Below are 111487 nucleotides of genomic sequence, written 5' to 3'. Positions count from 1 at the left end.
TGGAAGGGCTGAAGAAGTCGTTCGGGCGCCAGGTCATCTGGGAGGACGTGAGCTTCACGATCCCCGCGGGGGAGATCTCCGCGCTGCTCGGGCCGTCGGGCACCGGCAAGTCGGTGTTCCTGAAGAACCTGGTGGGGCTGCTGCGCCCCGACCGGGGCCACGTCTACGTCGGCGACGGCGACGTGCCCCGGCTCCGCGAGAACCAGCTGTACGAGCTGCGCCGCAAGTTCGGCGTCCTCTTCCAGGACGGGGCCCTGTTCGGGTCCATGAACATCTACGACAACATCGCCTTCCCGCTGCGCGAGCACACCAGCAAGGGCGAGTCGGAGATCCGCCGCATCGTCCTGGAGAAGATGGAGATGGTGGGCCTGAGCGGCGCCGAGGAGAAGCTGCCCGGCGAGATCTCCGGCGGCATGAAGAAGCGGGCCGGCCTCGCCCGCGCCCTGGTGCTGAACCCCGAGATCATCCTGGCCGACGAGCCCGACTCCGGCCTGGACCCGGTCCGCACCGCCTACCTCAACCAGCTGTTCGTGGACCTGAACGCCGACCTCGGCGCGACGTTCCTCATCGTCACCCACGACATCGGCACCGCCCGGGTGCTGCCCGACAACCTCGGCCTGCTGTTCCGCCGCGGCCTGGTCATGTTCGGGCCGCGCGAGATGATCCTGTCCAGCACCCACCCGGCGGTCAACCAGTTCTTCAACGCCCGCCGCCAGGGCCCGATCGGCATGGCCGAGGAGAAGGACCAGGCGCAGCTGGACGACGAGGGCGAGGCGCCGCAGACCATGCCCGCCCCGATCCAGCCGCAGCTGATGCCGAGCGACGGCCGGGTCCGCCCGGCGATGCGGCGGCCGGGGGAGTGGCTCGCCCAGCACAACATCAAGCCGCCGCCGGGCTCCTTCATCGACGACGAGGGCCGCGACTGGCTGAAGGACTGGGACGACCTCATCGACAACGGCCACCGCCCCAGATAACGGGCAACGAACACGTGCTGCCGCCGTCTGCCGGCCGGATCCGGCATGCCTCGCCAGGCGGGCACCCGTAGGCTGCAGGCGTCAGCGCAACACGTCGTACCGGGACTTCGCAGCCGGTCCTGCACCACGCGAGGAAACGCAGATGAGCATGCCCGCGCCCCTGTACGGCGGCGGCTATACCGTCGATGACCTGGAGCACATCGACCTGCCCGGCCGCTTCGAGCTGATCCATGGAGACATCGTGATGATGCCTCCTGCCAAGAGCTGGCACAACGAGGTCCAGTTCTTGTTGCGGTCGGTTCTGACGCCGGTGGCGCGGGAGCACGGGTTCCGCGCCGTGCACGAACAGGGCGCCATCCTGGCGGAGGACACCGACCCCGTCCCCGATCTGATGATCATTGATGGGGCCGCCTACGACCACGCCCTGCACAGTTACCCCGCCGAGGCGGTGGCGGTGGTGGTGGAGATCGAGTCGGGCAACAAGCGCAAGGACCGCATCGAACGGCCCGCCGACTACGCCCGTGCCGGGATCCCCTGGTACTGGCGGATCGAGAACGTCGACGATGTGCCGGTGATCCGGGCGTTCCGGCTCGACTGCGGCCTCTATGAGCCGGTCGGCGTCTACGGCAAGGGCGATCGGCTGGACCTGACGGAGCCGTTCGAGATCGCCTTCGACATCGCCGACATCGCCGACATCACCCCCTGATCACCCGTCGCCTTCTTCGCTGCCGGCCTGCCTGGCCGAGGCCACGACGATGAGACCAGCCTCCTCGCTCCTGTCGGCCCGGCTTCCGGAAGCGTGGGCGATGCCCGGGGGCGGCGTTCGTCTCGTCATGCACCGGAAACCTTTGAACGATGCACGCTGTACCGCAGTGAGCGAGCGCCGTTCAGGGGGTTGTTGTCTGAGTGCAGCCCCCTGACCTCCCGCTGGTCGAGAAATGATCGGTATGTGTGTGTACGCGATGCAAAGACGCTCACTTGGGTGCAGGGATTGTTCGCAGCGCGTGTGCCATCTTGTGTTACAGCATGTACCGCAAGAGTCGGGGGACTCAGAAGAAGGAGTGGTGACGATGACGCTGCCACAGCTGGATGTTTCCGCGTTCGCGGCGTTCCCGGCCGGCCTCGCCGCCGCACTGCGTCCCCGTGCCGTCCAGGCCGTGGACGAGCTGCTCGGCGACACCGCCGAGGAGTGGCGCCCCGGTGTCGGCCCGCTGACCGTGGTCGCCGCCCTGGACCACTTCTGCGACCTGGTCGAGGACACCGGCCCCGCCACCTGGGAGCGGATCGCCGAGGAGTACGCCGCCCTCGGCCGCCGCCTCGCCCGCGACCAGCGCGCGCTGGAGCAGCTCAACCAGCTGCTGCTCCGCTCGGCGCGCGCCCTGTGGCACCTGCTGGACGGCCTGGCGGGCACCGACCCGGCGATGCTGCGCCGCGTCAGCGAGGCCCACCTGGGGTTCCTGGACGCGGTCACCGCCGCCGTCGCGCAGGGCTGCCGGTCCCGGCTCCCCGACGAGGACGAGCGCCGCGACCGGCTGCGCGGCGAGCTGCTCGCGCTGCTGCTCGCCGGCCCGCCCGCCGACCCGGCCTCGCTCTCGGCGATCGCCGAGCAGGCCGGGTGGCCGCTGCCGCGCCGGGTCGCCGCCGCCGTGCTGCACCCGCGCCCCGGCCGCGACCGCCGCCCGCTGATGGTGCCGCAGGGCGTGCTGGCCGACCTGACCGGCGACCGCCCGTGCCTGCTGGTCCCCGACCCCGGCGGGCCGGGCCGGATGCGGCTGCTGCGGCCGCTGCTGGCCGACTGGATCGTCGCGGTCGGCCCGGCGGTGCCGGTGGACGGCGCCGCCGCGTCGCTGCGCTGGGCCCGCGAGACGCTCGCGCTCGCCGAGCGCGGGGTGATCCCGAGCGACGACGTCGTCAGCGGCACCGACCACATGGCGACCCTGGTCATCTTCCAGGCCGAGGAGCTGATCGACCACTCCGCCGCCGCCCGCCTCGCGCCGCTGCGCGACATCGCGCCCGGCCACCGCGAGCGGCTGATGGAGACGCTGCTGGCGCTGCTGGAGTGCCGCTTCACCGCCTCCGAGGCCGCCGGGATGCTCCAGGTCCACCCGCAGACCGTGCGCTACCGGCTCCGCCAGCTGGAGGAGCTGTTCGGCGACGACCTGCAGGATCCCCGCATCTGCCTGGAGCTGGAGATGATCCTGCACGCCCGGCTCGCGGGCTCGCGAGAGCGCCGCCCGGCCGGCCGGCGCGCCATCGCCGCGCATGGCTGAGCCGGTGGCGGTCCCCGAGGGCGGCGCCGCGCGTAGGATGCCCGGCGTGGAAGAGGAGACCGCACCGGGCCGCGGGTACCGGCGGCTGCCGTCCGACCAGCGCCGCGAGGAGATCATCGCGGCCGCGATCGCGACGTTCAGCGTGGACCACGACGCCTCGCTGAGCGACATCGCGGCGACCGCCGGCATCTCCCGGACCTCGCTGTACCGGTTCTTCGAGACCCGGCACGACCTGGTCACCGCCGCCTTCGAGTCGGCCGGCGACCTGCTGATGGAGTACGTCGACGACGCGCCGCTCGAGCCGCCCTCGCTCGCCCTGTGCCTCCGTCTCGGCCGTTTCTTCGACTACATCGAGGTGCACGCCACCACCTTCCTCGGCATGGTCACCTGGAACTCGCCGATGGCCTCGCGCGAGATCCAGGCGATCGCGCAGAGCGTGCGCGACCGGCTCTGCGCCACCACCTTCCGGGTGCTGCAGGTCACCGACCCGTCCCCGCTGCTGGAGACGGCGGTGCGGACCTGGATCGCCGGTGTCGAGGAGGCCGCGATGCAGTGGCTGCGCACCGGCCACGCCGAGCGCCCGCAGGTGGAGGCGCTGCTGGCGGCCAACCTCGGCAACGCGCTGATCAATGCCGCGACCTACGACCCGTCGCTGCGCGAGCTGGTGCAGTGGTGGCTGAAGACCGAGCCCGGCGACGGCCCGTTCGGTCACCACCTGCGCGCGATGACCGGGACGTTCACGCTCGGCATGTCCGCCGCCGTCGCCCGGCTGCTCGCCCACGAGCCGGTCGACGCCTAGCCGCCCGTCAGGCAGGTTCGCCGAGGTCCAGCCGGCCGGCCAGCCCGGCGGCGGCGAAGGCGGCCGCCAGCTCGTCGCGGCCCTCGGTGAAGTGGGCCCAGCCGTCGTAGTGGACGGGGACCGCCCGGCGGGCACCGAGGATCTTCGCGGCCTCGGCCGCCTGGGCGCTGTCCAGGACGATGAGAGCCCCGTCGAAGAGCACGGAGAAGCGGGGTGCCCCGGCGAACAGGATCGCGGTGTCCACCGGCCCGAAGCGTTCGGCGATCCGCGCGACCGCGTCGAGCGAGGCGTTGTCGCCGCTGACGTAGACGGTGGGCAGGCCCCGCCCGGTCAGGACGAACCCGACGACCTGCCCGGTGATCGGCTCGACGTCCTCGCGGGCCCCGGGGCCGTGGACGGCGGGCACGCCCGTCACGGTGACCGTGCCGCCGCCGTCGCGGCGGTCCAGTTCGACCGCCTCCCAGTCGGCCAGCCCCCGGACCCGCTCGCCCAGCCGGTCCGCCAGCCGCCGTCCGCCGCCGGGCGTGGTGAGGGTGAGCGGCACGGCGGCCAGGAGCTCGCGGCCGGAATCGTCGAGGTTGTCGGGGTGCTCGTCATGGGAGAGCAGCACCACGTCGACGCGGCCGAGGCCGGCCTGCGCGGCGGAGGGCGCCGTCTTGGTCAGCCGCCCGCCCGGCACCACGTACTCGCGGGGGGCGTCGAAGGTCGGGTCGGTCAGGAAGCGCAGGCCGCCGTACTCGAAGAGGGCGGTCGGGCCGCCGAAGACGCGGACGGGGAACTGCTCGGTGGGCGTGCTGACGCCGGCCATCTGCTACCTCACGGATGAGTAGGTGGTTATCCGTGAAGGACGGTAGTGGTGTCTCACGGACGAGCGCAACCCGTACCATGAGAGCCATGAGCGAGCCCGCGACCCCCGAAGCCGAGCCGCCGCCCGCGCCGGGAGCGGAGGAGTACCTCGCCCTCGACTTCGCCAACAGCGCCATCGCGCTGCCCGGCGGGCGGTTCGTCGACCTGCTCGGCACCCCCGCGGCGACGAACGAGTGGCTCACCGAACGCGGCCTCGCCCCCGCCGACGCCGGGGTGCAGGAGATGTGCACGTCGCAGCTGCGCGCGCTGCGCGAGCACCTCAGGGCGCTGTTCGCCGCCCGCGTCGCCGGGATGCCGCCGCTGCCCGCCGCCCTGGCCGCCGTCAACGACGCGCTGGGCAAGGCCCCCACGGCCGCCCTGCTGCACTGGGACGACCGGAACGGCCCCTACCGCGCGGTGCCCTGTCCCACCTCGCAGATCCTCGACCGCGCCCTGGCGACCCTCGCGGCCAACGCGGCCGACCTGCTCACCGGCCCCGACGCGGACCGGCTCACCGCCTGCGGCTCCGCCCCCTGCACCCGCTACCTGCTGCGCCACGGCCGCCGCCACTGGTGCTCCACCCGCTGCGGCGACCGCGCCCGCGCCGCCCGCGCCTACGCCCGGCGCACCCGGGCCGAGGCGGGCGCCGGGCTCTAGCGGCCCTCGCGCAGGGCGAGCGCGGCGGCCTGGGTGCGGCTGGCGACGCCGAGCTTGGCCAGGATGTTGGACACGTGCACGCTCGCGGTCTTGGGCGAGATGAACAGGTCCGCGGCGATCTCCTTGTTGTTGCGGCCCTGCGCGAGCAGGTCCAGCACCTCCCGCTCGCGCGCGGTGAGCGCGGCGAACGGCCCGCCGCCGCTCCCGGCCGGCGCCGTCAGCCGCGCCCGCGCGCCGAGGTCGCGCAGCGCGGCCAGCAGCGGCGCGGCGCCGAGCCGCTCGGCGGCCGCGACGGCGGGCTCCCACGCGGCGACGGCCTCCTCGCGCAGCCCGCGCCCGGCGAGTGCGGCGGCGAGCCGCCAGCGCGACCGCGCCACCTCGTAGACGTAGCCGTCGGCGCCGTAGGAGAACGCCGCCACGGCCTCGCGCCACAGGCCGGGATCGTCGTCGCCGTGGACACGGCGGTGCTCGGCCTCGCAGCGGGCCAGCCAGGCGCGGGCCTCCAGGCCGAGCCGGGGCCGGGGATGCCCGCCGAGCCCCGTCGCGGCGGTGGCCCGGGCGATGGCCAGGAGCTCGTCGGCGGTGGCGCACGCCTGCGCCGCCGTGTCGTCGTCCCCGGCGGCGCGCGCGCGGGCGGCCCGGTCCGCCTGGGCCGACAACCCGATCGCGGAGATACGGAGACGGCCCAGTTCGTAGGTGTCCAGGGCCTTCATGGCCCCTTCCGCATGCACGGCAGCGCTGTCGGGGTCGCCCTGCCACAGCGCGTGCTCGGCGGCCAGCCCCTGCGACAGGTAGGCGGCGAGGGCGGAGTTCGGCCACAGCGGCTCCATCCAGCGCAGCCGCTCCTCCACCGTGGCCGCGTCGCCCCGGGCGACGTCCAGGAACAGCGCGAACGCCGAAACCTGCGCCTCGGACGGCCGCGTCACCCGCACGCCGAACCCCGCAGCCAGCTTCGCGGCGCCCGCCCATTCGCCGCTGGTGTAGTGGATGAGGAACTGCAGGCAGCGCAGCGTCGTGCCGTAGGTGCTCCAGCCGAGACCGTGGCGCAGCGTGAAGGCCACGTCCTCGTCGACGGCGGCGGACGCGCCCGCCAGGTCGCCCCGGTCGAACCGCGTCCGCGCCCGCGCGAACATCGCGCGCAGCGCCACCTGCAGCTCGCCCGCGCCGACCGCCAGCTCGCGGGCCCGGCCGAACAGCTCCTCCGCCCCGGCGGCGTCGCCGTGCTCCTCGTCGTGGATGCCGAGCGAGACCAGCGCGCTCGCCTCGGCGTCGGCGGAGCCCGCGGCCCGCGCGGCGGCGATGGTCTCGGCGGCGAGGGCCGGGACGACCGGCAGCCCCTCCACCGCGATCATGGCCCGGGTGTAGGTGGCGAGCGCGGCGGCCCGCTCGCGGGTGGGCGGCTCGGCGGGCAGCATGGCGGCGGCCTCGTGCGCGATCCGCGCCGCCTCCTCCTCCTGGCCCAGGTCGTCCAGGCAGTAGGCCAGCGCCTCGCGGACGCGCGCGCCGAGCAGCACGTCGGCCGGGTCCACCGCCTCCAGCAGCCGGCGCAGCCGGGTGACGGCCTGCCGCAGATCGCCCGAGCGCATGGAGGTGCGGGCCGCCGCCAGCTCCAGGTGGGCCCGGTCGGTTCCGGCGGCCCCGGCCGGGTCGGGCACCGTCTCCCACAGCGACAGCGCCTGGTCGTAGTGGCCGTGCGCCTCGTCGGGGGCGCTCATCCGCTCGGCCTCGCGGCCCGCCCGCACCGACGCCGCGAACGCCGTCGGCAGGTCGTGCGAGGCGAAGGCGTGCAGCGCCAGCTCGGCGCCCGCGCCGGGCCGGTCCTCGTCCTTCAGCAGTGCCGCGAACGCGGCGTGCAGCCGGGTCTTCTCGCCCGGCAGCAGGTCGGTGTAGACGGCCTCGCGCAGCAGCGCGTGCCGGAAGGTGTAGCCCTCGGCCCGGTCGGGCACCAGCACCTGGTGCGAGACGAGCTCGCGCAGCGCCTCGCCGACGCGCGTCTCGTCCAGCCCGGAGGCCCGCCGCACCAGCTCGTCGTCCGCGCGGCGGCCCGCGACCGCCGCCGCCCGCACCACCTGCCGCGCCTCGTCCGACAGCCGCTCCACCCGCGCCAGCAGCAGGTCGGCGAGCCCGGCGGGCAGTTCCTCGCCGCCGCCCGCCGCCGAGAACAGCTCGCCCGCGTAGAAGGGGTTGCCCTCCGAGCGGCGGTGCACCTGCTCGATCACCTCGGAGGACGGCGCCGGGCCGTCGCCGGCCAGCGCGGTCAGGTACGCCGCGGTGTCGCCGGGCCCGAACGGCCGCAGCGCGACCGCCGACACGTTCGGCAGCCGCTGCAGCTCGGCGACGACCGGCCGCAGCGGGTGCCGCCGGTGCAGGTCGTCGGTCCGGTAGGTGCCGATGAGGCAGACCCGCTCGCGCTCCAGCACCCGGCTGAGGAAGGAGAGCAGGTGCCGGGTGGAGCCGTCGGCCCAGTGCAGGTCCTCCAGCACCAGCAGCACCGGCCGTTCCTCGCCGAGCTCGCCGAGCAGCCCGAGCACGGCCCCGAACAGCTGCTGCTGGCCGAGCTCGGACGCGCCGCCGGGGCCGCCGTCCCCGTCGGGCAGCAGCCGGCCGAGCACCGGCCGCGCCGCGACGGCGGCGCGCACCCGCTCGTCGGCGCGCGCGCCGGTCCACAGGGCGTCGGCGAGCGGCAGGTAGGGCATGCTCTCGCCGAGCTCGGCGCACTGCCCGACCAGCACGGTGCAGCCGCGTTCGGCGGCGGCGGCGCGCACCGCGCCGACCAGGTGCGTCTTGCCGACACCGGCGTCCCCGCCGACGAGCACGACCCCGGCCGACCCGGCCGCGGCCCGCTCCAGCGCGCCGGTGAGCACGGCGGCTTCGCTGGTCCTGCCGATGAGCGCGTCGGTGATCATGCCGTCCAGTATCCCAGTGATCTGCGGTGATGGTCTGGTTCGCCCGGTTCGCTTTTACCCTGCCGGGCGCGCGCGTCGGCGTCCCGGCAGGGCAGGATGGGAGGGAGCCAGGACGAGGTGGGCCCGCGCGGCCCGCCTCCCGCTCGCGAGGCGCCCCTCCAGGGGAAGCCGGCTCCGGGGAAGGGGCCGGGGAGGGGCCCTCGCGGGTCCGGGACGACGCCGAGAGGCCCCGGTCCGTGCGGGCGGACCGGGGCCTCTGGCGGTGCGGGAGGAGCGTCAGCTCGCCAGCGCGGTGAGCAGCTCGTCCTCGGTCTCCTCGGCGGCCGGCTCGACCTCGGGCACCGGCAGCAGCTTGTCGTAGGCGCGCAGCGTCTCGTTGGCGATCCGCGTCCAGGAGTAGCGCGAGTGGGCGCGGTCGGCGGCGGCGATCGCCCAGCCGTTCAGCGTGGTCTCCTCGGCGAGCAGCCGCCGGATCGCGCGGCCGACGACGACCGGGCGGCCCGCCGGGACGTGCATGCCGGTGATGCCGTCGAGGACGCTGTCGGCGTTGGCGCCGACCGCGGTGGCCAGCACCGGGACGCCGCAGGCCATGGACTCCACCGCCACCATCGGCGCCGGCTGGTAGGGCGACAGGCAGAGCGTCATGCGCGCGGTGCGCAGCAGCTTCGGCAGCGACCGGCGCGGCAGCCGGCCGAGGAAGATGACGCGGTCGGCCACGTGCAGCTCCTTGGCCATGATGGTGAGCCGGTGCACGACCGGGTCGTTCTCCAGGTCCTCGCGGGCCGGGCCGCCGGCGATGGCCAGCTCGGCCTCGGGGGCGTGCACCAGCGCCTGGATCGCGGTGGCGACGCCGCCGTCGGTCAGGTCGCGGGCCACCACGACCAGACGGGGCCGGTCGCCGCGCGGCATCGCCGGGCCGGCCGGGGTGAACTGCTCGCCGTCGACGCCGAGGGGGCGCACGGAGATCTTCGGCCGCGGCACGCCCATCCGGGCGAGCGCGTTGGCCTCGCCGGTGTGCGCGGCGAGCACCGTGTCCGCGCCGCGGCCGACCGCGGTCTCCAGCCGCATCCGGGCCGGGTGCACCTCGCGGCCGAGGCGCCGCTCGCCGGCGGCCAGGCCCTCGTAGCTCTGCACGAACGGGATGTCCATCTCATGGGCGACGGTGCAGGCGACCAGGCCGGCGATCCAGCCGTGCGCGTGCACCACGTCGGGGCGGGCGGCGCCGGCCCAGCGGCGGCGGAGGGCGTCGGCCAGGTCGCGGACGTGGCCGAGCAGCTCGTCGTCGCTCAGCGGGGCGGCGGGCCCGGCCTCCAGCAGCACCAGCGCGGCGCCGGGGGCGAGGCGGGTGCGGCCGCGGGCGGCGGGGTCCTCGCGGCGGCCGTAGACGGTGACCTGGTGCTCTTCGCCGGTCGCGGGGCGGGCCAGGGCGCGGGCGAGTTCACGGAGGTGGATCGTGTGGGCGCTGTCGCCGTCGAGGGCGGTGGTGGAGACCAGAGCGATGGAAAGGGTGCGACGCATGACGATCCTCCGAGGTTCAAGGCAGGGGAAACCTGGAGGTATCTGCGTCTTAGACACCTTGCTCGATCAATGTACTAACCGCTGGGCCGGTAAATCAAACCCATCTCGTGGAAAGGGGAGGAAAAAAGTCCGGGGGACAGGGAACCCTGTCGGCCGCGGACGCGTCGGAGGACCATGGGTCTTCCCCGCACCATCACCGCGCTGACCTGCGTCGCAGCCCTCTCGGCGACCGCCGCGTGCACCGCCGCCGAGGGCGCGGAGATCCACTCGGCGCGCGGGACCGCCGCGCGGGTCCCGGCCGCCGATCCGCGCCCCTACGCCCGCGCCGACGCCGCGTTCGGCCTCGATCTGCTCGGCGCGTGGTGCCGCCGGGACCCGAAGGCGAACATCGTGCTGTCCCCGAGCAGCCTCGCCGGCGGGCTCGGCATGGTCCATCTCGGCGCGCGCGGCGACACCGCCAAGGCGATCGCCCGCACGCTGCACCTGCCGTCCGGCGACCCGCTGCCGGGCCTGCACGCCCGCACCGGCGCGCTGCGCGCCGTCGGCGGCAAGGACGTCGCGCTGCGCGTCACCGACCAGGTCTGGGCCGACAAGCGGGTGAAGACGAACGGCGACTACCTGGACCGCGTCGCCACCGCCTACGACGCCGGGCTGAAGCAGCTCGACATCGCGGGGGACCCGGACGCCGCCCGCCGCGCCGTCAACGACGCGGTGAAGAAGGACACCGGCGGGCACATCGCCGACCTCCTGCCGGTGAACAGCGTGTCCCGGGGCACCGGCTGGATCCTCACCGACGCCGTCTACCTCAAGGCGCGCTGGGCGCAGGAGTTCACCCGCTCGGGCACCGCGCCGAGCCGGTTCACCACCGCCGCCGGCGCCACCGTCCAGGCCCCGGCGATGCGCCGCGACGCCACCTACGGCTACGCCCGCACCGGCGGCTGGACCGCCGTCGACCTGCCCTACACCGGCGGGCGGCTCAGCATGACCGCGCTGCTTCCGGACGCGTCCGGGACCGGCTGCCCCTCGCTCTCGGCGGGTACGCTCGACCGGGTGACCACCGCGCTGAAGCCGGCCATGGTGGGGCTCACCCTGCCGAAGGCCGACCTCAAGTCCCGGACCGAGGCCAAGCCGCTGCTGACCGCGCTCGGCATGGGCATCGCGTTCAGTGACAAGGCCGACCTGACCGGCATGTCCCCGCAGGCGCTCCAGCTGCAGTTCGTCCGGCACGCCGCGACCCTGAGGGTCGACGAGAAGGGCACCGAGGCCGCCGCCGCGACCGCCGCGGGCGTGGCGGTGCTGGGCGCGGCGCCGCCCCGCGACAAGATCGAGGTCGCCTTCGACCGCCCCTACCTGCTGATCGTCCGCGACACCCGCACCGGCGAGCCGCTCTTCCTGGCCCGCGTCGCCGACCCCACCAGATCATGAGGCTCTGGTACGTCGCCTACGGCTCCAACCTGTACCGGGAGCGGTTCGCCTGCTACCTGGCGGGCGGCGTCCCGGCGGGCGGCGCCCGGAACTACCCCGGCTGCCGCGACGCCACCCCGGCCCGCGCCGAGCAGGCCGTCACCCTGCCCGGCGGCATCTACTTCGCGCACGAGTCCCGCACCTGGGGCGGCGGCATGGCCTTCTACGACCCCGAACTGCCCGGCCGCGCCGTCGCCCGCGCCTACCTGCTCACCCTCCAGCAGTTCGGCGACGTCGTGGCGCAGGAGATGCGCCGCGACGTGGGGGAGGAGCACGACCTCGCCGAGGCGATCGCGACCGGCCGCCAGCGCCTCGGCCCCGGCCGCTACGAGACCGTCCTGAAGGTCGGCGAGCGCGGCGGCCACCCCATGCTGACCTTCACCGCCCCGCACGGCGCGGCCGGCGCCCCGCTGAACGCGCCGACCGCCCCCTACCTGGCGATGCTCGGCCACGGCCTGCGCGAGGCGCACGGCTGGGACGCCGCGCGCGCCGCCCGCTACCTGACCGCGCGGCCCGGCGCCTGCGACGCCTGGACGGAACCGGCCGTGGAGGCGCTGCTAACGTCGCCCGCATGAACATCGGTGACGTGGTCGAGGACTTCGAGCTCCCGGACGAGACCGGTACCCCCCGGACCCTGAGCGCACTGCTGGAGAACGGCCCGGTGGTGCTGTTCTTCTACCCCGCGGCGATGACGCCCGGATGCACCGCCGAGGCGTGTCACTTCCGCGACACCGCCGCCGAGTTCGCCGCCGCCGGCGCCCAGCCCGTCGGCATCAGCGGCGACACCGTCGCCAAGCAGAAGGAGTTCGCCGACAAGCACTCCTTCGGCTACCCCCTGCTCGCCGACCCCGAAGGCGTGGTGCGCGCGCGCTTCGGCGTCCAGCGCGGCATCGCGCTCGCGCCCACCAAGCGGCAGACGTTCGTCATCGGCACCGACCGCCGCGTCGCCGAGATCATCAAGAGCGAGATCCGGATGAGTGTGCACGCCGACAAGGCCCTCGCCGCGGTGCGCGCGCTCAGCCCATCACGACCGGAAGAGTGATCGCCGACGCCCGCCCGGGGGCGTGGAAGATCTCCTGGTCGGCCGGCACCACCGCGGACGCGGTGCCGATCGGCTCCCCGGTGCCGGTGTTGCGCGCCACCCGCGGGTAGGCGCCGCTGGCGACCTGCACCCGGACGCGGTGGCCGCGCCGGAACCGGTGCCCGGCCGGCCACAGCTCCACCGCGACCCGGCGCACGCCGTCGCCGTCCGGCTCCGGCGCGCCCGGGACGAGCCGCCGCATCCCCTCGCACAGGTTCAGCGACGTGCCGTCCGGCGCCACGTCGCAGAGGCGCACGACGAAGTCGGTGTGCTCGCGGGTGGAGCGGGTGAACAGGTCCGCCGTCACCGGGCCGATGACCTCCAGGTCGCGGTCCAGCACGGCGGAGGTGAACGTCAGCACGTCGCGGCGCCGCTCCAGCCTGCGCTGGTCGGCGACCGGCCGGTTGTCGCCGAGCAGCGTCGGCCCGCCGATGAACGGCGTCGGGTGCGCCGGGTCGTAGCGGTACCGGGTGGGCCCGGCCGCCGACTCCGGCGGGACGGCGGTGCCCAGGCCGCCGTCCGGCTGCAGGTGCCAGCGCTCCTCGCGCATCCCGGGCACCGGCCAGTCGGGGAACTCGCGCCACTCCTCGGCGCCGGTCACGAACACCCGGACGGGCTGCTCGCGCAGCTGCGACGGGTCGTCCAGCAGGTGCGCGCGGAACCAGGCCAGCGACTCGCCGATCGACCCGCGCATCATCCGCTGGTCGGCGTGGAACCACGGGCCGATCGTCAGGTGCGGGCGGTGCCCGGCCGCGCGCAGCGCCGCGTAGTCCTTCAGCTGCCAGGGCAGGAAGATGTCGTACCAGCCGCCGGTCATGTTCACCGGCGCGTGCACGTCGGCGACGGTGGGGCTGAAGTCGCGCCGGTCCCAGAACGGGCTGTCGGGCTCGTTGACCAGCAGGTCCTGGAAGAACCGCTGCTGCGCGCCGGTGGCCAGCACGTCCAGCTCGCCGAGCGGGCGGCCCGACAGCGCCGCGCGGCGCGCCCGGCGCGGCGACATGATCCCGGTGGTCAGGCCCGACAGCGGATGCTTCATCCGGGCCGTCAGGTCGACCCAGATCAGCGTGGACTCCAGCGCGAACGTGCCGCCGACGTTGATGGCGTCGCGGAACTGCGACGCGGTGACCTGCATCGACAGGGCCTTCAGCTCCGGGCCGGCCTCGGCCGCCACGGCCCACTGCACGTAGCCGAGATAGCTCGGGCCGTGCATGGCGAACGTCCCGCCGAACCACGGCTGCCTCTTCAGCCACCCGATCGTGGCGAGGCCGTCCTCGCGCTCGTCCAGCGGCGTGAACACCCCGCCCGAGCCGAACCCGCCGCGCACGCTCTGCACCACCGCCTGGAAGCCGTGCGAGGCGAACGCCTGCCCGCACATCAGCCCGAACGGCCCGCGCCGCCCGTACGGCGACCGCACCAGGATCACCGGCGGCCGGTCGATCCCGGCCGGCGCGTAGTGGTCGGCCAGCAGCGTCACGCCGTCGGCGACCGGGACCTCCAGGTCGCGGCGCACCGTCACCCGGTGCGGCCCGTTGCGCAGCCCCAGCGCCGTGACCCCGAGCCGGCGCATCATTCCCACACCCACCATTCGATCGATCGTAGCCCGCGCCCCGCACAGGTGAGCGACACGTCCCCGCGCGGACCGCGGATCACTACGATCGGGCGATATCCATCCGAACGCAGCAAGGAGGAGATTCACGGTATGCCTGAGTCGCTGGAGTGGAGCCGGGTGATCGTCGCCGCCGTGGTGCTGGCGGTCGCGCTCGGCGTCGCGCTCACCCTGCGCCTGCTGGCCGGCCGGCTCACCCGGCGCGCCGGCGTGACCAGCTGGGCGTGGGACGACCTGGCCGCCCGGCTGCTGCAGGACCTGGCGCTGCCGCTCGCCCTGCTCGGCGGCGCCTGGATCGCGGCCAACGTCCTCAAGATGCACGCCCGGACGCTCGACTACACCGGCAAGGTGCTCGCCGCGATCACCGTGCTGGTGGTGGCGCTGGCGCTGGCGCGGCTGATCGCGGCGATCGTCACCTCGGTGGCCGGGGTGCGCCAGGGCATGGCCGGCAGCGTGACGATCTTCGCCAACATCACCCGGGTGCTGGTGCTCGGCATCGGCGTGCTGATCATGCTGCAGACCCTCGGGGTGTCGATCACCCCGCTGCTCGGCGCCCTCGGCGTCGGCGGCCTGGCCGTGGCGCTCGCGCTGCAGGACACCCTCGCCAACCTGTTCGCCGGCGTGCACGTGCTCGCCTCCAAGACGATCGAGCCCGGCGACTACATCCGCCTCAGCACCGGCCAGGAGGGGTACGTCGTCGACATCAACTGGCGCAACACCTCCATCCGCACGCTGTCGGACAACATCGAGGTCATCCCGAACCAGCGCTTCTCCGACACGATCCTCACCAACTACCACCGCCCCGGGCAGGACATGTCGCTGCTGCTGCAGGCGAGCGTCGCCTACGGCAGCGACCTGGAGCGGGTCGAGAAGGTCGTCATCGAGGTCGGCCAGGAGGTCATGGCCGAGGTCGAGGGCGGCGTGAAGGACGCCGAGGTGCTGGTGCGCTTCCACACCTTCGCCGACGCCGGCATCAAGTTCACCACCATCCTGCGCACCGGCGAGTTCGGCGACCAGTTCCGCATCAAGCACGAGTTCGTCAAGCGGCTGCACCGCCGCTTCATGGCCGAGGGCATCGAGATCCCCTTCCCGGCGCTGAAGCTGATCAGGGAGCCCGTGGTCAGAGAGCCGGCCGCGGACTGACCGCGGGCAGCAGCAGGTCGTCCACCAGGTGGCGCACCTCCTCGTCGGTGGTGGTCACCTCCTCGATCATGTACCGGTAGAAGATCGTGGCGGGGCCCATCCGGGCGGCCAGCACCGTCGCCGCCTCCGGACGGACCTCGCCGCGCTCGGCCCCGCGCACCAGCGCCTCGTACAGCCGCTCGCGGATCGGCTTGGTGAGCCGGGAGCGCACGACGTCGTGCAGCAGGCCCTGCCCCTCCTCCTTGAGCACCCGGAAGACCGCGCCGTGGCAGTGGTCGATGGTGTCGCGGAAGCAGATCAGCAGCTCGATCAGGTCCGTCCGCACGTCCTCGTGCACCGACGGCGGGGGCAGTTCGGGCAGCACGTGCCGCAGCGTGTCGGTGATCAGCTCGTCCTTGGACGGCCAGCGCCGGTACAGCGCCGCCTTGCCGGTGTGCGCCGCCGTCGCGACGCCCTCCATGGTGAAGGCCCGGTAGCCGACGGTCTCCAGCTGCTCGACGACGGCCTGGTAGATGGCCGCCTCCAGTTCGGCGCCGCGGCGGCGGGTGGCCGGGGGCATCAGCGCGACCTCCGTCCGCCGGAAATAGTGAACGCGAGCGTTCCCTCTCGCGCCGATCGGTGATACGTTACCGCCATAGTGAACTCTGCCGTTCCTTAATTGTCGCTCTCGGAGGTCGTCTTGTCGACTGCGCAGACCGGGTCGCCCGTCCAGCGGGAGACCGCTCCCGCCGCACCGCCGGCCCTCACCCACCCAGCCCTCGCCCTCTCGGTCATCGTCGGCTGCCAGCTTATGATCGGCCTGGACACGTCCGTCGTCACCATCGCCCTGCCGGGCATCCGCGCCGACCTCGGGTTAACCACCGGCGGCCTGGCCTGGGTCCAGAACTCCTACATGATCGCCTTCGGCGGCCTGCTGCTGCTCGGCGGCCGGGCCGGCGACGTGTTCGGCCGCCGCCGCGTCTTCGGCGCCGGGATCGCCCTGTTCACCCTCGCCTCCCTGCTCGGCGGCTTCGCCACCGCGGGCTGGACGCTGATCGCCGCCCGCGCCCTGCAGGGCGCTGCGGCCGCCGTCGCCGCGCCGAGCGCGATGGCGCTGATCGCCGCCTCCTTCACCGGCGCCGCCCGGGTCCGCGCGCTCAGCATCTTCTCCGCCGTCGTCGGCGCGGGCGCCGCCGTCGGCATGGTGCTCGGCGGCGTGCTCACCGAGGCCGCGTCCTGGCACTGGGTGTTCTTCATCAACGTCCCGCTCGGCGTGCTGCTGGTGGTGCTCGTCCCGCGCGTGCTCCCCGCGATCGCCCCCCGCCCGGGCCGCTTCGACGCGCCCGGCGCGCTCGCCGCCACGCTCGGCATGACCGCCCTGGTCTACGGGTTCGTCCGGGCCGCCTCCGACGGCTGGCGCGACGGCCTCACCCTCGCCGCGTTCGCCGCCGCCCTCGTCCTGCTCACCCTGCTGCTGCTCATCGAGAGCCGGGCCGCGCAGCCGCTGATGCCGCTCTGGCTGTTCACCGCCCGCGACCGGGCCGGCTCCTACGCCGGCCTGCTGCTCGCCGTCGCGGGCATGTTCGGCAGCTTCTTCTTCCTCACCCAGTACCTCCAGCAGCAGCTCGGGTACGGGCCGCTACGGGCGGGCTTCGCGTTCCTCCCGCTCGCCGGCCTGCAGTTCGCGACCGTGCGGATCGTGCCCCGGCTGCTGCCGCGCCTCGGCGCCCGCCCGATCGTGACGACCGGCGCCGTGCTGCTCACCGCCGCCCTGCTCTGGCTGTCGCGGCTGGACGCCGGGGACGGCTACGCCGCCGCGCTGCTCGGCCCGTTCCTGCTGCTGGGCATGGGCGGCGGGCTGATCATCATGCCGCTGAACGCGACCGTCCTGGCGAGCGTGGACCCGGCCGACGCCGGCGCCGCGTCCGGTGTCGCGCAGACGATGCTGTGGGGCGGGGGAGCGGTGGGCGGCGCCGTCCTGGTGACGGTGTACGGCGCGGCGTCCCGGCCGGACGGCACCGTCGCGGGCATGACCGCGGCGTTCGCGGCGGGCGCGGTCTTCACCGCCGGCGCCGCGCTGGCCGCGCTGCTCACCCTCCGTGCGCGGGCGTAGCCGGCCTCGGCTCACCGAACCACTCGAGGAACTCGGCGTGCCCGAACATCTTCGCGGTCTCGGCCGCCGAGGGGTCGCCCGCCCGCGGGTCGGCGCCGAGGTCCAGCAGCGTCCGCACCACCTCGGGCTCCTTCTTGAACACCGCGCCGGCGAGCGGCCGCTGCCCCCGGTCGTTCTCGCGCTCGACGTCGGCGCCGCGCTCGGCGAGCGCCCGCACCGTGCCCGCGTGCCCGTGGTAGGCGGCGAGCATCAGCAGCGTGTCGCCCATCTCGTTGGTCAGGTCGGCCGGCACGCCGGCGTCGACGTAGGCGGCGAGCTGGTCGGCCTGGCCGGTGCGGGCCAGGTCGAACAGCCGGCCGGCGAACACCTCCAGCTCGGGGTCGGCGCCGCTCATCGGCCGCACCTTGCCGCCCGCCTGCTCGTCCTCGCCGGGCTCGGCGAGCTTGGCGCCGATGGTGTCGGCCCCGTAGCGCAGCTGCTTGACCAGCGCCACCAGCGCGCCCTGCTCGGGGAAGGTGCGAAAGCGCACGTCGTCGGCGAGCGCCTGCATGATCATCAGGCCGCGGCCCGACTCGGCGCCGAGGTCGGCCTCCCCGTGCTCACCGGCACCGTGCTCGCCGGGCTCGAAGCCGTGCCCGGAGTCGATCACCTTGATCAGGCAGCGCTCGCCCACGATGGTGACCCGCACCGTGTAGTCGTCGCCGGCCTGCGCGTGCCGGATCACGTTGGAGCACGCCTCGGTCAGCATCAGCTGGATGTCGTCGCGGATGCCGTCCTCCACCCCGAGCGCGTGCAGCGCCGAGTCCAGCACCTGGCGGACCGCCGGCACGCTGGCGGCGTCGCGCGGCAAGCGCAGGTCGAGATTGAGCTCCACAACATCCTCCGTCTGTTCGGCTGCTCCCCGAAGCCTCCCCAGCGGACGGCGGCCAAACCTCAACGCCCAGGCCAGGCACCGCGCGCCAGCACCTCCAGCACCAGCGCCCCGATGTTCCAGGCGTCGTCGGCGCCGCTGTGGTGGCGGCCCTCCAGCGGCAGCCCGGCGTGCCGCAGCGCCTGCGCCATGCCGGGCCGGCGCCGCAGCCCGTGCGCCTCGGTGAAGACGGCCTTGGCGTTGGTGTGCGACCGCCCGAACGGATAGCGGACGCCGCCCCCGCACTGCCGCTCGAACTGCTTGCGGTCGTAGTCCCCCCAGCTCGCCCAGGGCCTCGACCCGGCCTGGTGCTCGCGTCCCAGCAGCGCGCACGCCTCCGCGAACCTCAGGCCGGCGTCGACCTCCTCCTGGGTGAGGCCGGTCAGCTCGGTGCAGAAGGCGCTGACCTTCGAACGCTGCGGCCGCACCAGGACGCGGTGCTTGGCGACCCGCTCGCCCGCGTCCAGGTCGACCACGCACAGCCCGATCTCGATGATCTCGTTGGTCTGGCCGGGCGGCACGGGGCCGTCCCAGCAGGTCGCCTCGACGTCGACGACATTGAGCAGGGGTCCCATGGCCGAACCGTACCGAGCGGGCTCAACGCCTCACGACCGGTTTTCCCGGCGGGGGGCGTACTCGTCCACGTACTCTTGGCCCGACATGGCGTGGATGGCGCGCATGACCTCGTCGGTGAACTCGCGCACGTCCCGCCCGGCGATCTCCAGCGGCGCGCCGACGCGCACCCCGATCCGCCCCGGACGCGGGACCCGGCGGCCGGGCGGCTGCACTCGGTCGGTGCCCGCCAGCGCGACCGGGACGACCGGCGCCCCCGTCCGCTCGGCGAGGCGGCCGACGCCGGTGTGGCCGCGGTAGAGCCGCCCGTCGGGCGAGCGGGTGCCCTCGGGGTGCAGGGCGAACACCTCGCCGCGCTCCAGCACCCGCGCCGCCGCGTCCAGCGCGGCCTGCGCGGCGTGGCCGCCGGACCGGTCGACCGCGATCGCGCCGACGCCCCGGAAGAACGCCGCCATGGCCCGCCCGGCCGGCCCCGGGCGGGTGAAGTACTCGTGCTTGCCGAGGAAGAACACCTGCCTGGGGACGACGAGCGGCAGCACGAACGAGTCGCAGAACGCCAGGTGGTTGGCCGCCAGGATCACCGGCCCGTCCGGCAGGTTCGCCAGGCCGCTCACCTGCGGGCGGAAGGCGGCGCGCATGGCGGGGCCGAGCACGACGTGCTTCATGAGGGGGTATATCAGGCGTTCGGCGTCCATGCCCGAAGGCTAGGGGGCGCGACGCCGCGCGCACCGTGCGCGCGGCGGACAAACAACCCCCGGGCGATCTTGTAAGGATCCGGCCTTGCCGTGCGCAGGTGACGAACAACTCAGTTGTGCGCAACTAAATCGTGCTAGGTTCGAGTCATGGACATCCACTACACCGCCGTCGCCACCGCCAGCGGCCGCGACGGCCGCGCCGTCAGCTCCGACAACCGCCTCGACCTGCCGCTCGCCGTGCCCCGCGAGATGGGCGGCTCCGGCGACGGCACCAACCCCGAGCAGCTCTTCGCCGCCGGCTACGCGGCCTGCTTCGCCAGCGCCCTCGCCGCCGTCGCCCGCGCCGGCCGCCACGACGTCCGCGACGTCGCCGTCACCGCCGAGGTCGGCATCGGCGGCGACCTGGAGTCGGGGTTCGGCCTCGCGGTGACCCTGCGCGTCGAGCTGCCCGACGATCTTCCGGACGGCCGCGCCCTGGTGGAACGCGCCCACCAGGTCTGCCCCTACTCCAACGCCACCCGGGGCAACATCCCCGTCGAGCTGGTGGTCGAGTAGTCACCCGCCGACGGCGGCGGCCTGCTGCTGGCGGATCAGCTTGCGCACCGCCGGCACGGCCGGCCCCGACCGCGCGGTGAGCTCCTTGATCCGCTGCCGGTGCAGCCGCCGGTCCCGGCGCGACAGCACCGTCTTCAGCTCGGCGGCCGCGGCGAGCGCCACCGCCGCCGCGTCGTAGCTGTTCACGTGCGCGACGGGCCGGCCCCGCAGCGCCGCCGTCGCGCCGCCCCACAGGGTCTTCACCACCCGCGGGTCGCGCACTCTCACCCGGTGGCCGGGGAAGATCCCGAGCACCCGCCGCTTCTCGACCCGGATCCAGCCGTCCCGCGCCAGCTCCTCGCGGACCGTCCGCACCATGGCGCGGCTGTCCTTGCGCACCCAGTAGTGCCAGGGGCGCGGCCGGGACGCCTCGATCTGCGCGAGCAGCCCGTAGGGGTCGGCGCCCCGCGTGCCGATCACGGGCCTGCGGCCCTCCTCCTCCAGCCGCCCGTCCAGGAACAGCTCGGTGAGGGCCGCGGCCCGCAGCACGTAACCGAGATAGGAGCGCCCGGTGACCTTTTCCTTCTGCAGGTCGTAGGCCAGCAGGTACATCCGTGCGGGCAGTGATTCGGGAGTCTGCACCATCACTCGTCCTCAGGGGTCTCGTCCTTGGCGGGCCTGCCGGGCCGCCGCATCCGGCCGACCGAGCCGGGCAGCCGCCCGGCGTCGGCCAGCGCCCGGCGCAGCAGGAACTCGATCTGGGCGTTGGTACTGCGCAGCTCGTCCCCCGCCCACCTGGCCAGCGCGTCGTGCACCGCCGGATCGAGCCGCAGCAGGACCTTCTTCCGTTCAGCCACGGGTCACTGGTAGAGCGAGCCGGTGTTGACGACCGGCTGGGCGTCCCGGTCGGCGCACAGCACCACGAGCAGGTTGCTGACCATGGACGCCTTGCGCTCCTCGTCCAGGTCGACCACGTGCTCCTCGTCCAGCTTGTTCAGCGCCATCTGCACCATCCCGACCGCGCCCTCCACGATCCGCTGCCGCGCCGCGACCACCGCGCCCGCCTGCTGCCGCCGCAGCATCGCCTGCGCGATCTCCGGCGCGTACGCCAGCCGGGTGATCCGCGACTCGATGATCCGCACGCCGGCCGAGGCGACCCGCAGCGACAGCTCCTGCGACAGCTGCGCGGTGATCTCATCGGCGTTGTCGCGCAGCGAGATCCGGTCGCCCGCGTCGTAGGGGTAGCTGCCCGCGATGTGCCGGACGGCCGCCTCGGTCTGGAAGGCCACGAACTCCACGAAGTCGTCGACCTCGAACATGGCCCGCGCGGTGTCCTGCACCTGCCAGACGACCACGGCCGAGATCTCGATCGGGTTGCCGTCCAGGTCGTTGACCTTGGCCAGCCCGGTCTCGTGGTTGCGGATCCGGGTCGACACCCGGCGCCGCTCGGTGATCGGGTTCACCCACCGCAGCCCGTCGGTCCGCACCGTCCCGGTGTAGCGCCCGAGCACCTGCAGCACCCGCGCCTCCCCGGGTGCGACGGGCGTGAGCCCGGCCCCGACGACGAGCCCGGCCAGCACCATCAGCGACCCGGCCCCCACGCCCACCGGGATCATCACCCCGCCGGCGCTCCCCCCGGCGATGATCACCCCCGCCCCGCCCAGCACCAGCACGACCGCCAGCCCGAGCATCGGCCACCCGCCGACATGCCGCGCCGTCCGCTCGACGATCTGCGGCCGCGGCATCTCCACCTTCGCGGTGACCTCAAGATCCGGATTCTCCATGACCCCTCCTCGCTATATCTCCAATCTAGCAAAGTGATATCACTTTTCCCACCCCTCAGATCAGGTCGGCCGACAGCCACACCCCCGGCGCCAGCTCGGCCCAGACCCCGTGCCGCTCCCGCGCCTCCGCCCGCAGCGCCTCCCGCAGCTCCGGCCCGCTCCGCCCCCGCGTCTTGACCGCGTGGCAGTTGGGGCAGAGGGCCGCCATCAGCACCGGGTGGTCGCGCCCCCACCCGGCCCGGTCGTCGATGTGGTCCACCTCCAGGATCGGCCGCCCGTCCACCGTCACGTCCGCGGGCTGCCCGCCGCACCGCGGGTTCTCGCACCGCCCGCCGCTGCGGATCAGCACCGCCTCGCGCGCCGCCCGCGACCGGGCGGGGGACTCGCCGGGCGACCGCTTGGAGGTCCGTGTGTCGTCGCCCCTCCGCTCGCCCTCCTCGACGACCGCCACGAGCCGCCGGTACTCCTCGCCCGCGTCACGGGCCCGGCCGCCCCCGTCGCCGCCCAGCCGGACGTCCGCGAGCAGGGCGGACACATCGGCCCCGCCGAAGAACCGCCCGGCCAGCGCCGCGACGGCCGCGTCCCGGACCCGCCGCGAGCCGGCCACCGCCTCATAGGCCCAGCCCGTCAGGCCGCCCTGCGGGTCGTGCTCGTCCAGCCAGCGCAGCAGGGCGGCGTCGCCGTGCGCCCGGGGCGGCTCGCCCGAACTCCGCAACTCCCACAGGTGCGTCCCGTGCAGGGCCAGAAAGGGGTAGTCGGGCCGCGGCCGGGAGCCCGGCAGCCCGTGCGCCCGCAGCAGGCCGGTGAGCTCGGCCCTCGCCTCCGACCACGGCACGAGACGGGGCAGCCGGTGCCGGGCCCGCCCCATGGCCCACAGCAGCAGGATGGGCTGGTGCCGCGCGGGCCCGTCCTTGGTGGAGGCGACCCTCAGCGCCTCGACGCGCGCGACGATCCTGGCGGCCGGATCGTCGGCGTCCACGACCACCTCGAACCCGAGCCGCTCCAGCAGCCGCCCGACCGTCGCGATGCCGCCGGAGAACTCCCGCGCCTCCAGGGCCCGCCCCGCGGCGTACTTGTGCGCGACGCCGACCACGGCCTTGGAGTCGTAGCGGGCACCCTCGTGCACCAGCACGTACCGGCGCGCCGGGTCGTAGCCATAGGTCTCCAGGAACGCGTCCCGGCCGAGCCGGTCGAACTCGGCGAGCGCCTCCAGCACGGCCGCTCGCGTGATCACAGACAGCTTCATGGTCGAGCATAAGCACGCCGGAGGCCCGCCATGGCGGGCCTCCGGGCGCGTTCAGGGATCAGGCGATGGCGGGGGAGGGGGTCTCTTCCTCCTCGGTGGTCTCGGGGATGACCTTGGGGACGTTGCGCAGGGTGAACAGGGCGGCGACGGCGACCAGGGCGGCGAAGGCGGCGCTGCACAGCATGGCGGCGTGCATGCCGTCCATGAAGGCGGCCCGGGCGGCGTGGCCGACCTGGTCGGCGAGGGCGGCCGGGAGGGCGGGGGCCGCCTGGAGGGCGCCGGCGAGCGAGTCGCGGGCGGCCGACGCGGCCTGGGCGGGCAGGCCCGCCGGGAGGTCGACGGTGCTGCGGTAGACCGCGTTCAGGACGCTGCCGAGGACGGCCATGCCGAGCGCCCCGCCGAGTTCGGTGGCGGTCTCGGAGATCGCCGAGGCGGCGCCGGAGCGCTGCTTGGGCACCGAGGCGAGCACCGTGTCGCCGGTGACGGTGAGCGCCATGCCCATGCCGAGGCCCGACAGGATCATGACCGGGACCATGAGCCAGTAGGAGGTGCCGACGCCGACCAGGGTGAACAGGGCGAACGCGGTGGCCGACAGCAGCAGGCCGGCGGTGACGGTGCGGGCGCGGCCGATCGCGGTGATCAGCGGCGGGGCGAGCGCGGCGCCGCCCGTCATGGCGCCGAGCGCGCCGGGCAGGCCGGCCAGGCCCGCGACCAGCGGCGACCAGCCGAGCACCAGCTGGAAGAACAGCGAGAAGAACAGCGACAGGGCGACCAGGGCGAACATCGCGAACATGTTGGTGACGATCGAGCCGGTGAACGCCGCGGCGCGGAACAGGCGGACGTCGATCAGCGGCTCGGCCGTGCGGGTCTGGCGGAGGAAGAACAGCAGCAGGGCGACGGCGCCGACGACGGCGGCGACCGCGACGCGCGGCTCGTCCGCCCCGTGCACGGCGGCCTCCTTCACCGCGTAGACCAGGCCGAGGACGCCGGTCACCGACAGCGGGACGCTGACCAGGTCGAGCCGGCCCTGGACGGGGTTGCGCACCCCGGGCAGCACGAACACCCCGGCGACGAGAGCCGCCAGCATGATCGGCACGTTGATCAGGAAGACCGAGCCCCACCAGAAGTGGTCCAGCAGCGCCCCGCTGAGCACCGGGCCGAGGCCGATGGCCAGGCCGCCGAGCCCCATGAAGATCCCGACCGCCATCGTCCGCTCCTTGGGGTCGGTGAAGACCCGGCGGATCAGTGACAGCCCGGACGGCATCAGCGTGGCGCCCGCGACGCCGAGCAGCGCGCGCGCCGCGATGAGCGTCTCGGCGCTCCAGGCGTAGGCGGTGACGGCGGACGCGGCGGCGAACAGCGCGGCGCCGATCAGCAGCAGCCGCTTGTGCCCGATCCGGTCGCCGATGCCGCCCATGGTGATCAGCAGGCCGGCCAGCGCGAAGCCGTAGGCGTCGGCGATCCACAGGATCTGGGTCGACGACGGGTGCAGGTCCGCCGCCAGGTGCGGGACCGCCTGGTTCAGCGCGGTCATGTCGATGTTGGGGACGACCGTCAGCAGGCCGCAGATCGCGAAGGTGGCCCATTTGCGGGCGGGGGAGTAGCTCATGCCCGTCAGCGTCGGCGGTGGCGCTGACCGCCGGCGCACCGTGCGCTGACCGTCATCCCTCCAGCGCGGTGACCAGCGCCTCCTCGGGGGTCAGCGCGGCGCCGCGGGCCCGCGCCGCCTCGAACGCGGCGTCCCCGACCGCCCCCCGGATCGCCTCGCTCACCCGGACGGTGTCGGGGTCGCGGTCGAGCGGGGTGCCGCGCAGCAGGGACGCCGCGCCGAGCAGCAGCGCCGCCCGTTCGCCGTCGCCGTCGGTCAGCGCGACGTCGGCGAGCCCGGCCACCGCGGCGGCCCGGTGTTCGAAGATGGGATGGTCGCCGGCGGCCCCGAGCGACTCGCGGTGCAGTTCGCGCGCCCGGCCCGGGTCGCCCTCGGCGGCGGCGACCCAGCCGAGCCCGACCAGCGCCGCCGCCCGCGCCGCCTCGGCGATGAACCGCGAGGAGGTGAACCCGGTCAGCGCCCTCTCGTACAGCTCGCGCGCCCGGGGCAGGTCGCCGCGCAGCCGCGCGATGGTGCCGAGCCCGACGCAGGCGCCCGCGGACTTGTCCGGCGCGCCCGCCAGGCGCGCGTATCCGGCGGCGGTCTCGTAGCCGGCCTCGGCGGCGGCGAGGTCGCCCCGGCGGACGAGCACCTCGGCGCGGCGGCACCACAGGTCGGCCATGTCCTCCGACGCGCCGAGCTCGCCGGCCAGTTCCAGCGCCTCGTCGAGCAGCCGCAGCGCCCGCTCCTGGTCGCCGCGCCAGTCGGCGACCTGGGCGAGCGGGTCGAGCGAGTTGGCGACGCCCCAGCGGTCGCCGAGCGCGCGGAACCGCTCCACCGCCGCCCCGCACGCCGCCTCGGCCGCGTCCAGGTCGCCGCGGAACTGGGCGAGGAACCCGTCGCTCATCCGCATCAGCGCCTGGGACCAGGGGTCGTCGCCGATCTGCCGCAGGCTGACCGTGGTGTCGGTGCGCTCGGGACCCGCCGTCAGCGCCCACAGCACCATGGCCGACGGGTGGCGCAGCCGCCGGTCGATCCCGTTCACCAGCTCGGTGGCGCGGTCCAGCCAGGTGAGCGCGCGGGGCCCGCCGGCGCCGCCCGACAGCGCGTTCGCCACGCACATGACGTATTCCTCGTCCAGGTCCGCGGGCGGCCCGGACCCGACGGCCTCCAGCAGCTCCACGGCCAGGCGGCCGCCCTCGATGCGGCCGCGCAGCCACCAGTACCACGACAGCGCCGCGACCAGCCGGAGCGCCCGCGCGGTGTCGGCCCGGATGGAGCGGCGCAGCGCCGCGTGCAGGTTGCCGTGGTCGGCGGTCAGCCGCGCCAGCCACACCAGCTGCTCACTGCCGCGCAGCAGCGGGTCGGCGGTGCGGGCGAGGTCCAGGAAGTGCTCGGCGTGGGCCCGTTCCAGTTCCGCGCGCTCGCCGGCCTCCTCCAGCCGCTCGGCGCAGAACGCGCGGATGGTCTCCAGCATCCGGTAGCGCGTGCCGTCGCTCTGTAGCAGCGACTTGTCGGCCAGCTCCAGGACGAGGTCCTCGGCGTCGTCGACGCCGCAGACGCGGTCGGCGGCGTCCAGGGTGAACCCGCCGTTGAAGACCGTGAGCCGCCGGGCGAGGGTCTGCTCGTCGTCGTCCAGCAGCCCCCAGCTCCACTCGACGACGGCCCGCAGCGTCTTGTGCCGGGGGACGGCGGTGCGGTTGCCGCGCGACAGCAGGCGGAAGCGGTCGTCCAGCCGCGCGGCGACGTCCTCGACCGGCAGGGAGCGCAGCCGCGCCGCCGCGAGCTCGATCGCCAGGGGCAGGCCGTCGAGCGCGGCGCAGATCCGCAGCACGTCCGCGACGTTGCCGTCGGTGATCTCGAACCCGGGCCGAACCGCGACGGCCCGGTCCAGGAACAGCCGCACCGCCGGGGACGCCAGTGCCTCGTCGGCGCCGCTTCCGGCGGGCGCGACCGGCAGCGGCGGCAGCGGCCGCAGCGCCTCCCCGGTGATCCCGAGCGCCTCCCGGCTGGTGGCGAGGGCGCGCAGCTCCGGGCAGGCGTTCAGCAGCCGGTGGACGAGCCGCGCGACCGGTTCGACCACGTGCTCACAGTTGTCCAGGACGAGCAGCATCCGCCGCCCCGCCAGCGCCGTGACAAGGCGTTCCCGCACGTCAGGGGCCTCGCCGCTGCCCTGGCGCATGCCGTTCTCGCGCAGCCCGAGCGCGCCGGCCAGCGCCTTCGCCACCTCCCCGGCGTCCTGCACGGGCGCCAGCTCGACGAAGCAGACCTCGCCCTTCTCCCGGGCCGCCGCCTCGATGGCGAGCCGGGTCTTGCCCGTCCCGCCAGGCCCGAGCAGGGTGACCAGCCGCCCCTTGGAGAGCATGGCGCCGACGTGCCGCAGCTCCTCGTCGCGCCCGACGAAGCTCGTCAGCTGCGCCGGAAGATTCGTGCTCACCGCGACAACGGCCGGTTCGGGCGTCAGCCCCGGGTCCCCGCGCAGGATCGCCAGATGCACCTCGGCCAGCTCTGCCGAGGGGTCGGCCCCCAGCTCCTCGGCCAGCACTTGCCGCGTGTCCTCGAAGACCCCGAGCGCCTCGGCCTGCCGCCCGCCCGCGTAGAGGGCCTTCATCAAAAGCCCCCGCGTCCGCTCCCGCAGCGGATACCGCGTCACCAGCTCCTGAAGCGCGCCCACCGCATCACCCCCGAGACCCAACTCAGCCTCGGCCCAGTCCTCCACAACGGCGACGCGCAGCTCCTCCAACCGCCGTGCCTGCCCCTCCGCGTAGGGCACATCCGCCAACGCAGGCCCCCGCCAAAGCCCCAGGGCCTCCTTCAGCAACCCCGCGGCCCGCTGGTGCTCCCCGGACCCGAGCGCCTGCCGCCCCTCCTGGGCCAGCCGCTCGAACCGGTGCGCGTCCACGTCCTCGGCCGGGACGACGAGCCGGTACCCGGCCGAGAGCCCCTCCACGAGCCCGGCGTCCCCCAGCCCCCGCCGCAGCCGCGACACCTGCGACTGCAGGGCGTTGGCGGCCCCGTTCGGCGGCTCCTCCCCGTACAGCCCGTCGATCAGCCGCTCGACCGTCACCAGCCGCCCGGCGTCGAGCAGCAACAACGCAAGCAACGCCCGCACACGCGGACCGCCGACGGCGAGGACCTCGCCCCCGTCACGGACCTCGACAGGCCCCAGGATGCCGAACTGCATGCGCCGATTCTTCCGTATGCCCCGAACCACCGGGGCTCTCGCCGCCCCTCCCATCTTTTACCGACCTGACCAGGAAGAACTCGCCCCGCCCGAGCGTTATGACCTACAGAGCGGCGCGGAGGCCACCGGGGGGATGGTCACCGCGCCGCTCTTTCCACACCCCCAGGCCGCCCACCGCCCATGCCGGGCGAAGAAGCACGTCCGGCGGGGGCCTGGCCCAGCGAGGCGGGTGCTCCCGGGCCGCCTTGATCGCGTTTCCGGTGGGGCGGCCGATGGTCGTCGGCACGCTGTCCAGCGGTACGCCGAACACCTCGGCCCACTTTCGGCGCCAGGCCAGCCGCTTCTGCCGGTTGCGCTCCAAGCGGGCTTGTTCTTTCCTGCGGCGTCTCTCCACTTCCCGCCATGCGGCTTCCTCACTGCGGATCCAGTCGGGCCGCGCCGCCAGCACCCCCTGCACATACTCCGGTGACCAGCGGCCGCTCTTCGGCCTCAGCTTCCGGACGACTTCCACGGATATCCCGACCAGGTCGGCCACCGCAGCGTCGCTCAGCTTGGCGGCCGACTCGATCGCCGACTCCGCCACATGCCACCGCTGGGCCAGCTCCTCGGCGTCCTGCCGCGCGACCTCCGCAGCCGCCCGCCCGAGTTCGTACTCGGCACGTGCGTGCAGCAGCCATGGGGGAGGAGCGTGGGTCAGTTCCTGCAACGCCGCCTCAGGAACATGGCCGCCGAACTGGTCGACGTGCTCCGGGACGGCCGTCGCCGGCACTCCCAGCGCCGTGAAGACCTGGCGCGGTCCGGCGAGCAGCCCAATGGCATCGAGCGCTCGCGGACGGATCTCCGCCAGCCTGGCCTCCAGCGCATCCTGCGGAAACCTGGCCCGCCGCACGACCGCGGTGAGTTCCTCGACGCGCGGGTCGTCCACTTCCGCGAACCGGCGCAGCCATCCGAGCGCGACCCCGGCGGCCCGCATCAGCGCCACCGCCCACACCAGCACGCCGATCGGCCCGCAGGCCTCGCCGGGACGCCGCCGCTCCACTTCCTCACGCGCCGCCATGGCCAGTTCCGCGTTGCGTTTCTTCGTCGCTGCGGCCTTCGGACCGGCCCGCGCCCGAGAGACCGCCCTCGCCGCCGCCCGCAGCTCCCGGTCCGCCCGTACATGGTCGGCGAGCCCGTCCACATCACCGGCCCGGTAGTAACGAACCCACAGGACCTTCCCGTACTTGCGGACCTCCTCCTCGGCCACCGCCTCTAGCCCCGCCGCGGCCGCCACCCGCTTGAACCGCTCGACACTGACCCCGAGCCGCGCCGCCGACGCGGTCGCGTTACAGCGTTCCTCCCGGGCCAGCGAGCGCCGGAAGGCATCCAGATCCGCCAGCGCCGCCTCGACCGATGCAGGATCGAACCGGCGATCCTCCAAACGTCGCAGCAACCCCGTCTCGGCGGCGAGCTCCACCTCCCACCGTGCGAGCCCCAGCACCGCTCGAACCTTCTCCCGCCCCATCCCGGCAGGCCTCTTCGTCATGTGCACGACCTCCTCGACGGCATCGTGCCGCAAGGGTCTGACAATTTGTCATGTCGCGATGACGAAGAGTGAAAATCTCGCTCCAGGTCCCTGAGAAGGAGCTCCAGCGCTGACTCCTCCTGCACCTCCACGCCGAGGGCGCGCATCGCGGCGGTCAGCTCCGGATCCCAGACCGCTTCGACGACGGCCTCGCCGAGCAGCGTGCCCCGCCCCGGTCAGTGCGTCCAGCAGCGTCAGCACGGTCGTCGTGGGATTGCCCGACGTGCAGACGAGCGGACGCCTGCATTCGCCGCAGATTCCGCAGCGTCAGGTGGGTCTCGGCGCCCATGTCCGTGCACTCACGCAGTCACCGCGCCCGCACGTCATCGCCGAGCGGCCGCAGCCCGTTCTTCTCCAGCCGCCCCTCAGCGCCGACCCAGGTGAAGTGGATGTCCGCCATGCCGCGCACGTGCGAGTCGCACAGGTACCCGCATATGCGCACGCTCGGGAAGCACTCCCACAGCAACTCGCTGGTGATGACGAGTCCAGGCCCGGCTCGACCAGCAACTCGCGCGTGGGTTCGTCCTCTGTGTGGACCACAGACTGCTGACCTGAGAGGCCACCAGTACCCATCGCCTCGGCGTAGCCCTAGCCGCAACTTCCACGCGTTACTGCCTGTGGAGCTTCGGCTCGACGCTCAGTTTTCGGGTGCGCCGAGCAATCCCGCCAGGAACTCCTGCGTCTCCTTGTCGACGGAGTAGAGGAGAGTGCCGACCATGCCGCGCGTCAGCAGGACCTTGTAGGTGTTGCGGATCAGCTCGTCGGCCCGCTCGTCGGACACCGACCTGGGGCGGAGGGCCGGGTCCTTGCTCTGCGTGCGGTCGGTGATCAGACGGCCGTTCCGGTAGACGAGGTCGGGGCCGAAGACGACGCCGTTCCAGTCGTACTCGAATCCCTGGGCGGTGTAGACGCACCCGACCTGGCCGAAGCCGCCCTCCTTCGTCGCCCACAGTTCGCTGGGCGGGGCGTCGCCGACCGAACGGTCGCCCTTGACGTTCCAGGGGCGCGCCCAGTCGCCGATCACCACGTCCGGCACCAGCGTGTGATCCTTCGTCGGGTCGCTCCAGGACCAGCAGTAGCCGGCCGTCATCCGCGCGGAGTGGTCGCCCTCCTGCTTGGCTTGCAGGAGGGCTTCCAGCTCAAAGGGCGATTCGGCGAGCGCCACGTCGAAGTGGTCGTCACCGGTCCACGGCTGAGGGCCGCCCTCTTGCAGGCCGAGCAGACGGAGCACCCACTCCTCGTATTTGCGGCTGCCACCGCTGCGGAACTGCTCGTCCAGCGAGACGGGCACGACCTCCAGGTTCTTCGCCTCGGCGTGCCGGCGGATCTCATCGAGGGTGCCCATCTCGCCGGGTCGCACCACCTGGTGCTCGTCGAGCAGGAACACCGGTACCCGCGCCGCGTCGATCAGCTCGTCGACCTGGGGGAGACCGCTGCGCTTGGCGGCCGGGGTGAACCGGTTGTGGGAGAACTCGCGGATGCGGTGAGCCTCGTCGCAGATGAGCACGTCGAGGCCGTTACGGTCGGCGTCCATGAAGCTGTTGAAGTACTTGAACAGCTCCTTGGTCCTCGGCGATCCCTTGGCGACGTACTTGCGCATCGTCTGGGTGAAGGACTTGGACCCCGTCGCGTGCAGGACGCTGTACCCCTGCCTGGACAACTCGCCCAGCAGCGACAGCGCGATGACGCTCTTGCCGCTGCCAGGGCCGCCGGTGATGACGACGACGGTCTTGAAGTCCTGCCTGCGCGCCTTCTCCACCGCGTGCCAGACCATCTCATAGGCCAGCCGCTGCTCGGCGAGCAGGACGAACTGCTCCCGGTTCTTGATCTCCTCAGCGGCGACCTTGAGAAGCTGCTTGGACGGCTTGTACGTGCTGCTCAGCAGCCGGTCGGCTGCGTCGGCCCCGGGCGCCGCCGCGAACCGGTCGCGCAGGTAGTCGACGAAGGCGCCGCGCGTGCTCTGGGTGAACAGCCGGGTCCTGTCGTCCTGGACCGCGTCGTAGAGGTCGATGACGTCGTTGCGGGAGGCGTTGTGCAGGTAGGCGACCGCGTGCACGGCGTCGGCGCGACCGCCGAGCGCGGTGACGAAATCCACCATGTAGTCGCTGTAACCCTTGGCCTGCAGCGACGGATGCAGCTTGGGCCCGCCGGACATGTTGCTCACCAGCACCTTGCGGGGATCTTCGTCCCAGACCTCCACATGGCTCCACTGCTTGAGCTCGACGACCACGTACGCGTCCTCGCCGGTCCGGCGGTCCTTGCCGGCGAGGATGACGTCGGCCCGCTTGCTGGTGAGCGGGAGCCGGTACTCGATGAGCATCTCGACCTGCCCGAGGCCCGCCTCGACCAGGTCCTGCGCGACGAGAGGCAGGCTGCGGTCCCAGGCCCGCCGCTCCGAGGCGGACACGCGCAGCCCCGCCGCCATCCGCATGTGCTCGTCGATCAGCTCGCTGAGCTTCCGCTCGATCGGAGACACCAGGGCTTGCGCGGTACGACGGAAGACCGACAACGGGATCTACCCCCAGGCAGCACGAAGAAATCGTGCGGTATGGGGGCATGTCCGCGTCCTGCCGTCGGACAGGACGCCGGAAGCCCGTCGGGCCGCAACCTGACGGGGAAAGGCTACCGGCGATCACTGACGTTCATGGCCGGGAAAAGGGCAGGGCTTTACGGAGTGCCCGCCGGCGACCTCCACGTGGTGGAGGTGGTGTCGGCAGCCGACACCACCTCCTACTTTCATGCGTCAGCCCGCGGTGGTCGGATGGCCGTTGAAGCCCGACGCCGGGTGCGCGGCCGGACGGTTCAGGGTTTCGAGGGCGGCGGCCAGGTCGGCCCGCTCGAAGCTGAGGAAGATCCGGTGGAGCTGTGCCGGCAGCAGTTCCCGTTCGGTGGGGCGGAGGCCGTGCACGAGGTCCTGGAACAGTTCCGCGAGCGGGTCCTGGCGTGACGCGGGCGTCGGCCGGCCCTGCACGAGCGCCGACGCCCGCTCGAAGAGGTCCCCCATCTGGACCATCTCGGGGAGGCGGGCGGGATCACCCTTCATCCACCACAACCTGATCAGCGCCGGGCTCGGGAGGACCTGTTCGGCGAGCACGCGGAGCCGTTCGAACTCGGCGAGACCGGCGACGTTCGCCGCGGACTTGTCCCGGCGCAGTCCTTCGAGCCGCTCGGCCAGTTCGACGCCCCCCGGTTCGGGCTCGACCTCGGCTTCGGCGGAGACCAGCCGGATCGTCTCGGACCCGTACGGCAGCCGGAGATGCCGGTTCAGGACGGTGTTGACCGCCGTCGCCGCCTCACCGGCCTCCAGGACCGAGAACCTCTTGAGCTCGTCGGCCATGCAGTCCCGCAACTGCTGTTCGGCCGCGGCCTTCAGTGCGGGTGGGAGTGCGACGCTCAGCGGCGGCCAGGTGATGCCGACCTTGACCTGGAAGCTGGCCTCGGGGACCGAGCTTGGCAGCCTGGAAGTGAACCAGGTGGAGATGGGGGCACGAGGCTGTGGGGGCTCATCGGAGAAGCGCGCCACCAGGGCGGACAGCCAAAGGGCCAGCGCTTCGAGCAGTCGTCTCATCGGCTCTCCTGATCGATGTTCATCCGGGCCTGCACCCGGTCACGTCCCTGCGCGAGGAGTTCCACGGCCAAGGGCTTGCGGTCGCCCTCGGCAGGGGCGGTGCGCATCCACTCCAGGACCGTTTCGGTCAGGTTCGCCAGGTCGATGCTGGTCTGACAGGTACGGGCGAAGACGTCGACGACCTGACCCGCGGGCGCCCGGCCCAGGAACGCCGCCTCCAGCCAGCCCGCGGCCACCCGGCCGGTGACGTCCTGCAGTTCCCGCTCGCGCAGGACCGTCCGCCAGAGCCTCCCGAGAAGGGCGGTCTCGGCTCCGGGTCGTTCGGGAAGAAGTAGGACGCGCTCCTCGGCGCGCAGCCGGGCGAGACGCAGGAAGGCGCGCAACCCGGTCGAACGGCGCGGCTCCTCGCCCTCGGCCCAGTCGGTGATCTCGCGCAGCACCGGCCGCCGCAACCGGCGGTCCTGGGCCAGGGAGAGGAGCGATTGAATGCTCGCCTCCTTGACCCGCTCGTTCGAGCGGACCGCCAGATGCCGGAGCCGGGTGAGGGCGATCTGCGGGAACGTCTGGGCGAGCGGACCGGCGCAGACCTCCGCGACCGTCAGGTGGACCGCCTCGGGAGCGGACGCCGAACGGGACCAGTCGTACATCCGCTGCCGGATCTCACGTCCGGTGCGTTCGCTGAGCGCGGCGGCGGTCAGCGCGGTGACGGCATGGGGGCGCGTCTTCTGGTCCTTCTGCGCCCAGGCGTAGGCGGCCGAGGCGACCAGGCCGGCGTCGCCGTGGCGCAGCGCCAGCCCTGTGAGGCTGTCGGTCGCCCGCGCGGTGGCCTCGTCCGCCGGTGACGGCAGATCCTCCATCCACTTCCGGAGGACCGGCAGCAGGTGGGAGCGTTCGCTCCACACATAGTCCAGGACCGATTCGGCATACGAAGGCCGGGTGAAGCGGATACATCCCTCCTGGAGTTCCGCGTGGGCCTCGGTGGCCAGTTCCCGGATTCCGGGGCCGACGAGGGCGCCTCCGGGAGGCGGCTGGAGCTCGACCCGCTTCGTCAGGTCGGCCGCGGCGCCGAAGATGGTCGAGGCCGGTGCGCCGTCGAGCACGGCGATCGCGATGAGCAGGGCCCGGCGCTGCCCGTTGACGGGATCGCTGGTGCCGTTGGTGTCCCGGAACCGGGCGGCGAGGTCGTCGCTCCAGTTGGCGTAGGCGGCCAGCGCGTCGGCGGTCGGGTCCGGCCCGGAGGTCCCCAGCCGCAGGACGTTATCGATGATCTTGGCCAGGCGGACCGCGTCCGGCGGCCTCGCCTGCGCCATCCGCTGCCTGACCGGGACACGGTGGGCCCAGTCGTCGGCGGTCTCCTGGCCGGTGAGCTCCTTGAGATGGGAGCGCAGGACGTCCAGGCCGGGCGCGGCCTCGGCGGGCAGCGCGGGAACGACGTGCGAATCGAGACCGAGCGCGCGCCAGTCGGGCTCCCGCGACCGGACGATCAGCGGGCAGCCCGTCTCCTTGGCCCGGGCCACCAGGTTGTGCACCCAGAGACCGGTCCGCGGGCTCGACCGCTCCCAGGAGGCCTGCAGGTCCAGGATGTAGCCGTGTCCCCGTTCGATGTCGGTGGGGCCGGCGTCCTCGTCCAGCAGGACGGGCCGGGGCGTCACCTCTAGCTCCGCCAGGAGGGTGATCGCCGCCGTCGTACGGCCGGCGCCCGCCTCGCCGAGCAGGGCGACGGCGCCGTGGTCGCGCAGCGCCGCGCGGGCCGCCACGAGGGTCACGGTCGGGACGCAGACATGCCGCACCCGTGCCACGGCCTCGGGGTCGAGCGAGATGTCGTCGAGCACGCGGCGCAGGAACTGCTTGATCACGGTCTGCTGGGTGATGTGAAGGTCGCCCTCCACGGAGCCGCCAGAGACCGAGACGCCGACGCCGCCCTGGATCGTCGTCTGCGTCACCGCACGTCACCGCCGTTGATGGTGAGGCCGCTGCCGAACGTCCCGCCTGACAACGAGGTCCCGACGTTCCCGTGGATGGTGGTGCCGCTCGGCGCCGCCTGCCCGGCCTCCGCGTTCGGCGACCCGGGCGGCGGCGTGGCCGTGGCGGCCGCGGGCAGCCGGGAGGGCTTCGGCACGTACAGCCAGGCGGGCTGGGCGAAGTCCTTCTCAGCGACCTCCGCGGTCACGTAGTCGAGGCGGTCGGGATGCAGCGTGCCGGTGTAGCCGGCGCGGACCACGTCCTCGAAGACGCGCTGCGACACGATGGCGGCGAGCAGTGTGACGTCGGGGTTGCTGTCCTTGACGGCCTGCCGGACAGGGTCGGAGTCCAGCAGCCGGAAGGTGTCGTTCGTCGGTGTGCCGATGCCGTCCTGATCGGTGCCGGTATGGGGGACGGACCCCAAGTGCACGGCCACCCGCAGGCGCATCCGCAGATCGCGGTCGCGGGCGCGCAGGTGCCGGTCCTGCTCTTCCAGAACCGCTTGGAGCGCGTCCAGCAGTGGCGTGATCAGGTACGGGGTGTGCTCGTGCGGCACTCCGATGAGGTAGCCGTCGCCGGTGCCGCGCGGGAAGCAGCGCGCCGCCCAGACCTCGGCGAGGCCGCATCGCGTGAACGCGGATTCGAGCAAGGCGGGGATCGCGGCGCTCAACTCCGGCTGGTGGCGGCCGGGGTTGCGGGTGAAGCCGACGGTGTCGACGGCCAGGAGACCGCGGGAGGGGGGAAGGGCAGTGGTGCCGGTCATCGTGCTCCTTCGACGAGGGGACGGGAAGCCTGTCTTCCCGGTCGGACACGACGATGCGGCCTGGCGGTGAACGCGACCGTCCAGAAAAAGACACAACGGCCATGAGGCCGCGGTCACCCGCTGGGCAACGTCTCACGGAGCCTCGCGGGGTCACAGATGGTGACACGGCGGCGGCCGGTCGCCACGACGTTCCGCTCACGCAGCTTGCCCAGCTCGGCGGCGAACGCCGCACGTGACAGCCCGGCCGCACCGGCCAGCTCGTCTTGGGAGAGGCAGAGCACGGGACGGGGACCGCCGACCGCCGATGCGAAGCGCAGCAGGACCCGTGCCACCCGCCCTTCGGCAGGCAGTTCCGCGAGTTCGGCCCGCACCTCCTCGCCCTCGCGATATCTCCCGATCACATGCCGCAACACCATGCCTTCGACGTCGAACTCGGTAAGGATCCGCCGAAAACGCGAGGCTGCCAGCACATAGGTGATGCACTGGGTGAGAGCCAGCACGTTGGCCGAACGCGTCGACTCGTCGAGGACCGCCAGCTCTCCGATCACCTCGCCGGGGCCACGCACGGCGAGTAGCAACTCCTCGCCATCTGGCTCGAGCCGGGTGACCTTGATGTGCCCTGACGTCAGAAGAAGCACGTGGGTGCCCGCATCACCCTGCCGTAGCAACAGCTCGCCTTCGCTGAACCGGCGCGCTGCTCCTTCCGCCAGGAGCTTGTTCCACGTCTGAGGTGGCAAGAGCCGCCCCAGCCCCTGCAGTTCTGTGTGCATGCGACCACCCCCTTCTCCTCCTACTTCTTCCTGACAACTCCGTGCTCCACGAGTGAGGAGCATGGCCGGAACAGGACGGAGAGTGATGTTGTCCAGGCGTGGCCAGTCGGTCGGGAAGGGGCATCTGCGCATGTAGGCGGGGCTGGCCCTTGAGGAGTCACCGTGCGACAGGGAGACAGGCGGTTCAGTGGAGCCGAGAGTCTCTCGCACTAGCTGCTGGGCGTAGGTGGCCGAGTGGTGTGATCTTAGTTTACTAAGCTGATCGTGAGAAATAGTGTTCACATGTGCACTGCTAGATGAGTGCATCGACTGAGCAGTTTTGTCGAATCATGAAAGGAGGGAGGGCGGCAGTCTCCCTGCTTGAGTGAGAGGGATCGGCTTTTCCTGGTGAGACAGGCCGCGCGGAGTTCGGCCTTCTGTGGAACTGTGCGGGCAAATAGCATCAGATCATGTGCCACAGCTGTGAATGAGATCAACGATCCTCGTACGGATTGCCGGGGGCAAGGCGTGTAGCGTGAAGGGCCCCGCGCCGCCTGCCGAGCGGAGCCCGAGCCGAGGAGCCTTTGTGCCACAGGACGCGACGGTGACCGCCGCCGACATCGCCCGGCTGGCCGCGGTCGGCCGGGCGGCGGTCAGCAACTGGCGCAAGCGGCACGACGACTTCCCTCAGCCGGTCGGCGGCACCGCCTCCAGCCCGTCCTTCTCCCTCGCCGAGGTGCAGGAGTGGCTGCGCGCACAGGGCAAGCTCAGCGGCGCGACCAGTGACGAGCACCTCTGGCACGACCTGCGCAAGATCGCCGACGAGGTCGAGCTGGCCGACGTGCTCGCCTTCGCCGGCGCCTTCCTGCTCTACCTGCACCGCGAGCCCAGGGGCTGGCCGTCCCTTGCCGGCGAATCTGACGATCATGTCGCCGAGAAGCTGCCCGCCGCCGTTCTGGCCGTCGCGCACGGCTTGCCGGGTGGACCGGCGTTCCCCGCAGCCCTGCCCGCCGAGCACGTCCCGGTGGTGCGCCGGCTGGCGGACCTCGCCGCCGAACGCGGCCCCCAGGAGACCTTCAAGTTCCTCCGCGAGCGCTATCTGGACCTGCACCGGCGCCGCATGTACGAGACGCCACCGGATGTCGCCCGCCTCGCAGTCCTGCTGGCGGGGGAGGCCCAGACCGTCTTCGACCCCGCCTGCGGCTCCGGCGGCTTCCTCCTCGGCGCACTCGACCACATCGCGCCCCGGCGGATGCTCGGTCAGGAACTAGACGAGACCCTGGCCCGCCTGACCGCCCTCCGCTTGGCCCTGCGCACCGACGACGCCGAGATCCGCGTGGGCGACTCCTTGCGCGAGGACGCCTTTCCAACCATCGAGGCCGATCTCGTCGCCACCGCGCCGCCCTTTAACGACCGCAACTGGGGCTACGCCGACCTGACGGCCGACCCGCGCTGGGAGTACGGCCTGCCGCCGCGCACCGAACCCGAGCTCGCCTGGGTCCAGCACGCCCTGGCTCACTGCAGACCCGGCGGCCTGGCCGTCGTCCTCATGCCACCGGCCGCCGCCGACCGCCGCGCTGGCCGCCGCATCCGCCTGCAACTCCTGCGCCGCGGGACCCTGCGCGCGGTGGTCACCCTCCCGCTCGGCGCCGTCCCGAACATGGCCGTTCCGCTCAACCTGTGGGTGCTACGCCGCCCCGACCCCACCGAACGCCCGCCGAGCCAGGTCCTCATGGCCGAGACGTCAGGCGACTACGTCGCGCAGGCCTTGGACGCCTGGCGGCGTTTCACCGCCGATCCCGAAGGCGACCTCGACGAGCCCGGCCGCGCCCGCGCCGTCCGCATCATCGACCTGCTGGACGAGGAGGTCGACCTCACCCCGGCCCGCCACCTCACCCCGCTCGCCGCCGCCCCGCCCGCCGAGCAGATCGCCGAGCACCGCGCCGCGACCCTGGACCTGCTGGCCGCCCTGCCCGGCCTGCTCCCCGACATCGAGACGGCCGCCGCGCCCTTCGACGTCCCAGCGCTGCCGATCTCCGAACTGGCCCGCATGGGCCTGCTCACCATCCACCAGGCGCCGACGCGGCTCGTCACCGCCGAGGCCGGGGAGACCGGCGGCGGCCTGCGGCGCGTGCTGACCTCCGAGGACGTCCTGAACGGACGCCCCCCATCACACGTTCTGAAGGAGCCCGAGGACGACGAGGCACTCGTCATCGTGCAGTCCGGCGACGTCATCATCCCCGCCGTCATCCGTACCCCCGCCGCGCAGGTCGTCACCGAGCCGGGCGCGGTCCTCGGCCGCAACCTGTTCCTGCTGCGCCCCGCGCCCGCCTCTCTCGACCCGCACTTCCTCGCCGGGGTCCTGCGCGGCTCGGTCAACCTGCGGCACTACTCGCCGCTGTCGTCGTCGTACCGGGTGGATATCCGCCGCGCCGAGATCCCGATGCTGCCCGTCGACGACCAGCGCCGCTACGGCGACGCCTTCCGCCGCCTCGCCGAGTTCACAGTGAAGCTGCGCCAGGCCGCCGAGATCGGCGGTGACCTGGCGCAGCTCATCACCGACGGCCTGGTGGACGCCGGCCTGCGCCCGGCAGAGGGCCGCTGACCTGCTCTTACTCGCCGGACTTCTGGCGTTCGGGGCGTTCCAGGGCCGCCAGCCAGGACTCGGTGCAGGGGTCGCCTTCCGCCACGCGGCGGAAGGCGGCGGCCACCTCGGCAGGTTCCAGGTACTTGACGAAGGCGTTCGGCAGGCCCAGCAGGCCGGCGAGGCGGTCCCGGGTGGTCACGCCGCTCAGCTCGCGCCGGACGAGAGGGGCGACCACCGTCTCGGCGATCTCGGGGCGGCGGAGCAGCTGCTCCACCGGGCCGTCCGCCTCGGCCAGGACGGTGGCGGGGACGTCGCGCCACCACGCGGTGTCGGTGATCTGGTCGGGCCACAGGTCGGCCACCGCGGTCAGGAGCGCGGCCCGTCCGCCGCCCGTGGTGAGCGGGAGCCTGGCGGCGAGGCGGGCGAGCGCGGTGAGGTCGACGGACGCGCGCGTGCCGCGCAGCCGGGCGCTCAGAGTGCGCGTGATCTCATCGAGGGTGTCCAGGGCGCCGGGTGCGTCCATCGCCAGCAGGGAGGCGAGGGCGATCAGGGCGTCCGGGGCGGGGGCCTGCGCGCCCTGGACGGCGACCGTGCGGCGCAGCAGCCACAGGCCGGCGGTGCGTTTCTCGGCAGAGGCGGCGTCGCGGATCTCGTCGGCGGCGTCGTTGAGCAGCTTGGTCAGGGTGTCGGCGCCGACGGACGCCGCCACGTCCGGGTTGTCAGTGGTGGGGGAGGGCTGGGGGCGCGCCAAGAGCAGCGCGGTGCGTTCCTTTTTCGGCAGCGAGGACAGGAGACGGTCGATCTCGGCGTCGCGCGCCTGACCGAGGCGGACGCCGGTCGCCAGCGGCTTGCTCATGAGAGCGGGCAGGTCCGCGGAACCGAGCGCCTTCTGGAGCGCGCCGGGCACTGTCCGCACGGCCGGGGCGGGCTTTACCGGCGGGGCGGACTCGACCGGGGTTTCGGGGGCGGTGTCGCGGGGGCCGATCCAGCGGTACTTGTTCTTCTTCACCCGGACCTCGGGCAGCGTCTTCAGCCTGTTCTGGACCCGCTTCCAGGCGGCGTCGAGGCTTTCGGCGGTGGCGCCGTACTGCTTGAGCTGCTCCTTGATCGCGGTGGCGTCCAGCGCGGACAGCGAGTCGCGCAGCACCTCCAGAACCAGGTCGAGCGGGTCCAGTTCGAGCCGCTCGGTGATGAGGGCCGCCGACTTCTCGGGGTCGGCCAGCCACTGGTGGCGCAGGGAGCCGCGGACGGCGAACGTCGTCGTGGCGCTGATCCGGACGGTCTCCTCCTGCCCGTCGTCTTCCCAGCGGACCTTCAGCGAGGCCCCGTTCTTCGCCAGGAGGACTCCGGTGCGTACCGGCCGGCCCGGTGTGTCTGATCTGCGTACGACGACTTCTTCCACAGGTGCCACCCTAGGTGCAGCCGTTGTGTCGTTCGGTAGGGGCGGACGGCCAGTTTCTCTGATTGGCCTTAGGCCGGCCGGTGCCGGTCTCGGTACGGTCGCGGCATGAGGATCCACGTTGTCGACGCTTTCGCCGACCGTCCCTTCACCGGCAACCCGGCGGGCGTGTGCCTGCTCGACGCCGGAGACTGGCCGGAAGACGCCTGGATGCGGCGTGTCGCCGGTGAGATGAACCATTCGGAGACCGCCTTCGCCCGGCCGGCGGCCGATGATGACGACGTCGACTGGGAGATCCGCTGGTTCACCCCGCTGGTCGAGACCAATCTGTGCGGGCACGCCACATTGGCCACGGCGCACACCCTGCGGCGGGAGCGCGGGATCAGCGGCGCGGTCCGTTTCCGCAGCCGGTTCAGCGGGGTCCTCATCGCGCACGCGAACGAGGACGGCACCATCACCTTGGACTTCCCCGCCGCGCCCGGCAGCGAGATCCCCGTGCCGGACGGCCTGGCCGAAGTCCTGGGAACGAAGCCGGAGGCCGCTTTCCGCACGGGTGCGCTCGGCGACCTGCTGACCGTCCTGCCGGACGAGGCCGCCGTCCGGGCCGTGCGCCCCGACCTCGGCGCGATGGTCGATCTGACCCGGCGCGAGGGAGTGCGCGGTGTCATCATCACGGCCCTGGGATCAGGCCTGGAGTACGACTTCGTCTCCCGCTTCTTCTCCCCGGCCGAGGGCATCCTTGAGGACCCGGTCACGGGCAGCGCCCACACCGCGCTGGCCCCCTACTGGGCCGCGCGCATCGGCCGGGACCGGCTCACCGGCCTCCAGGCCTCCGAACGCACCGGCCTGGTCAAGACCGCCCTGGACGGTGACCGCGTCCTCCTCACCGGGAACGCGATCACCGTCCTGGACGGGACCCTGCACGTCTAGGCCGTTTCCGGAACGCCCTCGCCCACGTAGGCGGCCAGGTGCTCGCCCGTCACGGTGGAGCGGGCGGCGACCAGGGCGGCCGGGGTGCCCTCGAAGACGACGCGGCCGCCGTCGTGGCCGGCGCCCGGGCCGAGGTCGATGATCCAGTCGGCGTGCGCCATGACGGCCTGGTGGTGCTCGATGACGATGACCGACTTGCCGGAGTCGACGAGCCGGTCGAGCAGGCCCAGCAGCTGCTCGACGTCGGCCAGGTGCAGGCCGGTGGTCGGCTCGTCCAGCACGTAGACGCCGCCCTTGTCGCCCATGTGGGTGGCCAGCTTCAGGCGCTGGCGCTCGCCGCCCGACAGGGTGGTGAGCGGCTGGCCGATGCCGAGGTAGCCGAGGCCGACGTCGGCGAGGCGCTCGAGGATGCGGTGCGCGGCCGGTACGCGCGCCTCGCCGTCGCCGAAGAACTCCAGGGCCTCGGCCACCGGCATCGCCAGCACCTCGCTGATGTCGCGGCCGCCGAGGCGGTACTCCAGCACCGAGGCCTGGAACCGCTTGCCCTCGCACTCCTCGCAGGTGGTGGCGACGCCCGCCATCACCGCCAGGTCGGTGTAGACGACGCCGGCGCCGTTGCAACCGGGGCAGGCGCCCTCGGAGTTGGCGCTGAACAGCGCCGGCTTCACCCCGTTGGCCTTGGCGAACGCCTTGCGGATCGGGTCGAGCAGCCCGGTGTAGGTCGCCGGGTTGCTGCGCCGCGAGCCGCGGATCGCGCCCTGGTCGACCGACACCACGTCCGCGCCGGCCGGGAGCGAGCCGTGCAGCAGCGAGCTCTTGCCCGAGCCGGCGACGCCGGTGACGGCGACGAGCACCCCGAGCGGGACGTCCACGTCCACGTCGCGCAGGTTGTTGGCGGTGGCGCCGCGGATCTCCAGCGTGCCGGTGGGCGTGCGCACCGTCTCCTTGAGCGCGGCCCGGTCGTCGAAGTGGCGGCCGGTGACGCTGCCGCTGGTCCGCAGCCCCGCCACGGTGCCCTCGAAGCAGACGGCGCCGCCCGCCGCGCCCGCGCCGGGGCCGAGGTCGACGATGTGGTCGGCGATCGCGATGACCTCGGGCTTGTGCTCCACGACCAGCACCGTGTTGCCCTTGTCGCGCAGCCGCAGCAGCAGGGCGTTCATCCGCTGGATGTCGTGGGGGTGCAGGCCCGCGGTGGGCTCGTCGAAGACGTAGGTGACGTCGGTGAGCGAGGAGCCGAGGTGGCGGATCATCTTGACGCGCTGGGCCTCGCCGCCCGACAGCGTGCCTGACGGCCGGCCGAGCGACAGGTAGCCGAGCCCGATCTCCACGAACGAGTCGAGGGTCTGCCGCAGCGACGCCAGCAGCGGCGCCACCGACGGCTCGTCCAGGCCGCGCACCCACGCGGCCAGGTCGCTGATCTGCATCGCGCAGGCGTCGGCGATGCTGATCCCCTTGATCTTCGACGACCGCGCCCCCTCGTTCAGGCGGGTGCCGTCGCACTCGGGGCAGACGGTGAAGGTGACCGCCCGGTCCACGAAGGCGCGGATGTGCGGCTGCAGGGAGTCGACGTCCTTGGACAGCATCGACTTTTGGATCTTGGGGATGATGCCCTCGTAGGTGAGGTTGATCCCGTCGACCTTGATCTTGGTCGGCTCTTTGTGGAGCAGGTCGTGCAGCTGCCGCTTGGTGAACTTGGCGATCGGGGTGTCGGGGTCGAAGAACCCGCAGCCGGCGAAGATGCGCCCGAACCAGCCGTCCATGCTGTAGCCGGGAATCGTCAGCGCGCCCTCGTTCAGCGACTTGGTCTCGTCGTAGAGCGCGGTCAGGTCGATGTCGCTGACCGAGCCCCGGCCCTCGCAGCGCGCGCACATGCCGCCGGTGATGCTGAAGCTGCGGCGCTCCTTCACCTTCTGCCCGCCGCGCTCCACCGTGACCGCGCCCGCGCCGCTGATCGAGGCGACGTTGAAGGAGAACGCCTTGGGCGAGCCGATGTGCGGCCGCCCGAGCCGGCTGAACAGGATGCGCAGCATGGCGTTGGCGTCGGTGGCGGTGCCGACGGTGGAGCGCGGGTCGGCGCCCATCCGCTGCTGGTCGACGATGATCGCGGTCGTCAGCCCCTCCAGCACGTCGACCTCGGGCCGCGCCAGCGCCGGCATGAAGCCCTGCACGAAGGTGCTGTAGGTCTCGTTGATCAGCCGCTGCGACTCCGCCGCGATCGTGTCGAACACCAGGGAGCTCTTGCCCGAGCCGGAGACGCCGGTGAACACCGTCAGCCGCCGCTTGGGCAGCTCCAGGCTGACGTTCTTGAGGTTGTTCTCGCGCGCGCCGTGCACGCGGATCAGGTCGTGGCTGTCGGCGGCGTGGGTGTCCGGCCTCGTGGTCATGCTCGTCGTGTCTCCTGTTCGGATCCGGGCTCAGCGGTCCTGCAGCAGCCCGAGGACGTTGCCGTCGGGGTCGACGACGGTGGCGACCAGGCGGCCGCCGCCGACGTCGTGCGCGGCCTCCTGCACGGTGGCGCCCGCGGCCGTCACCTCGGCCAGCTTGGCCTCGATGTCGGGGACGTGCCAGTAGGCCACCGGCCCGGTCATGCCCTGCGCCGCGCCGCCCGGCACCAGCCCGATGTGCTGGTCCGCCGTGTCGAAGCCGACATAGTAGGACGAGTCAGTCTGCGGCGGCAGCCCGAGCAGGGCGGTGTAGACGGCCTTGGCCGCCGCCAGGTCGGATACCGGGTGCAGCACGGTCTTGATGCCCTGGGTGGAAGAGTCGGTCATGATCGCTCCATATGAGTGGTCGGCAGGTCTGCGCGGACGGTGACGTCCACGGTGATCACGCTAGCCGCAGTCCCCGGACCAGCGCTTCTTTGATCCTGACCGATCCGGCGCGGCTCGACGGGACCGGCCCGTCGCCGGGGGGCGGCGCCCTCCCGGCGCATGCGTTGACTCGGTTTACCCGCGCCTCATGCCGCGCATCGTTACCGGACGGAGACGGACGGTGGCCCCTCATGGGGGATGCTGAAGGTGCGCCGGCCGTTACTCATACGAAAGGGCCGATCGCGCAACGCACTTCATGATGGAGTGGAACTTCGCTACTCTATCAATTGGCGACATCTTGGTTGATCGAGTACACGCCCTATGGCCGTGCCCGCAGGAGGTGGATGAATGCGCTGCTATCAGGCGGTCCTGCGTGACCAGTGGCCCGGCGTGGGCGACCGGATCCAGCGCGCTCTGTCCCAGTGGCTGCAGGCCGAGGAGGGCGTCCGGATCCCCGGCTCGGACAAGGCCAGGCGTGAGTTCTCCCTCGGCCGGTTCCGCCTCGACCTGCACCGCGCCGCCACGTGCGGCCGGTACGTCGTCGAGGACGGCGACCGCGAACGCGTCCGGGTGACGTTCGCCGAGCGGGCGGGCAGCACGCCCGGCTGGGCCGTCGTCACCGCCGAACGCGACCCCCGGGTCCGCCGCGCGCCGCACTTCCTGCCCGGCTACCTGCGCAGCGCGCGGATCACCGACGGGGGCGTGCAGCTGCCCGACACCGCGCAGGAGGTCGACGAGACGCAGGTCGGCGAGCTGATGAACTGGCTGACCAGGCCGCGCCGCCGCGTCCCGGTCGTGGTCTTCGCGCACCGCGACGACGGGCGGGAGCTGGCCGGGCAGCTGGCCGCGACGCTCGCCGGGAACGCCGTGGTGGCCTGGCTGAGCGACGCGCGGGCCGAGGACGAGTTCAACGCCCGGGTCGGCGCCGACGTCGAAGTCTTCGGCCGGGGCGTGCGGACCTACCATCCCGACTTCCGGGGCGACGGCGACAAGTGGCGGCACCCCGTCCTCGGCGGGAGCAAGTGCGACCAGGGCCTGGACGCCTTCGACCTGGTCATCGAGAACGTCATCGACAAGGGCGTCGGCGCCGATCCCCCCGAGGAGATCAGGCACGCGCTCCGCATGGTGCCGCGGGTGCTCGACGGGCAGGAGCCGGCCACCGCCCTGACCGCGGTGACGCCGTCCCCGGCCGTCCTGAAACGGGAGCAGCTGCGGGCCGCGATGATGGCCAAGGTGCCCCGGCCGCGGCCGCAGGAGCCGCCGGCGGCCCGGCCGCCCGAACCCGAGCCCGCCGCCGAGGAGACCGAGGAGCCGCGGGCGGTCCCCGTCGACACCGACGGGCTGGCCCGCGACGTCGCCGAGCGGGTCAGCGCCGAGATGCGCAAGGAACTGCTCGCCGCCTTGGAGATCAGCGTCACCGAGAGCGACCGCGAGGTCGTCCGGGGCATGCGGACGGTGACGGAGTACTTCACCGCGCTGAAGACCGCCCTGGACGGCGGCCGCCCCGGCGGCGCGCCGGACCTGGGCGAGGAGAACGACCGGCTGGCCCAGGAGCTGGCCGAGACGTCGGCCGAGGCGCGCAAGCTGCGCGCCCGCGTCCGCTGGCTGGAGAGGCAGCTGCTGGAGTCGTCCGGCCCGGTCACCCCGCAGCCGCCCGAATACGAGCCGGCCGGCCTGGTCGACGCCCTGAACGAGGCCGGCGACCGGCTGTCCGGCGTCCTGGTCGTCGCCGACCGCCAGCCCGCTGCGACCCTGGACCTGTCCTGGCCGCAGTGGAAGCGGGTGTGGGCGGGCAAGGCGTGGGAGGCGCTGCGGGCCCTGGACGAGTTCGCGGTCGCGCGCCGCTCGGGCGAATTCGCGGGCGGCTTCTACGACTGGTGCCTGCAGGACGCGGCGGGCCGGTGCGTCCTGCCGAGCGCGATGGTGTCGATGACCGAGTCGCAGACCGTCCGGGACAACGGCCACTTCCGCGCCGCCCGCACCTTCCCGGTGCCCGCCGAGCTGCACCCCGACGGCCGCGTCTTCATGCAGGCCCACATCAAGCTCCGCCGCGTCGGCTCCCCGGCGCCGCGCCTGTACTTCTACGACGACTCGGTCGGCACCAGCGGCAAGGTGTGGATCGGCTACCTCGGTGACCACCTCCCCAACACTCGCACCAACTGACGAGACGGCCCTCCGGAACGCGACCTCACGTTCCGTGGGGCCGTCTCGTCGTACTGAGGAGCCGATGAACCGATTTCCCCTTGAGGAGCCCCGCGCATGACCGACCTCAGCGAGCTGACCGGCGACTACGTCCTCGACCCTGCCCACACCCGGATCGGGTTCGTCGCCAGGCACACGATGGCCACCAGGGTGCGCGGGCACTTCGACGAGTTCGAGGGCGAGGCGCACTTGAACGGCGACCACCCGTCCAAGTCCGCCGCACGGCTGACGATCCAGGCGAAGAGCATCCAGACCGGCAACCCGCAGCGCGACGACCTTCTGCGCGAAAGGTTCCTGAACGCGGCCGACCACCCGGCCATCACCTTCATCGCGGCCGAGGTGGAGCAGACCGGCGAGACCGCCTTCAAGGTCACCGGCGACCTCGGCATCCGAGGCATGGTCAGGCCGGTCACCGTGGACGTTGAGCTGACCGGCGAGAACGGCGGCCGGGCCGGTTTCAGGGGCGGCGTCACGCTCGACCGCAACGACTGGGGCGTGAACTGGAACGCCGCGACCAAGGCCTTCATCAGCCCGAAAGTGACGGTGGAGTTCGACATCGCCGCGACCCGGCGGCCCTGACAAGGTGTAATTTTCCGGCAAGGAGGACGAAGGAGGCGGTGTGCGCAGGGGGATCGTCCTCGACGAGCGGTACGAGCTCGACCAGCCGCTCGGCCGGGGCGGGATGGGGGAGGTCTGGCGCGCCTACGACCAGCTCCTGGACCGGCGGGTGGCGGTCAGGTTCATCACCTTCCACGGCGGCGACCCCGATGAGGAGCTCATCGCCCGCTTCGAGCACGAGGCCCGCAACACCGCCTGGCTGGAACACCCGGGCGTGCCCACTGTCTACGGCCGGGGCGAGCACCGCGACGAGCGCTTCGGCCGCTGCCTCTACCTGGTCATGCAGTACGTCGAGGGGGTCACCGTCACCCACCTGCTCGACGCAGCCGGGGAGGGCCTGCCGGTCGGCTGGGCCGCGTTCATCGCCGCGCAGGCCTGCGCGGTGCTCGGCGTCGCCCACCAGCGGCCCCTGGTGCACCGCGACCTCAAGCCGGGCAACCTCATGCTGTGCCCCGACGGCTCGGTGAAGGTGCTCGACTTCGGCCTCGCCGTCGCGCTCGGCCCGGCGGACGTCCGCTTGACGACCAAGGGCGTCGGCGGCCCGGGCACCCCCGGCTACTGCGCGCCCGAGCAGCTGTACGGCGACCCCGGCCCGCAGAGCGACCTGTACTCGCTCGGCTGCGTGCTCTACGAGATGCTCACGGGCGAGAAGGTCTTCGGCGACGGCAACCCCTACGCCGTCTCCCGTGCCCACGAAGTGGAGGAGCCGCTGGCGCCGTCGGCGCTGAACGGGATCGTCCCGCCGGACCTGGACGACCTGGTCCTGGAGCTGCTCGCCAAGTCGCCCGAGGAACGCCCCGCCGAGGCCGGCGACGTGTACGAGCGGCTGCTGCCGTTCATCACCGAGCTGGAGCCGCTCGGCGACGCCGTGACGGCGGGTCCCGCGCCCTCCCGGCTGTACGGCGCGCTCATGGCGGGCGTCCGGATCGCCGCCGCGGCGCCCCGCGGCCCGGCGGCCTCGCGCCGCCGGGCCGAGCCGGTGCCCCTGCCGACGCTCCTGGAGGTGCGGGAGGCGCGCGAGCAGGTCGGCATGCTCGCCCGCGCGGGCCGCTTCGCCCAGGCCGCCGACCGGCTGTCCCAGCTGGTCGAGCCCGCCGCGCTCGCGCTCGGCGGCGACGACCTGGAAGTGATCGAGATGCGCGCCGAGCTGGCCGAGGCGCTCTTCCACGGCGGCGACCACCGCCGCGCCGCGTCCGCCCTGCGCGCCGCCGTCGCCGCGCTCGCCGAATGGCACGGCCCCGACGACGAGCGGGTGATGCGCTACCGCGAGTGGGAGGCCGAGTGCCTGGTCAAGCTCGGCGAGCCCGCCCGCGCGCTGCGGCTGCTGGAGGCGCTGGCGGCCGAGCTGGACGAGGACGCCGACCGGGCGCGCCGGCTCGGCCTGCTGGAGAAGACGGGCAGGCTGCTGCTGGCGCTCGGCCGCGCCGAGGAGGCGCGGCCGCCGCTGACACAGGCCGCCGCCGGCTTGGCCGTTTTGCGTGGCGAGAGGGACCCGGCCGTCCTGGAGCTGCGGGCGCTGCTGGCGGAACGGCCGTGAACCTCAGCCGGCCCGCAGGAAGCTGCTCGGCCGGCCGGCGTAGGAGACGTAGAGGTGGTCGCGGGCCCGCGTGCAGGCGACGAACAGCAGGCAGCGTTCCTTCTGCATGTCCTGGTTGTGGGCGCGCGGGTCCTCCTCCTCGGAGGTGACGACGCCCCCGAGTGGCAGCGTGCCCTCCCGCACGCCGATCACCGCGACGCAGCGGAACTCCATCCCCTTCATCGCGTGCATCGAGCCGACCTGGACCCCGGCGGACTTGCCGCCCACCGAGATCGTCTTGATCCCGTCGGCGCCGAGCCGCTCGGCCGCCTTCTGGGCCAGCTTCTTGTACCGGGCCGCGACCCCGATCGAGCCGGGCTCCACGCCGGCGTCCAGCCACCGGCGGACCTGCTGCGCCAGCTCGTTGAGCTCGGCGTCCGAGGTGGCGCACTCACGCAGGAGGGGGCGGCGGCCGTGCATGGGCGACCGGTAGCCGTCGAGCGTCTCGGCCGAGTCGTTCAGCCCCTGGGCGGGAGCCAGCCCGGGCACCGGCAGCGCCCAGGTGAGGATCTCCTGGGTGGTGCGGTAGTTCAGCTTCAGCTGCTGCTGCGGCCGCGCACCCTGGTACCCAGACTGGTCAGCGACACTTGGCTGTCGTAGATCCGCTGATGCGGGTCGCCGACGATGAACAGGTCGTCGGGACCCTCGGTGACGATGCGGCGCAGCAGCCGCCACTGCTCGGTCGTCAGGTCCTGCGCCAGCACGATCTGCTCCCACTCGCGCCGCAGGAACACCGGCGAGTAGGAGGTGCCGGACGCGGCCTCGCCCCAGAGCGCGTTGATGACGTGGTCGGAGACGAGCGACGGCGGCTCATGCCGGTTCACGATCTGGTAGGCCAGGCTGTCGACGGTCTGGACGTCGATGCGCCCGCGCACCGACGCGTCGTCGACCAGCAGGTCCAGCTGGCGACCGAGCGCCTGAGCCAGGCTCTTGGTGTAGGTGGTGAGCAGCACCGGCACGGCCGGGCCGGCCTGCGCCAGGTGCCGTGCCCGGTGCAGCGCCGTCACCGTTTTGCCGGTGCCGGCGCCGCCGGTCACCTGGGCCGGACCGCTATAGGACGGCCGCAGCGCCATCCTGCGCTGGACCGGGTGCAGGAAGAGCCGCCAGGTGTCGAAGGGGCGGGCGAGGATGCCGCGCAGCTCCTGTCGGATATCAGCCGGCCGCCGCGGCGTTCCGGCTGGCGCGCCACTCCAGGGCCTCGGGGGTCTCGGTGTACTCCAGGAGATGGTTGCCGGCGATGCGCCCCAGGGCGTCGCGTACCTCCGCCGGGGTCGCGTAGAAGAACTCGCGGCGGACGTTGACATGGTTGACGCGCTTGTCCATGAACTCCTGGTGGAGGCGGCCCTCCAAGCCGACGGCGTCCTCGCTGAAGATCAGCGCGTGCACGTCGAAGCGGAACGGGACCGAGGCGTCGCCGAGCTCGCGGACCCGGTCCATGGGGTCCAGCCGGCGGGTCAGGCCGATCTTGACCATCCGCTCGCCGAAGGCGCCGATGTTGGAGATGACGTACACATAGCCCGCGCGGGTGTTGGCCGCGCGGCCCTCGACGTCATGGATGGCGCCGTCGACGTCGGCGAGCTTGGCGCGCAGCTCGTCGGCCCCGGCCTGGTCGCCCCTGGCCTCCAGGCGGGCGAGCGCCGACTCGACATGGGAACGCTCCTTGAGCAGGCGCGCCTTCTCACGCTCGAACTCCTTGCGTGCCTTCTCCTCTTCGCGCTGGCGCTCCCGTTCGGCGCGGATCCGCTCCTTCTCCTCTTCCGCCTTGGCCAGGTGGTCCGCCGTCAGCCGGAGCTCCTTGACGCGCAGCTCGTGGTAGGCGCGGCTGACCTTGATGTGCATCGTCTTGCCGAGGCGCTCGATGGTCTGGGCCGTCTTGCCCAGGCGCTCGACCGACGAGTCCAGCTTGTAGGGGCGCATCATGCGGACGAGGTTGTCGGCCTCGGCGTTGTAGGCGCGCAGCAGCAGCTTGGAGAAGTCGCGCACCATGGCGCGGCCCTCGGCGGCCGAGCCGTTGACAGTCCAGTCGGTGGCGGCGGTGACGGCCTTCCCCGAGCGCGTCATGGTCTTGATCCGGTCCTTGATCTTGGCGAGCTCGGCCTGATAGGCGACGGCGTCGGCGAGCCGGTGCCGGTACTCGTAGACCCCCGCCTCCTGCAGCAGGTTCAGGTCCTTGGTCTCGACGATCTCCGCGCGCAGCCGGGAGAGCTCGCCGCGCTTGTCGCGGGCCTCCTTGCGCAACGTGGCGGCGGTGGACCGCAGATCCTCGATCTCGGCCCGCAGCTGCTGCGGCTCGAGCCCGCCCAGCCGCACCACCTCGGTGTACAGGCGGGCGTTCTCGGCTTCGAGTTCCTCGATGCGCTGCTTCTTGCCGCCGAACACCGGGCGCGGTGCGGGCGCCGAGGGCGGAGGCAGGGTCGCGTGCGGCAGCGGAGGCTGCGGGACGGGCATCGGTGCCGGAACGGGCGGAGCCGGGGCCTCTGCGGGGAGCCAGAACTGCCAGCCCGCGGGCGGCAGGGGCCAGGACGGATCGGGCTGCCAGCCGGGCGGGGGTGTCCAGCCGACCGGTGGAGCCGGCCACGTCGGCGGCGGGTTGTAGCGCCAACCGGCCGGAGCCGGGGCTAGGGCCGGGGCCGGGGCAGGCTGGGGTGCCGGAGCCGGAGCCGGAGTCGGGAGGCTCTGGATCAGGCGGCACATGTGCGGTGCGTCCTGGCTGGTGACGTCGCCGAAGTCGGACTCCTCGCCGGCGGTGTCCTTGATGACGAGGAAAAGCCGCTGCTGGTAGGAGGGACGCGTCTCGACGGAGACGACAGAGGACAGGGGCGTCTCCTGGCACGGTCCCCGCTGGGCCAGATCGGCGGCGACGAAACCGAGGACGCGCCGATCGGTGATCGCCAGATGGGTGAGCTTCGGCAGGGCCTTGACCGTGGTCACCAGGGCCCGGGGCCGCTCACCGGCGCCGAGGAAAAGCCCGAGAAGGCGAAAGAGCCGCTCTGCTTCGGCGGGGTCCACCTCACTGCCGATATGGACATCGGCAGGGAACGGCCGAACCGTCATGATCTCCTCCTCGGAGCGAGTGTGAACCAGGGGGTGGGCCGGGATGCGGCACTGGTCACTGAGAGATCGACGCGCCGGTCTCGCGCTCGGTTGGCCGACGATGACGATTCGTTACCGACCTGTCAGGGCGCGATGATGCCACTCCGGCCCCACTCGGTGTATTCGGCTGAGTACACCGAGCGGAGATGCTCACCTGTGTCGAGACCGGTGGTGAAGACGATGTCCAGACGGCGAGGCAGGTGGTCATTCGACAAGACAATGGTGAACTCGGTTTTGGAGTTGCCGAAGTTCTTGTAGAACGGTGCCACAGCAGGCTTTCGGGACAGAGCGGCCGCCGAGGTGACACCTCGATAGGTGACGGTGCCTCCGTCACTGGCGTGCCGAAGCTTGCGCGTGCTGCGCAGCAGGGCCAGCACGTTGTGGGGAGAGGACACCCAGCGGGTCTCCATGGCCATGTAGACATGGGGGTCCATGCCGCTGTAGTCCGTTCGTGGTGCGACGGAATAGACCTCGTCCTGCATATCGGAGAACTGAGCGGTGTTGTCCTTCAAGGTGAGTCGGCGGGGAGAGTCCTCGCTCTCGCCGCCCTCAGGATTGTGGACGGTCAGGTCGTAGTCGGTGCTTGCGCCGGGCCGGTATTGCAGTCGGCCGCTGGCGTTGAACTGATCGTCGCTCTGGGACATCGCGCCCTTGGCCTTGAACGATGCGGTCCGCTTGGCGGCGATGGCCTGCTCGACCTGCGTGGCGGTGTCGATCCGGCTGGGCGGTGCCGTCGTGGTGGGTGCCCCGGCAGGCGAGGGCAGCGGCAGCGTCTTCGCGGAAGAGGAGCCGGACTCTCTGATCGCGAAAGCGGTCGCGATGACCAATGCGGTCACCGCGACACCCCCGCAGGCGAGCAGCATGCGGTTCCGCTTGCGGGGTCCGGCCGGTGCGGGCAGGCGCATCGTCGTCCACCGCGTGGTGCGGTCGTCCGCGATGTCCGGCGCGACGGCCGTGGCGCGGCCGAGGGCGAGGGCGTCCGGGGCGGAGATGGGGGCTTCGGTGTGCTCGAGCAGGCGGAGCAGGACGTCGCGGCTGAGGGGGCGGCGGGCGGCGTCCTTGGCCAGGCAGTCGGCGACCAGCGCGCGCAGTTGTCCCGGCAGGGCGCCGAGGTCGGGCTCCCCGGTGACGATGCGGTGCATGACGGCGGGAATGGTGTCCTGCCCGTAGGGCGGGCGGCCGTTGGCGGCGTAGGCGATCGTCGCGCCCCAGGCGAAGACGTCGGCGGCCGGTCCGACCGCGTCGCCCGCCAACTGCTCGGGTGCCATGTAGGAAGGGGAGCCGAGCACCGAGCCGGTGGCGGTGAGGGTGGCGTCGGTGGCGCGGGCGATGCCGAAGTCGATCACCCGGGGGCCGTCCGGGCCGAGCAGGACGTTGGCCGGCTTGAAGTCGCGGTGGGTGACACCGGCCTCGTGGATGGCGGCCAGCGCGGTCGCGGTGCCGACGGCCAGGCGGTACAGGCCGGCCCCGTGCCGCGGGCCCTGCTCCTCGACGACGGCGCGCAGGGTGGGGCCGTCGATGTACTCCGAGACCACGAAGGGCACGCCGTCCTGCTCGCCGGTCTCCAGCACGCGCGCGGTGCAGAACGGGGACACGCGCCGGGCCGCCGCCGCTTCGCGCAGCGGGTCGCCGGTGTGCAGCAGCTTGATCGCGACCCGGTCGCCGTCCGCCGTCTCGCCCAGGTAGACCTGCCCCTGGCCGCCCTCGCCGATCCGGCCGGTCAAGCGGTGACCGCCGATCTCCTCGGGGTCGCGGGGGGTCAGCGGCGTCACGGGCACGGGGTTTCCTCGCGGATCGGAGAAGGGGGGAGGTAAAGGTCTTACTACCTGCGCCGATCTCGCGGTCGAGGATGGCCGGGTCCGGTCTGGACGCGGCGGGTCAGGTGAGGTTGGGGTAGGGGTGGGGGTCCTGGGCCAGGAAGGTGCCGAAGGCGCCGCGGACGCGGCGGGCGGTGGGGGCGTCCAGGGCCGGGCGGTCGCCGAGGACGCGGTCCAGGAGGCCGTCGAGGTCGCCGTCGGCGATCAGGACCGAGCAGGTGTCGCAGGCGAACCACTCGTGGCGGGTCAGCTCGTGCAGGAGGGGGGCCTCCTCGGATGCGGGGAGGTCCTCGTGCGGCGCGACGGGGCCCGTGGCCGGCGGGTAGATCCAGTCCGGCTCGGGGGCCTCGCAGAAGTCGCAGGCGGGCGGGAGCGGACGGGGCGTGCCGAGGACCGGCTCGAGGAGATGGTCCCAGGGCTCGACCCGCAGGTCGTGCCGGTAGACGATCTCGGCGGGCCGGCCCGTGTCGACGGCCTTGACGACGACGCCGCAGTGCGCGCACAGCGGTCGCGGCTCTTCCGGCACGCGCCCTCCGTCCCTTGTCGTGGGCTCAGACCGCCATGCTGCCGCCGGCCTCGTCGTCGCCGTCTTTGGAAGGTTCCATCTCCAGGTACTCGTCGTCGGGCCACAGTTCGGCGGCCAGGGCGGCGAGGTACTCCTCGTCGCCCTGCTCGAGTTCGGCCGTCATCGACTCCGGATAGCCGCCGGTATCCGGAGGGTCGTCCCGGACGCGGCGCGTCGCGGGCTGGGAGCGGAGCAGCCTCGTCAGGCAGAGGCCGAACATCACCCCGAGTGAGGCGAGGACCAGGAACGTGATCACACCACGGCGTCCTTCCGTGCGGCGGCCTGCGCGATCCCTTGCGTAAGGAGCAAAACGCTTGAACGCTACTAGACCGGCCTAACGGCAGGGAGCGCGACATGCCGTACGAGGGGGAGAGTGATTCCGTGGAGTTTCACCGGACTTGGTGGAGCCGCCCGCCGCCGGACCCGGAAATGTCGGAGGGTCTCGCTAGCGTGGGGGACACGCGGAGGAAGAAGGCATCATGAACGCGTCCGAACTGGCACTGGTCCTTTTCACCACGTCGCTTCAGCCTTCCGGCCACCCCTGTGACGCGCAGGTGCGGGCGGCGATCGAGGCGCGGCTGCGGGCCCTCGGCGGCGACCGGGCCGGGGTCGCCGCGAGCGTCGCCCAGGAGGCCGGCGACCACCCCGAGGCGTACGCCGCGCGGATGCACTGGGCGCTGGACGCGGTGGGGCACGCCTACCGCCCCGGGCTGCTCGCGGCGGCCTGACGGGCCGGCCGGCACGGGTCAGGCCGGCACGGTCTCCTCGATCTCCTGCTCGGCCTCGGCCGGAGCGGGGGCGGCCGGGGTGCGGCCGCGCTCGGCCAGCCGCGCCAGGGCGAGCATGCCGAGGCCCGCCGCCGCCCACAGGGCGAGCACGAGCACGTGGCCGCCGAGGTCCAGCGAGTCGAAGTAGACCAGGCTGCGCGCGCCCTCGACGAAGCCCGCGCCGTTCCAGAAGGCGTGCAGGGAGGCGAACAGGCCCGGCTGCAGGTCGGGCTTGAAGATCCCGCCCGAGCTGGTGAAGTTCAGCATCACGAACAGCACCGTCATGGCGAGGGTCGTGAAGCGCTTGAGGAAGGTGTGCAGGCCGATCCCGATCCACAGGATGCCGGTGCTGTACAGCCACGCCATGGCCCAGACGCCGGCCAGGTCGTGGTCGACCAGGTGGAAGACGGGGCCGGCGAACGCGGCGCCGAGCAGGCTGATGACCAGGCCGGTGCCGGCGCCGAGCAGGCCGCGCAGCCACATCGGCAGCACCGCGCCGAGGCCGCCGATCACCGCGACCGAGGCGTAGGAGCCGATGCTGAGCGCGACCAGCAGGAAGAAGATGCCCTGGCCGGTCGGGTCGCCGTGCGACAGCGGGGCCACGTCGGTGACCTTCAGCGGGGCGCCCTGGGCGGCGGCGGCCTTGGTGAAGACCTGCTGGACGGCCGTGGCGGTGGTGTCGGACCCGGCCTTGGCGACCATCAGCTCGGGCCGCGGCGCGGCCAGGTAGGCGCCGTAGATCCGCTGGTGGCGCAGCGCGTCGGCGGCGGCGTCCCGGGACGGCAGCGTGCGCACGTCCAGCGCGTCGCCGGCCCGGTCCTTCAGCGTCTGCGCGAGGACCTGCGCCTGCGGCCCGGACCCGACCACGGCGACCTTCAGCTCGCGCGGCTCGGGGGAGTGGAAGGCGCCGAGGTAGGCCAGGCCCATGCCGAGGCACATGAGCAGCGGCATGAGCAGGTGCGTGAGGGTGTGGCGCAGCGCGCCCTGCGGGATCGGGCGGCGCACCGGGGTGGCGTGCGAGGTCATCGGGCGGGGACCCTCCAGAGTTGTAGAATGCAACTATCGAATAAGTTGTACTATACAACCTTTGGGGGGAGATCACAATGCGTGACGACGACGTCGAGACGATCGGGTGGCAGCTCACCGCGTTCGCGCGCCGGGCCCGCGCCCTCGCCGAGCGGCTCCACCCCGAGCTGCCGCTCGCCTCCTACAGCCTGCTGGCGCACCTGGCCGAGACCGGCGGATGCCGCGCCACCGACCTGGCGGCCTACTTCCTGCTCGACAAGTCCACCATCAGCCGTCAGATCGGCGACCTGGAGCGGCTCGGGCTGGTGGAGCGCCAGGTGGACCCCGCCAACCAGCGCGTGAAGGTGCTGCGGCCGACCGAGGCGGGGCTGCGGAAGCTGGCGGAGGTGGGGGAGCGGCAGCGGACGGCCTTCCGGAGCCGGCTGGATAGCTGGTCCGACGCCGACCTGGCCGCCTTCGCCCGTTATCTGGAGCGCTACAACGCCGCCGATTGAAAGGCGTGACGCGGCGACCGTTCAGCGGGCGCGGATCGAGGGCGCCGGGCCGGTCCGAAGCGCCGGCTCAGGCGGCGAGGGGGCTGCGCGGGGGGACGGCGGGGCGGTGCGGCGGGACGGCCTTGCCGTCCGGCAGCAGTTCGCCGGTGTCCTCGAACAGCACCACGCCGTTGCAGAGCAGGCTCCACCCCTGTTCGGGGTGGACGGCCACGGTGCGGGCCGCGTCGTGGTCGGGATCGTGCGCCGCCGGGCAGCGCGGGGTGTGCGGGCAGGTGTCGACGTTCACGGGCTTCCCTCCAGGGGGTTGTCCCTGTGATTTAGGACATGTCCGAGCATGCCGCCTCATGACCGAAATAGGCAAGGAACTGGGGAATTCTTTACCCTCGCGGAGGTGTGAACGCTCAGTGGAGCAGGTCGTCGTCGCCCTGTTCCACGTCCAGCCCGACCAGCTCGGTGCAGCCGGTGCAGCGCCACTCGGCCGTGACGTCCTCGGGGCCCATGCCCGCGGCGCGGTAGGGCCGGTCGACGCTGCGGCGGTGCATCCCGTGCCCGCAGGAGGAGTGCAGCAGCCGCCCGCACCGCGGGCAGGGCCACACGTCCTCGCGCCGCAGCAGGCACTGCGGGCAGGCCGGGAGGGTGTGCGGATCGGGCAGGTCGTCCTCGTACAGCCACTGCTGTTCCAGGTCGAGGTACTCGTCGGCGGGCCAGAGCTCGTCGGCCAGGCAGGCGAGGTACTCCTCCTCGCCGGCGGCGAGGACGGCCGTGAGGGACTCGGGGTGCGGGGTCGCCGCGGCCGGACCCGGCACGGCGCCGGTTCTCGGCCGGCGCCGCGCGGCCAGCAGGGTCAGCAGGCCGAGCAGCACGACCGCGGCCAGGACTGTCGCCGTGGGCATCGCGGTTTCCTTTCATGATCTGGAGGCGGGGTTCGTTGGATCATGAATTCGCTTCACAAAGCGTTGCGAAGGCTACAAGAAAGGCTGTTAACGGAAAAGTCGATCAGAAAAGAATCTACGTCCGTATCGGGCGGTGCCCGCTGTCCGAAACCCGACCCGCCCTGGTCCGGATCATGCCCTGACGGCACAATCGGGAGCATCGATCGTCGCTGGAGGTGTCATGGCCGGTGCGGGGCCGCCCTGGCCGCTGGGGCTGCTGGGGCAGGGAGTGCGGGTGGCGCGGGGCGCCGCCGTCGCGCTGGCGGACGCGATCGCGGCGATCCCCCGGCTCGCCCGGTCGCTGGAGCAGCTCGCCGAGGCCGTGACCAGCCTGGAGTCGCTGGCGGACGCGGCGCCCGCGCTGGACCGCATCGGCGAGGCCGCGCGCGAGCTCGGCCGGCTCGCCGACGCCGCCGAGCCGCTGCCGCGCGTCGCGGCCGACCTGGAGCGCCTCGGCGCGGTCGCGCACGTGCTGGAGGACCTGGCCGAGGCCATCGAGGACCTGCGCGGGCTCGGCCGGGTCGTGCCGGCGCTGGAGGAGCTCGGCGCGACGGTCGGGCCGCTGAAGGAGACCGTGGACGGCCTCAGCCCGCTCGCCGACAGCGTGGTGCGGATGCAGGGCGCCATCGAGACGCTGAACGCGACCGTCAGCCCGCTGCAGGGCACCGCCGAGCGGCTCGGCCGGTTCGTGGACCGGCTGCCGCAGGGCCGCCGCCCGCCCCGCGCCGCGCTGCGGCAGCAGGGCGACTGACCGCGCCCACCGCAGTTGGGCGGGCCTTCACACGGCCGAAACGGCCCCGCCACATCCGGGTGGCGCAATGGCCTCATGCCAGTGCGCGAAGAGGTCCTTCCCTACGACGAGTTCGTCGCCCGCTGTCGCGGGGCGCGGCTGTTCGAGCTGGGCGAGCGGCGCGTGGTCTACCTCGCCGAGGAGGGCGGCCACCCGTGCCTGGCGGTCGGGACGGGCGACGGGTTCATGACGCTGACGGTCTTCGCCGACGAGCGCGAGCGCGCCGCCCGCCTCGCCGGCGACGCCGCCCGCGCCCCCGCGCCGTAGGGCCGGCCGGTCAGGCGATCCCGGCCGCGACGTGCAGCGCCATCGCCATGACGGTGAGCTGCGGGTTGACCTCGGGGCAGCCCGGCAGCACCGAGGCGTCGGCGACGTGCACGCCCGCGACGCCGCGGAGCCGCCCGGCGGTGTCGACGGGGGCGCGTTCGGGGTCGGCGCCGAGCCGGGCGGTGCCGGACAGGTGGAAGCCCGCCAGATGCAGGCCGGCGGCCGGCGCGAGGGTGATCGCCGCGCTGAGCTCGTCCAGGGTGCGGGCGACCGGGCGGTGGTGCAGGCCCGTCAGCACCTCCTCGGCCCCGGCGGCGAACAGCACCCGGCCCATCGCGAGCAGCGCCCGGCGCAGCCGGGCGGCGTCCTGGCGGGCCAGGTCGTAGCGGACCACGGCGCGGCGGCGCCCGTGCACCCGGCCGGACGGCGCGTCGGCGATCATCGCGCCGAGCACCGCCAGCCGGTCCGCGCCCGCGAGCTCGCGGCGCAGCGCGCGGCCGGCGCCGGGCGGCACGAACGAGGTCATGCCGGGCGGGCCCGCGGTCGCCTCGATGAGGATGCCGTCGTCGTGCAGCTCCTCGATGCCGACGCTCTGCATCACCCCCGACCACGCCACGACCGGCTCGGCGAACCGGCCCGCGAGGGTGGTCGCGGGGTGCACGGCCATGTTCCGGCCGAGCTCGGGATGTCCGCCGAGGCCCGAGCGGCGCAGCAGCAGCGGCGTCTGGGTGGCGCCGGCGGCGACGATCACGCGCGGGGCGAGGATTTCCAGGAACGAGCCGTCCGGACGGCGCGCGCGCACGCCGGTCGCGCGACCGCGCTCAACGAGGATGTTCTCCGCTTTCGCATGGGTGACGATGCGCGCCCCCGCCGCACACGCCTGCGGCAGCGCGTTCAGGTGCACGCCGTACTTGGCGTTGCGCGGACATCCGGCGGCGCACTGCGAACTGCCCGCGCAGCCTGGGGCGTTGCGGCGCAGCGGCGCGGCCTGCCAGCCGAGCCGTTCGGCGCCCGCGAGGGCGAGCAGGCCGTTGCGGCCGAGCGGGCCGAGAGGCTGCGGGGCGACCCGCAGGGTGCGCTCGACCTCGTCGAGGTGGGCGCCGAACTCGTCGGCGGGGACGTCCCAGCGGCGCAGCACCCGCTCCGGCGTCCGGTAGCAGGTGCCGCTGTTGACGACGGTCGTGCCGCCGACCGCGCGGCCTTCGGGGAGCAGCACCGGCGGGCGGCCGAGCGCGACCGTCGCTCCGCCACCGCGGTACAGATCCAGGAAGCGGTCCAGCGGCGGGCGCGCGCGGAACTCGGCGGCGGTGAAGCGCCGCCCCTCCTCGACGATCACGACCCTCATGCCCTGACGGGCCAGGGTGCGCGCGGCCATCGCGCCGCCCGCTCCCGAACCGATCACGACGGCGTCGGCGGTGGTGCAGGCGGGCCATTCGGCGGCGGGCGTGCAGTCCAGCTCGGCGTCGGGACGGGCCTGCCCGGCGGCGGGCGGGGAGGCCGGCAGCAGCTCGGGACCGGCGGCCAGGAGCAGCGGGATCTTCATCGCCTCGGTGAACCGGCCGGGCATCAGGGTGCACAGCGCGTCGCGGCGGCCGGCGTCCAGGGTGTCCAGGGAACGGCCGGTGGTCAGCCGGGACACCGCCTCCAGCGCCCCGGCGCCCGCGCGCAGCCCGAGCCGGGCGGGTGGCGGGAGCGTCCCGGCGCGGCCGGCGATGCGCGCGAGGCGGGCCTCGTCCTCGACGCCGAGCAGCGCGGCGGCGGCGCCGGTGAGGGCGCTCACCGGACGCCCACCTCGGCGTGCGCGGTGCCCTCCAGCCGCCAGTGCCGTTCGACGCGCCCGCCCCGGGTGAGGACGATCCGCACGTCGGCGCGCTCGGAGTTGTGACAGACCGCCGGAGCGCCGCCCGGGTCGGCGTAGTCGACCGAGACGGTCTCGGCGCGGCGCTGGGTGACCTCCACGTGGATGCGGCGGCCGCCGCCGACGCGGCCGCGGACCGTCCAGGACGGCAGGCCGATGGTGGCGCGCAGGCCCAGCGTGGCGGCGATCTCCCGGCCGCCGGTCCGGAGGCGCAGGAACGTCAGCGGTGGCAGATGCCGCAGGCCGGGACGGGTGGACACGGCCGTGACGATCTCGCAGACGTCGCCGTCGCCGAGGTCGGCGTGCAGCCAGGCCCAGCGCCGCGCGTTGCCGTGCCCGTAGATGCGGGCGGTGCCGCCGGGGGCGGCCTCCAGGTTCAGCACGCGGTCGCCGAAACGGACGGTGCCGTCATAGGAAGCGGTCGGTTTCGGGACGATCTGCGCGGCGGGCAGCAGCTCCCGCTCCCACGCCCAGCGCGGGAACGTGTACAGGGGATCGCCGCCGCCGGACTCGCGCAGATCCCAGGCGATCTCGCCCGCCGCACCCTGCAGCCGGGCGAGCGGCCCTTCGTAGCGGCCGAAGACCGGCCGCTCGCCGGGCGGGAAGACCGCCGCCCAGCCGTGCTCGCGGGCCGGGCCGTCGTCCGGCGGCGCGACGAGCTCGTGGTGCAGCCACACGCCCGTCCCGGTGGCCGGATCGGAGAGCGTGGTGTACCAGACCTCCAGCCGCCCCGGCTGTCCGCGCCAGCGGGGCCGCATCGGGTCGCGGGCCGGGTCGGCTGGGAAGCGGAAGCCGCTGAGGAAACGGGCGAGGTCGCGGCGCAGCCGAAAGCGCAGGCGGGCCTCGCCGACTACGGCGCCGTCCGCGTCGGTGACGGTGGCGGGCAGGAAGGTCATCGAACGGACCGGGTGGCGCGGGGTCGCGGACTTCCAGCCGTCCAGCCGCAGCCGACGCCCGTCCAGGGCGGTGAACTCCAGGGTGTAGCGGATGCGGCGGGCGGCGACCGGCGCGACCCGCAGCCGCCCGCTCGCCGGACCGTCGGCCCAGCCGGGGACGACCACGCGGCCGGACAGCGCGCCCTCGATGTCGCCCCAGGGCCGCAGCACCCCGGGCAGGTCGGCGGACAGCTCCAGGCGCATCGGCCGGTCCGCGCCGTCCAGCCGGACGGTGCCCTCCATGACCTCGGCGAAGGTGGTGCGCCTCATGCGGGCCCCGCCAGCATCAGCGCCTCGGTCTCGGCGAAGTAGGCGTCGGCGGCGGCACGGGCCGCCGCCGCGTCCCCGGCGCAGATCGCCTCGACCAGCGGCCGGACGCGGTCGGCGGCGGCGCCGGGATCGGCGAAGGCGTGCGTGAAGCCGTCCCGGACGGCCAGATAGGCGTTCAGCAGCGAGTTGACCAGGAACCCGTACACGCGGTTGCCGGTCGCGGCGGCGATGACGCGGTGGAGCTCGCACTCGGCCAGCTGCGCGGCCCCGGCGTCCGGCGCGTCCCCCAGCCCGGCGACCAGCGCGCGGAGCCGGTCGCGGTGCGGCGGCGCGGCGTGCGCGGCGGCCTTGGCCGCGACCAGCGCGCCGACCTCCCGCCGCACCTGGAAGATCTCGCCCATCCAGGCCGGGCCGACCGTGCGCGCCAGCATCGGCAGCAGCTCGGGGCCGCCGAGCCGCTCGTAGTCGCGCACCCGGGTGCCGACGCCGTGCCGGGTCTCCACCAGCCCGGCCTGCGTCAGCCGCACGATCGCGTGCTTGAGCGAGGTGCGCGTGACCCCGTAGCCGCCCGCCAGCTCGCGCTCGGGCGGCAGGTAGGAGCCGGGCGGGTAGCGGCCGCTCAGCACGTCGTCGCGGAGCCGGTCGACCAGGGCGTCGACGACGGTGTCGCGGGGGATCGGGGCGGTCATGGAATCGGCCTCCAGAGGTCCAGTGGATGAGCCACTGAGCCAGTACGGTGCCAGGTGCCTCGCGGGCCGTCAAGACATGGCATCGTGGTACTCCCGCGAACGAGGAGGAGGGCCGATGACCGGCAGCCTGGATTGGACGGCGGCGGTGGAGCGGGCGGACCTGCTCGCCGCCCCGGTGGCGGACGCGATCGCCGGCGTCCCGGACGCGCGGGCCGCCGAGATCGATCCGGAACTCGCCGACACCGCGGCGTTCTGCGAGCGCTACGAGGTGCCCCTCGAGGCCAGTGCCAACTGCGTCGTCGTCGCGGCCAAGCGCGGCGGCGAGGTCTCCTACCTGGCCTGCATGATCCTGGCGACCGACCGCGTCGACGTGAACGGCGTCGTGCGCAAGCACCTGGGCGCCCGCAAGGCCTCCTTCGCGCCGATGGCCGAGGCGATCTCCCTCACCGGCATGGAGTACGGCGGCATCACCCCGGTCGGCCTGCCCGCCGGCTGGCCGATCCTGGTGGACGAGGCCGTCGCCGCCGCGCCCGAGGTCGTCATCGGCAGCGGGCTGCGCCGGTCGAAGCTGCTGGTCCCCGGCAAGGCGCTCGCCGCCCTGCCGGGCGCGGAGGTCCTCGCCCTCGCCCAGACCTGAAGGCCGATGGGCCGGTACGAGGAGGTCCTGGCCGAGCACGCCGCCGTCGAGGCGGCGCTCGCCGAACCGGGCGTGTTCGGTGACTACGCGCGCGTCCGGCGGCTGCGGCGGGCGCGGTGGATCCTGGAGCCGCTCGTACGGCTGGGGGCGCTGCGCGAGGATCTGGGCGCGGCGCGCGAGCTCGGCTGGGACGCCGAGATCGCGCGGCTGACCGCCGAGGTCGCCGCGCTGGAACGGGCCGTGGCCGAATGGGACCCCCGCGACTGCTACGACGCCATCGTGCGGCTCGACGGGGATCCGGCGGACGTCGGACGGCTGGCGCGGGAGTACGCCGCGGACGCCCGGCGCCGTGGGTGGCGGACGCAGGACCTGGAGGCGGGGCTCCCGGGGGCGCCGGGCCGCCGGATCATGGCCTTCACGGCGGGGGAGGACGGACCGGGCAGCTGGGCGGTCCTGAAACGGGATAGGGACGTCCGAAACGGCGTCACCGTCCTGCCCGATGCCGGCGCCGGGGCGACGCTGCCCGGCGGGCCGCAGGACTGGCTGATCGGCACCTTCTGCCGGCGGGTGCCGAACGCGCCGACCGTCCTGCGGATCACGCATCTGCCGACGGGCGTGTCGGCGTGGGCGTCGGGGCCCGACCCGCGCGCCGTCAAGCTCGCCGCGGTGCGGCTCGTCATGGCGGAGCTGGCCGGCCGGGGCGAATTTTCGGATAGTGCGGAATGTACGTTTCGGCCGGGTTTGTGATCGAGGTGAAGATCACGGCGTGGAGTCGGCGTGGGAGGGTAGGAGCAATCACGTGATCGCGGCGCGCCGGCGGCCTGACCTCGCCCGCCGTGCGGTCACGGGAGGACTGACCGGGCGGCCCGGGCGACGGTCTCCGGGTGCGCCGGTCACCGAGTGTTGCTGAAAGGGCGGACGAGTGAAGTCGCGCGGTAGTGAGTTCGTGGTGGTGGCCAACCGGCTTCCGGTGGACCGGGTCACCGGCGGGGACGGCGTACGGTCGTGGCGGCGCAGCCCGGGCGGGCTGGTGAGCGCGATCGCGCCGGTCATGCGGCAGCGTCAAGGCACCTGGATCGGCTGGTCGGGCGCACCCGACGAGGAGCTGGAGCCCTTCGAAGAGGACGGCATGCGGCTGCACCCGGTGCGCCAGTCCGCCGAGGAGCTGGAGCTGTACTACGAGGGGTTCTCCAACGCCACCCTGTGGCCGCTCTACCACGACGTCATCGCGCCGCCGGTCTACGACCGCGCCATGTGGGACGCCTACGTGCGCGTCAACCAGCGGTTCGCCGACGCGGCCGCCGAGGTCGCCGCCGAGGGCGCGATCGTGTGGGTGCAGGACTACCAGCTCCAGCTCGTCCCGGCGATGCTGCGCCGGCTGCGCCCGGACCTGCGCATCGGCTTCTTCCTGCACATCCCGTTCCCGCCCACCGAGCTGTTCATGCAGCTGCCGTGGCGGCGCCGCATCCTGGAAGGGCTGCTCGGCGCCGACCTGGTCGGCTTCCAGCTGCCCGGCGCGGCGGCCAACTTCGTCCGCCTGTGCCGCCAGCTGCTGGACGCCAGGACCGTCAAGCAGGACATCGTGCTGGACGACCGCACCGTGCGCGCCCGCGCGTTCCCGATCTCGGTGGACGTCGGCGAGCTGAGCGACCTGGTCGCCCGGCCCGACGTGCGCCGCCGCGCCCAGGAGATCCGCGACGACCTCGGCGGCGGCACCGTGCTGCTCGGCGTGGACCGGCTCGACTACACCAAGGGCATCACCCAGCGGCTGCAGGCGTTCGGCGAGCTGTTCAGCGACGGCAGCCTGAAGCCCGGCGAGGCGGTGTTCGCGCAGATCGCGACGCCGAGCCGGGAGCGGGTCGAGCAGTACCAGCTGCTGCGCGACCAGATCGAGCAGCAGGTCGGCCGGATCAACGGCGAGTACGCCGAGCTCGGCTCCCCGGTGATCCACTACCTGCACACCTCCTACGACCGCGAGGAGCTGGCCGCGCTGTACCTCGCCGCCGACGTCATGGTGGTGACGCCGCTGCGCGACGGGATGAACCTGGTGGCCAAGGAGTACGTGGCCTGCCGGGAGGACCTGCACGGCGCGCTGATGCTGAGCGAGTTCGCCGGCGCCGCGCCCGAGCTGCGGCGCGGCGCGTTCCTGGTCAACCCCTACGACATCGACGGGCTCAAGGAGACGATGCTGGCGGCGATCCGGGCCGAACCGGCCGACCAGGCCCGGCGGCTGCGCGCCATGCGCAAGCGCGTCCTGGAGCACGACGTGGAACGCTGGGCCTGCGATTTCCTGGAGGCCCTGGAACGCCCCACCAACCAGGCCGTCGACCTGACGGCCTGACCCCGTAGCGAACGCGAAGCCGCCCCGGCCGGAAGGCCGGGGCGGCTTCGCGTTGTGCGTTCGCGTTGTGCGTTCGCGTTGTGCGTTCGCGTTGTGCGTTCGCGTTGTGCGTTCGCGTTGTGCGCTGTAGCGCTCGCCCCCCGGGCCGGGGCCCTCAGGATCCGGCGACGTCGAACGCGGCCCAGACGGCCTTGCCGCTGCTGGCGAGCGGGGCCCAGCCCCAGGAGTCGGCGAGGGCGCCGACGACCAGCAGGCCGCGGCCGCCGTCGTCGAGCGCCTCGGGGGCGGCCGGCTCGGGCGTGCGCAGGCCGGGGTCGGTGACGGTCACGACCAGGCGGCGCGGGTGGGCCAGCAGCACGAGCTGGACCGGCCCGCCCGAGGAGCCCGGCAGTTCGCGCCGGCCGTGCCGGACGGCGTTGGTGACCAGCTCGGACACGACCACGGCGACGTCATCGCCGAGGGCGGAGCGGTCCCACCCGGCGAGGGTGGCGAGGGTGAAGTCGCGGGCGGCCTTCGGCGCGGCGGCGTCGGCGCGCAGCACCAGCCGCGCGGTGCGCGGGCTGCCCTCGTGCGGGGTCGGCCAGAAGCCCCGCAGGCCCGCGGCGGGCGCCGGTTCGGCGGGCCGGTGGGGGTGTTCGGGGGACGCGGGGTGCCGGTGCCGGCGCCCCCGGTCGGCGGCGACGGCGTGTACCTGGTCAACGATCATTGTCAAACCCCAAGGCGTGCGGGTGGGTCGGGGGGCGGGCGTTCGCTATCTTGCTCCCCAAGTCGTGCAGATGCAAGACCGTCTGCAAGAACAAATGCACGTGCATCTCGTACCATTGCGAGTGGAGTGGGGCGAGATCGCAGCCTCCCGCCAGGGGGGCGGACACGCCTAAGGGGGCAAGGATGGTCGGCGAACAGCTCTCAGCCGTCGAGCCGTCGTACGTCGGACCGCGGGATCTGCGCTGGCAGAAGAGCCGGCGGAGCAATCCGAACGGCAACTGCGTCGAAATGGCCGAACTGCCGAACGGGGAGATAGCAGTCCGTAACTCCCGTTATCCGGAGGGTCCCATCCTCGTCTACACGCGCGCCGAGGTGGAGGCCTTCGTGGGCGGCGCCAAGGACGGTGACTTCGATCACATGCTCGCCTGACCGCCGGCGCCCGGCGGCCCGTCCCTCCTGAGACGGCGAACGCCCCGGTCCGTGCGGACCGGGGCGTTCGGCTGAGGGGTGCTGCGCGGTCAGTGCATCATCACCGGCGGCGCGTCGGCGGTCGTGTCCGAGGACGCGGCCGCCTGCTTCTTGCGCGGCAGCATCAGCGCCGGCAGGAACGCGAACGCCAGCAGCACCAGCGACCACCAGTAGGTCGTCTGGAAGGCGTCGGCCATCTTCTGCATGATCGCCGCCATGACCTCCGGCGGCGGCTTCGGCGCGCCGGGGGGCGGGCCCTCGCTCATGCCGCCGCCCGAGCCGAGACCGCGGTCCTTCAGCTGGGTGGCGAGCAGCACCGCGATGAACGCGGTGCCGACCGAGCCGGCGACCTGCTGGATGATGTTCAGGCCGGTGCTGGCCCGGGGCACCTCGTCGTGCTGCAGGGTGGCCATGGCCGCCGACATCGTCGGCATCATGGTCATGCCCATGCCCATGCCCATCACGAACAGGGCGGCGCCGAGACCCCAGAACGAGGGGTCGGGGGCGATCTGCGCGGCGAAGCCCGCCACGCCCGCCACCACGACGGCGAGGCCGACCAGGACGACCTTGCCCGCGCCGATCCGGTCGGTGAGCTTGCCGCCGACCGGCATGGTCAGCATCGCGCCGAGGCCCTGCGGGGCCAGCAGCAGGCCCGAGGCGAACGCGGACTTGCCGAGCACCGACTGGTAGTACAGCGGCAGCACCAGCATGGCGCCGAAGAACGCGCACGCGAACAGCACCATGGTGCCGGAGGCGGCGGCGACCGAGCGGCGGCGGAACAGCCGCAGGTCGATCAGCGGGCTGGTGTTGCCCTTGCGCAGCGCGTGCACGACGAACGCGATGACCAGCAGGGCACCCGCCACGGTGGCGACGAGCACGTTGGGGCGGGAGAAGTCCTGCTTCTCGGCGCCGGTGGCCAGGCCGTAGATCAGCGCGGCCAGGCCGGGCGACAGGAACAGCAGGCCGAGCACGTCCAGGCGCTCACCGCTCCGCGGCGCGTCCTTCTTCAGGATGCGGGCCGCCATGACCAGCGCCACGGCGCCGATCGGCACGTTGATGTAGAAGATCCAGCGCCAGGACACGTCGTCGACGAGCCAGCCGCCGAGGATCGGGCCGAGGATCGGGCCGAGCAGCATCGGGATGCCGACGATGCTCATCACCTGGCCGACCCGCTGCGGGCCGGCGGCCTGGGTCAGGATCGTCATGCCGGCCGGCATGATCATGCCGCCGCCGAGGCCCTGCAGCACCCGGAAGGCGATCAGCGACTTGTCGTCCCAGGCCATGCCGGCCAGGGCCGAGCCCGCCACGAACAGCGCGATCGAGATCATGTACAGCCGCTTGGTGCCGAACCGGGACGAGGCCCAGCCGGTCACCGGGATCACCGTGGCGAGGGCGAGGGTGTAGCCGGTCGCCACCCACTGGATGGTGGCCAGGGGGGCGTCGAAGTCCTGGGCCAGGTGCTTGAGGGCGACGTTGACGACGGTCACGTCCAGGATGGACATGATCGCGCCGAGCACGACGACCATGGCCACCGCGAGCACGCCGCGATCGAGACCTTGGCCGGCCGGGGGCTCGGGTGGCCCGCCGGCCGTCTTCGGTGACGCGGGAGCGGTCAACTGCTCTTCCAATCGTTCGGCCCGCGGCGCGCGCAGGCAGGGGTGGAGGGATGGGTCACGGGGTGTCCACGCAAATTACTGCAGTGACTGACACTTTGCGAACGAATTAAACGGTACGAGATCACCGAGTATTCCAACGGGGTCCGACAGTTTGGCGGGACGTCGCAGCTCCGCGCTCTCCAGCCTCGGACCTGGACTCCGCTTGAGGTCAACCCGGTGTGACGCAGCCGACATCGAACTCTCTCCTTCGCTGCCGGACATCCCTGCAGACCACGCACACCCCGCGAACTCATCGCCCACGCGGCGACGATTCCGGGCGCGGCGGACCTACGGCGCCCTCTTCGCGCCGCCGGTGAAGGAGATCCCGCCCGCGCGCAGGGGCGGGGGAGGCGTCAGCGGCGCAGGCCGAGCTGACGGGACATCGCGACCAGGCGGCCCTTGGAGTCCCAGAGGTAGGCGTCCTCCTCGACCAGGCCGCCGGCGAGCTGGCGGCTTTCCAGGCGCGCCTGGATCCAGCCGGGTGCGGGCTCCTGCCGCAGGTGCACGGTCAGTTCCATCGTCGGGACGTGCACCGGGCCGACCAGTTCGCCGAGGACGGGCGGGAACGCGTCGACGAGCAGGGGCAGCGCGGCCAGGTCGGGCTCGCGGCCGTCGGCGAAGCGGATCCAGCCGTCCAGCGCCGCGGTGCCCGGGCCGGCGCCGCCGACCCAGCGGGAGACGGCCGGGACGCGGTAGTCGTAGCGCAGCGCGATGTGCGCCTCCAGCGCCAGGGCCAGCTCGGCGGACGGGGCGGCGCACTCGTCCGGGCCGGGGATGGCGGGCGGCTCGATCGCGAGCTCGGCGGGGCCGTCCAGGGCCGCCGCGTCGCCGTACATGGCCAGCACGCGCACCCGCTCCTTGCCGTCCTGGCGGAGGGCGGCGGCGACGGTGCTGGTGAGACGGCCGATCTTGACGGGCTCGACGTCGATCTCGGCGGCGCCCGCGGCGCCGGGCCGCAGGAAGTGCGCGGTCGCCGAGAGCAGGCGCTGGGCGGGGGCGGCCTGGGCGGCCGCGGCGAGGGCGATCGCGAACAGGTAGCCGCCGTTCGGGGCGCCGCCGATGGTGGCCCAGCCCGGGTCCACCTCGGCCGACCAGCGCGGCCCCGCCGCGGGAACGACCCTGGTGTCGGCGTCGAACCGGTACGTCATGAGCGCTCCCCGCACGTCGTCACGGGAGTGTTTCCCCGTACGCCGGGCACGCTAGTGACCGTGACGACGAAACGCAACCGTAACGACGTGGGGGTCAGGCGTAGTGCCGGTAGACCGCCTGGGCGACGCAGGCGGGCTTGCCGCCGCGGTCGGTCTCCACGGTGAAGTCCATCGTCATCTCCACGCCGTCGCCCTTGACCTCGGTCACGTCGGCGACGACGCCGCCCAGCCGGATCTTCGCGCCGACCGGCACCGGGGCGGGGAAGCGCACCTTGTTCAGCCCGTAGTTGACGCTCATCGACACGCCGCCGATCTCCAGCAGCTCGTTGAACAGCGGGATGAGCAGCGCCAGGGTCAGGTAGCCGTGCGCGATCGTGCCGCCGAACGGGCCGTCCGCGGCCTTGGCGGGGTCGACGTGGATCCACTGGTGGTCGTCGGTGGCGTCGGCGAAGGTGTTCACCCGCTCCTGGGTGACGTCGATCCAGCCGGTGTGCCCGAGGTCGGCGCCCTTGAGGGCGAGCAGTTCGGCGAGGCCGTCGGCCTTGGTGGTCATGGGTTCTCCTTCGGCCGCGCGTGGGTGGCGCGCAGCACCTTCTTGAGGATCTTGCCGGTGGGGTTGCGCGGCAGTTCGGTGGTGAAGACGACGGTCTTGGGGACCTTGTACTTGGCGAGCCTGGTCTGCAGGAACGCGATGAGGTCCGGCTCCTTCGGGTCGGCCCCCGGCCTCGGGACGACGACGGCGCGGCCGACCTCGCCCCACCGCTCGTCGGGCACGCCGATGACGGCGCACTCGGCGACGTCCGGGTGCTCGTACAGGACCGCCTCCACCTCGGCGGGGTAGACGTTCTCCCCGCCCGAGATGATCATGTCCTTGACCCGGTCGACGATGGCGACGTAGCCGTCGGCGTCGACGGTGGCCACGTCACCGGAGCGGAACCAGCCGGCGGCCATGGTGCGGGCGGTCTCGGCGGGCAGCCCCCAGTAGCCGCGCATCACGTTCGGGCCGCTGACCAGGACCTCGCCCTTCTCACCGGGGGCGACGTCGCGCAGCTCGGGGTCCACCACGCGCACGTCGGTGAAGAAGTGCGGCACCCCGGCCGTGCCCGCCTTGCGGGCGGCGTCCTCGCGGGCCAGGTAGAGGACGCCGGGCGACGCCTCGGTCATGCCGTAGCCCTGGCTGAAGGCCAGGCCCCGGTCCTGGTAGGTGCGGATGGTGCTCGGCGGCACCGGCGACCCGCCGCAGTTGAGCTGCCGCAGGCTGGACAGGTCGGCCGACGGCCACGCCGGGCACGCCGCCATCGCGTCGAACATCACCGGCACGCCGAACATGTACGTCACGCGGTGGGCCTCGATCGCCGCCAGCGCCGCGGCGGGGTCGAAGGCCGGCATCAGCACGACCGTGCCGCCCTTCAGCAGGGTCGGCAGGCAGGTCATGTTCAGCCCGGCGGTGTGGAACAGCGGCGCCACGACCAGGGTGACCTCGTCGGCGGCGAGGTCGATGTCGACCAGCACGTTGACGCTGTTCCAGGTGATGTTGCCGTGGGTGAGCACCGCGCCCTTGGGGCGGCCGGTGGTGCCGGAGGTGTACATGATCAGGCAGGGGTCGTCCAGGCGCACCGCCTCGTCGACGGGCTCGGCGGGCGAGGCCGCCAGCAGGTCCTCGTACCCGGCCGCGCCCTGCCCGGGACCGGCGAGGGCGACGCGGTGCCGGACCGCGCCGGCCGCCTCGGCGGCCACCGCGGCGTGCTCGGGGGCGTGGACGAGCACGCCGGTGCCCGAGTCGGTCAGGCAGTGCTCCAGTTCCGGGCCCGCCAGGCGCATGTTCAGCGGGACGAAGACCGCGCCGAGCATGCCGGCGGCGAACAGCGTCTCCAGGAAGGCCGGGTGGTTCGGGCCGAGGTAGGCGACCCGGTCGCCGCGCCGGACGCCGAGGCCGCGCAGCGCGTGCGCCAGCCGGCACACCCGTTCGTGCAGGTCCGCGTAGGTGAGCCGGGTCTCGCCGTGGACGACCGCGACCCTGCCCGGCGTCTTGCGGGCGCGGCGTGCCGTCCAGGAGCCGATGCCCTCGTTGTCCATGGCCGCTACCCCTCCTTGGTGAGGCCGAGCAGGCGGGCCGCGTTGGACTTCAGGATCTTCGGCCGCACCTCGGGCTTGATGTCCAGCTTGTCGAAGTCGGCCAGCCAGCGGTCGGGTGTGATGACCGGATGGTCGGAGCCGAACAGCACCTTGTCCTGCAGCAGGGAGTTGGCGTAGCGCACCAGCTGCGGCGGGAAGTACTTCGGCGACCAGCCCGACAGGTCGATGTAGACGTACGGCTTGTGCGTGGCCACGGCCAGCGCCTCGTCCTGCCAGGGGAAGGACGGGTGGGCCAGGATGATCCGCAGCTCGGGGAAGTCCACCGCCACGTCGTCGACCAGCATCGGGTTGGAGTGCCGCAGCCGGATGCCGCCGCCGCCCGGCACGCCGGCGCCGATGCCGGTCTGCCCGGTGTGGAACAGCGCGGGCACGCCGAGCTCCTCGATGACCTCGTAAAGCGGGTAGGCCATGCGGTCGTTCGGGTCGAAGCCCTGCAGGCTGGGGTGGAACTTGAAGCCGCGCACGCCGTGCTCCTCGACCAGCCTGCGCGCCGCGCGGGCGCCGGCCCGGCCGCGCCAGGGGTCGATGCTGGCGAACGGGATCAGGGCGTCGGGGTGGCGCGCGCACTGCTCGGCGACGTGCTCGTTCGGGATCGGCGGGTGACCGGTGGCGTGCTCGGTGTCCACGGTGAACACCACGGCGGCCATCCGGCGCTCGCGGTAGTAGGCGGCCATCTCGTCGATGGTCGGCTGCCGGTGGCCGTGGGCGCCGAAGTACTTCTCCGACGCGGCGAGCAGTTCCGGCGACAGCGCGGTGTGGCCGTCGGCGGAGACCTCGGCGTGGGTGTGGACGTCGATGGCGACCAGCTCGTCGACGTTCATCACGGTGCCGGCCATCACTGTGCCGGCCATCACGGGGCCTCGGGGGCCTGCGGCGCGGGGATGCCGTAGGTCTGCGGCTCGCGGCCGACGCCGGCCGCCCAGGTGGCGGCGATCGCGTCGGCGTCCCAGCCGCCCTCGCGGTAGGCCACGGCGACCTCCTGCGGGTGCGACCACAGGGACAGCTTGTCACCGCCGATGCCGATGGCCTGCCCGGTCACCTTCGCGGCGGCGGGGGAGGCCAGGAAGACCGGCAGGGCCGCGACGTCCTCGGTCGTGCCGAAGCCCTCGGCGGCGCGCAGCCACGCGGGGAAGGGCTCGCCGCGCTCCTCCCACGCCTCGATGTGGGGGGCGAAGGCCGGGATGGTGCGGGTCATCTCGGTCGCCGCGACGGGGACGACGGCGTTGACGGTGATGCCGGCCTTGGCGCACTCCATCGCCCAGGTGCGGACCATGCCGACGATCGCGGCCTTGGCCGCGGAGTAGTTGGTCTGCCCGAAGTTGCCGCGCTGCCCGGCGGGCGAGCCGACGACGATGATCCGCCCGCCGTCGCCCTGCTCGCGCATCCGCTGGACGGCGGCGCGTACGCAGGTGAAGGTGCCCTTCAGGTGGACGCCGATCACCGCGTCGAAGTCCTCGTCCGACATCTTCCACAGCACCCGGTCGCGCAGGATCCCGGCGTTGGTCACCAGGACGTCCAGCCGGCCGAACTCCTGCACCGCGCGGGTGACCAGGGCCTCGGCGACGGCCGTCGTGCCGACCGCGCCGGTCTCGGCGACGGCCCGGCCGCCCTGCGCGGCGATCTCCTTGACGACCCGCTCGGCCGCCGCGTCGTCCACGTCGTTCACCACGACCGCGGCGCCGGCGCCGGCCAGCGCGAGGGCGTAGCTGCGGCCGAGGCCCTTGCCGGCGCCGGTGACGATGGCGACCGTGTCCTTCAGATTCACTGGGATCCTTCCGTCGCTTACTTGGGCAGAGGTGATGAGAGTGCCCAACGTCGAGCGGCAGCGACATCCTGGAATCCAGGGGGAGAGCGGTCGCTGCGTCGCTCATGAAAGTAGGCAGATTCGTTACGGCAGTCAAGATGCTGCCCACTATTGATGTCGCTAGGCTGGGGGACGTGACCCAGGACCCGACCTTCCCCGAGGCCGACGGCGGCGGCGTGCCGCGCCCGCAGGCGCTGCTGCTGACCTTCTTCGGCGGCTACGTGCTCGGCCGCCACGTCCACGTGGCGACGGCGAGCGTGCTGGACGTGCTGGGCAGGGTCGGGGTCTCCGAGGACGCCACGCGCTCCACGCTCAGCCGGATGGCGCGGAGCGGCCTGCTGCACCGGGTGCGGCGGGGCCGCAGCGTCTACCTCGGCCTCACCCCCCGCTCCCGCGAGATCCTCCTGGACGGCGAGGCCCGGATCTGGCGGATCGGCGCGGTCAACACCCACTGGGACGGCACCTGGACGCTGCTCGGCTTCTCGCTGCCGGAGTCGTGGAAACGGCAGCGGCACGTGCTGCGGTCGCGGCTGCTGTGGTCGGGTTTCGGCGCGTTGCAGGGCGGCCTGTGGGTCGCCCCGTCCCCGGTGGACGTCGGGCCGCTGCTCGACGGTCTGGAGGCGGCCGACCACGTCAAGGTCTTCCAAGCGCGCGCGCTGCCGCCGACCGATGTGGGCGAGCTCGTGCGCGATGCCTGGGACCTGCCCTCGATCGCAGGCCGCTACCACCGTTTCCTGGACCGCTGGGACGGTGCCGCCCTGCCCGTCGAACCCGCCGACAGCCTTGCGCGGCAGCTGCTGCTGCAGTCCGAGTGGCTGCAGACCATCCGGCAGGACCCGCGCCTGCCGCAGGAGCACCTGCCACAGGACTGGCCGGCGGAGCGGGCCCAGCGTGTCTTCCGCTCCGTGCACGCCCGCCTTGATCCCGAGGCACGGGCCATCGCGGCCGACATGCTCGACACCATCCCTGACGAGGGCGGGGACGAGGACGCGCCGGCCGAGGCGCAGGAGCACGCCTCGGCCGGGTAGCGCGCTCATCGGCCGGCGCGGGCCTGCCGGAGCTGATCGGGCTGCCATCTGCCGATGCGCAGGCACGAGGGCGATGAACCGCCTACGGTGATCCTCCTGCTGCTCGGCTCGCCCGGCAGGGCCGCCCACGGGTCGGCGCCGACGGGGCATTCGGGGATGTAGTCGGGGAAGTCGCTGCTCATGACGTCGAGCGCGAGGCGGTGCCCGGAGCGCAACCGGTAGGCGATGCTCTGCAAGTCCACCACGACCTCCTCCTCGTCCGCAGGGACCTCCAGGTGCACTTGGCCCTTGGCGATGAGGAACGCGCCGCCGTCCGGCGCCACGTCCAGCAAGCGCGTGTGGATGTTCGCGCCGGCAGGGGCTGTGAGCTGCAGCAGCAGCGTCACGGTGCCGACCAGGTCGAGATCCTGGGGGGAGACGGGGCCGGTGAAGCGAAGGACGTCCGCGCGCTCCCCGATCGAACTCAGGTCCGATCGGTCGAACAGGGCGGCGAAGGGGTTCATCCCCGTCGAAGGCACCAGGTCGGACGGGTCGTGCGTCCACTCCAGTACGCCCGCCTCCGTCGGCGCCTCGGCGGCCAGGGAGGAAGACGCCGTCAGGTGGTACACGAGGTCGGACGCCTGACGGGGCGGCCAGACGTCGCTCTCGCCCCACTCGCCGTGGCAGACCTCGTAGCGGACGCGCGGCAGCGACGCCAGGTCGCCCGACCGGCCGAGGACGGCGTCGAAGAACTCGATCCCGGGGTCGAGATAGCGAGGCAGCAGCCGCTCCAGAGCCGCAGCGTCGGCGGTGTGGTCGTCGTGCGGCGCGATCGGGGCGTCGCCCAGCCGGTAGTTCTCGTGGTCGACGGCCTCCACGCGCAGGTGGAGCCGGTCGGCCCAGCCCGGGTCCTGCGCCAAGGCGCGGACGTCGTGCCAGGACCACACGGCGCAGTTGTCGAACCAGCCGATCGTGTACAGGACCGGGATGGGCGGGCTCTCCAGCAGCGCCTTCACCGGGGGAGGGACGAACAGGGACTCCCCGGCGAACTCGCCGTCGAAGTTGGCCGAGCGCTTCCCGATCCCCTCGAAGAACTCCTCGAGCATCGCCCGCAGCGGGCGGCGGTCCCAGTCGGGCTCCCACTCGTACCGGCCGGCGTCCACGTAGTGGGAGGCGAAGTAGAACTTGCGGCTGGTCTGCTCGACGTCGCGGGTGCCGTCGCCGTGCTCCAGGGTCATCGACAGCTGCGACCCGGTGAGGCGCGGCGCGATCGCCCGCAGCGCGGGGTGGGCGCCGACCGCCCCGGCGATGGCGGTGTAGCCGTAGTAGGAGTCGCCCCACATGACGACGTCGCCGTCGCACCAGGGCTGCTCGGTGATCCACTGGATCGTGTCGCGGCCGTCGGCCGGTTCGTTGCGGGCGAACTCGGGCGCGCCCTGCGACCGGTACTTGCCGCGGACGTCCTGGACGACGACGTGGTAGCCCCGCGCCAGGAAGTAGCGGGCGATGGCGGGCATGAAGCAGTACTCGCCGTCCTTGTCGTAGGGCAGCCGCACCAGCACGACGGGGCCCGGCGGTTCGGCGAGGTAGAGGTCGGCGGCGAGGCGGGCCCCGTCCCGCATGGGGATCATGGCCTGCCGGGCGTCGGAGGGCGCGGCGGCCGGTCCGATCCGCTTGATGTTCAGCACGTGAGGTCTCCGTGGGTGAAAGGTCAGCGCGGGTCGAGCGCGCGGCGGTCCCGCGCCACCCGCTCCAGGTCCCAGTCCGGGGAGGGGATGGAGTCGAGCAGCAGGCGGGTGTAGGGGTGCTGCGGGGCGCGCAGGACGCGCTCGGTCTCACCGCGCTCGACGACGCGGCCGTGCCGCATCACGATGGCGGTGTCGGTGATGTAGCGGACGACCGCGAGGTCGTGGCCGACGAACACGTACGAGATGCCGGTCTCGCGGCGCAGTTCGTCCAGCAGGGTCAGGATCTGCGCCTGGATCGAGACGTCGAGCGCGGCGACGGCCTCGTCCAGCACCAGCACGCGCGGCGCCATGCCGAGCGCGCGGGCGATCGCGGCGCGCTGCCGCTGGCCGCCCGACAGGTCGCGCGGCAGCGCTTCGCCCACGCGGCTGCTCAGCCCGACCTGGTCCAGCAGCTCGGCGACGCGCGCCCGGTGCTCCTTGCGGGTGCCGGGCGCGTGCAGCCGCATCGGCTCGGCGATGGACCGGGCGATGCTCTGGCGCGGGTCGAAGGAGCCGTAGGGGTCCTGGAAGATCATCTGGAGCCGGCCCGCGCGCTGCCGCCGGGCGCGGCGCGAATCGCCCTCCAGGGCCCGCCCGGCGAGCGTGACGGTCCCCGAGGTCGGCTGCTCCAGCCCGGCCAGGATGCGGGCCGTGGTCGTCTTGCCCGAGCCCGACTCGCCGACGATGCCGAGCGAGCCGCCCGGCATCAGCTCGAAGCTCACGTCGTCGACGGCGGTGAAACCGCCGAACCGCTTCACCAGCGACTCGGCGCGCAGCACGGGGATGGTCATGGCGTCACCTGTTCCGGGCGCAGGCACGCGGCCGTCGAGGCCCCGTGCCGTCGGTGGGCGGGCACGGCCCCGGCGCACGCGTCGTCCGCGAGCGGGCAGCGGTCGCGGAACGAGCAGCCGGGCGGCGACTCGGCGAGCGCCAGCGGGCGCCCCCGGATCGCCTTGATCACGGCCCGGTCGCCGTGCACGGACGGGCTCGCCTCCAGCAGCGCCCGCGTGTAGGGGTGCGCGGGCGCGCCGAAGAGCGCGGAGCCGGCGGCCTCCTCCACGATGCGGCCCGCGTACATGACGTAGACGCGGTCGCAGATGGCGGCGGCGAGGTCCAGGTCGTGCGTCACGAAGAGCATGCCGGTGCCGTGGGCCCGCTGCATGTCCTTCAGCAGCCCGACCACCTCGGCCTGGGTGGTGACGTCCAGCGCGGTGGTGGGCTCGTCGGCGAGCAGCAGCTCCGGCTCGGTGGACAGCGCCCCGGCGATCATGACGCGCTGCAGCATGCCGCCGGAGAACTCGTGCGGGAACCGGCGCAGCGCGCCCAGCGGGTCGCGGATGCCGACCTGGCCGAGCAGGTCCAGCGCCTTCTCGCCGGCGGCGTGCGCGGACACGCCGCGGGCCCGCAGCCCCTCGGTGAGGTAGTCGCCGACGCGGCGCACCGGATTGATCGACGCCCGCGGGTCCTGAAAGATCATCGACACCCGGGTGCGCCGCAGGTCGCGCAGCTCCCGGCGCCCCGCGCCGAGCACGTCGACGCCGCCGGCCGTGACGGTCCCGGTGGTGCGGGCGCCGCGGGGCAGCATGCCGAGGGCGCTGCGCGCCGTCAGCGACTTGCCCGAGCCGGACTCGCCGACCAGGCCGACGGTCTCGCCCCGCCCGACCCGGACGGTGACGCCGGCCAGCAGCGGCACCGTGTCCGCGCCGGTGCCGATCGCCAGGCTCAGCCCCGTGATGCCGAGGGCGTCGCGGTGCGTGGCGGCCTCTGTCGTCTTCGCGAGCATCTTCACGCTCCCTCCCGCTTCCGGCCGATGGACCCGCCGAGGTGCTCGCCGAGCACGTTGACGCTCACCACGGTCAGCAGGACCGCCAGGCCGGGGATCAGCCCGCTCCACGGCGCGCCCTGCAGGATGGCGCTCTGCGCCTGGCTGATCATCGAGCCCCAGTCGGCGGCCGGCGGCCGCACCCCGAGCCCGAGGTAGGACAGCGCCGCCAGGTCCGTCAGCGCGTAGCCGAAGGCGAGGGCGCTCTGCGCGACGAGCATCGGCAGGATGTTGGGCAGCAGGTGGCGGACCGCCACCCACGGCTCGCCGAAGCCCATGACGCGGTAGCTCTCCATGTAGGGGCGCGCGCCCTCCTGCATCGCCGCGCTGCGCACGACCCGGCCGACGAACGGCGTGTAGCCGACGGCGAGGGCGCAGATGGGGGCGAGCAGCCCCGGCCCGGACACCGCCACGACGAGCATCGCCAGCAGCAGGCTCGGGAAGGAGAAGACGATGTCCATGCCGCGCGAGAGCACGGCGTCGACCCAGCCTCCCGCGCGGGCGGCGAGCAGGCCGAGCACGGTCCCGGCCGTCCCCGACAGCAGCACCACGCCGAGGGGTGCGATCAGCGAGAGCCGGGCGCCGTACATCAGCCGCGACAGCACGTCCCGGCCGGTGGAGTCGGTGCCGAGCAGGTGTCCCGCCGTTCCCGGCGGGGCCAGCGAGTCCAGCAGGCTCGTGGCGTCCGGGGACCGCGGGGCGAGCACGGGGGCGAGCAGCCCGGTGAGGGTGACGGCGAGCAGGAACGCGGCCGCGAGCACGAGGCCGAGCGGGCGGCGCCGCCGCCTCCTGGCGGATCGGGCCCGCAGCGCGGGGATCGTCAGCGTCATCGGCCGAGCCCCCCGACGGTCACGCGCGGGTCGATGAACGGCAGCGCCAGGTCCACCAGGGTGTTGACGGTGACGAACAGCAGGACCGCGATGAGCGCGATGCCCTGGACGACGGGGAAGTCCTGCCGCGACACCGAGCTGACCAGCAGCGAGCCGACACCGTCCAGGCCGAACGCGGTCTCCACGACGGCGGACCCGACGAACAGGCTCGCCACCAGCAGGCCGGCGACCGTCAGCAGCGGCCCGAGCGCGTTGCGCACCACGTGCCTGCGGATCACCGCGGCGCCGCCCGCCCCGCGGCTGCGCGCCACCTCCACGTGCTCGCGGCCGAGCTCCTCGGCGAACGCCGCGTTGCCGACCCGGGCGAGGACGCCGAAGGCGGCGATCGACATGGCGACCGCGGGCAGGGTCAGGTGCCACAGCCGGTCCGCGAAGCCGTCGCCGGCGCCGGTGGCGGGGAACCAGCCGAGACCGGCCGAGAACAGCGCGAGCAGCCCGATGGCCGCCACGAACGTCGGCGTCGCGGTGGTGACGGACGCCGCGACGGACGCCAGCCGGTCGACCAAGCCGCCCTTGACCGCCGACACCAGCGCGACCGCCGTGCCGAACCCGATCGCCAGCACCGCCGAGTAGGCGACCAGCAGGCCGGACACGCCGAGCCGGCCGGTGATGAGCGAGGTGACGCCGGTCTGGTAGTTGAACGAGGTGCCGAGGTCCAGGCGGAGCGCGTCGCCGATCCATCCCAGATATCCCTGCAGGAAGCCCTGGTCGAGGCCGTAGCGGTGGCGCACGGCCTCGATCTGCTCCGGGGTGAGGCGGCGGCCGGCGGTCAGCGCCAGCACCGGGTCCCCGGGGACCAGGCGCAGCGCGCCGTAGATGAGGATCGAGGCGGCCAGGACGGTGAGCACCGCGCCGAGGGCGCGCTTGCCGATCCAGGCCGCGAGGGTGCGCGCCGTCATCACTTGCCGCCGAGCGTGGTCGCCCAGGGCGTGTGCAGGTAGCTCTGCCGCGGGACGAGACCGGTCAGGCCGGGCCCGTGGTAGGCGTTGACGTACTGCGTCGCGATCGGGATGTTGACCAGGTCCTCGGCCATGATGGCCTGCGCCCTGGTCACCAGGCGGGCGCGGGCGGCCGGGTCGGCCGTGGAGATCGCCGTGTCGATGGCGGCGTCGTAGTCCTTGTTGCTGTAGCCGGAGAAGTTGTAGAAGTTCCCGGTCGTGAAGAACTGGTAGTACGTCAGCGGCTCGGGGAAGTCCAGGTAGCCGGAGGCCAGGAACAGGTCGGTGCCGGCCCGCGCCTGGGGCGAGGAGAACATCGCGCCGTACTGCTGGGCCGTGAGGGGCTTCAGCTCGATGTTCATGCCCGCCTGCTTGGCGGAGTCGGCGATCGCAGTGGCGATCCGGCTCTCTTCCTCGATGGCCGTGGTGTAGGTCAGGACGATCTTCTGCTTGGCCCGGGCGGACCCGGCGACCAGGGCCTTGGCCTTGGCCAGGTCCTGCGACGGCTCGGGCAGCTTGTCGTACTCGGCCCGGTAGACGTCCTTGGCGTACCCCCAGGCCGCCGGCGGTACGAGCGCCCGCAGCGGCTGCGCCGAGCCCTGGTAGACCGACCTGATGATCCCCTTGTAGTCGATCAGGGACCGCAGGGCCTGCCGGGCGGCCGGGTCGCCGAGCGCGCCCTTCTGGTTCAGCACCGACAGGAAGGTGGGGCCGAGGCTCTGCCCGAACAGCATGCGCCCCTTGCCGGCCAGCTGCTTGTGGGCGGCGCGCGGGACGGCGAACTCGCCGTCCACGTCGCCGCTGTTCAGCGCGGCGGTCTGCGCGGACGGGTCGGAGACGAACGTGAACTTCACGTTCTTGACCTTGGGCCTGGCGGGGGTGTTCCACCAGCCGTCGTTGCGGGTGAGGGTGATGTCCTTGCCCTGCGTCCAGCCGGCGAGCTTGTAGGGGCCGGTGCACACCACGCCGCGCCCGGCGGCCCCGAAGCCCTTGCCGGCGGCTTCGGCGGCGGCCTTCTGCACGACGTGGAAGGCGGGCATGGCGAAGAAGTTGGGGACGATGACGTCCGGCTTCTTCAGCCTGATGGTGATCTCGTCGCGGCCGGTGATCCGGATGTCGCGCAGGTTCGCCGCCCAGGCGATGAAGGGCGAGCCGAGCCTGGGGTCGAGGACGCGCTGGACGCTGTAGACGACGTCCTCGGCGGTGACCGGCCTGCCGTCCCAGAACCTCACGCCCTGGCGCAGGTGGATCACGTGGGTGAGCGGGCCGCGCTGCTCGGCGGAGGTGGCGAGCGCGGGCACGCGCTCATAGTTCGGGCCGAAGGTGAACAGGCCCTCGCACATGTTGGACTCGACGGTGCTGATGGACTCGATGGCCGCCTGGGCCGGGTCCAGCGTCGGCGGCTCACCCGGCGGCAGGTTCCAGGTGAGGGTGTCGACGTCCTTGGCCGGCGCCGGGACGGACGTGGTGAGTGCCGGGGCGGCCGCCTGCGTCGCGGCGGTGCCGCCGCTGGTACAGGCGGCGAGGACGCCGGGGCCGGCGAGGACCGCGGCGAGCGCGGTCAGACGGGGACGGGACATGAGCGGACCCTTCGAGACGGGCGGGCCGGAACGGGACGGGCCGCCGGAGGCCGGGGGAGAGACGGGCCCGGTCCGGCGCGGGGTGGCGCGCGGGGCGCTGCGGGAAACGGGGTGACCGGCCTGCGCGGCTGCGCGGTGCGGTCGGGCGGGCCCTTGAGATCCGGGCCGTGGCGCCTAGCGTGCTCGGCGGTCCATTGATTGTCAATACTGCAAAACAAAAAATGAACACCGTGGGGCAAGGCGTGCCGAGATGGGGAATGGGAATGCGTTTCTGCAGGTCAACGACGTAATATCGCTCACGTCGGTTGATCGTGGGATACCGTGGGCCGGACCTGGATCGTCAGGGTTGAAAAACTATGCGTCCACGAAGGAGGCCCGATGGGACGGCCGAGCCTCGCCGTCGAGCGGCGGCGGCAGATCCTGGAGGCGGCCGCCCGGTCGGTGGCCCGGTACGGCCTGGCCGGGAGCACCCAGGAGCGGATCGCGGCCGTGGCCGGCATGAGCCGCTCGCATGTCCGGCACTACGCCGGCAACCGCGACGAGCTCATCGACGCGCTGTGGGAACACGTCATCACGCCGTACTTCGAGGAGATGCACGCCGCCCTCGCCGACCGTGCGCCGCACGAGCGGCTGCCCGCGCTGGTGGACTACCTGTTCGGGCCGCGGATGGCGCGCAACGAGGACGACCTGGTCATCGAGGCGCTCATCGGCGGGGCGATGCACGACGTCCGGCTGCGCGGCCGGATCTACGACAGCTACGCCCGGCTGGAGGGTCAGATCGCCAGGACGATCCGCGAGGCCGCCCCCGGCTGCGGGCCGGCGGAGAGCCTGCAGCTCGCCTACGCCCTCATCGCGATGGCGTTCGGCCACTCCACCCTGGCGTCGCTGCCGTTCCCGGCGGCGCGCCACGCGGGCATGAAGGCCCTCGCCCTGCAGATGATCGCGGGGCTGGGGGAGGGGCGGGCCGCGCCGGACGGTCCGGTCCATGGGGGACACCTCTCCGCTAGGACCGCTGAGGAGCGGTCAGCAGGCCGATGAGCCGTTCGACGAGCGGGAGGACCCGCTCGGTCGTCCAGTGCCCGGGGTCTTCGAGGCTGGAGATGTAGAAGCCGCGGAGCAGCAGGTGCAGCACGTCGGAGGCGAAGGCCGCGTCGGGTGCGCCGGCGTCGCGGGCGGCGCCGGCCAGCCAGTCGCGGCTCTGCCGCGAGTCCTCCTTGAGGACCTCGAGCGCCTCCGAGCCCGCCTCGGCGCGGCCGAGGATCTCCATGAAGAGCCGGCGCAGCACCCGGTCCTCCTCGGTGGTGGAGCACGCCCAGCGGGCGGCGACGGCCAGGCGCTCGGCGGCGGCGCTGCCCGCGACCGTCCCCTCCACCTCCTCCGCCCAGCCCTGGAAGGCGTGCTCCATGGCGTTGCGCAGTAAGGCCTCGCGGGTGGGCAGGTAGTTGGTGACCAGGGTCGTGGAGCCGCCGATCCGTTTGGCCACGGCCCGGATGGTCACCCCGTCGATGCCCTCCGCCGCCACGATCTTCAAGGTGGCGTCGGCGATGGTGGCGAGGCGCTGTGCGACGTCGATCTCAACCGGCATGAGGGCAGGTTAACCAGAGCGGGCCAGATGTACAACACCGTTGTACATCAGCGTTGCATCACGTACTCTCCTCGGCACCGCCGGCGCGAGCCGGACGCGCCCCCCACCTCGCCTAGGAGCAGGCCATGGAACTCTGGCAGATGCCCGCGACGCAGCTCGCGGCAGGAATCCGTACCCGGGAGATCTCCTCGGCCGAGGTCGTGGCGTCCTGCCTGGACCGGATCGAGGAGGTCAACCCCGGGCTGAACGCGCTGGTCGACGTCCGCCCCGAGGAGGCCCTGGCCGACGCGCGCCGGGCCGACGCGGCGGTCGCCGCCGGCGCCGAGCTCGGCCCGCTGCACGGCGTGCCGGTCTCCACCAAGATCAACACCCCGCAGCAGGGCCGGCTGATGACGCACGGGCTGGTGCCGCTGGCGGACGCGACGGCCGCGCGGGACGACGCCTGCGTCGGCGCCCTGCGCGAGGCGGGCGCCGTCTTCGTCGGCCGCAGCAACGTCCCGGCGTTCTCGGTGCGCTGGTTCTCCGGCAACGACGCGCACGGCCGGACCCTCAACCCGTGGAGCGCCGCGCACACCCCGGGCGGCTCCAGCGGCGGCGCGGCCAGCTCCCTGGCCGCCGGGATGACGCCGCTGGCGCAGGGCAACGACATCGGCGGCTCGATCCGCTACCCCGCCGCCTGCTGCGGCGTGGTCGGCATCCGCCCGACGGTCGGCCTCGTGTCCAATTGGACCGCTCCCGAGGACAGCCCGATAGAGGGACCCCTCACCTTCCAGGCCTGGGCGGTGCAGGGGCCGCTGGCCAGGAACGTGGCCGACGCGCGCCTCGCCCTGCGCGCGATGGCGCGCGCCGACCTGCGCGACCCGTTCGGCGTCCCCGCGCTGCCCGAGCCGGCGCCGCGGGCGCGCCCGATCCGGGTCGGGGTCGTGCGCGACGTCGGCATCGCCACGTCGCACCCGGCCGTCGACGGCGCCGTGGACACCGCCGCGCAGTGGCTGGCCGACGCCGGCTACGAGGTGGAGGAGCTGGAGCTTCCGCTGCTCGCCGAGGCGGCCCGGCTGTGGTCGCTGCTGCTGTTCGAGGACATGCGGCCCGGCCTGCCCGGCATGCTCGGCATGGGCGACGAGGCGCTGCGCGTCCACCTGGGGTACGCCTACGAGTACGCCGCGCAGATCTGGGGCAAGGAGCCCGGCATCGACGCCTACATCCAGGGCTGGGCGCGCCGGGCCACGCTGATCACCCGGCTGCAGGAGCTGCTCGGCCGCGACCGGATCCTGCTGACGCCGGTGTCGGCCGAGCCGCCCTTCGAGCAGGACGCCGACATCCTCGACCCCGAGCGCGGGCGCGGCATCGTCGCGGCGCAGTGGCCGATGACGTCGCTGCCGGTCCTCGGCTTCCCCGGCGTCTCGGTGCCGGCGGCGCTGGCGGACGGGCTGCCGATCGGCGTCCAGCTCATCGGCGGCCGGTTCGCCGAGGACGTCATCCTGGACGCCGCCCAGGCGATCGAGGACCGGGCGCCCGCTTTCACCCCGGTCGTCTCCGGCTGAGGCGAGGCCGGGCGGCGCGGCGCCGCCCGGCCCCCGCTCAGCCGTTCGGCAGGCCGAGGGCGCGCGCGATGAGCATCCGCTGCACCTCCGAGGTGCCCTCGCCCACCTCCAGGATCTTGGCGTCGCGGTAGAAGCGGCCGACCGCGTACTCGTTCATGAAGCCGTAGCCGCCGAAGATCTGGGTGGCGTCGCGGGCGTTGTCCATGGCGGCGTTGGAGGCGACCAGCTTGGCGATCGCCGCCTCCTTCTTGAACGGCTCGCCCGCCAGCAGCTTCGCGGCGGCGGCGTAGTAGGCCAGGCGGGCGGTGTGCGCGCGGACCTCCATGTCGGCGACCTTGAACTGGATGGCCTGGTAGCGGCCGATCTCCTTGCCGAACGCGGCGCGCTCGCGGACGTAACGCAGGCACTCGTCCACGCAGCCCTGCGCGAGGCCGACCGACAGCGCCGCGATCGCGATGCGGCCCTCGTCCAGGATGCGCAGGAACTGGGCGTAGCCGCGGCCGCGCTCGCCGACCAGGTTCTCGGCCGGGACGCGCACGTCGTCGAAGGACAGCTCGTGGGTGTCGGACGCCGACCAGCCGACCTTGGAGTACTTCTTGCCGACGGTGAAGCCCGGCGTGCCGTTCGGGACGATGATCGTGGAGATCTCCCGCTCGCCGCTGTAGGCGGTGACCGTCACGAAGGAGGTGATGTCGGTGCCGGAGTTGGTGATGAACGACTTCGAGCCGTTGATCACCCAGTGGTCGCCATCCAGGCGGGCCGTGGTGCGCATGCCGCCGGGCACGTCCGAGCCGCCGCCGGGCTCGGTGAGGCCGAACGCCGCCAGCCTCTCGCCCGACAGCAGCGACGGCAGCAGCCGCGCCTTCTGCTCCTCGGTGCCGAACCGGTAGATCGGCATCGCGCCGAGCGAGACGCCGGCCTCCAGCGTGACGGCGACCGAGGAGTCGACCCGGGCCAGCTCCTCCAGCGCCAGGCAGAGGGCGAAGTAGTCGCCGCCCATGCCGCCGTGCTCCTCGGGGAACGGCAGGCCGAACAGCCCCATCTTGCCCATCGCGGCGACGATCTCGTACGGGAACTCGCCGCGCTCGTACAGGTCGCCGATCACCGGCGCGACGCTCTCACGGGCGAACCGCTCGACCGTGCTCCGCAGCTCTTCCTGCTCGTCGGTGAGCGTGAAGTCGATCATCATTACTCCTGTTCATGGTCGCGCCGTTGGCGCTCCGGTTCGCCGGCGTCCTTCGCGCGGCCTTCCCTCGTCGCTCTGGTCGCTGCGCTCCCGGCGCTCCTCAGTCCAGGCCGCGCGCGCCGGCTCACGGGGGTGCGAGCGCCTGGACGACGCGGGAGGGGCTCGGCCGGCCCAGCCGCCCGGCCATCCACTGACTGGTGGCGGCGAGTTTGGCGAGGTCCACGCCGGTGTCGATGCCGAGTCCGTTCAGCATCCAGACCAGGTCCTCGGTGGCGAGGTTGCCGGTCGCCGACTCGGCGTAGGGGCAGCCGCCGAGGCCGCCCGCCGACGCGTCGACGGTGGTGACGCCCGCGCGCAGCGCCGCCAGGGTGTTGGCGAGCGCCTGCCCGTAGGTGTCGTGGAAGTGCACCGCGAGCCGGTCGGTGCCGATCCCGGCCGCGACGTGCGCCTCGATCAGCGCGGTCACCTGGCCCGGGGTGCCGACGCCGATGGTGTCGCCGAGGCTGAGCTGGGAGCAGCCGAGGTCCATCAGGCGGGACGAGACCGACACCACCTGCTCGATCGGGACGTCGCCCTCCCATGGGTCGCCGCACACCATCGACACGTACGCGCGCACCCAGAGGCCTTCTGCGCGTGCGCGGGCGACGACCGGCTCGAACATCGCGATGGACTCGTCGACGGTCCGGTTCAGGTTGCGCCGGGCGAACGTCTCGGTGGCGCTGCCGAAGATGGCGATCTCGGTGACGCCGTTGGCGAGCGCCCGGTCCAGCCCGCGCTCGTTCGGCACCAGCACCGGGCGCGGCGCTCCGCCGGACGGCGGCAGCGCGGCGAGCAGGTCCTCGGCGTCGGCGAGCTGGGGCACCCACTTGGGGTGCACGAAGCTCGTCGTCTCGATGGTGCGCAGGCCCGCGCCCGCGAGCCGGGCGACGAACTCGGCCTTGACCTCGACCGGGACGACGGCCTTCTCGTTCTGCAGGCCGTCGCGCGGCCCCACCTCGTAGATCGTCACCCGCTCGGGCAGGCCGGGCAGCGGTACCTCCATCACGCCTCCTCGATCACGGCGAGCACGGCGTCCAGGGCGACCTGGGCGCCGGCGCGGACCGGCAGCCGCGCCACGACGCCCGCGACGGGCGCGGTGACGGTGTGCTCCATCTTCATCGCCTCGACGACGACGAGCGGCTGCCCCTCGTCGACCTTGTCGCCTTCGGCGGCCTTCACGGCCAGGACCGTTCCGGGCATCGGGCTGCGCAGCACCCCGTCGCCGGTGGCGGCGGTGCCGCCCTGCTCGTCGGCCCGGACGTGCTCGGTGAGGGCCCACGTGGCGCCGTCGCGGCCAAGCCAGAGGGTGTCGCCGTCGCGCGCGCGGGCGTAGGCGAGAGTGCGGCCGCCGTAGGTGAGGGTGTCGCCGTCCAGGGCGGCGGCGACGGGTTCGGCGTCGCCGACCTGCACCAGTGCGTCGTGCGCCCGGCCCTGAACGCGGACCTCGACCGGGTCGCCGCCGGACGGGGTGATGATCCACGGCGTCCAGGCGGGCGCGCCGGGCCGCCAGCCGTCGGGGATCGCCCACGGGTCGGGGTCGCCGGTCTCCAGCGCCCGCATGCGCTCGAGCGCGGCGGCGGCGAGCGCCTGCGGCGGGACGGCGGCGCCGGCCGTCAGCTCCTCCAGGGAGCGTTCGACCAGGCCGGTGTCGAGCCGGCCCGCGGCCACCTCGGGATGCTTCAGCAGGGCGCGCAGGAACGCCACGTTCGTCGGCACGCCGAGCAGCGTGTACTCGGCGAGCGCGCGGTCCATGCGGTGCAGCGCCTCGGCGCGGTCGGCGCCCCACACGATGACCTTGGCGAGCATCGGGTCGTAGGAGCCGCCGACCTCGGTGCCGGTCTCCAGGCCCGAGTCCACCCGCACGTGCGCGCCGTGCGGCTCGGTCAGGGCGAGCACGCGCCCGCCGGTCGGCAGGAAGCCGCGCGCCGGGTCCTCGGCGTAGACGCGGACCTCGACGGCGTGGCCCTGGAAGCCGACCGCCTCCTGCGTGAACGGCAGCGGCTCGCCTCCCGCCACCCGCAGCTGCAGTTCGACCAGGTCCAGTTCGGGCCGGATCGCCATCTCGGTGACGGGGTGCTCCACCTGGAGACGGGTGTTCATCTCCATGAAGAAGTACTCGCCGGGCCGGTCGGCCGAGACGATGTACTCGACCGTCCCGGCGCCGACGTAGCCGACGGCCCGCGCCGCCGCCACCGCGCTCGCGCCCATGCGCTCGCGGGTCGCGGCGTCCAGCAGCGGCGACGGCGCCTCCTCGACGATCTTCTGGTGCCGGCGCTGCAGGCTGCACTCGCGCTCGCCGAGGTGCACCGCGTTGCCGTGCGCGTCGGCGAAGACCTGGATCTCGATGTGCCGGGGGTTCTCCACGAACCGCTCGGCGAGCAGGGTGTCGTCGCCGAACGAGCTGCGGGCCTCGCGGCGGGCCGACGCGATCGCCTCGGGCAGGTCGGCGGCGTCGCGGACCAGGCGCATGCCCTTGCCGCCGCCGCCGGCCGACGGCTTCAGCAGCACCGGCAGCCCCACCTCCAGGGCGGCGGCGGTCAGCTCCTCGTCGGACAGGCCGGGCTCGTCGCGGCCCGGCACGACCGGGACCCCGGCGGCGGCGACGGTCTGCTTGGCGCGGATCTTGTCGCCCATCGCCTCGATCGCCCCGGCGGGCGGGCCGATGAACACCACGCCGGCGTCCGCGCAGGCGCGGGCGAACGCGGTGTTCTCGGCCAGGAACCCGTAGCCGGGGTGCACCGCCTGCGCGCCGGTGACGCGGGCGGCCTCGATCACCGCGTCGATGTCGAGGTAGGACGGGACGCGCACCGCCTCGTCGGCCTCGCGGACATGGCGTGCGCCCGCATCCGCGTCGCTGTACACGGCCACCGACCGGACGCCGAGCCGGCGCAGCGTGCGGAACACGCGGACCGCGATCTCGCCTCGGTTGGCGACTAGGACGCTTTCGAACATCTCCACCCTCACATCCGGAAGACGCCGTAGCCGACCGGCTCCAGCGGTGCGTTCGCGGCGACCGACAGGCCGAGGCCCAGCACGCGCCGGGTGTCGCGCGGGTCGATCACGCCGTCGTCCCACAGGCGCGCCGTCGAGTAGTACGGGTTGCCCTGCGCCTCGTACTGCTCGCGGATCGGCGCCTTGAACTCCTCCTCGGCCTCCGCGCTCCACTCGTCGCCGAGCTGGTCGCGGCGGACGGTGGCCAGCACGCTGGCGGCCTGCTCGCCGCCCATCACCGAGATCCGCGCGTTCGGCCACATCCACAGGAAACGCGGCGAATAGGCGCGGCCGCACATGGCGTAGTTGCCGGCGCCGAACGAGCCGCCGATGACGACGGTGAACTTCGGCACCCGCGCGCAGGACACGGCGGTGACCATCTTGGCGCCGTGCTTGGCGATGCCGCCCGCCTCGTACTCGCGGCCGACCATGAACCCGGTGATGTTCTGCAGGAACACCAGCGGCACCGAGCGGCGGTCGCACAGCTCGATGAAGTGCGCGCCCTTCTGCGCCGACTCGCCGAACAGGATGCCGTTGTTGGCGACGATCCCGACCGGGTGGCCGTGGATGCGGGCGAAGCCGGTGACCAGCGTCGCGCCGTACTCCTTCTTGAACTCCTGGAAGCGGCTGCCGTCCACGATCCGCGCGATGACCTCGCGCACGTCGTAGGGGGTGCGCGGGTCGGGCGGGACGACCCCGTACAGCTCGGCCGGGTCCACCGCGGGCTCCTGCGGCGGCGCGGTCTCCCAGGGGCGCGGCTCGCGCGGGCCGAGGGTGCCGACGATGTCGCGGACGACGCGCAGCGCGTGCGCGTCGTTCTCGGCCAGGTGGTCGGTGACGCCGGAGGTGCGCGAGTGCAGCTCGCCGCCGCCGAGCTCCTCGGCCGTGACGACCTCGCCGGTCGCGGCCTTCACCAGCGGCGGGCCGCCGAGGAAGATGGTGCCCTGGCCGCGCACGATGACGGCCTCGTCGCTCATCGCCGGGACGTAGGCGCCGCCCGCGGTGCACGAGCCGAGCACGGCGGCGATCTGCGGGATGCCGCGCGCCGACATGGTGGCCTGGTTGTAGAAGATGCGGCCGAAGTGCTCGCGGTCGGGGAACACCTCGTCCTGCTTCGGCAGGAACGCGCCGCCGGAGTCGACCAGGTACACGCACGGCAGCCGGTTGTGCAGCGCCACCTCCTGCGCGCGCAGGTGCTTCTTCACCGTCACCGGGTAGTAGGTGCCGCCCTTGACGGTGGCGTCGTTGGCCACGATCACGCACTCGCGGCCGGCGACCCGGCCGACGCCGGTGATGATCCCCGCGCCGGGCGCCTCGTCGCCGTACATGCCGGTGGCCGCGAGCGGCGACAGCTCCAGGAACGGCGAGCCCGGGTCGAGCAGGGTGTCCACCCGGTCGCGGGGCAGCAGCTTGCCGCGCGCCACGTGCCGCTCGCGGGACCGCTCGGGCCCGCCGCGCCCGGCCCGGTCGACGCGGTCGCGCAGCTCGGCCGCGAGGGCCTCGTTGTGCGCGGTGTTCTGCTTGAACGCCTCGCTCGCGGGGTCGGCGCGGGTGCCCAGCTCAGGTCCGGTCATGGTCCCTTCCCTGTTAACGGTCGTTAACAACGCGATGTTAACCATCATTAACATCGGCCGTCTACACTTCGGGCATGACCGATGTGGCCAGCGTGTCCCCGAGGCGGGCCGAGATCCTCGGCGCCGCCGCCGAGCTGTTCGCCCGCCGCGGCTTCCACGGCGTGTCGATCGGCGACCTCGGCCGGGCCGTCGGCCTCACCGGTCCCGCCCTCTACCGGCATTTCCGCGGCAAGGAGGCGGTACTCGCCGAAATGCTGCTGGACATCAGCGAGCGGCTGCGCGACGACGGCGCCCGCCGCGCCGCCGCGGCCGACCCCGAGGCGGCCCTGGACGCCCTGCTGCGCGGGCACATCGCGTTCGCGCTGGACAACCCGGCGCTGATCACCGTGCACGAGCGCGAGCTGGACAACGTGCCCGAGCCGCAGCGCCACCGCATCCGCAGCATCCAGCGCGCGTACGTGGAGGAGTGGGTGCGGGTGCTGCGCCGGCTGCGCCCGGACGGCCCCGGCGAGCGCACCCGTGCGGCCGTGCACGCCTGCTTCGGGCTGCTGAACTCCACCCCCCACAGCGCCGCCGGGCTGGACCGGGCGGAGATGGCGGAACTGCTGCACGCGATGGCGCGGGCCGCCCTGGCCGCCTAACAGGACGCGGTACGGCCGTCCAGGGAGCTGCGCACCGCCTTGGCGAACGTCGCGGCGTCCGGGCCGGGGCCGTCCAGCATCTTGCGGACGCAGTCACGGAACGTGGCGGTGAACGTGGTGTAGTACGGCGTCTCGGGGCGGGGCTGCGCCTGCGCGAGGGCGCGCACGAGGGTCTGCCCGAACTCGGTGAGCTGGTCCTGGCGCGGCAGGTCGCCGTCGCCGCGCGCGGGCGTCTGCCCCGTCAGCTGCGCGCAGGTCCGCGCCGTGACGTCGCCGGGGGCGTGCCGCGCCGGCGACAGGCCGAGCGCCGAGTAGCGGGCGGGCGCGAACCCGCCGCAGGAGAACAGCATCCGCTGCGCGTCGGTGCCGGTCAGGAACGCGATCAGGTCGCGGGCGGGGCCGGGGTTCGGCGAGCGCGCCGCCACCGCGAGGTTCTGGCCGCCGAGGACGGTGCGGCCGGGCGGCGCCGCCGCGGCGAACAGCAGCCGGTCGCCGCCGCGCATCCGCGGCTCGGTGGCGAGCGCGGAGTAGGCGTAGGGCCAGTTGCGCATGAGCTGCGCGCCTCCCGCGAACGCCTCGATCGCGGCCTGCTCGTCGCGCTGCCGCGCGTCGCGCAGCGGCCCGCGGACCTGCTCGGCCAGCCGCTGCAGCGCCGGGTGGACGACACGGCGCAGCTCCTGCTCGGACGGCTCGCGGTCGCCGGTGAGCAGGTCGGTGCCGCCCTCGTTCCACACCGTCTCCAGCGCGTTGACCGTCAGGCCCTCGCCGGCCAGATGGGTGACGAACCCGCCCGCCAGCAGCGCGCCCCAGGTGGGCGGGGGCGTCACGCCGTCGCGGTAGTACAGCAGCCCGACATCGAGGTTGAACGGGACCGCGTACCGGACGCCGTGGCGCTCGCCGGTGCGCAGGGCCGCGGGAAAGAAGTCGGCGAGGTCGCCGAGGCCGGTCAGCGGCCGCAGGTATCCGGCGTCGGCGAACTGCGCGGTCCAGATGTTGTCCATGATCAGCACGTCGTAGCCGCAGCCGCCCGACTCCAGCACCGCCTTCAGCTGGCTGTGCTGCAGGTCGGTCGAGGGCGACACCTCCACCATCGTCGCGTGCGGGTGCGGCCGCCCCCGCGCGTCGCGGGTGGTGTTCCACTGCTTGATCAGGGCGCGGCGCTGATTGTTCAGGCTGACGTCGTCACCGCCCGCGACGACCAGGTCGTCGCGGTGGCAGTCGGCGGCCATCGCGGAGTAGTCCGCGTGGGACTGGAACCGCATCCACAAAGCGACGAGCAGCACCGCGAGCGCGCTTGCGGCAAAGCAGAACCAGGACGTGCGGCCCCGGTACCAGCGCACCGCCATCACCGTCCTCCCCGCAGTCCCGCCAGCAGCTGCGCCGCCTGCTCCTGCTCGGGCGCGCCGGTCAGCGCGACGCAGGACCGCTCGCCGCGCCGGGCCAGCGCGGCGGCGATCCGCCGGGCCGGCCCGGCACCGCAGCCCGCCGGGCCGGCGACCACGACCGTCAGGCGCAGGTCGGGGTGCTTGTTGCGGAACGCCCCGGCCAGACGCGCGGCCCGCTCGTCCAGGTCTGGATTGGTGGCGGGCACCTGCCCGTCGGTGAGCAGGACCAGGTGGCGGCGGCCGGCCGGCGGGTCGGCGTCCTCGATCGCGTCGGCGAGCGAACGATCGGAGCCGCCGGACGTGAGCGCCTGCAGGCGGCCGGTCACCAGCGCCTTCTGATCCGGCCTGGCGCTGTCGTCGGGCACGTTGCCGAACGCCGCGCGATCGTGCGGGGGAGCGGCACTGGAGAAGGTCCGCAACTCGATCCGGTCGTTGGCCTGGAGTTGGGCGACGAGGCTCTGCAGGAACGAGGTCCCGCGTGCCAGGCGGCTGCCGCCGCCCTCGGCCGACCCGCCCATCGACCCCGACAGGTCCAGCAGCAGCGACACCGACACCTTCGGCCGGGCCTCGCTGATGCGGTCCAGGGCGCCCTGCACGTCGATGGGCGTGGCGAGCTTCACCTGGTAGGGCAGGACATGCTCGCCGACGAGCCGCTGCAGCCCGGCCAGCCGCTGCTCGCCGGAGTCGTCCTGAAGGGGGAACTCGCCGTGGTCGTCGCGCAGGCCCTGTGCGGTCAGCGGGTGGCGGACCAGCCAGTCCCGCAGGTCGCGGACGGCCGCGTCGCGCGCCGCAGTGTCCTGCCCGCGCCACTTGACCTGCACGAACGGGTGGTCGAGCGTCGGCAGGCCGGGGGCGTAGTAGGGGTAGAGGCGCCACTTGGCCGACACGAACGAGTCGGGGGAGGCGGGCCCGCAGCGGTCGCCGAGGGGCCGCCCCATGTCGTAGTCGTAGAGGGCCTGCTCGGGCACGAGCACCGTGACGTCCTCCGGCGGGTCCAGGCCCCGCGCGGCCTGCTCGCGGAACCGGCAGAGCAGCGACACCGCGTCGGGCGCGACCAGGTCGCCGGGGCTCGCCGCGCGCTCGTCGGCGGCGGGCGGGGTGGCCGGGTCGGCGTCGTAGAGCGCCGGGGTGGCCAGCAGTGCCGGGGTGGAGGTCTCGGGCACCGGCCGGGCGATGCCGCGCCGCCGCCCGGCGTCGCGGGCGATCCGGTCGAGCAGTTCCTTGATGCTCGGTGCCAGCAGCGGCGCGTTGGTGTCGGTCACGTTCCGGTGCGCGCGCGGGAACAGCGCGAGGACCATGGGGGAGGTGCCGAGCGACGGGCCGCGCACGAACCGCAGGTCACCGCCGGGCGCGGCTTGGTTGCGGCTTTTGGGGACGAAGTCGTACTCCGACCCGGCGGCGGGGACCCACACGTCGGGCTGTGGCCCGTACAGGCGTCGGCTGTCGGCCGACTCGCCGCGCTTCCACAGGCCGGTGAACCCGTCGTAGACCGGGACCGGTCCGGCCTCGGGCACGACGTCCACCGTGTAGCGGCGGCAGCCGTGGCGCCGGCGGCCGTCGACGAACGCGGCGGCGGCGTCGCGCAGCGGGGTGAGCATCTCCGGGCCGGTGAGCACCCGCAGCCCGAGCGGCTGACCGCACGGACGGCCGGCGTCGCGCAGCCCGAGCACGCCGAGCACCGCGAGCAGGACGGCCGTCATCGCCGCCGCGCCGAGCAGCGTCCACACCGCGGCCGAGCCGGCCCAGCGCAGCGCCGCCACCGCGCGCTCCAGGAGCCGGCGCGCTAATTCGGGCTGGAAGTAGAACAGGGCGCCGGTGAGCGCGGCGAGCACCACGAGCGCGCCCGCGACGTTCAGCCACAGCGTGCCGCGGAACACCGTCAGGGCCAGGCCGATCACCACGCTGGAGCACACGTCGAGGATCAGCACCTGCATCAGCCTGCGGAGCCAGACCTCCCCGGGAGGCGGGGACTGCTGCTCTCCGCTGCTGCCAGGTGCGCTCATCTCTAGGGCCCCTAACGCCGTGTCGCCACTGACCTCGGCCCCCCGGGCGTGATCTCCACTATACGAAGCGGAGACCCGCCGGACAGTGCCGTTTCACGAAAGCGGCCCCTTGACGCGGCGGCGGTGCACGGTTCCCATGGGGCGAGATCCACCTCGCAAGGAGCCGCATATGGGCGTCCAGGGAGTCAGCTTCTACGAGATCGCGGCCGGTGACCCGGACCGCCCGGCGGTCCTCGGCGGCGCCGCGCCGGTCACCTACGGGGAGTTGCACGCCGAGGTCAACCGGCTGTCGCACACGCTGCGCGGACTCGGGCTGCGGCCCGGCGACACGGTCGCCACCGTGCTCGGCAACCGGCCCGAGTTCCTCACCGTGCTGCTGGCGGCGATGCAGAGCGGCCTGTACATCGTCCCGGTCAGCCGCCACCTGACGACACCCGAGATCGGCTACATCCTGGCCGACAGCGGCGCCCGCGTCGTGGTCACCGAACGCGCCTGCGCGCAGGCGGCGGCGGAGGCCGCAGGGGAGTCCGGCGCCGTCCTGCTGGACGTGGACGAGGGCCTCGGCGATGGGGACCCGGCGCCCCCGGCCGACCGCCGGATGGGCTCGGTCATGCTCTACACCTCGGGGACGACGGGCCGCCCGAAGGGCGTGCGGCGGCCGCTGCTGGACATCCCGCCCGAGATGCTGTTCAGCATCATGCGCCAGTCCCTCGCCCGGCATCTGGGGACCGAACCGGGCGACGACGTGCACCTGGCCGTCGGCCCGCTCTACCACTCGGCGCCGTGCGTGCACACGATGATGGCGCTGTCCCTCGGCCACGCGGTCGTGGTCGCGCCGCGGTTCGAGCCCGAAGGCGCCCTGGAGCTGATCGAGCGGCACCGCGTCACCAACGCCTTCATGGTCCCGACGATGTTCCACCGCCTGCTCGCGCTGCCGGAGGAGGTGCGGGCCCGCCACGACGTGTCGTCGCTGCGGCAGGTCTTCCACAGCGCCGCGCCCGTCCCGGTCGAGACCAAGCAGCGGATGATGGAGTGGTGGGGGCCGGTCCTGTACGAGTACTACGGCTCCACCGAGAGCGGCGTGGTCGTGCTGGCCCGCCCGCACGAGTGGCTGGCGCGGCCGGGCACGGTCGGCCGCGCCGTCGAGGGCGTCGAGATCAAGATCCTGGACCCGGAGGGGCGGGAGCTGCCGCCCGGCGAGACCGGCCAGATCTACGCGCGCGGGCATTCCGGGTTCGAGTACCACCGCGACCCGGCCAAGACCGCCGCGGCCATGCGCGGCGACCTGTACACCCCCGGCGACCTCGGCCACCTGGACGAGGACGGCTGGCTCTACATGAGCGACCGGCGCACCGACCTCATCATCTCCGGCGGCGTCAACGTCTACCCGGCCGAGATCGAGGCCGTGCTGCTCCAGCACCCGGCGGTCGCCGACGCCGTCGTCATCGGCGTGCCCGACGCCGAGTGGGGGCAGCGGCCGGTCGCGCTCGTCGAGCCCGCGCCGGGCGCGGCGCCCGGCCCGGAGCTGGCCGCCGGGCTGCTCGCGCACTGCGAGCCGAGGCTGGCGCGGCTGAAGCACCCGCGCCGCATCGAGTTCCGGGAGCAGCTGCCGCGCACCCCCGCGGGCAAGCTGAGCCGCAGCCGGGTCAGGGACGCCTATCTGAACGGGACGACCTGAGGAGCGTCGAACGCGTCCGGAGCGTCGTGCGTACTACGGCGCATGATGGACCAGATGCAGGCGCGGCTGTGCGAGTGCGAGCAGCGGAACCGGGCCCTGGTGCGCCTGGTGGGCGAGCTGCGCGCCGCCGTCGCCGCGCTGACCGCCGAACGCGACGTCGCCCGCGCCGAGGCCGATCGCGCGCGGCGCCTGGCGAACGCCCTGATCCGCCCGGTTCCAGCCGACGCCGACCGTCCGCTTTCCGACCCCGAACCGCCGACCGGCGTGCACTCCCTGTCCGGCCTCCCCGCCCACTGGATGAACGAAGGAAGATGAGGGGGCGTGCTACAGCAGCGGTCCTCTTGAGTTGAGGACATCGGTGTAGTCGTTGGCGCCGGCGAGGACGGCTGTATGCACGGCGCGGGCGATGCGGGCGCCCCAGTGGGAGCGAGGCCCCGCGAACGGCTCGGCCTCCCCGCGCGTAGGGGCGGTGATGCAGATGGCGTCGGACGCCGTCCCGGTGCAGGGGTAGCCGGCCTCCAGCAGCGCCTGCGTTTTGGCCTCGGTCGCGGTGATGACCGCGTTGACCAGCGCCGCGTCGGCCAGGGGGACCGGCACCGCGACCACGATGTTGATGGTGCCGGGTTCGTAGGAGCCGTCCAGCCGCATGGGCGCCAGTTCCGGATCGGCGGTCCCCTCGGGCGCGGCGGCCCAGGTAGGGACCCGCAGGCCGACGGTCGCGCAGACCTGGACCTGCCCGTCGGCGGCCTGGACGGTGCGGTCCACCGACGCGGCGGTCATCATGGCGACGCCCGGCCCGTCCAGCCCGAGCGACGCCGCCATCTCGGCCAGGTGGTCGAGCGGGTCCATCCGCGCGTAGCCGCCGGGGACCTGGGCGTTCAGCACCCACCCCGCCGGGCCGATGCCGCCGCCGAGCATCGCCGAGGAGATCGCCCGCGTGCCGGGCGGCAGCCGCAGGACGGTCGTGGCGAGGCGGGCGCCGTCCTCCTCGCGCCAGTGCTTCTGCGGTTTCACGGGCGCTCCAGGGAGAGGACCGGGCGGCCGCCGGGGCCGGGCGTCACCGACACGGTGGCCTCGAAGTGCTCGGCGACCGTGTCGCGGGTCAGCACCTCGGCGGGCGTGCCCGCCGCCGCGACCCGGCCGCCCGCCAGCAGCACGAGCGCGTCGGCGTACTGCCCGGCGAGCGTCAGGTCGTGGATGGTGGTGACGACGGTCAGCCCGTCGGCGAGCCGCAGCGCGTCGATCAGCTCCATCACCTGCTGCTGGTGGCCGATGTCGAGCGCGGTGGTCGGCTCGTCCAGCAGCAGCACGGGCGTCTGCTGGGCGAGCGCGCGGGCGAGCACGACGCGCTGCCGCTCGCCGCCGGACAGGTGGTCCAGCGGCCGGGCGGCGAACCCGGTGAGGTCGAGCCGCGCCAGGACGTCGCGGACGACGGCCCGGTCGGCGGACCCCTCCCGCCCGAGATGGGGGATGTAGGGGGAGCGGCCGAGCAGGGTGTAGTCGAAGACCGTCATCCCGGCCGGCAGGTTCGGGCTCTGCGGCGCGTAGGCGACCAGCCGGGCGCGCTCGCGCGGCTTGAGAGACCGCAGGTCGGCGCCCGCCACCGAGATCGCGCCGTCGCCGCGGCGCAGCCCGAGGACCGCCCGCAGCAGCGTGGACTTGCCCGCGCCGTTCGGGCCGATCACCGCCGTCCACGAGCCGGCCGGCACCGACAGCGAGACGCCGCGCAGAACGGGACGGCCGTCCAGCGCGACGTCCAGGCCGCGCACCTCGACCGTCACGGCTCCACCTGCCTGCGGGTGGCGCGGAGCACCACCACGAAGAACGGGCCGCCGACGAACGCCGTCACCACGCCGAGCGGCAGCTCGCCGGGGGAGACGACGGTGCGCGCGGCGAGGTCGGCAAGCACCAGGAACGCCGCGCCGCCGAGCAGCGACAGCGGCAGCACCACCCGGTAGGAGCCGCCCGCCAGGCGGCGCACCACGTGCGGGACCACGATCCCGACGAACCCGATGAGGCCGCTCACCGCCACCGCGCACGCGGTCGCCAGCGACGCGGCGAGCAGCACCGCGAACCGCACCCGCGCCGCCGACAGGCCGAGCGCGGCGGCCTCCTCGTCGCCGACCGCGAGCACGTCCAGCAGCCGCCCGTGCGTGAGCAGCACCAGCGTGGACACCAGCGCGTAGGGGGCGACCATGGCCAGCTGCCGCCAGTCGGCCGAGCCGACGCCGCCGAGGATCCAGGCGTAGATCCGCTGCAGCTCCTGGATCCTCAGCTGCTGCAGCAGCGTCTGCACCGAGGCCAGGAAGCTGGAGACCGCGACGCCGGCCAGCACCAGCGTCGCCGCGCCCGACCCGCCGCCGCGCCCGGCGACGTTGCCGAGGGCGTAGGCGAGGAGGACGCCGCCGATCGCGCCCGCGAACGCCGCGAGCGGCACCCCGTACAGCGGGTCGCCGGGCCCGAAGACGATCACCAGGGTCGCGCCGACCCCGGCCCCGGCGGCCGCGCCGAGCAGGTAGGGGTCGGCCAGCGGGTTGCGGAACACGCCCTGGTAGCCGGCGCCGGCGACGGCGAGCATCCCGCCGACCAGCGCGCCGGTCAGCACCCGCGGCAGCCGCAGCTCGAACAGCACGTTCTGCTGGACGGGCGACAGGCCCGAGTCCAGATGCACGAACGGGACCGCGCCCACCAGCGCCTTCAGCACGCCGGTGACGGGCAGCCCGGCCGCGCCGGTCAGCAGCCCGGCGGCCAGCGCCGCAGCCAGCAGGAGCAGCGCCGCCGCGAGCGGCCCCGGGCGCAGCCGGGCCTGCCGCCCGGCGGACGTGCCGGTCCTCATCAGGCGGCGGCCGTGGCCTTCTGCACGGCGTCGCCGATGGTCTTGACCAGCTCGGGCATGCGCGGGCCCCAGCGCGAGGCGATGTCGTCGTCCAGGCCGACGACCTGCTGCTTCTTCACCGCCGTCAGGTCCTGCCAGCCGGGGCGCTTGGCGACGGTGGCGGGGGTCTGCGAGCAGCACTTGGTGTCGCCGAGGAAGACCAGGTCGGGGTTCGCCTTCAGCAGGCCCTCGGCGGACATCTGCGGGTAGCCCGAGCCGGACTTGTCGGCGGCGTCGGCGACGTTGCGCAGCGCGAACAGGCCGTAGATCTGGCCGATGAAGGTCTTGGACGTCACCGTGCTGAGGTGGTCGTCCAGCTCGTGGAAGTAGCTGAACCGCTTGCCGGCCGGGGGCTGCGGGACGCCGGCGACGATCTGCTGGATCTTGCCGCGCATGTCGGCGGTGACCTTCTCGGCCTCCGCGGCGTGCCCGGTCGCCTTGCCGAGGTCCAGGATCTCGTCGTAGGCCTCGTCCATGGTGGCGGCGGCGGGCTCCAGCAGGACCGGGACCTTGACCTTCTCCAGCGCCTTGACGATCCCGTCGCTGTCGTTGGAGAGCACGACCAGGTCGGGGTTGTACTTGGTGATCGCCTCGACGTTCGGCTTGAAGCCCGACAGCTTGGTCTTGGGCGCGTTCGCCGGGTAGGTGGAGTACTCGTCGGCGGCGACGACCTGGGCGCCCGCGCCGATCGCGAACAGCGACTCGGTGTGGGTCGGCGCGAGCGACACGATGCGCTTCGGCGCCGCCGGGACCGTCACCGCCCCGTTGGCCGCCTGGACGGTGACCGCCTTGCCCGCGCCCTCGCTCTTGCCGTCGTCCGAGCCGCCGCAGCCGGCCGCCAGCGTCAGGATGCCGGCGGCTGCGGCCGCGCCGAGTGCGCGCAGGGGTCTCACAAAAGCCTCCAAGGGCAGGCCGGGAAGGCAGGGACCCGCAGCATGACGGACCGGCCTTCCACGAGGTCGAGGGTCGTCGGCGCGGTCGGAGGCGGCCTGGCTAGCCCTCGTTACGGGGCATCACAGTTGCGGGACAGCGCCGGGATCGCACCGGGCTTCGCTCCGTAACGCGCGTGAAGTGCCACGTTATCAGCCTTGTTGGGGCTTTCTTGGGCCGGGTCAGACCAGCGTTTTGAGGAACGCGCGGGTGCGCTCGGCGTCCTCGCCGGTGGCGAACTCCCCGGCGACGAACTCGGTGACGCCCGCCTGCTCCAGCTCCCGCACGCGCGCCCCGACCTCGTCCTCGCCGCCGATGATCGCCAGGTCGGCCGGGCCCTCGGCGCCCTCGCGGTCCATCATCGCCCGGTAGGACGGCAGCGTCCCGTACACCTCGAACACCTTGGCCGCGCGCTCGCGGGCCCGCCCGGGGTCGCCGGTGACGCAGACCGGCAGCACGCACACGATGCGCGGCGCGGGCCGCCCGGCCGCCTCGGCCGCCGCCGTGATCGTCGGCGCGATGTGCTCGCGCACGGTGGCCGGGCCGGTCATCCACAGCACGGTGCCGTCCGCGCGCTCGGCGGCCAGCCGCAGCATCTTCGGGCCGAGCGCGGCGAGCAGCACCGGCACCCGGCCCTCGTTTGGCACCGTCAGGCCGATGTTGCCGCTCAGGGTCTCGCCCTTGAACGACGCCGCCTCGCCGTTCAGCAGCGGCAGCAGCACCGACAGGTACTCCTTCATGTGCCGCAGCGGGCGGCCGTAGTCGTACCCGTACATGTCCTCGATGACGACCTTGTGGGACAGGCCGATGCCGAGCGTGAGGCGGTTCCCGCCGAGCGCGAGGGCCGTCGTGCGCGCCTGCTGGGCGAGCGCGGCCGGATGCCGGGGATAGGTCGGCACGACGGAGGTGCCGACCTCGATGCCGGGCACCTGGCTGCCGGCCACGGCGAGCGCGGTCAGCGCGTCCACGCCGAAGATGTTGGACAGCCACGCCGAGGCGAAGCCGTCGTCGGCCGCGCGGCGCAGGTCGCCGGTCATCTTGGCCAGCGCGTCCGCGCCGCTTCGCTCGCTGAGGGAAACTCCGATACGCACGATGATCCTCCCGGTCGGCTACTCCAGCCGATCTTTACACAGGCTCTGATCAGGGCTTTTGGACGGGGTCGCTTCCGGCGCGCTCGCGGGCCTCCTGGAAGAACCCCTGCACGGCCGTGGCGTCCGCCAGCTCCCGGATCGGCCGCACCGCCCCGAACGGCGCGTTCCAGAACTCCCCGGAGCGCGCCTTCCACGGGCCCGCGTACGCGTACGGCTCGTTCAGGTAGCCGTCCCCCAGGGAGACGCCGTAGTTCACCTCGTCCACGGTGATGCCCAGGTCGAAGTGCTCGGGCCACAGGACGGGCTCCGAAGCGGGCGCGAAACCCGTCAGAGCCGCCTGCCCGATGGCGAGGCACTCGGCGAGATGGCGGGCGGCGCCGGAGTCCACCTCCAGCCGGTCGTCGAGCCCGGCGCCGCTGCCCTCCTTGTAGAGATCTTTGGGCGCGCCCGGGTCCACCTGGAAGGCGGCGGCCAGTTCCCGGCAGGTCGTTCCGTTGAGGGGGACGCGGCCGTCGCCCACCAGTTCGCCGTCCTCCACCCTCAGCTCGGGCGCGGCGACGGTGGCGAAACCGCCGGGCGTCACCGTCAGGCGGATCGACCCGTTGTCGCGGTGCTGCGGGCCCGCCATGACCAGCTCCGCAACCGCGTGCAGGGCCTTGCGCGTCGTGGCCAGGGTCGCTTGGTCGGTCATGGCCGGAACTCCTCGGTCGCACCAATGGGTGATCATGAACGTACCCGGTAAAGAGGCGGATCGACCGGGCGGAAACGGACGCGCATGAGCGATCGTGGAAGGGTGACGACAGCGGAACCGCTCACGCTCTACACCGCGGACGGCGTCCGGATCGACGCCGGGCACCTGCCCGGCGAGCGCAGCCTGTGCTTCGTCCTCGCGCACGGCTTCACCTGCACCTGGCGGCAGGACATGGTGCGGCGCGTCGCCGACGGGCTGAACCGGCACGGCGGCGTCATCGCGATGGACCTGCGCGGGCACGGCCGGTCCTCGGGCCGCTCCACGGTCGGCGACCGCGAGGTGCTCGACGTCGCGGCGGCGGTCGCCGCCGCCCGCCGGCGCGGCTACGCGCGGGTCGCGGTGGCCGGGTTCTCCCTGGGCGGCGCGGTGGTGGTGCGGCACGCGGCGCTGCACGGCGGCGTGGACGCGGTCGTCGCGGTCAGCGCGCCCGCCCGCTGGTACTACCGGGGGACGGTGCCGATGCGGCGCGTCCACTGGGCGATCGAACGCCGTTCGGGGCGGCTGGCCGTCCGGCTCGCGCGGGGGACGCGGGTCGCGGCACGCGGCTGGGACCCCGTCCCCGAGGCGCCGCACGAGGTCGCCGGGCGCATCGCGCCGGTGCCGCTGCTGATCGTGCACGGCGACGCCGACGCGTTCCTGCCGCTCGACCACGCCGAGCAGCTGTACGCGGCGGCGGGGGAGCCGCGCGAGCTGTGGATCGAGCCCGCCTTCGGGCACGCCGAGGTCTCCGCGACCGCCGAGCTCATCGACCGGATAGGAGCATGGGCGGCGGCGCGGGCGTAGCCGCCCGCCGCTCGGTCCGCTGCTCCGCCCGCCGGACGGCCGGGCCCATCGCGCAGCCCGCCGCCAGGAACACCGCGCCGAGCAGCAGCCAGCCGGGCACGCCCCAGCCGACGACCAGGGTGGTCAGCAGCGCCGGCCCGACCATCCGGGCGACCGGCACGCCCATCCCGTAGAACCCCTGGTACTGGCCCTGCCGGTGCGGCGGCGCGAGCGCGAAGCCGATCTCCCAGGAGCCGGCGCCCAGCATCATCTCCGCCACCACCTGCAGCGCCGCGCCGGTGAGCAGGACCAGCGCCGCGAGCCACGGCGAGTCCGCGGCGGCCGACAGCGCGAACACCGCGCAGGCGGGCAGCATGACCGCGCCGGCCCGGCGCACCGAGCGGGCCGCCGAGCGCAGGTCCCGCACGCCCCGCGCGACCCGGACCTGGAACAGCACGACGCCGACGGTGTTGGCCACCAGCAGCGCCGACACCAGCCAGCGCGGCGCGTCGGTGCGCTGCACGATCCACAGCGGCAGCACCAGGCTGAGCAGCGGCATGTACAGCAGCATGATCATGTTGAGCAGGGTGACCAGCGCGTACGGGCGGTCCCGCAGCACGGCCAGGGCGCGGCCCCGCTCGCCTTCGGCGGGCACGGGCGCGGGCGGGACGGCGGGCAGCCGGGTCAGCAGCAGTGCCGCGGCGACGAAACCCGCCGCGTCCAGGGCGAACACCGTCAGATAGGCGCCCTCGGTGTCGGCGCTGAGGGCCAGGCCGCCGATCGCCGCGCCGACCGCGATGCCCGCGTTCGTCACCGACTGCAGGCGGGCCCGCACCGCGGTCCGGCGCTCCGGCGCGACCAGGCCCGCCAGCAGCGCCTGGCGCGCGGCGCCGAGCCCGGACTGGAAGCTCGCGTACAGGCACGCGGCCAGCACGAACGGGACGAAGGACCGCACGACGAGGAACGAGCCGACCGCCGCCGCCGTGGCGAGCGCCAGCAGGACCGACACGCCCCGGCTGCCGCGCCGGTCGGCCAGGTGCCCGAGGGGGATCCCCGCCACGGCGCCGACGCCCCAGGCCAGGGTGAGGCCGGCGCCGATCTGCGCGGGGGACAGGCCGACGACGCGGGCGAAGTACAGGGCCGAGCACACGTAGAAGGCGCCGTCGCCGACGGAACCGGCCAGATGCGCGGTGGCGAGACGGCGCGCGGGGGAGCGCAGGAGGTTCACAAGAAGATCATCCCTGCTGACTTGGCCCGGCGTAAGGTCCAATGAGCAGCGAAATGATTGGGCCAAGTTGGACTTCCACATCACCCTCGACGGGCGCGGTGACCTGGCCGCCCAGGTCTACCGCCAGTTCCTGGAGGCCATCCTCGACGGGCGGCTCCGCCAGGGGGAACGCCTGCCGCCGACGCGCGAGCTGGCCCGGTCCCTGGGCATCTCCCGCAACACCGTCGGCACGGCCTACGAACGGCTGACCTCCGAAGGGCTCGTCGCGGGCCGCGCCGGGGCGGGCACGTTCGTCAGCGCCGGCGTGCGCCCCCGCCCGCGCCGGGCCCCCTCGGGCGGCGGGCGGCCCCGCCTGTTCTGGCGGGACATGCCCGAGCCCGAGCCGTACCCGGAAGGGTTCGCCTACGACTTCCGGACCGGCACGCCCGACGTCCACCTGTTCCCCCTGCGGACATGGCGGCGCCTGCTCGCCCGCGAACTGCGGCCGTCGGCGCTCACCGGCTACGGCACGCCCGAGGGGCATCCCGCCCTGCGCGCGGCGATCGCCCGCTACTTCGGGACCTCGCGCTCGGTCCGCGCGGACGCGGCCGACGTCCTGGTCACCCAGGGCGCCCAGCAGGCCCTCGACCTCATCGGCCGGGTCCTGGTGGAGCCGGGCGCCCGCGTCGCGGTGGAGGACCCCGGCTACCCGCCGGCCCGCGACCTGCTGCGCTCTCTCGGGGCGCGGGTGGCCGACGTCCCGGTCGACGGCGAGGGCCTGCGGGTGGACGCGCTGCCCGGCGACGCGCGCCTGGTGTACGTGACGCCCTCGCACCAGTTCCCGCTCGGCACGCCCATGTCGCCGGCGCGCCGCACCGCCCTGCTGGAGTGGGCGCGGCGGCACGACGCGATGATCGTCGAGGACGACTACGACAGCGAGTTCCGCTACGGCGGCCGCCCGCTCCAGCCGCTGCAGAGCCTGGACCGCGACGGGCGCGTCATCTACGTCGGGTCCTTCTCCAAGACCCTGCTCCCGGCGCTGCGGACGGGCTTCCTCGTTGCGCCGGCGTCGCTGCGCCCGGCCCTGCGCGCGGCCAAGCGGCTGACGGACTGGCACGGCGACCCGATCACCCAGGCGGCCCTCGCCCGGTTCATCGACGAGGGCCTGCTGGCCCGGCACATCCGCCGGGCGGGCCGCGAGTACGCGGCCCGCCGCGCCCAGATCATCGCGGCGCTGGACGCCCACCCGGGGACGGCCCGGGTGCCGTCCGCCGCCGGCCTGCACCTCTGCGTGGAAGGAGCGGGACTGGACGCCCTGGTCGCCCCGGCCGCCGAGGCGGGCATCGCGGTCGAATCCCTGGCCCGCTACTGCACGGCCGCCCGCCGGGAGGGCCTGGTGATCGGCTTCGGGGCGGTCTCCGCCGACCGCGCCGCCGCGGGCGCGCGGCGCCTCCTCGGCATGATCGACGATCGGTTATCCACAATCTCGCCGCCTGCTTCCGATCGGCACCCCCGGCCCGCGAGCATCGAGGCATGGAGCAGGAACCCATCACCTGGAAGCGGGCCGGCGACGGCCTGATCATCCCCATCGCCCCGGGCGTCCGGCACAGCGGGGAGCCGTCCCTGACCGCCCGCGCCGAGGCCATCGGCCGCCTGCCGGCCCCCGGCGCCGTGGTCGTCCGCCGCACGGCGGCCTGGCTCTGGGGGCTGGACGTCCTGCCACCGGGGGCGAACCAGGCGGAGTGGCCGGTCGACCTGCAGCCCGCCGGCCTCCTGCCCGCCGACCATACGGTGGAGAGATCGGGCGTCCGGGTGACCACCCTCACCCGGACGGCCCTCGACTGCGCCCGCTGGCTGCCGCGCCTGGAGGCCGTCGCGGCACTGGACCAGTTCCTGCACCGGGGCGTTCCGCTGCCGGCCCTGCGCGCCATGGCCCGCGCCCCGACCGGCTACCCGGGCAACACCAAGCTCGGCGAGGTCTTCCGCGCCGCCGACCCGCGCGCCGAATCGCCGGGCGAGAGCTGGACCCGCACCCTGGTCATCGACGCGGGGCTCCCGCGCCCGCGGGCCCAGATCCCGGTGATGGGCCCCCGCGGCGAACCCCTCTACATCGACCTCGGCTACGAGCGCTTCCAGGTCGGCCTCGAATACGACGGTGAACGCCACCACACCGGCGCCCGGGCCCGCGCCTACGACCAGGCCCGCCGCCGCTGGCTCGGAAAGGAGATGGGATGGGACATCATCCCGGTCACCAAGGATTTCCTCTCGTCCCCCGCGCCCTACCTGGAGGCGCTCCTGACGGCCCTGCTGCACCGTGGCTGGAACCCCGCCGAGGAGACCATGGACCGCATAGCGACCCGCCTGGCCCGTCTCCGCCGCCGCCGACACCACCGCCACCGCTGATCCCAGGCCGCCGCTGCACCTGCGAAGGCCGGTGGGGGCGAGCCGCAGTGCCACCGCGCGGAGCTCGCGGCCTATGGGACGCGGTCATGGCCCGCTACCCGCCCAACCCCACGACGGCAGCCACACCGTGGCCGAGGCCAACTCCTACGTCCAGGCCGGCCCTTCGGGGTTCCGAGCCGGCGGGGGCCGATCCTGGAGGACGGGATCCCGGTGGCAGCCCGACGGCATCCCGCCGCGCCCGGTCGCCGGGATCACCACTCGCAGCATCGCCCGCCATCTGGACATCTGCGATAAGACGGTCCGGAACCATATCCACGCCGTCTTCGGCAAGCTCGACGTCCACAGCCGGACCGAGGCCGCGCTCGTGGCCGTGCAGAACAGGCCCCTGCGCCCGTGACGGCCCGCCAGACGCGGACGCCCCGGGCCCGGCGGTACGGCGTGGTCCATTAAGGGAGGCGGTGGACCCGGCCTTCCTTCATCACGAAGCCGACCTCGCCGAGCACCTCGATGTCGCCGAAAGGGTCGCCAGGGACGGCGACCAGGTCGGCGACGGCTCCCTCGCGGACGCGCCCGAGGTCGGCGCGGCCCAGCAGGTCGGCGGCGACCGAGGTGGCCGCGCGCAGTGTCCGGGCCGGGGTGACGCCCCAGCGCGTCATGGCGGGGAACTCCCGCCAGCTGTCGGCATGGGCGAACATCCCGGCATCGGTGCCGAACGCCAGCGTGAGGTCGCTGTGGCCGATGCGGCGCAGCCCCGCGCGCAGCGCGTCGGCGTTGCCGGCGACCAGCTCACGGGTGCCGGGCGGCTTGTCCTCCCAGAAGGCGTCGTCGTCGAGGGACTCCAGGTGCAGGTGGCCCACGTAGAAGGTGGGCACGAGTGGCCGGCCGCCCTTAGCGATCAGAGCGAGGCCCTCGTCGGAGCACAGCTGGGCGTGCTCGATCGTGGTCACGCCCGCGCGCAGGGCACGGCGCACGCCCTCGTCGGTGAAGGCGTGCGCGGCGGTGGGCAGGCCGCGGTCACGGGCCGCGCGGACGAGCGCGGCCATCTCGCGTTCGCTGTAACCGAGGTGGCCGGGCCGGTCGAGCCTGTTGATCATTCCGCCGGTGGCGGCGAACTTGATCCAGTCGGCGCCGTCGCGGGCCTGCGTCCGCACGGTCCGCTCGATCTCCTCCACGCCGTCGGCGAGCGCGCCGCTCTCGCAGGCGGAACCGGGGGAGGTGCCGTCGCCGTGGCCGCCGCGGGAGGAGATGATGCGCGGGGCGACGAACAGCCGGGGCCCCTGGAGGTGCCCGGCCGCCACCGCGTCCCGCACCGCCACCATGGCATGGCCCGGGCTCTGGGCGCCGAGGTCGCGGACGGTGGTGAAGCCGTGGTCGAGCAGCGTCCGCAGGACGGGCACCGCCGCCAGTGCCTCGTGCGCGGCCGACTGCGCCTTCGCCAGGTGCACGTGGCAGTCGATGAGGCCGGGCAGCAGCACCGCGTCCCCGAGGTCCACGACGTCCGCGCCGGCCGGGCGCCGCACCCGCCCGCCGACATCGCGGACACGGCCGTCCCGCACCAGCACTTCGCGCGGCCCGATGAGCCCGTCCGCCAGGCCGTCCCAGTAGCGCCCGGCCACGATCACGGTGTCCGCCACCGGCCCGCCCTCTCTTCCGGTCCCGCCGGCGCGCAGGCCGCGCTCACGCGGAGGACCGTTCGTCGAAGTCCCCCTTGGCCTGCTGCACCGCCGCCAGCACGCGTGGGAACCTGATGTAGGGCAGGCACCGGACGAACACCCCGATGATGTCCCCAGGCGCGACGCCGACGTTCTGCACCGAGCCGACGTTGGCCTTCATGGGCTCGACGCCGATGGCCGCCGGCCACACACGCTGCCGCTCGCGCATCGGCAGGTGCGTCCGGCTGCAGATGTCGCCGGACACGAACTCCAGCAGGAACCGGCCGAGGTCGGGCGCGGCCTCATCGAGCATCCGCTGCCCGCCGGCGCCGTTGACCCGCCGCATCGTGTCCAGGCTGCGCCGCCGGCGGTCGTCCGGGCCGTCCACCGGAGCTCCTTCGGCCTGGGCGCTCACGAGCCGGGGCCGATCACGTCGCGCGCCGCGAAGATCTCAGGGAACAGCGGCCTGCCGACCAGGTCCGCGAGGTAGGGGACGCCCTTGCCACCGGTGCCGGGTCGCTCGCCGATGATGCGGCGTACGGTCCGCGTGTGCTGGAAACGCCAGAGCTGGTGCCGTTCCTCCAGCTCCACCAGCCGCTCGGCCATCTCGTACTCCGCCCGGTGGTGGTCGCGGTCCTCGTAGATGCGCCGCAGCGCCGCCACGACGGTCTGGTCGGGCTCCTGGTCGCCGGAGAACAGGCGGCCCAGGCAGCTCTCGGGGACGGGGTGCCCCGCCCGCAGCAGGAAGCGCAGGAAATCGTCGTACAGGGTCGGCTCGTTCAGCGCGCGTTCGAGCAGCTCGCGCTGCGCCGACCGGCGGTAGTGCTCCAGGTACTCCGGACGCTTGTTGCCGAGCTTGAACTCCCACGCCCGCAGCTGGGCGGACTGGAACCCGCTGGTGTCGCCCAGAACGGGCCGGAACTCGGTGAAGGACTCGGGGGTGAGGGTGGCGATCACGCTCCACTGGCCGATCATCTGGGCCTGGACGGCGTAGACGCGCTCCAGCCCGCGGGCGGTGCCGATCAGATCGTCCTCGCGGAGCAGCGACTGCAGATGCGCCATCTCGTGCAGCAGCAGTTTGGTCCACAGCTCGGCGGTCTGGTGCTGGATGATGAAGAGCAGTTCGTCGTGGTGCGGCGGGTCGGCGAGCGGGTGCTGCGCGGTGAGGAGGCGGTCCAGGCCGAGGTAGCCCTCGTATGTCAGGTCCTCGTCCCCGTCACCGCGGCGTGAGCGCTTCAGCATGGACTGCTCCAGGGCAGGCGGGCGCGGCTCAGACGGCGCAGCGCGGACACGAGGGTGTCGCGTGGCGGCGCCAGGAACATCCGCACGAAGGGGAACGGATCGGGCGCGTCCCCGTCGCCGGCGCTCTGCAGGGTCATGGTGCCCGCTCCCGGCAGCACCCGGGGCTGGTCGAAGCACGCGCGCCGGTACCGGTCGACGCCGTCGGCGTGCTCCCGGTACGCGGGCGGGACGGGGAAGACCAGGTAGCCGGTGCAGTCTCCCGACCGGAGGGGATCGGCGGGATGGCCCAGTTCGCGCACGAGGAAGTCGGCGACCAGGGCCCGGTGCTCGGCGCAGGCCCGGCGGAGCCGCTCCAGATACCGCTCCGTCTCCTCGCTCCGCAGCCATCGCACCATGGCGTGTTGCAGCGGCACCGCGCAGTTGAACCGCTTGCCCAGCCGGCGGCCCGCCGGGCGCGGGAGCTCCTCCAGCGGGAGCCGCAGCACGGAGGCGGCCGCTGCCCCGGGGGCGGTCACTCCGCAGTAGGCATCGTCGATCAGGATGTTCGCGCCGGCGGGGCAGAGTTGGGACCCGTTCCCCGCGCGCAGCGGCCGATACCTGAACCGGAAACCCTGTCCGCTGAACACGCCGTGGTAGTCCCAGCCGGGCGCATGCATGATCACCATGGGGCGGTCCCGGGCGTTCCCCCGGACCGGTCACCCGAAGACGGACATGCTGGAGCGGGTTCCCGGGCAGGCGACGGCCACTTCGAAATCCGTGCCAGTGGTGCAGGTGCCGGGAATCCCGGCGCTCCAGAGGTGTAAGTGTGCAGGACACGTTGCAATGCGGGCAGCCCGTCTTGTGATAGGACATAGCCCTGGACGTGCGCGGGCGCCTTTTCGTGGGGCAGTCGGATCAGGCCGCCGGGGGCCTGTAACCGGGTTTTGCCCACCCTGAGGTAAATCGGTTCACTGTGGGGTGAGCCGGCCTTGAGATAAGCGTCGATCCATTCGGCGTCCTCGAAGCGGTGGCGGGTGCCCGCGTCCTTCGTCACCTCGGACGGGATCGACGACATTCTCGGCCTCCGCTCCTGCGGCCCGGGCTGCGGGGCTTTCCTTCCCGAAAGCATGCCGGGTCTAACGCGCCGCGCTTCCATAGGGAAAATCATTCATGCTTCCGCGAGCATCACGCGTCATTTCGGCATCGTCAGTCCCATCGTGCTTCTGGCGTATCGCCGCCTCGGCTCGGATAGGGAAGCGGAATGGAAGATTGGGAATGGCGGAAGGGGCCGGGTCCATGGACGATCCTGCCCGGTGGGGCCTCGCGGAGGCCGCCGGCGTCATGGGCTGGCCCGCTCTGAGCCTGCCGGCCGGCCTCACCGGTGATGGCCTGCCCGTCGGGTTGGAGCTGTGCAGCACACCGGGCTCCGACCAGCGCCTGCTCTCTCGGCAGGGGGTGCGAGGAACCGTGGGAACGGCCGCCGGAGCCCGGACCGCCTCCTGCCAGCCCCTTCCGCGAACGTGACCGCTACCCGTGACGGCCGGAGGAGCAGGTCAGGTTTGGGGCGGGCCGAAGATGTCGGGGCTTTCGCCCTCGGGGTCGAGGGAGACGAGGAGGGTGCGCAGGATTTCGCGCAGTTGCAGCACCTGATCCCTGCTGAGGGGGTCGAACAGGTGGGTGCGGACGGCCTCGACATGGTCCGGCGCGGCGGCCTCCAGGGCGGCGAAGCCCTCGTCGGTGAGCTCGGCGAGGGTGGTGCGGCGGTCGGCCGGGTGCTTGCCGCGGCGGACCCAGCCGGCCTCCTCCAGGCGGTTGACCGCGTGCGACAGGCGGCTGGGGGAGGAGCGCACCATCCGGGCCAGTTCGGTCATCGTCATGGTCCGGGCGGGGGACTCCGAGAGCATCGCCAAGATCATGTAGTAGGCGTGCGGCATGCCGGACTCCTGCTGGAGCCGGCGGTCGAGCTCCTCGTTCAGCAGGCGCGACGTCCACAGGAAGGCGCGCCAGGTCTGCTGCTCGTCGCTGTCCAGCCAGCGGGTGTCCTCCATGCCGGGAAGGGTACCGGTTTAACTTGAGCGTTCAAAACTTGATGATTCAATCACATGTGGTCTAGATTGATTGAGCGTTCAAGTTTTGGAGGATGACATGTCCCGGATGCCGGTGCTCTACCTCAGCCACGGCGCCCCGCCGCTGGCCGACGACGAGGTGTGGACGGACGAGCTGGCCCGCTGGTCGGCGGACCTGCCGCGCCCCTCGTCGATCCTCATGGTCTCCGCGCACTGGGAGGAGGCGCCCCTGGCCATCGGCGCGACCCGCCAGGTGCCGCTGGTGTACGACTTCTGGGGCTTCCCCGAGCACTACTACCGCGTGCGCTACGACGCGCCGGGTGCTCCCGCCCTGGCCGCCGAGGTGCGCGGCCTCGTTCCGGAGGTACGGCAGGACGCGGCGCGCGGCCTGGACCACGGCGCCTACGTCCCGCTGGTCGAGATGTACCCGGACGCCGACATCCCCGTACTGCAGATGTCGATGCCCACTTTGGAGTCGGAGCGGCTGTTCGAGCTGGGACGGCGCCTGGCACCGTTGCGCGACCAGGGCGTCCTCATCGTCGGCAGCGGTTTCACCACCCACAACCTGCGCGGGCTCGGCCCCGCCGCCGACGCCGCGCCGCCGTCCTGGTCGGCCGAGTTCGACGAGTGGGCCGACCGCGCGGTGACCGGCGGGGACGTGGACGCGTTGCTGAACTTCCGCGACGCGGCCCCGGCCGCGCACATCGCGCACCCGCGGACCGAGCACTTCGCGCCGCTGTTCATGGCCCTCGGCGCCGCCGGCGAGGGCGAGCGCCGTGCCGTCATCGACGGCTTCTGGCACGGCCTGGCCAAGCGCTCCTTCCAGTTCGACTGACCACTGCCAGGGGGTCAGGCGCGGCGGCGGAGGGTGCGGGCGGCCAGCAGGCCGACCGGGACGGGGGCCCAGAACGTGATCAGGCGGAACAGGACGACCGCCTGCAGCG

105 protein-coding genes and 2 pseudogenes (2 of these 107 cut by a window edge) are annotated in these 111487 nt (G+C 73.4%); 35 read left to right on the top strand and 72 right to left on the bottom strand.

Annotation, left to right across the window (positions count from 1 at the left end; all coding sequences use genetic code 11):
• The 4 genes from ACRB68_RS38085 to ACRB68_RS38070 all read left to right on the top strand — a co-directional run.
• Window positions 1-974: the 3' portion of an ABC transporter ATP-binding protein gene (locus tag ACRB68_RS38085; RefSeq protein ID WP_153541472.1), read on the top strand. It extends 19 nt beyond the left edge of the window; the window shows 974 of its 993 coding nt (coding positions 20-993); its start codon lies off the left edge, out of view; its stop codon occupies window positions 972-974.
• A gap of 142 nt (window positions 975-1116) precedes the next feature.
• Complete coding sequence (locus ACRB68_RS38080; protein WP_153541470.1) at window positions 1117-1680, top strand: Uma2 family endonuclease; 564 nt, start codon at window positions 1117-1119, stop codon at window positions 1678-1680.
• A 364-nt stretch (window positions 1681-2044) separates the two neighbouring features.
• On the top strand, window positions 2045-3244 hold the full coding sequence (locus ACRB68_RS38075; protein WP_153541468.1) for a PucR family transcriptional regulator: 1200 nt from the start codon (window positions 2045-2047) through the stop codon (window positions 3242-3244).
• 46 nt (window positions 3245-3290) lie between these two features.
• Window positions 3291-4043, top strand: a complete 753-nt coding sequence (locus ACRB68_RS38070) for a TetR/AcrR family transcriptional regulator (RefSeq protein WP_194293606.1) — start codon at window positions 3291-3293, stop codon at window positions 4041-4043.
• Between the two features lie 7 nt (window positions 4044-4050).
• Here the strand turns inward: ACRB68_RS38070 and ACRB68_RS38065 are convergent, their stop codons facing one another.
• Entirely contained in the window at window positions 4051-4851 is an 801-nt protein-coding gene (locus tag ACRB68_RS38065) for an MBL fold metallo-hydrolase (RefSeq protein WP_153541464.1), read from the bottom strand.
• An 86-nt stretch (window positions 4852-4937) separates the two neighbouring features.
• Between ACRB68_RS38065 and ACRB68_RS38060 the strand changes: the two genes are divergently transcribed.
• Complete coding sequence (locus tag ACRB68_RS38060) at window positions 4938-5546, top strand: CGNR zinc finger domain-containing protein (RefSeq protein ID WP_153541462.1); 609 nt, start codon at window positions 4938-4940, stop codon at window positions 5544-5546.
• Here ACRB68_RS38060 and ACRB68_RS42735 read toward each other — a convergent pair.
• Together ACRB68_RS42735 and ACRB68_RS38050 are read right to left on the bottom strand one after the other, a co-directional pair.
• Window positions 5543-8452: a helix-turn-helix transcriptional regulator gene (locus ACRB68_RS42735; RefSeq protein WP_153541460.1), complete on the bottom strand. Its 2910-nt coding sequence runs from the start codon at window positions 8450-8452 to the stop codon at window positions 5543-5545. The two genes, ACRB68_RS38060 and ACRB68_RS42735, sit on opposite strands and share 4 nt — an antisense overlap.
• A 276-nt stretch (window positions 8453-8728) precedes the next feature.
• Window positions 8729-9970 (bottom strand): glycosyltransferase, encoded by a 1242-nt coding sequence (locus ACRB68_RS38050; RefSeq protein WP_153541458.1) that lies wholly within the window; start codon window positions 9968-9970, stop codon window positions 8729-8731.
• A 174-nt stretch (window positions 9971-10144) separates the two neighbouring features.
• Between ACRB68_RS38050 and ACRB68_RS38045 the strand changes: the two genes are divergently transcribed.
• Genes ACRB68_RS38045 through ACRB68_RS38035 form a run of 3 tightly spaced genes read left to right on the top strand, consistent with a single transcriptional unit; the run spans window position 10145 to window position 12476 of the window.
• Window positions 10145-11395, top strand: coding sequence for a serpin family protein (locus ACRB68_RS38045; protein WP_153541456.1), 1251 nt, complete (start codon window positions 10145-10147; stop codon window positions 11393-11395).
• Entirely contained in the window at window positions 11392-12009 is a 618-nt protein-coding gene (locus tag ACRB68_RS38040) for a histone deacetylase (protein WP_153541454.1), read from the top strand. The genes ACRB68_RS38045 and ACRB68_RS38040 overlap by 4 nt, the downstream gene beginning before the upstream one ends.
• Window positions 12006-12476, top strand: a complete 471-nt coding sequence (locus tag ACRB68_RS38035; RefSeq protein ID WP_153541452.1) for a peroxiredoxin — start codon at window positions 12006-12008, stop codon at window positions 12474-12476. Before ACRB68_RS38040 ends, ACRB68_RS38035 begins: the two co-directional genes overlap by 4 nt.
• On the opposite strand, the gene ACRB68_RS38030 is transcribed toward ACRB68_RS38035, so the two are convergent.
• Complete coding sequence (locus tag ACRB68_RS38030) at window positions 12451-14100, bottom strand: CocE/NonD family hydrolase (protein ID WP_153541450.1); 1650 nt, start codon at window positions 14098-14100, stop codon at window positions 12451-12453. The two genes, ACRB68_RS38035 and ACRB68_RS38030, sit on opposite strands and share 26 nt — an antisense overlap.
• Before the next feature lie 114 nt (window positions 14101-14214).
• Here ACRB68_RS38030 and ACRB68_RS38025 point away from each other — a divergent pair, with 114 nt between their 5' ends.
• A complete protein-coding gene (locus ACRB68_RS38025) occupies window positions 14215-15264 on the top strand; it encodes a mechanosensitive ion channel family protein (RefSeq protein WP_153541448.1) in 1050 nt (349 codons plus the stop codon).
• Here ACRB68_RS38025 and ACRB68_RS38020 read toward each other — a convergent pair.
• On the bottom strand, window positions 15242-15823 hold the full coding sequence (locus tag ACRB68_RS38020; protein ID WP_153541446.1) for a TetR/AcrR family transcriptional regulator: 582 nt from the start codon (window positions 15821-15823) through the stop codon (window positions 15242-15244). The genes ACRB68_RS38025 and ACRB68_RS38020 overlap by 23 nt on opposite strands.
• Before the next feature lie 120 nt (window positions 15824-15943).
• On the opposite strand from ACRB68_RS38020, the gene ACRB68_RS38015 reads away from it, so the two are divergent.
• Window positions 15944-17356 (top strand): MFS transporter, encoded by a 1413-nt coding sequence (locus tag ACRB68_RS38015; RefSeq protein ID WP_235960896.1) that lies wholly within the window; start codon window positions 15944-15946, stop codon window positions 17354-17356.
• On the opposite strand, the gene ACRB68_RS40760 is transcribed toward ACRB68_RS38015, so the two are convergent.
• The 4 genes and pseudogenes from ACRB68_RS40760 to ACRB68_RS38000 all read right to left on the bottom strand — a co-directional run bounded on the left by ACRB68_RS40760 (window position 17334) and on the right by ACRB68_RS38000 (window position 19534).
• Window positions 17334-17750 (bottom strand): ankyrin repeat domain-containing protein, encoded by a 417-nt coding sequence (locus tag ACRB68_RS40760; protein WP_207709987.1) that lies wholly within the window; start codon window positions 17748-17750, stop codon window positions 17334-17336. The two genes, ACRB68_RS38015 and ACRB68_RS40760, sit on opposite strands and share 23 nt — an antisense overlap.
• Before the next feature lie 99 nt (window positions 17751-17849).
• A pseudogene (locus tag ACRB68_RS40755) lies at window positions 17850-18230 on the bottom strand (ATP-binding protein); the annotation flags it as partial.
• Window positions 18231-18289: 59 nt separating this feature from the next.
• The gene (locus ACRB68_RS38005; protein ID WP_153541442.1) at window positions 18290-18841 is read right to left on the bottom strand and encodes a 3'-5' exonuclease; all 552 of its coding nucleotides are present in this window, start codon (window positions 18839-18841) and stop codon (window positions 18290-18292) included.
• Window positions 18842-18871: 30 nt separating this feature from the next.
• The gene (locus tag ACRB68_RS38000; protein WP_153541440.1) at window positions 18872-19534 is read right to left on the bottom strand and encodes a lysophospholipid acyltransferase family protein; all 663 of its coding nucleotides are present in this window, start codon (window positions 19532-19534) and stop codon (window positions 18872-18874) included.
• A 147-nt stretch (window positions 19535-19681) separates the two neighbouring features.
• Here ACRB68_RS38000 and ACRB68_RS37995 point away from each other — a divergent pair, with 147 nt between their 5' ends.
• Complete coding sequence (locus ACRB68_RS37995; RefSeq protein WP_153541438.1) at window positions 19682-20089, top strand: Ohr family peroxiredoxin; 408 nt, start codon at window positions 19682-19684, stop codon at window positions 20087-20089.
• Here ACRB68_RS37995 and ACRB68_RS37990 read toward each other — a convergent pair whose 3' ends face one another.
• The 15 genes and pseudogenes from ACRB68_RS37990 to ACRB68_RS37930 form a co-directional block, all read right to left on the bottom strand.
• Window positions 20090-20713 carry a GOLPH3/VPS74 family protein gene (locus tag ACRB68_RS37990; protein ID WP_153541436.1) on the bottom strand — a complete coding sequence of 208 codons (624 nt, stop codon included), beginning with the start codon at window positions 20711-20713 and terminating at the stop codon, window positions 20090-20092.
• Window positions 20713-20925 (bottom strand): hypothetical protein, encoded by a 213-nt coding sequence (locus ACRB68_RS37985; RefSeq protein WP_328595295.1) that lies wholly within the window; start codon window positions 20923-20925, stop codon window positions 20713-20715. The genes ACRB68_RS37990 and ACRB68_RS37985 overlap by 1 nt, the downstream gene beginning before the upstream one ends.
• 3 nt (window positions 20926-20928) lie before the next feature.
• On the bottom strand, window positions 20929-21852 hold the full coding sequence (locus ACRB68_RS37980; protein ID WP_153541434.1) for an SPFH domain-containing protein: 924 nt from the start codon (window positions 21850-21852) through the stop codon (window positions 20929-20931).
• A gap of 55 nt (window positions 21853-21907) precedes the next feature.
• Window positions 21908-23086 carry an HNH endonuclease signature motif containing protein gene (locus ACRB68_RS40415; RefSeq protein ID WP_194293603.1) on the bottom strand — a complete coding sequence of 393 codons (1179 nt, stop codon included), beginning with the start codon at window positions 23084-23086 and terminating at the stop codon, window positions 21908-21910.
• A 70-nt stretch (window positions 23087-23156) separates the two neighbouring features.
• Window positions 23157-24707 carry an MFS transporter gene (locus tag ACRB68_RS37970; protein WP_153541432.1) on the bottom strand — a complete coding sequence of 517 codons (1551 nt, stop codon included), beginning with the start codon at window positions 24705-24707 and terminating at the stop codon, window positions 23157-23159.
• A 52-nt stretch (window positions 24708-24759) separates the two neighbouring features.
• Window positions 24760-27870, bottom strand: coding sequence for an ATP-binding protein (locus ACRB68_RS37965; RefSeq protein WP_153541430.1), 3111 nt, complete (start codon window positions 27868-27870; stop codon window positions 24760-24762).
• 103 nt (window positions 27871-27973) lie between these two features.
• The gene (locus ACRB68_RS37960) at window positions 27974-29428 is read right to left on the bottom strand and encodes a hypothetical protein (RefSeq protein WP_194293617.1); all 1455 of its coding nucleotides are present in this window, start codon (window positions 29426-29428) and stop codon (window positions 27974-27976) included.
• Window positions 29392-29595: a DUF2399 domain-containing protein gene (locus ACRB68_RS42925; RefSeq protein ID WP_207709986.1), complete on the bottom strand. Its 204-nt coding sequence runs from the start codon at window positions 29593-29595 to the stop codon at window positions 29392-29394. The genes ACRB68_RS37960 and ACRB68_RS42925 overlap by 37 nt, the downstream gene beginning before the upstream one ends.
• Before the next feature lie 13 nt (window positions 29596-29608).
• Window positions 29609-29692: pseudogene (locus ACRB68_RS42920) on the bottom strand (DUF2399 domain-containing protein); the annotation flags it as partial.
• Between the two features lie 49 nt (window positions 29693-29741).
• On the bottom strand, window positions 29742-29876 hold the full coding sequence (locus tag ACRB68_RS42310) for a hypothetical protein (RefSeq protein WP_268890548.1): 135 nt from the start codon (window positions 29874-29876) through the stop codon (window positions 29742-29744).
• 195 nt (window positions 29877-30071) lie between these two features.
• Window positions 30072-31910 carry a DUF2075 domain-containing protein gene (locus ACRB68_RS37950; RefSeq protein WP_328595294.1) on the bottom strand — a complete coding sequence of 613 codons (1839 nt, stop codon included), beginning with the start codon at window positions 31908-31910 and terminating at the stop codon, window positions 30072-30074.
• Between the two features lie 267 nt (window positions 31911-32177).
• Window positions 32178-33002, bottom strand: coding sequence for a hypothetical protein (locus ACRB68_RS37945; RefSeq protein ID WP_153541426.1), 825 nt, complete (start codon window positions 33000-33002; stop codon window positions 32178-32180).
• A complete protein-coding gene (locus ACRB68_RS37940) occupies window positions 32999-34945 on the bottom strand; it encodes a hypothetical protein (RefSeq protein ID WP_153541424.1) in 1947 nt (648 codons plus the stop codon). Before ACRB68_RS37940 ends, ACRB68_RS37945 begins: the two co-directional genes overlap by 4 nt.
• Entirely contained in the window at window positions 34942-35727 is a 786-nt protein-coding gene (locus tag ACRB68_RS37935) for a hypothetical protein (RefSeq protein WP_153541423.1), read from the bottom strand. Before ACRB68_RS37935 ends, ACRB68_RS37940 begins: the two co-directional genes overlap by 4 nt.
• Before the next feature lie 113 nt (window positions 35728-35840).
• Window positions 35841-36497, bottom strand: coding sequence for a Crp/Fnr family transcriptional regulator (locus tag ACRB68_RS37930; protein WP_153541421.1), 657 nt, complete (start codon window positions 36495-36497; stop codon window positions 35841-35843).
• A 565-nt stretch (window positions 36498-37062) separates the two neighbouring features.
• Between ACRB68_RS37930 and ACRB68_RS37925 the strand changes: the two genes are divergently transcribed.
• Entirely contained in the window at window positions 37063-39081 is a 2019-nt protein-coding gene (locus tag ACRB68_RS37925) for an N-6 DNA methylase (RefSeq protein WP_328595293.1), read from the top strand.
• Window positions 39082-39088: 7 nt separating this feature from the next.
• On the opposite strand, the gene ACRB68_RS37920 is transcribed toward ACRB68_RS37925, so the two are convergent.
• Complete coding sequence (locus tag ACRB68_RS37920) at window positions 39089-40465, bottom strand: hypothetical protein (protein WP_153541417.1); 1377 nt, start codon at window positions 40463-40465, stop codon at window positions 39089-39091.
• 105 nt (window positions 40466-40570) lie between these two features.
• Between ACRB68_RS37920 and ACRB68_RS37915 the strand changes: the two genes are divergently transcribed.
• Window positions 40571-41392, top strand: a complete 822-nt coding sequence (locus ACRB68_RS37915) for a PhzF family phenazine biosynthesis protein (protein WP_153541415.1) — start codon at window positions 40571-40573, stop codon at window positions 41390-41392.
• On the opposite strand, the gene ACRB68_RS37910 is transcribed toward ACRB68_RS37915, so the two are convergent.
• Both ACRB68_RS37910 and ACRB68_RS37905 read right to left on the bottom strand, forming a co-directional pair.
• Complete coding sequence (locus ACRB68_RS37910; protein ID WP_153541413.1) at window positions 41389-43776, bottom strand: ATP-binding cassette domain-containing protein; 2388 nt, start codon at window positions 43774-43776, stop codon at window positions 41389-41391. The two genes, ACRB68_RS37915 and ACRB68_RS37910, sit on opposite strands and share 4 nt — an antisense overlap.
• A gap of 30 nt (window positions 43777-43806) precedes the next feature.
• Window positions 43807-44163, bottom strand: a complete 357-nt coding sequence (locus tag ACRB68_RS37905; RefSeq protein WP_153541411.1) for a VOC family protein — start codon at window positions 44161-44163, stop codon at window positions 43807-43809.
• A 387-nt stretch (window positions 44164-44550) separates the two neighbouring features.
• On the opposite strand from ACRB68_RS37905, the gene ACRB68_RS37900 reads away from it, so the two are divergent.
• From ACRB68_RS37900 to ACRB68_RS37890, 3 genes are all read left to right on the top strand, one after another.
• Window positions 44551-46365 carry a hypothetical protein gene (locus ACRB68_RS37900; protein ID WP_153541409.1) on the top strand — a complete coding sequence of 605 codons (1815 nt, stop codon included), beginning with the start codon at window positions 44551-44553 and terminating at the stop codon, window positions 46363-46365.
• 96 nt (window positions 46366-46461) lie between these two features.
• On the top strand, window positions 46462-46983 hold the full coding sequence (locus tag ACRB68_RS37895; protein WP_153541407.1) for a YceI family protein: 522 nt from the start codon (window positions 46462-46464) through the stop codon (window positions 46981-46983).
• Between the two features lie 40 nt (window positions 46984-47023).
• A complete protein-coding gene (locus ACRB68_RS37890) occupies window positions 47024-48559 on the top strand; it encodes a serine/threonine-protein kinase (protein WP_153541405.1) in 1536 nt (511 codons plus the stop codon).
• Window positions 48560-48562: 3 nt separating this feature from the next.
• Here ACRB68_RS37890 and ACRB68_RS37885 read toward each other — a convergent pair whose 3' ends face one another.
• The 6 genes from ACRB68_RS37885 to ACRB68_RS37860 form a co-directional block, all read right to left on the bottom strand.
• A complete protein-coding gene (locus ACRB68_RS37885) occupies window positions 48563-49087 on the bottom strand; it encodes a 3'-5' exonuclease (protein WP_153541403.1) in 525 nt (174 codons plus the stop codon).
• A 47-nt stretch (window positions 49088-49134) separates the two neighbouring features.
• Complete coding sequence (locus ACRB68_RS37880; protein ID WP_153541401.1) at window positions 49135-49671, bottom strand: UvrD-helicase domain-containing protein; 537 nt, start codon at window positions 49669-49671, stop codon at window positions 49135-49137.
• 79 nt (window positions 49672-49750) lie between these two features.
• Complete coding sequence (locus ACRB68_RS42730; RefSeq protein WP_153541399.1) at window positions 49751-51652, bottom strand: DUF4041 domain-containing protein; 1902 nt, start codon at window positions 51650-51652, stop codon at window positions 49751-49753.
• Between the two features lie 122 nt (window positions 51653-51774).
• The gene (locus ACRB68_RS37870) at window positions 51775-53469 is read right to left on the bottom strand and encodes a serine/threonine-protein kinase (protein WP_153541397.1); all 1695 of its coding nucleotides are present in this window, start codon (window positions 53467-53469) and stop codon (window positions 51775-51777) included.
• A 100-nt stretch (window positions 53470-53569) separates the two neighbouring features.
• A complete protein-coding gene (locus ACRB68_RS37865; protein WP_153541396.1) occupies window positions 53570-54034 on the bottom strand; it encodes a hypothetical protein in 465 nt (154 codons plus the stop codon).
• A 25-nt stretch (window positions 54035-54059) separates the two neighbouring features.
• A complete protein-coding gene (locus tag ACRB68_RS37860; RefSeq protein WP_328595292.1) occupies window positions 54060-54329 on the bottom strand; it encodes a hypothetical protein in 270 nt (89 codons plus the stop codon).
• A gap of 223 nt (window positions 54330-54552) precedes the next feature.
• Here ACRB68_RS37860 and ACRB68_RS37855 point away from each other — a divergent pair, with 223 nt between their 5' ends.
• On the top strand, window positions 54553-54801 hold the full coding sequence (locus ACRB68_RS37855; protein ID WP_153541394.1) for a hypothetical protein: 249 nt from the start codon (window positions 54553-54555) through the stop codon (window positions 54799-54801).
• An 18-nt stretch (window positions 54802-54819) separates the two neighbouring features.
• On the opposite strand, the gene ACRB68_RS37850 is transcribed toward ACRB68_RS37855, so the two are convergent.
• Complete coding sequence (locus ACRB68_RS37850; protein ID WP_153541392.1) at window positions 54820-55866, bottom strand: hypothetical protein; 1047 nt, start codon at window positions 55864-55866, stop codon at window positions 54820-54822.
• Between the two features lie 77 nt (window positions 55867-55943).
• Between ACRB68_RS37850 and ACRB68_RS37845 the strand changes: the two genes are divergently transcribed.
• Entirely contained in the window at window positions 55944-56360 is a 417-nt protein-coding gene (locus ACRB68_RS37845) for a MarR family winged helix-turn-helix transcriptional regulator (protein ID WP_153541390.1), read from the top strand.
• 67 nt (window positions 56361-56427) lie between these two features.
• Here the strand turns inward: ACRB68_RS37845 and ACRB68_RS37840 are convergent, their stop codons facing one another.
• Together ACRB68_RS37840 and ACRB68_RS40410 are read right to left on the bottom strand one after the other, a co-directional pair.
• Complete coding sequence (locus ACRB68_RS37840) at window positions 56428-56646, bottom strand: DUF5999 family protein (protein WP_328595291.1); 219 nt, start codon at window positions 56644-56646, stop codon at window positions 56428-56430.
• A gap of 115 nt (window positions 56647-56761) precedes the next feature.
• Entirely contained in the window at window positions 56762-57253 is a 492-nt protein-coding gene (locus tag ACRB68_RS40410; protein ID WP_194293602.1) for a hypothetical protein, read from the bottom strand.
• Between the two features lie 220 nt (window positions 57254-57473).
• Between ACRB68_RS40410 and ACRB68_RS37830 the strand changes: the two genes are divergently transcribed.
• Window positions 57474-58043, top strand: coding sequence for a hypothetical protein (locus tag ACRB68_RS37830; protein ID WP_153541388.1), 570 nt, complete (start codon window positions 57474-57476; stop codon window positions 58041-58043).
• Window positions 58044-58118: 75 nt separating this feature from the next.
• Complete coding sequence (locus ACRB68_RS37825; protein ID WP_153541386.1) at window positions 58119-58349, top strand: hypothetical protein; 231 nt, start codon at window positions 58119-58121, stop codon at window positions 58347-58349.
• Between the two features lie 10 nt (window positions 58350-58359).
• Here the strand turns inward: ACRB68_RS37825 and ACRB68_RS37820 are convergent, their stop codons facing one another.
• The 3 genes from ACRB68_RS37820 to ACRB68_RS37810 are packed head-to-tail and all read right to left on the bottom strand — an operon-like array spanning window position 58360 to window position 62101.
• The gene (locus ACRB68_RS37820) at window positions 58360-60129 is read right to left on the bottom strand and encodes a GMC family oxidoreductase (protein ID WP_207709978.1); all 1770 of its coding nucleotides are present in this window, start codon (window positions 60127-60129) and stop codon (window positions 58360-58362) included.
• Entirely contained in the window at window positions 60126-61412 is a 1287-nt protein-coding gene (locus ACRB68_RS37815; protein WP_207709977.1) for a hypothetical protein, read from the bottom strand. The genes ACRB68_RS37820 and ACRB68_RS37815 overlap by 4 nt, the downstream gene beginning before the upstream one ends.
• Window positions 61409-62101, bottom strand: coding sequence for a FadR/GntR family transcriptional regulator (locus ACRB68_RS37810; protein WP_153541382.1), 693 nt, complete (start codon window positions 62099-62101; stop codon window positions 61409-61411). The genes ACRB68_RS37815 and ACRB68_RS37810 overlap by 4 nt, the downstream gene beginning before the upstream one ends.
• Window positions 62102-62216: 115 nt before the next feature.
• Here ACRB68_RS37810 and ACRB68_RS37805 point away from each other — a divergent pair, with 115 nt between their 5' ends.
• The 3 genes from ACRB68_RS37805 (at window position 62217) to ACRB68_RS37795 (ending at window position 65079) form a co-directional block, all read left to right on the top strand.
• A complete protein-coding gene (locus tag ACRB68_RS37805; protein WP_153541380.1) occupies window positions 62217-62738 on the top strand; it encodes a YbaK/EbsC family protein in 522 nt (173 codons plus the stop codon).
• A gap of 6 nt (window positions 62739-62744) precedes the next feature.
• The gene (locus tag ACRB68_RS37800; protein WP_153541378.1) at window positions 62745-63485 is read left to right on the top strand and encodes a hypothetical protein; all 741 of its coding nucleotides are present in this window, start codon (window positions 62745-62747) and stop codon (window positions 63483-63485) included.
• Between the two features lie 175 nt (window positions 63486-63660).
• A complete protein-coding gene (locus tag ACRB68_RS37795) occupies window positions 63661-65079 on the top strand; it encodes an alpha,alpha-trehalose-phosphate synthase (UDP-forming) (protein WP_328595290.1) in 1419 nt (472 codons plus the stop codon).
• A 154-nt stretch (window positions 65080-65233) separates the two neighbouring features.
• Here the strand turns inward: ACRB68_RS37795 and ACRB68_RS37790 are convergent, their stop codons facing one another.
• Window positions 65234-65785, bottom strand: coding sequence for an ATP-binding protein (locus ACRB68_RS37790; protein ID WP_153541376.1), 552 nt, complete (start codon window positions 65783-65785; stop codon window positions 65234-65236).
• Between the two features lie 182 nt (window positions 65786-65967).
• Between ACRB68_RS37790 and ACRB68_RS37785 the strand changes: the two genes are divergently transcribed.
• Window positions 65968-66213: a DUF397 domain-containing protein gene (locus tag ACRB68_RS37785; RefSeq protein ID WP_153541374.1), complete on the top strand. Its 246-nt coding sequence runs from the start codon at window positions 65968-65970 to the stop codon at window positions 66211-66213.
• An 89-nt stretch (window positions 66214-66302) separates the two neighbouring features.
• On the opposite strand, the gene ACRB68_RS37780 is transcribed toward ACRB68_RS37785, so the two are convergent.
• From ACRB68_RS37780 to ACRB68_RS37755, 6 genes are all read right to left on the bottom strand, one after another.
• Entirely contained in the window at window positions 66303-67793 is a 1491-nt protein-coding gene (locus ACRB68_RS37780; protein ID WP_328595289.1) for a DHA2 family efflux MFS transporter permease subunit, read from the bottom strand.
• Window positions 67794-68260: 467 nt separating this feature from the next.
• Window positions 68261-69055, bottom strand: a complete 795-nt coding sequence (locus ACRB68_RS37775) for a thioesterase family protein (RefSeq protein ID WP_153541372.1) — start codon at window positions 69053-69055, stop codon at window positions 68261-68263.
• Between the two features lie 94 nt (window positions 69056-69149).
• Window positions 69150-69608: a MaoC family dehydratase gene (locus ACRB68_RS37770; protein ID WP_153541370.1), complete on the bottom strand. Its 459-nt coding sequence runs from the start codon at window positions 69606-69608 to the stop codon at window positions 69150-69152.
• On the bottom strand, window positions 69605-71131 hold the full coding sequence (locus ACRB68_RS37765; protein WP_153541368.1) for an acyl-CoA synthetase: 1527 nt from the start codon (window positions 71129-71131) through the stop codon (window positions 69605-69607). The genes ACRB68_RS37770 and ACRB68_RS37765 overlap by 4 nt, the downstream gene beginning before the upstream one ends.
• A gap of 5 nt (window positions 71132-71136) precedes the next feature.
• Window positions 71137-72042: an amidohydrolase family protein gene (locus ACRB68_RS37760; RefSeq protein WP_328595288.1), complete on the bottom strand. Its 906-nt coding sequence runs from the start codon at window positions 72040-72042 to the stop codon at window positions 71137-71139.
• Window positions 72042-72956 (bottom strand): SDR family NAD(P)-dependent oxidoreductase, encoded by a 915-nt coding sequence (locus tag ACRB68_RS37755; protein ID WP_328595287.1) that lies wholly within the window; start codon window positions 72954-72956, stop codon window positions 72042-72044. The genes ACRB68_RS37760 and ACRB68_RS37755 overlap by 1 nt, the downstream gene beginning before the upstream one ends.
• 173 nt (window positions 72957-73129) lie before the next feature.
• On the opposite strand from ACRB68_RS37755, the gene ACRB68_RS37750 reads away from it, so the two are divergent.
• Entirely contained in the window at window positions 73130-74023 is an 894-nt protein-coding gene (locus tag ACRB68_RS37750) for a PaaX family transcriptional regulator (RefSeq protein WP_328595286.1), read from the top strand.
• Between the two features lie 5 nt (window positions 74024-74028).
• On the opposite strand, the gene ACRB68_RS37745 is transcribed toward ACRB68_RS37750, so the two are convergent.
• Genes ACRB68_RS37745 through ACRB68_RS37720 form a run of 6 tightly spaced genes read right to left on the bottom strand, consistent with a single transcriptional unit; the run spans window position 74029 to window position 80959 of the window.
• Window positions 74029-75690, bottom strand: coding sequence for a CocE/NonD family hydrolase (locus ACRB68_RS37745; RefSeq protein ID WP_153541362.1), 1662 nt, complete (start codon window positions 75688-75690; stop codon window positions 74029-74031).
• Between the two features lie 23 nt (window positions 75691-75713).
• A complete protein-coding gene (locus tag ACRB68_RS37740; RefSeq protein ID WP_153541360.1) occupies window positions 75714-76520 on the bottom strand; it encodes an ABC transporter ATP-binding protein in 807 nt (268 codons plus the stop codon).
• Entirely contained in the window at window positions 76517-77512 is a 996-nt protein-coding gene (locus ACRB68_RS37735) for an ABC transporter ATP-binding protein (RefSeq protein ID WP_153541724.1), read from the bottom strand. Before ACRB68_RS37735 ends, ACRB68_RS37740 begins: the two co-directional genes overlap by 4 nt.
• A 2-nt stretch (window positions 77513-77514) precedes the next feature.
• The gene (locus ACRB68_RS37730) at window positions 77515-78381 is read right to left on the bottom strand and encodes an ABC transporter permease (protein WP_153541358.1); all 867 of its coding nucleotides are present in this window, start codon (window positions 78379-78381) and stop codon (window positions 77515-77517) included.
• Complete coding sequence (locus ACRB68_RS37725; RefSeq protein WP_153541356.1) at window positions 78378-79340, bottom strand: ABC transporter permease; 963 nt, start codon at window positions 79338-79340, stop codon at window positions 78378-78380. The genes ACRB68_RS37730 and ACRB68_RS37725 overlap by 4 nt, the downstream gene beginning before the upstream one ends.
• The gene (locus ACRB68_RS37720; RefSeq protein WP_153541354.1) at window positions 79340-80959 is read right to left on the bottom strand and encodes an ABC transporter substrate-binding protein; all 1620 of its coding nucleotides are present in this window, start codon (window positions 80957-80959) and stop codon (window positions 79340-79342) included. The genes ACRB68_RS37725 and ACRB68_RS37720 overlap by 1 nt, the downstream gene beginning before the upstream one ends.
• Before the next feature lie 378 nt (window positions 80960-81337).
• On the opposite strand from ACRB68_RS37720, the gene ACRB68_RS37715 reads away from it, so the two are divergent.
• A complete protein-coding gene (locus tag ACRB68_RS37715) occupies window positions 81338-81997 on the top strand; it encodes a TetR/AcrR family transcriptional regulator (protein WP_153541352.1) in 660 nt (219 codons plus the stop codon).
• On the opposite strand, the gene ACRB68_RS37710 is transcribed toward ACRB68_RS37715, so the two are convergent.
• The gene (locus tag ACRB68_RS37710; protein ID WP_153541351.1) at window positions 81963-82544 is read right to left on the bottom strand and encodes a TetR/AcrR family transcriptional regulator; all 582 of its coding nucleotides are present in this window, start codon (window positions 82542-82544) and stop codon (window positions 81963-81965) included. The two genes, ACRB68_RS37715 and ACRB68_RS37710, sit on opposite strands and share 35 nt — an antisense overlap.
• A 125-nt stretch (window positions 82545-82669) precedes the next feature.
• On the opposite strand from ACRB68_RS37710, the gene ACRB68_RS37705 reads away from it, so the two are divergent.
• A complete protein-coding gene (locus ACRB68_RS37705; RefSeq protein ID WP_153541350.1) occupies window positions 82670-84088 on the top strand; it encodes an amidase in 1419 nt (472 codons plus the stop codon).
• Between the two features lie 37 nt (window positions 84089-84125).
• Here the strand turns inward: ACRB68_RS37705 and ACRB68_RS37700 are convergent, their stop codons facing one another.
• From ACRB68_RS37700 to ACRB68_RS37685, 4 genes are all read right to left on the bottom strand, one after another.
• Complete coding sequence (locus ACRB68_RS37700) at window positions 84126-85274, bottom strand: acyl-CoA dehydrogenase family protein (RefSeq protein ID WP_153541722.1); 1149 nt, start codon at window positions 85272-85274, stop codon at window positions 84126-84128.
• Window positions 85275-85398: 124 nt separating this feature from the next.
• A complete protein-coding gene (locus ACRB68_RS37695; RefSeq protein WP_153541348.1) occupies window positions 85399-86316 on the bottom strand; it encodes a hydroxymethylglutaryl-CoA lyase in 918 nt (305 codons plus the stop codon).
• Window positions 86316-88265: an acetyl/propionyl/methylcrotonyl-CoA carboxylase subunit alpha gene (locus ACRB68_RS37690; protein WP_153541720.1), complete on the bottom strand. Its 1950-nt coding sequence runs from the start codon at window positions 88263-88265 to the stop codon at window positions 86316-86318. The genes ACRB68_RS37695 and ACRB68_RS37690 overlap by 1 nt, the downstream gene beginning before the upstream one ends.
• Before the next feature lie 8 nt (window positions 88266-88273).
• Window positions 88274-89878: a carboxyl transferase domain-containing protein gene (locus ACRB68_RS37685; RefSeq protein ID WP_153541346.1), complete on the bottom strand. Its 1605-nt coding sequence runs from the start codon at window positions 89876-89878 to the stop codon at window positions 88274-88276.
• Window positions 89879-89952: 74 nt separating this feature from the next.
• On the opposite strand from ACRB68_RS37685, the gene ACRB68_RS37680 reads away from it, so the two are divergent.
• Window positions 89953-90519: an SACE_7040 family transcriptional regulator gene (locus ACRB68_RS37680; protein WP_153541344.1), complete on the top strand. Its 567-nt coding sequence runs from the start codon at window positions 89953-89955 to the stop codon at window positions 90517-90519.
• Here ACRB68_RS37680 and ACRB68_RS37675 read toward each other — a convergent pair.
• Together ACRB68_RS37675 and ACRB68_RS37670 are read right to left on the bottom strand one after the other, a co-directional pair.
• Entirely contained in the window at window positions 90516-91865 is a 1350-nt protein-coding gene (locus ACRB68_RS37675; RefSeq protein ID WP_153541342.1) for an extracellular solute-binding protein, read from the bottom strand. The genes ACRB68_RS37680 and ACRB68_RS37675 overlap by 4 nt on opposite strands.
• Window positions 91865-93907, bottom strand: coding sequence for a vWA domain-containing protein (locus tag ACRB68_RS37670; RefSeq protein ID WP_153541340.1), 2043 nt, complete (start codon window positions 93905-93907; stop codon window positions 91865-91867). The genes ACRB68_RS37675 and ACRB68_RS37670 overlap by 1 nt, the downstream gene beginning before the upstream one ends.
• Window positions 93908-94076: 169 nt before the next feature.
• Between ACRB68_RS37670 and ACRB68_RS37665 the strand changes: the two genes are divergently transcribed.
• Together ACRB68_RS37665 and ACRB68_RS37660 are read left to right on the top strand one after the other, a co-directional pair.
• Window positions 94077-95585, top strand: coding sequence for an AMP-binding protein (locus ACRB68_RS37665; RefSeq protein WP_153541338.1), 1509 nt, complete (start codon window positions 94077-94079; stop codon window positions 95583-95585).
• Window positions 95586-95627: 42 nt separating this feature from the next.
• Window positions 95628-95900, top strand: a complete 273-nt coding sequence (locus tag ACRB68_RS37660) for a hypothetical protein (protein ID WP_153541336.1) — start codon at window positions 95628-95630, stop codon at window positions 95898-95900.
• 9 nt (window positions 95901-95909) lie between these two features.
• Here the strand turns inward: ACRB68_RS37660 and ACRB68_RS37655 are convergent, their stop codons facing one another.
• The 6 genes from ACRB68_RS37655 to ACRB68_RS37630 all read right to left on the bottom strand — a co-directional run bounded on the left by ACRB68_RS37655 (window position 95910) and on the right by ACRB68_RS37630 (window position 101172).
• The gene (locus ACRB68_RS37655; RefSeq protein ID WP_328595285.1) at window positions 95910-96599 is read right to left on the bottom strand and encodes an adenosylcobinamide amidohydrolase; all 690 of its coding nucleotides are present in this window, start codon (window positions 96597-96599) and stop codon (window positions 95910-95912) included.
• Window positions 96596-97366, bottom strand: a complete 771-nt coding sequence (locus ACRB68_RS37650) for an ABC transporter ATP-binding protein (RefSeq protein WP_328595284.1) — start codon at window positions 97364-97366, stop codon at window positions 96596-96598. Before ACRB68_RS37650 ends, ACRB68_RS37655 begins: the two co-directional genes overlap by 4 nt.
• Window positions 97363-98421 (bottom strand): FecCD family ABC transporter permease, encoded by a 1059-nt coding sequence (locus tag ACRB68_RS37645; RefSeq protein WP_153541334.1) that lies wholly within the window; start codon window positions 98419-98421, stop codon window positions 97363-97365. Before ACRB68_RS37645 ends, ACRB68_RS37650 begins: the two co-directional genes overlap by 4 nt.
• Window positions 98421-99353 carry an ABC transporter substrate-binding protein gene (locus ACRB68_RS37640; RefSeq protein ID WP_328595283.1) on the bottom strand — a complete coding sequence of 311 codons (933 nt, stop codon included), beginning with the start codon at window positions 99351-99353 and terminating at the stop codon, window positions 98421-98423. Before ACRB68_RS37640 ends, ACRB68_RS37645 begins: the two co-directional genes overlap by 1 nt.
• A 219-nt stretch (window positions 99354-99572) precedes the next feature.
• Entirely contained in the window at window positions 99573-100481 is a 909-nt protein-coding gene (locus ACRB68_RS37635) for an LLM class F420-dependent oxidoreductase (RefSeq protein ID WP_328595282.1), read from the bottom strand.
• Between the two features lie 49 nt (window positions 100482-100530).
• A complete protein-coding gene (locus ACRB68_RS37630) occupies window positions 100531-101172 on the bottom strand; it encodes a hypothetical protein (RefSeq protein ID WP_153541332.1) in 642 nt (213 codons plus the stop codon).
• Window positions 101173-101256: 84 nt separating this feature from the next.
• On the opposite strand from ACRB68_RS37630, the gene ACRB68_RS37625 reads away from it, so the two are divergent.
• Complete coding sequence (locus ACRB68_RS37625; RefSeq protein ID WP_153541330.1) at window positions 101257-102015, top strand: alpha/beta hydrolase; 759 nt, start codon at window positions 101257-101259, stop codon at window positions 102013-102015.
• Here ACRB68_RS37625 and ACRB68_RS37620 read toward each other — a convergent pair.
• Window positions 101975-103222: an MFS transporter gene (locus ACRB68_RS37620; protein ID WP_328595280.1), complete on the bottom strand. Its 1248-nt coding sequence runs from the start codon at window positions 103220-103222 to the stop codon at window positions 101975-101977. The genes ACRB68_RS37625 and ACRB68_RS37620 overlap by 41 nt on opposite strands.
• 67 nt (window positions 103223-103289) lie before the next feature.
• Here ACRB68_RS37620 and pdxR point away from each other — a divergent pair, with 67 nt between their 5' ends.
• From pdxR to ACRB68_RS37605, 3 genes are all read left to right on the top strand, one after another.
• Window positions 103290-104780, top strand: a complete 1491-nt coding sequence (pdxR, locus tag ACRB68_RS37615) for a MocR-like pyridoxine biosynthesis transcription factor PdxR (RefSeq protein WP_153541327.1) — start codon at window positions 103290-103292, stop codon at window positions 104778-104780.
• Window positions 104735-105604 (top strand): hypothetical protein, encoded by an 870-nt coding sequence (locus ACRB68_RS37610; RefSeq protein WP_153541325.1) that lies wholly within the window; start codon window positions 104735-104737, stop codon window positions 105602-105604. The genes pdxR and ACRB68_RS37610 overlap by 46 nt, the downstream gene beginning before the upstream one ends.
• A gap of 73 nt (window positions 105605-105677) precedes the next feature.
• Window positions 105678-106001, top strand: coding sequence for a helix-turn-helix domain-containing protein (locus tag ACRB68_RS37605; protein ID WP_153541323.1), 324 nt, complete (start codon window positions 105678-105680; stop codon window positions 105999-106001).
• A gap of 49 nt (window positions 106002-106050) precedes the next feature.
• Here ACRB68_RS37605 and ACRB68_RS37600 read toward each other — a convergent pair whose 3' ends face one another.
• From ACRB68_RS37600 to ACRB68_RS37575, 5 genes are all read right to left on the bottom strand, one after another.
• On the bottom strand, window positions 106051-107238 hold the full coding sequence (locus ACRB68_RS37600) for a metal-dependent hydrolase family protein (protein ID WP_207709976.1): 1188 nt from the start codon (window positions 107236-107238) through the stop codon (window positions 106051-106053).
• Window positions 107239-107281: 43 nt separating this feature from the next.
• Window positions 107282-107644 carry a carboxymuconolactone decarboxylase family protein gene (locus ACRB68_RS37595; protein WP_153541319.1) on the bottom strand — a complete coding sequence of 121 codons (363 nt, stop codon included), beginning with the start codon at window positions 107642-107644 and terminating at the stop codon, window positions 107282-107284.
• Between the two features lie 23 nt (window positions 107645-107667).
• Window positions 107668-108498 carry a tryptophan 2,3-dioxygenase gene (locus ACRB68_RS37590; protein ID WP_153541317.1) on the bottom strand — a complete coding sequence of 277 codons (831 nt, stop codon included), beginning with the start codon at window positions 108496-108498 and terminating at the stop codon, window positions 107668-107670.
• Window positions 108492-109163 carry an aminotransferase-like domain-containing protein gene (locus tag ACRB68_RS37585; RefSeq protein WP_153541315.1) on the bottom strand — a complete coding sequence of 224 codons (672 nt, stop codon included), beginning with the start codon at window positions 109161-109163 and terminating at the stop codon, window positions 108492-108494. The genes ACRB68_RS37590 and ACRB68_RS37585 overlap by 7 nt, the downstream gene beginning before the upstream one ends.
• Window positions 109164-110030: 867 nt before the next feature.
• A complete protein-coding gene (locus ACRB68_RS37575; protein ID WP_153541312.1) occupies window positions 110031-110525 on the bottom strand; it encodes a MarR family winged helix-turn-helix transcriptional regulator in 495 nt (164 codons plus the stop codon).
• Between the two features lie 97 nt (window positions 110526-110622).
• On the opposite strand from ACRB68_RS37575, the gene ACRB68_RS37570 reads away from it, so the two are divergent.
• A complete protein-coding gene (locus ACRB68_RS37570) occupies window positions 110623-111378 on the top strand; it encodes a dioxygenase family protein (RefSeq protein ID WP_153541310.1) in 756 nt (251 codons plus the stop codon).
• Between the two features lie 14 nt (window positions 111379-111392).
• On the opposite strand, the gene ACRB68_RS37565 is transcribed toward ACRB68_RS37570, so the two are convergent.
• Window positions 111393-111487 carry the 3' portion of a lysylphosphatidylglycerol synthase transmembrane domain-containing protein gene (locus ACRB68_RS37565; protein WP_153541308.1) on the bottom strand. It continues 895 nt past the right edge of the window, so 95 of the gene's 990 nt are visible here — the last part of the coding sequence; the start codon falls outside the window, past its right edge — the gene reads right to left on this strand; its stop codon occupies window positions 111393-111395.

This window comes from Actinomadura macrotermitis (assembly GCF_009604375.1).
Lineage (GTDB): Bacteria > Actinomycetota > Actinomycetes > Streptosporangiales > Streptosporangiaceae > Spirillospora > Spirillospora macrotermitis.
This window is presented reverse-complemented; position numbering and strand designations above follow the sequence as displayed.

Bases quoted from the DNA above. Each gene is read 5' to 3' on its own strand.
- ACRB68_RS42735 (WP_153541460.1), bottom strand. From the start codon at position 8,452: ATGATCACCGACGCGCTCATCGGCAGGACCAGCGAAGCCGCCGTGCTC.
- ACRB68_RS37760 (WP_328595288.1), bottom strand. From the start codon at position 72,042: ATGGCCGGCACAGTGATGGCCGGCACCGTGATGAACGTCGACGAGCTG.
- ACRB68_RS37815 (WP_207709977.1), bottom strand. From the start codon at position 61,412: ATGAGGCGCACCACCTTCGCCGAGGTCATGGAGGGCACCGTCCGGCTG.
- ACRB68_RS37605 (WP_153541323.1), top strand. From the start codon at position 105,678: ATGGGACGCGGTCATGGCCCGCTACCCGCCCAACCCCACGACGGCAGC.
- ACRB68_RS37735 (WP_153541724.1), bottom strand. From the start codon at position 77,512: ATGCTCGCGAAGACGACAGAGGCCGCCACGCACCGCGACGCCCTCGGC.
- ACRB68_RS37995 (WP_153541438.1), top strand. From the start codon at position 19,682: ATGGACATCCACTACACCGCCGTCGCCACCGCCAGCGGCCGCGACGGC.
- ACRB68_RS37990 (WP_153541436.1), bottom strand. From the start codon at position 20,713: ATGGTGCAGACTCCCGAATCACTGCCCGCACGGATGTACCTGCTGGCC.
- ACRB68_RS37800 (WP_153541378.1), top strand. From the start codon at position 62,745: ATGGGCCGGTACGAGGAGGTCCTGGCCGAGCACGCCGCCGTCGAGGCG.
- ACRB68_RS37845 (WP_153541390.1), top strand. From the start codon at position 55,944: ATGCGTGACGACGACGTCGAGACGATCGGGTGGCAGCTCACCGCGTTC.
- ACRB68_RS37965 (WP_153541430.1), bottom strand. From the start codon at position 27,870: ATGCAGTTCGGCATCCTGGGGCCTGTCGAGGTCCGTGACGGGGGCGAG.
- ACRB68_RS37645 (WP_153541334.1), bottom strand. From the start codon at position 98,421: ATGAGGACCGGCACGTCCGCCGGGCGGCAGGCCCGGCTGCGCCCGGGG.
- ACRB68_RS37695 (WP_153541348.1), bottom strand. From the start codon at position 86,316: ATGGAGGTACCGCTGCCCGGCCTGCCCGAGCGGGTGACGATCTACGAG.
- ACRB68_RS37935 (WP_153541423.1), bottom strand. From the start codon at position 35,727: ATGACCGGCACCACTGCCCTTCCCCCCTCCCGCGGTCTCCTGGCCGTC.
- ACRB68_RS40760 (WP_207709987.1), bottom strand. From the start codon at position 17,750: ATGAGCGGCGCCGACCCCGAGCTGGAGGTGTTCGCCGGCCGGCTGTTC.
- ACRB68_RS37625 (WP_153541330.1), top strand. From the start codon at position 101,257: ATGAGCGATCGTGGAAGGGTGACGACAGCGGAACCGCTCACGCTCTAC.
- ACRB68_RS37570 (WP_153541310.1), top strand. From the start codon at position 110,623: ATGTCCCGGATGCCGGTGCTCTACCTCAGCCACGGCGCCCCGCCGCTG.
- ACRB68_RS37905 (WP_153541411.1), bottom strand. From the start codon at position 44,163: ATGACCGACTCTTCCACCCAGGGCATCAAGACCGTGCTGCACCCGGTA.
- ACRB68_RS37670 (WP_153541340.1), bottom strand. From the start codon at position 93,907: ATGAGCGCACCTGGCAGCAGCGGAGAGCAGCAGTCCCCGCCTCCCGGG.
- ACRB68_RS38000 (WP_153541440.1), bottom strand. From the start codon at position 19,534: ATGGACGCCGAACGCCTGATATACCCCCTCATGAAGCACGTCGTGCTC.
- ACRB68_RS37775 (WP_153541372.1), bottom strand. From the start codon at position 69,055: ATGACGTACCGGTTCGACGCCGACACCAGGGTCGTTCCCGCGGCGGGG.
- ACRB68_RS38060 (WP_153541462.1), top strand. From the start codon at position 4,938: ATGAGCGAGCCCGCGACCCCCGAAGCCGAGCCGCCGCCCGCGCCGGGA.
- ACRB68_RS37880 (WP_153541401.1), bottom strand. From the start codon at position 49,671: ATGGCGCTGCGGCCGTCCTATAGCGGTCCGGCCCAGGTGACCGGCGGC.
- ACRB68_RS37855 (WP_153541394.1), top strand. From the start codon at position 54,553: ATGAACGCGTCCGAACTGGCACTGGTCCTTTTCACCACGTCGCTTCAG.
- ACRB68_RS37770 (WP_153541370.1), bottom strand. From the start codon at position 69,608: ATGACCACCAAGGCCGACGGCCTCGCCGAACTGCTCGCCCTCAAGGGC.
- ACRB68_RS37675 (WP_153541342.1), bottom strand. From the start codon at position 91,865: ATGGCGGTGCGCTGGTACCGGGGCCGCACGTCCTGGTTCTGCTTTGCC.
- ACRB68_RS38075 (WP_153541468.1), top strand. From the start codon at position 2,045: ATGACGCTGCCACAGCTGGATGTTTCCGCGTTCGCGGCGTTCCCGGCC.
- ACRB68_RS37685 (WP_153541346.1), bottom strand. From the start codon at position 89,878: ATGACCGGACCTGAGCTGGGCACCCGCGCCGACCCCGCGAGCGAGGCG.
- ACRB68_RS38040 (WP_153541454.1), top strand. From the start codon at position 11,392: ATGAGGCTCTGGTACGTCGCCTACGGCTCCAACCTGTACCGGGAGCGG.
- ACRB68_RS37895 (WP_153541407.1), top strand. From the start codon at position 46,462: ATGACCGACCTCAGCGAGCTGACCGGCGACTACGTCCTCGACCCTGCC.
- ACRB68_RS37900 (WP_153541409.1), top strand. From the start codon at position 44,551: ATGCGCTGCTATCAGGCGGTCCTGCGTGACCAGTGGCCCGGCGTGGGC.
- ACRB68_RS37575 (WP_153541312.1), bottom strand. From the start codon at position 110,525: ATGGAGGACACCCGCTGGCTGGACAGCGACGAGCAGCAGACCTGGCGC.
- ACRB68_RS37715 (WP_153541352.1), top strand. From the start codon at position 81,338: ATGGGACGGCCGAGCCTCGCCGTCGAGCGGCGGCGGCAGATCCTGGAG.
- ACRB68_RS37805 (WP_153541380.1), top strand. From the start codon at position 62,217: ATGACCGGCAGCCTGGATTGGACGGCGGCGGTGGAGCGGGCGGACCTG.
- ACRB68_RS38030 (WP_153541450.1), bottom strand. From the start codon at position 14,100: ATGGTGGGTGTGGGAATGATGCGCCGGCTCGGGGTCACGGCGCTGGGG.
- ACRB68_RS40410 (WP_194293602.1), bottom strand. From the start codon at position 57,253: ATGCCCACGGCGACAGTCCTGGCCGCGGTCGTGCTGCTCGGCCTGCTG.
- ACRB68_RS37810 (WP_153541382.1), bottom strand. From the start codon at position 62,101: ATGACCGCCCCGATCCCCCGCGACACCGTCGTCGACGCCCTGGTCGAC.
- ACRB68_RS37610 (WP_153541325.1), top strand. From the start codon at position 104,735: ATGGAGCAGGAACCCATCACCTGGAAGCGGGCCGGCGACGGCCTGATC.
- ACRB68_RS37945 (WP_153541426.1), bottom strand. From the start codon at position 33,002: ATGAGACGACTGCTCGAAGCGCTGGCCCTTTGGCTGTCCGCCCTGGTG.
- ACRB68_RS37700 (WP_153541722.1), bottom strand. From the start codon at position 85,274: ATGATCGACTTCACGCTCACCGACGAGCAGGAAGAGCTGCGGAGCACG.
- ACRB68_RS37930 (WP_153541421.1), bottom strand. From the start codon at position 36,497: ATGCACACAGAACTGCAGGGGCTGGGGCGGCTCTTGCCACCTCAGACG.
- ACRB68_RS37825 (WP_153541386.1), top strand. From the start codon at position 58,119: ATGCCAGTGCGCGAAGAGGTCCTTCCCTACGACGAGTTCGTCGCCCGC.
- ACRB68_RS38065 (WP_153541464.1), bottom strand. From the start codon at position 4,851: ATGGCCGGCGTCAGCACGCCCACCGAGCAGTTCCCCGTCCGCGTCTTC.
- ACRB68_RS38020 (WP_153541446.1), bottom strand. From the start codon at position 15,823: ATGCCCCCGGCCACCCGCCGCCGCGGCGCCGAACTGGAGGCGGCCATC.
- ACRB68_RS37910 (WP_153541413.1), bottom strand. From the start codon at position 43,776: ATGACCACGAGGCCGGACACCCACGCCGCCGACAGCCACGACCTGATC.
- ACRB68_RS37690 (WP_153541720.1), bottom strand. From the start codon at position 88,265: ATGTTCGAAAGCGTCCTAGTCGCCAACCGAGGCGAGATCGCGGTCCGC.
- ACRB68_RS37630 (WP_153541332.1), bottom strand. From the start codon at position 101,172: ATGACCGACCAAGCGACCCTGGCCACGACGCGCAAGGCCCTGCACGCG.
- ACRB68_RS37585 (WP_153541315.1), bottom strand. From the start codon at position 109,163: ATGGTGATCATGCATGCGCCCGGCTGGGACTACCACGGCGTGTTCAGC.
- ACRB68_RS37765 (WP_153541368.1), bottom strand. From the start codon at position 71,131: ATGGACAACGAGGGCATCGGCTCCTGGACGGCACGCCGCGCCCGCAAG.
- ACRB68_RS37740 (WP_153541360.1), bottom strand. From the start codon at position 76,520: ATGACCATCCCCGTGCTGCGCGCCGAGTCGCTGGTGAAGCGGTTCGGC.
- ACRB68_RS37785 (WP_153541374.1), top strand. From the start codon at position 65,968: ATGGTCGGCGAACAGCTCTCAGCCGTCGAGCCGTCGTACGTCGGACCG.
- ACRB68_RS37705 (WP_153541350.1), top strand. From the start codon at position 82,670: ATGGAACTCTGGCAGATGCCCGCGACGCAGCTCGCGGCAGGAATCCGT.
- ACRB68_RS37730 (WP_153541358.1), bottom strand. From the start codon at position 78,381: ATGACGCTGACGATCCCCGCGCTGCGGGCCCGATCCGCCAGGAGGCGG.
- ACRB68_RS37720 (WP_153541354.1), bottom strand. From the start codon at position 80,959: ATGTCCCGTCCCCGTCTGACCGCGCTCGCCGCGGTCCTCGCCGGCCCC.
- ACRB68_RS37830 (WP_153541388.1), top strand. From the start codon at position 57,474: ATGGCCGGTGCGGGGCCGCCCTGGCCGCTGGGGCTGCTGGGGCAGGGA.
- ACRB68_RS37725 (WP_153541356.1), bottom strand. From the start codon at position 79,340: ATGACGGCGCGCACCCTCGCGGCCTGGATCGGCAAGCGCGCCCTCGGC.
- ACRB68_RS37665 (WP_153541338.1), top strand. From the start codon at position 94,077: ATGGGCGTCCAGGGAGTCAGCTTCTACGAGATCGCGGCCGGTGACCCG.
- ACRB68_RS37980 (WP_153541434.1), bottom strand. From the start codon at position 21,852: ATGGAGAATCCGGATCTTGAGGTCACCGCGAAGGTGGAGATGCCGCGG.
- ACRB68_RS37970 (WP_153541432.1), bottom strand. From the start codon at position 24,707: ATGAGCTACTCCCCCGCCCGCAAATGGGCCACCTTCGCGATCTGCGGC.
- ACRB68_RS38005 (WP_153541442.1), bottom strand. From the start codon at position 18,841: ATGGGACCCCTGCTCAATGTCGTCGACGTCGAGGCGACCTGCTGGGAC.
- ACRB68_RS38050 (WP_153541458.1), bottom strand. From the start codon at position 9,970: ATGCGTCGCACCCTTTCCATCGCTCTGGTCTCCACCACCGCCCTCGAC.
- ACRB68_RS37915 (WP_153541415.1), top strand. From the start codon at position 40,571: ATGAGGATCCACGTTGTCGACGCTTTCGCCGACCGTCCCTTCACCGGC.
- ACRB68_RS37660 (WP_153541336.1), top strand. From the start codon at position 95,628: ATGATGGACCAGATGCAGGCGCGGCTGTGCGAGTGCGAGCAGCGGAAC.
- ACRB68_RS42730 (WP_153541399.1), bottom strand. From the start codon at position 51,652: ATGACGGTTCGGCCGTTCCCTGCCGATGTCCATATCGGCAGTGAGGTG.
- ACRB68_RS38080 (WP_153541470.1), top strand. From the start codon at position 1,117: ATGAGCATGCCCGCGCCCCTGTACGGCGGCGGCTATACCGTCGATGAC.
- ACRB68_RS37590 (WP_153541317.1), bottom strand. From the start codon at position 108,498: ATGCTGAAGCGCTCACGCCGCGGTGACGGGGACGAGGACCTGACATAC.
- ACRB68_RS38045 (WP_153541456.1), top strand. From the start codon at position 10,145: ATGGGTCTTCCCCGCACCATCACCGCGCTGACCTGCGTCGCAGCCCTC.
- ACRB68_RS37850 (WP_153541392.1), bottom strand. From the start codon at position 55,866: ATGACCTCGCACGCCACCCCGGTGCGCCGCCCGATCCCGCAGGGCGCG.
- ACRB68_RS37680 (WP_153541344.1), top strand. From the start codon at position 89,953: ATGACCGATGTGGCCAGCGTGTCCCCGAGGCGGGCCGAGATCCTCGGC.
- ACRB68_RS38035 (WP_153541452.1), top strand. From the start codon at position 12,006: ATGAACATCGGTGACGTGGTCGAGGACTTCGAGCTCCCGGACGAGACC.
- ACRB68_RS37710 (WP_153541351.1), bottom strand. From the start codon at position 82,544: ATGCCGGTTGAGATCGACGTCGCACAGCGCCTCGCCACCATCGCCGAC.
- ACRB68_RS37790 (WP_153541376.1), bottom strand. From the start codon at position 65,785: ATGATCGTTGACCAGGTACACGCCGTCGCCGCCGACCGGGGGCGCCGG.
- ACRB68_RS38025 (WP_153541448.1), top strand. From the start codon at position 14,215: ATGCCTGAGTCGCTGGAGTGGAGCCGGGTGATCGTCGCCGCCGTGGTG.